Genomic DNA, 114,853 nt, shown 5'->3' with positions numbered 1-114,853 from the left:
CGGCCACGGCAACGCCGGTGGCCACGGGCGGCTCGCCGTCGTCGCCGCTCATCCAAGCCAGGCCCGCCATGGATTGCACGAGCAGATCCTGTCCCGGCTTGTTCCGCCACGGGCCGGTGTCGCCGTAGCCGGTGATGGAGGCATAGACGATGCGCGGGTTGATCGCGCGCACCGTGTCATAATCGAGCCCCAGACGTTCGATGACGCCGGGACGGAAGTTCTGGATCAGAATATCCGCCCGGGCAATCAGCGCCTTGACCCTGGCAACGTCCTCCGCGGACTTGAGGTCGGCCGTGAAGCTGCGCTTGTTGCGGTTGATGGCATGGAACAGGGTGCTGTCGCCATCGACCTGGAGGTTGGAGACATAGAGCCGGCGGCTCAGATCGCCCCCATCCGGGCGTTCGATCTTGATCACCTCCGCTCCGAGGTCGGCGAGGCGAAGTGCGGCGGACGGCCCGGCCAGGAACTGGCTCATGTCGAGAACCAGGTGCCCCTGCAGGGGCAGGAAAAGATCTTTGCTGGACATGGAACTACTCGTTGAGGTCTGGTCAGCGGCCCATCATCGTGGCGGGCAGCAGCAGCGAAATCTGCGGGAGCACGGTCACCAGCAGCAGGATGACCAGCAGGCAGGCAAGCAGCGGCAGGCTTTCCCTGAAGGTCTCCGTGATGGGCGTGCGCAACACGCTCGATGCGGTGAAGGTCAGGGTGCCGACCGGCGGCGTGATGCCACCCATGGTCAGGTTGAGCACCATGATGATGCCGAGGTGGATCGGGTCGATGCCGAGCGAGGCGGCGACCGGCACCAGGATCGGCGTCAGCAGGATGATGGCCGCCGTGCCCTCGATGAACATGCCCACGATCAGCAGCATGAGATTGACCAGGAGCAGCAGCACCAGCGGATTGTCCGTCAGCAGCACCAGGGCGTTGGCGATCTGGGTCGGGATCTGCTCCCACACCATGTAATAGCCGAAAGTCGATGCGCCGCAGATGATGAGCATCACGACCGAGATGGTGATGACGGAGTCGTGGATGATTTCGGGCACGTCGCGCCAGCTCAGCTCGCGGTGGCAGACCGCGCCGACGAAGATGGCGTAGACGACGGCGATGGCGCCTGCCTCGGTGGGCGTGAAGATGCCGTAGCGCAGGCCCACGACGATGAAGACGGGCACACTCAGCGCCCAGATCGAGTCCACGAAGGCCCTGAAAAGGTCGCGGCCGCTGACCATGCTGGTCCGCGCCGGCAGGAAGCCGCGGCGGCTGGAAAGGAAGTAGATCACCACCATCAGCGCGACGGCGATCAGCAGACCCGGAACGATGCCGGCCAGGAAGAGGCGGCCCACCGACACGTTGGCCATGAAGGCGTAGACGATGAGGCCGATGCCCGGCGGGATCATGGCGGTGATGATCGACGAGGCGGCCACGATCGCGGCGGCGAAGCCGCGCGGGTAGCCCTTCTCGATCATGGTGGGACCCAGCATCTTGGAGAGCATGGCCGCGTCGGCATTCGCGGAGGCGGTGAGGCCGCCCAGCAGGACGGCGAGGATGACCACGACCTGCGCCAGCCCGCCCACGAGGTGGCCCACGAAGGCGTCGGCGAGGTTGAGCAGGCGGCGGGTGATGCCGGAGACATTCATGATGCTGCCGGCGATGACGAAGAACGGCAGTGCCAGAAGCGGAAAGGACTCGGTGCTGGAGACGATGCGCTGGGCGAAGATGTCGATGGGGAGCGACGCTCCGAGGAAGAAGTAGAGCAGGCTCGGCGCGATGAGCGCCACTGCGACCGGGACGCTGAGCATCAGCAGACCCAACATGAGAAATGTCGGCCAGAGGATCATGGGATCGGCCTCTTCTGGAACAGAACCTCGTAGCTGCGGACGGCGTGGCGCACCGTCATCAGCAGGAAGCCGACGGCGGCGGCCGCGTAGAGCGTGGCCTGGGGAAGACGCAGGACCGTCGTCGGAATGTCGAGCGTGGAGAGGGTGAAGCGGATCGCCAGAAAGGACACCGCACCCAGCACCGCCAGCGTGATCAGGGCAGCGAGGATCTGCACGAGGCGCGCCACGCCGGGCGGCACCAGGAACAGAAAGGTGTCGATCACGATGTGCCCCGACCGCCGGAAGGCGGCGGCGGCGCCCAGAAACACCGCCCAGGCGAAACCGATGGCGGCGAGTTCGCTGGTCCAGTTCGCCGGCGTCGGCAGGACATAGCGGGTGACGACACCCCAGCTCACCGAGCACACGACGGCGGTAAGGGCGACGGTTGCGAGAATTTCCTCGATCATGAGATCGGAAAAGCGGGTCGACACGGGCGCGGCAGCCGCAGCCGCGGGCAGGACATCGGACATGGAATTGGTTCTCTCGGTTGGCTGCGGGCGACCTGGACCGCCCGCCATCGCCCGTCAGTTGTCCAGAATGGCCCGGATCTGGTCGTAGACGCCCGGCGTCCAGTCGGGGAACGCGGAGTAGACCTTCGCGGTGGCCTCGCGGAACGCGGCCGTATCCACATCGGTCACGACCGTGACGCCTTCATCCTTGAGGGTTTCGAGGAGCTTCTCGTCGTTCTCCAGCGTCTTTTCCGTCATGACGTTGCCGGCATTCACGGCTTCCTCGATCAGGATCTGCTGCAGGTCGGGAGCGAGCGACTGGAAGATGGTCTCGTTCATGACGAGGCCGAGGAAGGCGGTGAAGTGCCCGGTGAGCGACAGGGTCTTGCGCTGCTCCTGCAGCTTGGCGCCGTAGAGCGAACCCATCGGCGCCTCGACGGACTCGACCACGTTCTGCGACAGCGCGCTATAGACCTCGCCCCACGGCAGCGGAACGCCGCGTGCGTTGAGGGCGCCGAAAGTCTCGACCCAGATGGGGTTGGGCGCGATGCGCATGGTCACGCCTTTCAGGTCCTCGGGCGTCACGAACGGCTTGCTGCCGAGCATGTGACGCTTGCCGAAGAAGTAGTTGAAGGACAGCGGGCGAAAGCCGGCTTTCGCCGCCTTCTCCGTGAGGCCCGCATACCATTCGCTTTCGAGGATGCGATTGAAATCGCGCGGAGTGTCCAGCAGATAGGGACCGTTCATCACCCCGAAGTCGGGGATGTAGTCGGACATGAAGCCGGGATCGGCGACCTGGATGATCGGCGCGCCCTGGCGAACCTGTTCATAGACCTCCCGGTTGATGCCGAGCTGCTCGGAAGGGAAAACGGTGATGTTGAGCCGGCCCTCGCTGCGGGCATTGACCGCTTCGGCAAAGCCGACGACCGCCTGATGAATGGGTTCCGTCGGCGCCAGCGCATGAGCGACGCGCAGATTGACAGTTTGTGCTATGGCGGAGGACGTCACCATGGACAACGCGACAGCGGCGGCAAGCGCCCGGAGGACCTTGTGCATTTTTCACTCCCTGTGACCCGTGTGCCGGGTTCGCATATCGACTGATCGAGTCGAATTTCATATGTGTAGTGATAGTTCTATATGTGGAATATCGAGGCGTCAAGACAGCATGTTTGAAACGGATACGGGCAATCGGGTCCCCGCGCTCGAAAAGGGGTTGGACATCCTGGAGGCGCTCGCTCAGGAGCGCATGGGGCTGCCGCAAAAGCAGCTCGCCGAGCGGGTAGGGCGCTCGGCGAGCGAGATTTTTCGTGTGCTTCTGGCGCTCGAGGCGCGAGGCTATATCGCCCGCGACTCGCAGTCGGGGATTTACACGCTGACGCTTCGCCTGTTCGAACTGGCCAATATTCACCCGCCAACCCGCCGGCTGGTGCAGATTGCGATACCGCACATGGAAAACCTCGCGGCCCGGGTCGGCAGTTCGTGCCATCTGGTCACGCAGCACGGGGACCAGTTCATCGTGCTCGCCCAGGCGCAGCCGGATAGTCTGCTGATGGGCTGGAGCGTGAAGGTCGGCGGTGTCTTCCCGCTTTCCGAAGCCTATGCCTCGGCAAGAATGATCGTCGCGCACCAGCGTCCGGAACGCAGGCACGAGATGGCCGAAAAGATGGCCGGCACGGCGCCCGGAGCAAGCGAAGCCCTCATCGCGCGCCTGGAAAGCATCCAGAACGCCGGATACGAAGTGTCGCTCAGCGCCATAGCGCCAGGCGTAACCGACATCAGCGCGCCCGTGCTCAACCACCTGGGGTCCGCCATTGCAGCGCTGACGGTGTCGCGGATCGGCGCCGTATCGGAGAACTCGCTGGCAATGGTCACTGAACATCTGCGCGATTCCGCCCGAACCATCACCCAGGCCATCGGTGGCGGCCTCGAGGTGGGCGACACGCCGCCAACCGGCTGACGATCACGAGATTATTCGGAGAGCAGTCAACCGGCGAATCCGGTCAGGCGGAGACGTGCGGAGAATGGTCCGTTTTCATCGGATCGGATCGTTCGTTATGGCGCGGTTCCGGTCCGTCGTCTGGCGCTGCCGGGCCGCCTCCTGTCGGCGCGCGAAGAGGGCGGGCCGATTGAATCGCCGCTGACGATAACCGGTTCCAGAGCGAAGTCCGGAGCGCCCTGATGACCTTCCACCCTTGCGACGATGTAGTCCAGCGCTGCGCGCCCGCAGGTCTCCAGGCCGAGGTCGACGCGCGCCACGCGGGACGCTCCCCATTCGCTGATCGCCTTGCCGCCGATGCCGATCACCGACACGTCCCGCGGCACGGCGCGGCCCGCCGCCGTCGCGGCCCGGACCACGTTGAGGGAGGTGACGCCCGAGGCGGCGATGATCGCTGTCGTCGCGGGCCGCTCCTCGAACAGGCGGACGGTGGCCGGGGCCACCCATGCCGCGCCGAATTCCATCTCGACCAGATGGGGGGCGAAGCCCGCCTCCTGGCAGGCCGCGGTGATGCCCGCGATGCGCTGGGTGAGGACGCGGTTGCGGATGGGGCCCACGAGGATGCCGATGTCGCGATGGCCGTGCACGATGAGTTCGCGCGCCGCACGCCGGCCCACGTCGACATTGTCGACGTGGAAGGACGGTATGGCGATATCGCGCGGGCTGAGCGTCGCGACGACAACGCCGCTGCGCTCCATCTTCTTGACGAGCCGCGCCAGCTCGTCGTGATAGGTGAACTGATCGAAACCGCCCCCCGCCAGGATCAGCCCGGCCACGCGGTGCTCCCAAAGCCTCCGGCAATAGTCGAGCTCGAGCTGCGGGTCGCGCTGCATGTTGCACACCGTGGTGAGCATGCGCCCCGTGGTCTCGGAATAGCAGGTCACCGTTTCCGCGATCTCGCCGTAATAGGGATCGAGCATGTTGCCGACCACGAGGCCGACGAAGGCGGGCGCTCCGGCGCGCAGGGTCCGCGCCATCACATTCGGCACATAGCCGAGCTCGTCGGCGGCGGCCCGCACGCGCTCCTTGAGACTTTCCTCGACCGGCCAGCCCTGGTCGCGGAGAACCCGGCCGGCCGTGCTCACCGAGACGCTCGCGGCGGCGGCAACGTCCGCGAGTGTGGGCGACCGGGGCCTCTTGCCCAACTTTGCGCGGCCTTCGCTCCGCATTGCCATAGTCAGTTCCGATCCTTGTTGATGTTGAACGGGCATGTAATTCGACATTGACAAATATGGTGCGTTAGACAACGTTATCTCGTGCAAGACAACGTTGTCTCAACAACAAAATATTATAAAGCGCCGGAAGAGGCGCGATTGGGAGGTCACATGTTTCCAGCTCTGAAGAAGGTGCGGACCCCTATTCGCGGGGTGTCCCGTTTCGCTTGTGGCGCCGCGGCCCTGCTCATGGCTTCCTGCCTCGCCACCGGTGGTGCCAGCGCGCAGGACGGTGCGGCATTCACGCCCAAGGGGCCGGTCGCGATGATCGTGCCGTTCGGTGCCGGCGGTGGCAGCGACCTGATGGCCCGTTCCATGGCGGCCGGTATCACGACCGTCCATCCGGGCATTCAGATCACCGTCGAGAACCGTCCCGGCGGCAATGGCGTCATCGGCTACAACTATCTGCGCCAGCGCCATGGCGATCCGCAGACGCTGCTCGCGTCCGAAACGGCGGCGGTCGCTTTGCCGCTGCTCATCCAGCCGGCGCCGTTCCAGTGGACCGATTTCACGCCGATCGCCCAGATCGCTGCGGATGCGCAGCTTCTCGTCGTGCCGTACGATGCGCCCTACAAGAGCCTTGCGGATTTCATCACGGCGGCGAAGGAGAAGAAGTTCCGCGTCGGCCTGACCTCGACCACCAGCTCGGACGCCATCGTCACCAATCTGCTGGCGCGCAATCAGGACGTCTCGTTCCAGCCGGTGGTGCTGGAATCCGGCTCCGCCTCGGTGGCGCGCCTGATGAACGGCGATATCGAGTTCACCATCCTCAATCCCAGCGAAACCATCGGGCAGATGAATGCCAAGACGCTGCGCCCGCTGGTTGCGTTCTCGGAAGTTCGCTACCCGGCGGATTCGCCGCTTGCCGACATCCCGACCGCCAAGGAACAGGGCGTCGACGTCTCCTTCGCGCAGTATCGCGGCCTGTTCGGCGCCGGCGGCCTCACCGAGGCGCAGGCCGATTTCTGGGCCTCGACCATGGAGGAGTGGACCAAGACGCCGGCCTACAAGGACTATATAACCAAGAACAACCTGTTCCCGGAATTCCGCCGCGGCCAGGAGTTCAACGACTATCTGGTCAGGACTCAAGCAACGCTTGAGCAGGTGCTCAAGAAGGACTGAGCGCCATGATGCCCCAACTCTTGCGGCGGCAGTCGTTCGGAGAGCTCGCCTGCGCCGCATCCTTTCTGGCGCTCGGTATCTTCGTGGCGCTCTACGGGCTCCGATACCCCGTGTCGGCCGACGGCATCGTCGGCCCCGGCCTCATGCCCCTGATATGGGGGCTGGCGCTGGCGATCGCCGCGGCGGTCCTCGTGGTCAACGCACTCAGGGCGCGGCCCAGGCCGGATGACGCCGCCCCGTCGCCCGACGGCCGGGATCTCTCCCTCGCCGACTTCTCGGAGGATGAGGGGGGCGCCGCCGGCAGGCCGACCACGGTGGCCGGCATCCTGTTTCTGATGGGGCTGTCGGTCGTGCTGGCGCCCGTCTTCGGGCTCATTCCCATGCTCGGGGTGCTCGTCTTCGTCTGCGTGCTCGCCTTCGAGCGCGAGGGCTTCGCCGCCGCCGCATCGATGTCGGCCGGTTCGATGGCGGTTTCGTGGGCGCTCTTCGTCTGGCTGTTTGAAGTGCCTGTCCCGGTCGGGACGATCTGGCGGGCTCTGGGGCTGTGACCATGGACACCTTCTACGCCATGTTGGGCGGGTTCGCCGTCGCTCTGACGTTCTCGAACATCGCCTATTGCGCGCTCGGCGTGACGCTCGGCACCGTCATCGGCCTGTTGCCGGGGCTCGGCTCCTCCACCGGCGTGGCGCTGCTGCTGCCGCTCACGCTCGGGCTCGATCCCCTCACGGCCATGATCCTCCTCGCCGGCATCTATTACGGCGCGCAGTATGGCGGCACGATCTCGTCGGTCCTGGTTGCGACGCCGGGGGAGGCGAGTTCGGTGCCGACCGTGCTCGACGGCTACAAGCTCGCCCGGCAGGGGCGGGGCGGAGCGGCGCTTGCCATCGCCGCCATCGCCTCCTTCCTGGCCGGCACGATCAGTATTGTGTTCCTGAGCCTGGCGCTGGTGCCGCTTGCCCAGGTCGCGCTGAAGTTCGGCCCGCCCGAGACCTTCGCCCTGATGCTGTTCGGCATCATCAGCGTGGTGGGGCTGGCGAGCGGAGACCTCTTCAAGGGCTTCGTCATGGCGGCGGTCGGCGTGCTGATCTCGACCGTCGGCATCGACGCGATGACCGGCACGGCGCGGTTCACTTTCGGCCTGACCGAACTGCTCGGCGGCATCGATTTCCTCTACGTCGTCATCGGGCTGTTCGCCGTCAACGAGGTGTTGAAGGCGGTCGGAAGCGGCCAGCCCGAACCGTTGCGCACGCGCTTCAGCGACATGGTCGTGAGCCGCGAGGACCTGCGTCTCTCGGCGATGCCGATCTTTCGCGGCGGCCTGCTCGGCTTCGTATTCGGGATCATTCCCGGCGCCGGCGCGACGCTTGCCTCGTTCTTCGCCTACGACGTCGAGCGCCGCGTCGCCCGCAAGAAGGGGATCACCCTGGGCACGGGACGGATCGAGGGGGTCGCCGGCCCGGAGGCGGCCAACAACTCCTCGGTCAACGGCTCCTTCATTCCCACGCTGGCGCTCGGCATTCCGGGCTCGGCGACCACCGCGATCCTGCTCGGCGGCTTCCTGCTGTTCGGCATCCAGCCGGGTCCGCTGCTGGTGAAGGAGCAGTCCGGTCTGGTCTGGGGCCTGATCGCGTCGTTCTATGTCGGCAACATCCTGTTGCTGATCCTCAATCTGCCGCTGGCGCCGGTCTTCGCGCTGATGCTGCGGTTCCGTTACTGCTTCCTGTATCCCGGCATTCTGGTGTTCAGCATCCTCGGCGCCTACTCGCTCGAGAACGACCTGTTCGGGATCTGGATCGTCATCGGCTCGGCCGCGATCGGCCTTGCCCTCACGTCCTATGGCTATCCGGCGGCGCCGCTCATTCTCGGCCTCGTCCTGGGACGGCCGCTCGAAACCTCGCTGGTCCAGACGTCCTCGATGGGGACAGGCAACCTCCTCATCTTCTTCGAGAGGCCCATCGCGGTGATCCTGCTCGCGCTCTCGCTGGCGAGCGTCGTTGTGCCGCCCATCGTCGCCCATCTCAATGTTCTTCGAAAATCGAAGACGGAACAAGGTCTTGCCCGGGAGTCGCGCTAGAGCGCCTTCCGATCGGCTGGAACCTTTGGATCGATCGGAATTCGCTCAGGATCAAAGAGCTACAGGCGGCCCCGACAATCCTTGCACATGTGACTCACTACTTACAGGAATGGAGACCTTCTATGAAAATCACTGCCGTCGAAACCTACCTCGTCTCGGCCCCGCTCGAGGTCATCTGGCAGACCGGCATCGGTACCGGCACGCGGCGTGATGAGCTTCTTGTCGTCGTGCGTACCGACGAGAACGTCTACGGCCTCGGTTCGTCCTACCACGCCCATGCCCCTCTTGCCGTGAAGGCCATCATCGACGAGAAGCTGGCGCCCATGGCGATCGGCGAGGATGCGCTCGACGTTCAGGGCGTCTGGGAAAAGCTGTTCTACGGCTCGGTCTATCTCGGCGCGTCTGCGGTCTCGGGAATCTCGGGCATCGACATCGCGCTGTGGGACATTCTCGGCAAGGTTTCGGGCCAGCCGGTCGCCCGCCTGCTCGGCGGCGGCGGGGTCGACCGTGTGGCCGCCTATGTCGGCTGCATGGTGCTCGGCCACAAGCCGATGGAGGAGCTGCTCGCCGAGGCCAAGTCCTATGCTGACATGGGCTTCAAGGCGCTCAAGGTCCGCGGCGGCGCCGGCGTCGAGCGCGACGTGGAGGTGGTGCGGCAGGTACGCGAACTGCTCGGCCCGGACGTCGACGTGATGATCGACATGAACGCCAGCTACAGCTGGAGCGAGGCGGTGCGGGTGGCGCGCGGTCTCGGCGAGGTCGGCGCCTTCTGGATGGAGGATCCGTTCGATTTCACCATCGCCAACCATCATGACGACGTCGGCCGCCTCACCCGCATGGGGCTGGTGCCGATCGCGTCCGGCGGCAACGTCTATTCGCGCTATGACGTGCGCAACCTCTTCGAGCGCGGCGGCGTCGATTTCATCACTCCGGACGCGGTGAAGTGCGGCGGCATATCGGAGGCGATGAAGGTCGCCCACCTCGCCAGCGCGTTCAACGTCCAGGTCGCGCCCCACACGCTGAACGGCCTCGGCCAGGTCGCGAACATCCACTTCGCCGCCGCGATCCCGGCGCATGTGCGCGGCCATGTGGAGTGGGACCCCGGCGCGAGCAACCCGCTGCGCGATGAGATGCTCACCCATCCCGTCGAGGTGGTCGACGGCTTCCTCACCGTACCGACCCGGCCCGGCCTCGGCACCGACGTCAAGTGGGACGTCGTGCGCCAGTTGCCGTTCAGCACCGGTGAGGAGATCAAGGGCCACGGCAAGCGCCGGGTGCGGCGCTGGAACAGCGCGCCGAACCCCGCGCCGGCGCAGAAGCACTAGCCGGCGACGGTCTGACCGCCGACTGCATCGAAGGCGCTTCGTGCGATGGAGGAGGGAGCCCCCCAGGGGCTCCCTCTTTGCGTCTGGACCCCGCGCATACGCGGGCCGATCCCGCCCGACAAGCGCTCACTATATCGGCAGGGAATAGCAGAAGCACGAGATAGTCTGATAACTCCGCCCGCGACTTTGCTAGGACAATGGATCACGACGCAAGTCGGCGAGACAAGCAGCGAGGGCGGAGACATGGAGCGGTCGATGACGGAAAGAGAGTATGACGTCGTTGTCGTTGGAGGCGGGAATGCGGCGTTGTGCGCGGCTCTGTCGGCGCGGGAGAACGGCGCCAGCGTGCTCTTGCTGGAGCGCGCCCCCGAAGAGGAACGCGGCGGCAACAGCTCCTACACCGAAGGCCTGATGCGCTTCGTCTATTCCGGCGCGGACGACATTTTCGCGCTGTCCCCCGATCTCACCCCGGAAGAAATGGACAGCGATTTCGGCAGCTACACGGAAGACCAGTTCTTCGACGACATGGCGCGCGTCACCCACAATCGGACGGACCCCAACCTGTGCGAGATCCTGGTGCGCCAGAGCAATCCGACCATGCACTGGATGGTGAAGCAGGGCGTGAAATTCTATCCGCAGTTCGGCCGGCAGTCCTTCAAGGTCAACGGCCGGTTCAAGTTCTGGGGCGGCGCGACGCTGGCCGCCTGGGGCGGCGGGCAGGGGCTCGTCGATACGCTCTATCTCGCTGCGCAAAAGGCGGGGGTCGACGTGCGCTACAACGCCTGGGTGCGGGAGCTCGTCAGTTCGGACGCCGGCGTTGAGGGCGTGATCGTCAAGCTGGACGGCGCCACCCGTGAGATCAGGGCCGGGGCGGTGGTGCTCGCCTGCGGCGGGTTCGAGGCGAACAGCGAATGGCGCAGCAAGTATCTCGGTCCGGGCTGGGATCTCGCCAAGGTGCGCGGCAGCAAGTTCAACACCGGCGACGGGCTGGAGATGGCGTTGAGGATCGGCGCTCAGCCGAAGGGCAACTGGTCCGGCTGCCATGCCGTCGGCTGGGAGCGCTATGCCGAGGATTTCGGCGACCTCGCCGTTACCGGAGACTACGAGCGGGACAGTTATCCCTGGTCGATCATGGTCAACGCCGCCGGCAGACGCTTCCTCGACGAAGGCGCGGACATCCGCAACTATACCTACGCGAAATACGGACGGGTGATACTGGAGCAGCCCGGCCAGTTCGCCTGGCAGATCTTCGATGCCTCCGTTGCTCACCTCCTGCGCCCGGAATACGCAACCCGCCGCGTCACGCGGGTGAAGGCGAACACGCTGGAGGAACTGGTGGACAGGATGGGTGACGTCGATCGCGACACGTTCCTGAAAACGGTGCGTGAGTTCAACGCCGCCGTCAAACGGGACGTCCCCTTCGATCCCACCGTCAAGGACGGGCGCTCCACCGAGGACGTGGAGCCGCGCAAATCCAACTGGGCCAATCCGATCGAAACCCCGCCGTTCGAGGCCTATGCCGTCACCTGCGGCATCACCTTCACCTTCGGCGGCCTGTGCATCTCGACGGACGCGCAGGCGATCGACAGCGGCGCGCTGCCGATCCCGGGCCTCTACGTGGCCGGCGAACTGGTCGGCGGCCTGTTCTACTTCAACTATCCCGGCGCCACGGGCCTGATGAGCGGCGCCGTCTTCGGGCGGATCGCCGGACAGAACGCCGCACGCGAGGCACTGAACAGGGCGGGTTCCGACCGCCGCAAGGTGACGTCCAGCGCCGTCTAGCGCGGCAGATATAAGAAAAAAAATCGCATATAGAAACATATATGTTGGTTTGAACGATGTATTAAGAGGAAAATAGAATTGTAAACTCGATTTCATTTACAGAAATTGAGTTCATGTTTCGACAATAAATTTAACGACGGCGGCGAGATAGACCGCTGACATGAATGAACACTGGCTAGGGCGGATTGCAGGAGGGAGGGGAACGTCTTGATCGCTTCGAAGGATTCAACGAAGGTCGGCTTCGTCGGTATCGGCAACATGGGCCAGTCCATGGCCCGCCATCTGGTGGAAGCCGGATGGGATGTCACCGTCTACGACACCGACGCCCGGAAGGCCGAAACCTTCGCGGCCGCGCAGAGATGCGTCCACGCCAGCTCGCTCGCCGAACTCGGCGAACGGTCGGACGTGGTCGTGCTGATGCTGCCCGACGGCGGGATCGTGCGCCGCGTCGCGCTGGGCGGCGGCGGGGAGGACGACTGCCTGCTGCGGACCATGAAGCCCGGCGGCACGATCATCGACATGAGCTCGTCCGCGCCGGTCGGCACGCGCGAGCTGGGCAAGGCGCTTCAGCCGTTCGACATTGCGTTGCTGGATGCGCCCGTATCGGGCGGCACGAAGGGTGCCGTCGCCGCGACGCTGGCGATCATGGTCGGTGGCGACCGCGCGCTGGCCGAGCGTTTCGACCCGTTGCTGGCGACGATGGGCCGGCGCTTCCATATCGGCCCCCTCGGTGCGGGACACGCCGTCAAGGTGCTGAACAATTACGTGTCCGCCGCGGGTCTGGCCGCTGCGGCGGAGGCGCTGCTCGTCGCCGAGCGCTTCGGGGTGGACGGCGGGGTCCTCGTCGATGTCCTCAATGCGTCGACCGGCCGCAACAACAGCACCGAGAACAAGTTCAGGCAGTACATCCTCAACCGGGCCTACAATTCCGGCTTCTCGCTCGACCTGATGGTCAAGGATCTGAAACTGGCCATGGAGGTTGCCGAAGCCTGCGAGGTGCCGGCCGCCCTCGGCCATGCCTGCCTGCATCTCTGGGAGGATGCGCAATCGTGGAACGGCCCCGATGCCGATCATACCGAGTTCGCGCGTTTCGTGACCGAGAGCGCGAGCGCCGGAAAGGAGGTGGAGGCAAGCCCATGACGGCCACGACACCTATGACACACGCACTCAGGCGTCGATTGCTGGCCGGCGAAACGGTCGCGGTCTGCAATACGGATTTCCCGACGCCGCGTCTGGTCGAGTTTGTCGGTACCCTCGGCTTCGACGCCGTATTCATCGATTGCGAGCATGCCGCCACCGATTTCACGGCGGTGGAGGAGCTTGCGCGGGCGGCACGGGCAGCCGGGATGGCGTCGATCCTCCGCCCCTGGTCCAACGAGACCGGGCTGATCAACCGTTATCTCAGTTGCGGGGTGGACGGCATCCAGACGCCCCATGTGGAGACGCGCGCCGAGGTCGAGGCGATCGCGGACGGAATTGCCCAATGGGAGGGAGATCACACCGGCAAGTTGCTGGTGGCGATGATCGAATCCGAGACGGCCGTCGCCAACCTGCCCCAGATGCTCGACGCGGAGGCTGTCGACGTGTTCTATGTCGGAGCCTTCGACCTCGCCCAGTCCATGGGTCTCAAGGGCCGGCCGGATCATCCGGCGGTCAGGCGGGCCGTGGAGACGGCGATCGGCGCCGTCGCGCGAGCCGGGCGGGCGGCCGGTCTGAATGTTCAGGGTGATCTCGATGCGGTCGCGCATTATCGCCGTCTCGGCCTGCGCTGGATCAACGTTCATCTGAAAGCGCTCGTCGGTAGCCCCGCGAGGGGTTTTCTCGACAGCGTCCGTGGGCCGCTCGCGCCGGCCTGAGCCGGGTTGTGATAGTTGAAGACAAGAACGGCAGTCGGAGGAGGCGGTCATGTACGGCCATATCTATCACGATTTCGAGCGGGCGCCGCCCGGCCTTGTCGAGCGGTTCAAGACCGTCGCAACCTCCACCCTGAGCGATGCGATGGGCCGCCACGGCGCGATGCGGCCGGAGATCCGCCCGATCTTCGAGAACATCGCCATGGTGGGCTCGGCCTTCACGGTGCTCTGTTTCCCCGGCGACAACATCATGGTGCACAAGGCCGTCCATATGATGCGGCCGGGGGATGTGCTCGTTGTCGACGCCGGCGATCCCGATAGCGGCTGCTTCGGCCATCGCAGCGCCATGCAGGTGCGGGCGCGCGGCGGCGTCGGCGTCGTCGCCAGCGGCACCATTCGCGATGTCGCGCTGCTGCGGCGCGATCGCTTCCCGGTCTTTGCGCGCGGCATCTCGCCGCGCGCGCCGCAGAAGAACACGCCCGGCTCGATCAACGTCCCGGTTCATGTCGGCGGACTGGTGGTCTCGCCCGGCGACATCGTCGTCGGCGACGACGACGGCGTGGCCGTGGTGCCGCGTCTGCTGGCCGAGCGGGTTCTGGCAACGGCGATGGAGCGGGACCGCGTCGAGACCGAGGCCATGGAGAAGGGCAACCTGAACGAGTTGCTTCCCGATCCCGCTCACGGCACGCTCGATATTGACAGACTGCTGAAGGGAAAGGTGGTCGACCACTTCGAATAGCCCGATCCGGCGGCATCGGGCTGATCAGGACACGTGCTTTCACGGGAGGCGACGGCATGCAGCGGTTCCAGCATTATATCGATGGCCAGTACGTCGATCCGATCGGCGGCGAATGGTTCGAGACGTTCAATCCCTATACGGCCAAGCCATGGGCCTGGATCGCGCGCGGCAATGCCGCGGACGTGGACCGGGCCGTCGAGGCGGCGCACGCGGCCGTCACGAAGGGGCCCTGGGCGACGAGCACCGCGAGCGAGCGCGGGGCGCTGCTGCGGCGCATCGGCGATCTCGTCGCGCGGGATGCCGAACGCCTCGCGGCAACGGAGGTGCGTGACAACGGCAAGCTGATGGCCGAGATGCTGGCGCAGATGCGCTACATGCCAAACTGGTACTACTATTACGGCGGGCTCGCCGACAAGGTCGAAGGCGCGGTCATTCCGCTCGATAAGCGCGGTTATCTCAACTACACCCGCTACGAGCCGCTCGGTGTCGTGGGGATCATCACGCCGTGGAATTCGCCGCTGATGCTGACGGCGTGGAAGCTCGCGCCCGCGCTCGCGGCCGGCAATACGGCTGTCATCAAGCCTTCGGAATTCACCTCCGCATCGGTGCTGGAGTTCGTCAAGCTGGTCGAGGAGGCCGGCGCCCCGAACGGACTGGTCAACGTCGTCACGGGGTTCGGCGACGAGGTTGGCGTGCCGCTCGTCGACCATCCGAAGGTCGCGAAGGTGGCGTTCACGGGGTCGGACGCGACGGGCAGGAAGATCTACGCGCTGGCCGCGCAGACGATGAAACACGTGACGATGGAGCTCGGCGGCAAGTCGCCGAACATCGTCTTCGCCGATGCGGACCTGGACGAGGCGGTCAACGGCGCCATTTCGGGGATCTTCGCCGCGACCGGGCAAACCTGTATCGCCGGCTCGCGGCTGCTGGTCGAGGATAGCGTGCACGATGCCTTTCTCGACCGCCTCGTCGACAAGGTGCGGACGGCGCGGATGGGCGATCCGGCCCAGATGGAAACGCAGGTCGGCCCCATCACCACCTTGCCGCAATACAACAAGGTGCTGCACTACATCGATGTCGCCGTGGGCGAGGGGGCAAAGCTCGTCCTTGGCGGAAAGCCGGGCGAGCTGCCCGAATGCGGCGACGGCTGGTTCGTCGAGCCGACGATTTTCAAGGATGTCGACAACCGCATGCGCATCGCGCAGGAGGAGGTGTTCGGGCCTGTCCTGTCGGTCATCCGCTTCAAGGACGAGGAGGACGCGGTTCGCATCGCCAATGAAACGATCTACGGCCTAGCCGCCGGCGTCTGGACGCGGGATGTCGGTCGCGCCGTGCGCATGACGGAGGCACTGAGCGCGGGAACGGTGTGGGTGAACACCTATCGCGCGACGAGCTACATGTCGCCGTTCGGCGGCTACCGCCAGAGCGGCCTCGGGCGGGAGAACGGCACCGAGATGATCAAGGAGTATCTGCAGGTGAAGAGCGTCTGGATGAATTTCGGCGCGCCTTCGGCCAATCCCTTCGTGCAGAGGTGACATCGCCGCGCGATCTCGGAAGGGATTGAGGTCATCGCCTCACGCCTGGGCGCAGGAGAGGCAGCGGGGCGGCAAAGAAGAAAGCTATAACCAGGACGGGCGGGAACCATGAAAATTCACATCACCAAGGATTTCCTGAGTGGCGCGCTATTCGGCGCGATCGGGCTCGGAACCATCGCCATGGGGGTCAGCTACCGGCTGGGAACGCCGGGGAACATGGGGCCAGGATATTTTCCTGTCATGCTCGGCGTCATCATGGCGCTCATCGGCCTGACGATGCTCATCCGCTCGATGCTGAATCCCGAAGCGTCGGACGGCGTCGCCAGCTGGGAAGTCCGGCCGCTGGTCTTCGTGCTGGCCGCCGTGTTCGTGTTCAGCCTGCTGATCGATTCACTGGGCGTCATCGTCGCGGTGGCGAGCCTCGTGCTGATCGGCCGGCTGGGTGGACGCGAGGGCAGCATGTCCGAGCTTGCCGTCATGATCGTGGCCATGACGGTCCTGGCGGTCGGCATCTTCGTCTACGGCCTTAACATCCCCCTGAAGTTGAGGCCCTGGTGATGGAACTGCTGCAGCATCTCTCGCTCGGTTTCGGCGTCGCCCTGTCGCCGATGAACCTCGCCTACTGCTTCGTCGGCGCGCTGCTGGGCACGTTCATCGGCGTCCTGCCCGGCGTCGGGCCTCTCGTCACCATCGCCGTGCTTCTGCCGCTCACCTTCGGCCTGCCGCCGGAGGGGGCGATGATCATGCTTGCCGGCATCTACTACGGCGCGGCCTATGGCGGTTCGACGACCGCCATTCTGGTCAACCTCCCCGGCGAATCGTCATCGGCCGTCACCTGCATCGACGGCTATCAGATGGCGCGCCAGGGACGCGCCGGTCCGGCGCTGGCGATCGCCGCCATCGGCTCCGTCGTCGCCGGCTGCTTCGGCACGCTGCTGATAGCGCTGGTCGGGCCGCCGCTCGGCGCGGTGGCGCTGAAGTTCGGCGCGGCGGAATATTTCTCGCTGATGTTCATGGCGCTGATCTGCTCCTCCGCCCTCGTCCGCGGTTCGCTGGTCAAGGGCATGGGCATGGCGTTCTGCGGCGCGATCTTCGGACTGGCGGGAACTGACGTCAACACGGGCATCGACCGCTTCACCTTCGGCTTGCCGGGGCTCATGGAAGGGTTCGATTTCGTCGTTGTGGCAGCCGGGCTTTTCGCGTTTTCGGAGATCGTGGCCAACCTCGGCGCGCCGCTTCAGCGCGACGTCCTGACCAAGCGGGTGACGAACCTCATGCCGACGCGCGCGGATCTCGGAGCCTCGTGGAAGCCCATACTGCGCGGCACGGGCATCGGCTCGATCCTCGGCGTGCTGCCGGGGGCGGGGCAGACGATCGCCTCCTTCGCCTCCTATGCACTCGAAAGAAAGCTCAGCCGTGATCCCTCCCGGTTCGGCAAGGGGGCGATCGAAGGCGTGGCCGGGCCTGAATCGGCCAATAACGCGGCCGCGCAAACGCACTTCATTCCGACGCTGACGCTCGGCATTCCGAGCAGCGCGACCATGGCGCTGCTTCTCGGCGCGCTGATGATCCATGGCATCACCCCCGGTCCTCAGGTGATGACGCTGCACCCCGATCTGTTCTGGGGACTGGTCGCCAGCATGTGGATCGGCAACCTGATGCTGGTCATCCTCAATCTGCCGCTGGTCGGCTTGTGGGTCACGTTTCTCAAGGTTCCCTATCGCTGGCTGTATCCGCTCATCCTCATGTTTTCCTGCATCGGCATCTACACGGTGAACATGAGCCCCAGCGACGTCGCCTTCGCGGCCTTCTTCGGCCTGCTCGGCTACATCTTCCTGAAGCTGGATTGCGAGCCGGCGCCCTTCATCCTGGGCTTTCTGCTCGGGCCGATGATCGAGGAGAACTTTCGCCGCGCCATGCTGCAGTCACATGGCAATCCGGAAGTCTTCGTGAGTTCGCCGCTGAGCGCCACCTTCCTGATCATCGCGCTCTGCATGATCCTGCTGATGGTCGCCCCCTCGATCCGCAAACAGAAGGATCAGGCAATAGCGGAGGGCTAGAGCACGCCTCGGAGAGGTGAGCGAGGACAGAGAGTTGGAACGGGATGACCTTCCGGCGGAAGGTCATCCCGTTCCCATGCGGTTCGGGCCGCCGGCCGGGGGCGGATGCCGGTTGCGGGCGTTTCCTCGGAGCGGCCATCCTTTTTCGATAATGTCATATTTTTCATGACTGATTTGCCGCAAGCGGCATAGACTGGGGCCCGATTGCAATCAGTGCAGGGGAGGTCCATGGTTCAGCTTCGCCAACTCCGGTACGTCATCGAGGTCAACCGGCAGGGCAACCATATTTCCGCCGCCGCTGAGGCTTTGAACACCTCCCAGCCCGGCATGAGCAAGCAGATTCAGGAGCTGGAGATCGAACTCGGCTTCTCCATTTTCCAGCGCAGCCGGAACCGCGTGATCGGGCTGACCGACCCCGGCCGGGAAGTCGTGGAGATAGCCCAGCGCATTCTCAACGAAGTCCAGAGCCTCAAGAACATCCGCGAAGACTACGGCGCCCAGGAAGAAGGCACGCTGACGATCGCGACGACGCACACCCACGCCCGCTACATCCTGCCGCGCGTCATCAAGAGTTTCGTGCAGCGCTATCCGCAGGTGCGGATCGGATTGCAGCAGGGCAATCCGACGGAAATCTGTGAGGCCGTGGAGGCCGGCAAGGCCGATCTTGCGGTGGGCACGGAAACGATACGGCCCTTTCCGCAGCTCCTGCAGCTGCCGTGCTACCAGATAACGCGCATCCTCATCGCGCCCAAGGCGCACCCCATTTTGCGGATCAAGACTCTGACCCTGGAAGCCATCGCCAAATATCCGATGATCGCGCACGACCCGCATCGCAGCGGACGGTGGAAGATCCTCGACGCCTTCGAGAAGCGGGGGATCACGCCGACGATCCTCTTCAATGCCGTCGACGCCGACGTGGGCAAGACCTATGTGGAGATGGGCCTCGGCATCGCCATCATGGCGTCCGACGCCTTCGATCAGGCCCACGACAGGCTTTTGCGCGCCCGCGATGCGAGCCATCTGTTCGACGCCAGCACCAGCTACGTCACGTTGCGCACGGACACCTACATCCGCCGCTTCATCTTCGATTTCATCGCGCTTCTGGCGCCGACGCTCACGCCGGACCACGTGCGTTCGACCCTGCGGGCGCGCGAGCGCGAACGCCTGGCGAGATAGGCCGGCTTCCCCGCCTCCCGCCAGCCGCGTCCCATGGACGGCGAGTCCGCGCTAGTATTCCTGGGGTGCATACTACTATCGGAAAACACGCTTTGCACCGCTGATACCCGCTCACTAAACTCCCATCAGCCAAGCATAACACGGGAGGAAACCGCTTAACTCCCGGGCCTTAGCACAGGGGAGGAAGCCATGTTCATTCGTCGTCGCCACATCGTCGGACTTGCGTTGTCGCTCGTCGCGCTGCCAGCCGCGCCGGTCTTTGCCCAGTCCGAAAACTATCCCAGCCAGACCGTCAGGATCGTCTCGCCGTTCGAGGCGGGCGGCGGCACCGACATCATGGCGCGCGAGCTCGCGAACAAGCTCAAGGACTTGTGGAACAACAACCCGGTCATCGTCGAGAACAAGGCCGGCGCCGCCGGCAATCTGGGTACGGATATCGTCGCCAAGTCGAAGCCCGACGGCTACACTCTGCTGCTGACGACGAATGCGACGATCGTCATCAACCCGCAGCTTTTCGGCGACCGCGTCAAGTATGATCCGGTCAAGGATCTCGTGCCGATATCCATGCTGTCGGCGTTGCCGTTCGTGTTTCTGGTGCCCCCGACGTCGTCGGCCACGACGATGGAAGAGTTTCTGGAACTGGCCCGGCAGAGCCCCGGCAAGCTCAGTTGCGGCTCGTCGGGCGTCGGCGGCGGCGCGCATCTGGCGCTGGAAATGCTGAAGGGCAGGACAGGTGTCGAGATCACCCACCTTCCCTATAAGGGAACCGGCTCATCGATCACCGCGCTGCTCGGCGGGCATATCGACTGTCTGTTCGTGTCCATCCTCAGCGCTTCGCCCTACATCAAGCAGGAGCAGGCGCGCGCCCTGGCGGTGAGCAGCCTTCAGCGCAACCCGTCCCTGCCCGACATTCCCGCCGTTGCGGAACTGCCCGGCCTGGATGGGTTCGAGTCGGATCTCTGGTACGGCTTGCTGGCGCCCGCCGGCACGGACCCGCAGATCGTGCGGAAAGTCCATGAAGGGGCCAAGGCCCTGATCGACGATCCCGAGTTCCGCAAGCGCTACGAGCCGACCGGCGCGGTTCTCGTGGGCAACACGCCCGAGGAGTTCTCGGAGCAGATCAAGAGCGACATCCAGAAATGGACGGACGTCGTCCAGCAGTCCGGCATCGCCAGCGAGCTCTGACAGCCTCCGGACCGATCCGGATGGTCCGCGCGGCGAGGGCGCGTGGACCCGTCCGGGCTTTGCTGAAGCTTCCCCTCACGCCTTGCATGGGAGTCAACGTGAAACCACAATCTGCACCTCGTCTTTGGCCGGGCGACATCTTCGACGCGCTCAAACGGGCGGATGTGAGACAGGTCGCCTACGTTCCGGACGCCGGGCATATCGAGCTGATATCGAGCTGCGTCGCCGATCCCGCCATGGAGGCCGTCTCGCTGACGACGGAGGAGGAGGGCGTCGCCATGCTCGCCGGCGCCTGGCTCGGCGGGGACAGGGGGGCGCTGCTGATGCAGTCGTCGGGCGTCGGCAACTGCATCAACATGTTGAGCGTGCCCCTCCATTGCCGCATGCCGCTGCTGATGATCGTCACGATGCGCGGCGAGTGGGGTGAGTTCAACCCCTGGCAATTGCCGATGGGGCAGAACACCGAACGCGTCTTCCAGGATATGGGCGTCTACGTCCAGCGTGCCACCCACGCGGAGGAGGTGGGACAGATCGTCTATGCCGCCGCGCAACTCGCCTTTTCGTCCAGCTGCGTGGTTGCCGTGCTTCTCGGCCAGCGGCTCCTCGGTTTCAAGGACTGGAGCAAGTGACCATGACCGACACACGACAGGGCACCATGGATCGCCGCGAGGTCATGAGGGCAATCGTGGCGCAACGCGGGACGGCGCTGATAGTCACGGGCCTCGGCTCCACGACCTATGACGCGGGCACGGTCGACCATCCCAATACGTTCTGCCTCTGGGGCGGGATGGGCGCTGCCGCCATGACCGGCCTCGGGCTTGCGCTCGCCCAGCCCGACCGCCGCGTTCTCGTCGTGACCGGCGACGGGGAGATGCTGATGGGGATCGGCGCGCTCGCCACCATCGGGGCGCGTCGTCCGCCGAATCTCGCCATTGCGGTCATCGACAACGAGCACTACAGCGAGACCGGCATGCAGCCGACGCACACGCGCCGCGGCGTCAGCCTGGCGGGCATCGCGGGCGCGTGCGGCTTCGCGGGGGTGGAAACGGTCTACACGGAAGAGGAACTCGCTGCCGTGGTCCCGAAGCTCTTTTCGGCCGACGGGCCTTTCTTCGTGGCCATCAAGGTGAACCAGCAACGCTATCCGATGTCGATCCGCGTCCGCGATGGCGCGCATCTGAAGGACCGCTTCCGGGAAAACCTTCTCGGCGCCGAGCGTGCCTATTCCTGAGCCCCGGGCCGATGTCCGTCGTCTCGCCGCGCCCGTCCATCGCGACGGGCGCCCTCGAGCGCGCCTTGTCGGCACACCGGAGACAGGGAGGGAAGATGTCCCGAAAGCAGGATTGGAAGGTTGCCCTCGCAGGCGAGTGCATGATTTCCCGGCCCTTTTCCGTCTGCGGGGAGCCGGAATTCCTCGCGGTGCTCGACCTGCTCAGGAACGCCGACGTCACCTATGCGCATCTTGAAATGAACTTCGGGGATGCCGATGATCTCGAATGGTCGTCGCGCGGCGACTGGGTGGCGAGCTACATGATCGCGGAGCCGGCGCTGGCGGCAGAGCTCAAGACGGCGGGTATCGATCTGCTGTCGCTCGCCCACAATCACAGTTTCGATTTCGGTGTCTCCGGCCTCCTGTCGACCATCCGGCACTGCCGGGCGGCGGGCTTCGCCTGCGCCGGCACGGGACGCGACCTGGAGGAGGCGCGCGAGCCGGCCTTCCTCGAAACCCGCATGGGGCGCGTCGCTCTCGTCTCCACGAGCTCGGGGAACAAGGCCTATGAATGGGCGAGCCATCCCAAGGCCCAGCTTCGCGGCCGCCCCGGTGTCAACCCCCTGCGGGTGTCCATGCAATACGCGGTGGATGCCGAGGCCGCCTCGCAGTTGCAAAGGCTCGCCGGCATGCTCGGCATCGGCCGGCTGCAGAAGAACGAGGCGGGCGAAGACGAGATCGCGCTGAATTTTCCCGGCGACCAGTCGACGCGCACGTCTCCCGTCTTCGTTCAGCGTGACGATTTCGGGGTGTTCAGCGACTGCCATCCGCGCGATCTCGATGGCAATCTGCGGTCGATCAATGAGGCCGCCGCCATGGCCGACCTCGTCATGGTCGCCCATCATTACAACATCGCCGAGGGGCCGCGCGGCGACGGCCCGCCGCGTTTCGCCCGGCAGTTCGCCAGGGCCGCGATCGAGGCCGGGGCCGATATCTACATCGGCCATGGCTGGCACAAGACCCTCGGCATCGAGATTCATCGCGGCAAGCCGATATTCTACGGTGTCGGCAATTTCATCGCCCAGTCGGAGTTCGTCCGCCGCGTGCCCTATGACAGCTACGAGGCCTGGGGGCACGATGTCGACCGCCTGCCGACGCTCAACGCCGCCGCCTATCCGCTGCATCCGGGCCTCGACCTCGCACCCTGGTGGAGTTCGGCGGTGTTCGAGCTGGCGTATGACGGCGACGCGCTGCGGGAAATCCGCCTGCACCCGGTCGAGATGGGCAGGCGGGCGACGCCCGACGGCACGCTCATCACCCGGCGCACCGGCAAGGGGCCGCATCCGCTGACGGAAGGGCGCCCCTTTCTCGCCGACAAGGGGAACGGCGAGGCCGTCCTCCAGCGGCTCAGGACGCTTTCGGAACCATTCGGGACGCGGATCGACATCGAGGACGGCATCGGCGTCATCCGGCTTTGACGGCAACGGCGCCCCGCGACCGGGCCGAGGAAGGATATCGACATGGAGAGCATGACCGTGCCAAGCCACGCTCATGAACTGATCGACTTCGCACGAGGCATATCGCTCGACACGCTGCCGCCGGAGGTCGTGGAGCAGGCGCGGATCTGCCTTCTGGAGGCGCTCGGCTGCGGCATCTTCGGCGCTACCCGGCCCTGGTCGCGCATCCTTGCGGCGGAGATGGTGTCCGAGCGGTCGCAGGGCGCGAGCACCGTCATCGGCCGGCCGGAAAAGCTCGCGGCGCCGGCCGCGGCCCTTTGCAACGGCACGGCGATCCACGGCTATGAGCTCGACGACCTGATCGCGGAGTCCGTTGTCCATCCGGGAGCGGCGGTGATCCCGGCGGCGCTTGCGGCGGGCGAGGCGGTCGAGGCCGGCGGCGCCCGGCTGATCGAGGCCATCGTCGCCGGCTACGAGGTGATGCATCGCGTTGGCCTCGCGCTGGGGGCGGAGCCGTCAAGACGCGGATTTCACGTGACCAGCCTTTCCGCTCCCGTCGCCTGCGCGGCGGCGGCCGGCGTCGTCATGGGCCTGACGCGCGACAGGCTTCTGTCCGCCGTGGGGCTGGCCTGCTCGGCCGCCGGCGGCATCAAGAGCTTCGCCATCGGCAGGGGCGGCGGCATGGTCAAGCGGCTGCATCTCGGCCGCGCGGCCGAGGCCGGCGTGCGCGCCTGCCGGCTCGCCGAACGGGGCTTCCTCGGCCCGCCCTTCGCCATCGACAGCCGTTTCGGCCTCCTGGAGGTCTTCGGGGGCGACAGCGCGGTGCCGGCCCGGCTCAGCCAGGGGCTCGGTTCGGACTGGGCGATCGGGAAAACCTGGTTCAAGGTCTTCCCGATCTGCGGCTGGATCCAGTCCGCCGTGCAGTCGCTGCTCGAATTGCGGGGGCCGGAGCCTCTGGACCCGGCCGGCGTCGTGTCTGTGCGCGTGGGCGTCAGCAGATACGCCGTGCAGAACAACAGCGAGCCGGCGCCTGTCGACACGATGGGCGCGCAATACAGCATCCCCTATTGCGCCGCGCTCGCCCTCACGGGCAACCCGAGGGACCCCGACATGTTCTCTGTCGAGGCCGTCGGCCGGCCCGAGATCCGGGCGCTGGCGCAGCGGGTGGAGGTCGTCGTCGATCCCCGCATCGAGGCGGTCTATCCGCGCCAGTACGGTGCGAGCGTCACCCTGACGCTCGCCGGCGGCCGCACGCTGGAGGGGATGGTGCTCGATTGCCACGGAACGCCCGCGGACCCCTGCAGCGAGGCCGAAAGCGCCGACAAGTTCAGGCTGCTGACGCGCGGCCGGCTCTCCGTCCCACAAGCCGAGGCCCTGACCCGGCGCGTGCGGACGCTCGCCGATCTCCCTTCGGTCCGCTTGCTCACGCAAGCCTTGTCGGAAGCCGATACGCCATGACCTCCCATCTGCATGACATCACCGCACGCGACATCGATCTCGGGATAGACCGGACCTACCGCCTCTTCTCCGTGCCGGCGCTCGAAGAGAACGGGATCGGCAAGGTGTCGCGGATGCCGGTGTCGCTGCGCATCGTGCTGGAATCCGTGCTGCGCAACTGCGACGGCAAGAAGGTGCTGCCCGAGCATGTCGAGGCGCTGGCCAACTGGCGGCCGAACGCGGCGCGCACGGAGGAAATCCCTTTCACGATCGGGCGCATCGTTCTCAACTGCGCCGCCGGGATACCGCTGCTCGGGGACCTGACGGCCATGCGTGGCGCGATGATGCGGCGCGGCTATCCCGCCGAGACTGTCGGTCCCCGGGTGCCCGTCGACATGGCGCTCGACCACACGCTGACGGTCGATTATCACGGCAGGGCGGATGCCATCGGGCTCAACACGGCGCTCGACATACGCCGCAACGCCGAGCGCTACCGCTTCGTGAAATGGGCGATGCAGGCCTATGGCGGCATCCGGCTTTTCCCCCCCGGCTCCGGCATCCTGCATCAGCTCAATCTGGAGCTGCTGGCCCCCGGTTTTCTGGTCAGGGACGGTGTCTGCTATCCCGATACGCTGGTCGGATCGGATTCCCACACCTGCATGATCGCGGGCCTCGGCGCCGTCGGCTGGGGTGTGGGCGGCATCGAGGCGCAGGCGGCCCTGCTCGGCCATCCGGTCTTCTTCCTGACGCCGGATGTGGTGGGCGTTCACGTCTCCGGCGCGCTGCGCGAGGGCGTGACCGCCACGGACCTCGTCCTCCACGTGACGGAAATGCTGCGCAAGGCGAAAGTGGTCGGAAAGTTCGTCGAATTCTTCGGCGAAGGGGTGGCGACGCTCAGCGTCCCCGATCGTGCGACGATCGCCAACATGGCGGTCGAATACGGCGCGACCATCGGCTACTTTCCGGTCGACGGGCAGACGTGCCTCTACCTCCGGCAGACCGGGCGTCCCGAGGAGAGGGTGCGCGCTGTCGAAAGACTGTATCGCGCGCAAGGATGTTTCGGCGCACCGAAACCGGGCGAGATCGACTATTCCGAGGTTCTCGGGCTGGATCTTGCGGCCGTCGAGCCCAGCGTGGCGGGGCCGAAGCGGCCCCAGGACCGCGTGTCGCTGGGGCGGCTCAAGACGCGCTTCGCCGAGGTGCTCGCCGCCCCTGTGAGCGACGGCGGCTACGGCAAGCCGGCGGCCGTCGCCCGCGCCGCCGGCGAGCCGGAGAACGCCCGCCATGTCATGCGCGACGGCGACGTCGTCATCGCCGCGATCGCCTCCTGCACGAACACATCCAATCCCGATGTCATGCTGACGGCCGGATTGCTCGCGCGTAACGCCGTCGCACGCGGCCTGAGGGCCAAACCCTGGGTCAAGACCTCCCTGACGCCGGGGTCGATGGTGGTCAGCCGATATCTGGAGGCGACGGACCTGCAGCCGGCGCTCGACGCCCTCGGCTTCGTCGTCGCGGGCTACAGCTGCGCCACCTGCGTGGGGGCGTCCGGGCCGATCGATCCCGCGCTCGAAAACGAGATCGCCGCCGGCGACGTGGTGGCGTGTGCCGTGCTTTCCGGCAACCGCAACTTCGAGGCGCGCATCCATCCGGCGGCGCGGGCCGCCTTTCTGGCCAGTCCGCCGCTGGTGGTGGCCTTCGCGCTGACGGGGCGCGTCGACATCGATCTCCTGACCGAGCCGCTGGGGGCGGGATCGGACGGCAAGCCCGTCTATCTGCGCGACATCTGGCCGACGCCGGAAGAGCTGGCGCAGGTGCAGACCTTTGCGGCGAACCCCGATTTCTACCGCCAGACCTATGCCGGGGACATCGCCGCGCGCGATCCGAACTGGAAGACGATACCGCAGGCGACAGGCGTGCTCTACCCCTGGGAAGAGGCCTCCACCTATCTGAAGGAGCCGCCGTTCCTGGCGCCGGAATTGTCCGTCTCCGCGCTGGAGCCGATCCATGGCGCGCGGGCGCTTGCGATCCTGGGGGATTCCGTCACCACCGATCATATCAGTCCGATCGGGACCATCCGGCATAATTCTCCGGCCGGGACCTATCTGAGCGGCCTCGGCGTCGCGCCCGCGGACTTCAACAATTTCGGCGCACGCCGGATGAACCACGAAGTCATGGTGCGCGGCGGCTTCGGCAACCAGCGGCTGCGCAATCTGATGGTGCCGGGCGTGGAGGGGGGCTTCACCGCGTATCAGCCCGGCGGCGAACGCATGAGCGTCTATGACGCGGCGCTTCGCTACAGGGCCGCCGGCGTGCCGCTGATCGTCGTCGCCGGCCAGGAATACGGCACCGGCAGCGCCCGCGACTGGGCGGCGAAGGCGACGCGGCTGCTCGGCGTGCGGGCCGTGGTGGCCGAAGGCTTCGAGCGCATTCATCGCAGCAATCTCGTCGGCATGGGCGTCCTTCCGTTCCAGCTCGCCGACGGGGTGCGCACGGCCGATCTCGGCCTCGACGGTTCGGAGGTCTTCGATATCGCCGGGCTCGACCGGCACGCCTGGCCGCGCCAGCCGTTGACGCTCGGCATCCGCCGCGCCGACGGAAGCAGGACGGAGGCGCCCCTCGTCCTGCGTCTCGATACGCCGATCGAGGTCGACTATGCCCGCGCCGGCGGGCTCATGCCCTACATTCTCGGCGAGCTCGTCGTCGCGGCGAGACTGTCGCAGGCCGCATCGTGATGCCGGTCTGCAGGCGTGCCGCTCGATCGCCGTCAAGCCTTGCCGTCACGCTTTAATTCTTTCTTTCCGAATAATCTATTCCAAGGAAGGATGCCGCTTGTGGTGATCGTGCTCAGGCAGGCAAGCAGGACATGAAAAGGAGAGGGTACATGGATCAGGATATCTACGAGAAGGGCCTCGCCATCCGCCGCGCGACGCTGGGCGATGCCTACGTGGACAAGGCGCTTGCCCAGGCGGATGATTTCACGCAGGACTTGCAGCAACTGGTCACGACCTATTGCTGGGGAGAGATCTGGGGCCGCGAGGGGCTCGACCGGAAAACCCGCTCGCTCATCAACCTGGCCATGATCAGTGCCCTCAATCGTCCGCACGAACTGGCCGCGCATGTGCGCGGCGCGATCAACAACGGGCTGAGCAGGGATGAGATCAAGGAGGTGTTCCTTCAGGTCGGCATCTATTGCGGTGTGCCGGCAATGGTCGACAGTTTCCGGATCGGCCGGGAGGTCCTGAAGGAAATCGACGCCGGCGCGGCTCCCGATCAGGGGGAAGCGCCCGATCCTTCAAAAGAATGATGCATCGATAAGGGGATAAAGCGGGATGGCGATTCAACCGCAAGTTGTCCAGCTCCCCGAAAAAAGCTGTCACGCCTGAGCCCCGTCGCCGCTTCGCTGACCGCCCCCTCGCACGGAAAGACCGTTTTCCATTCCGGCGTCCGGCTTCGGCTGCCCGGGAGCCTCCCGGCGCGCGACGGTGAGGCATGCTGACAGAGCGCTTGTCCGATCAAATCGAATCATTCAATCGATCAGAACTCGCTCAGAAGAAAGAAGTGAGGGGATTTCGCCGTTTCACGGAGACGATGAAACCCTCCGGGGGAGGTTATCACGATCCGGCCGTTCGATGCGTGGACAAGATGGGGCAGGATGCCCTTTGCCTTCGGCCTCGCCGCGCTCGCGGGCTTCTGCGGCGCGGCCTATCATATTCCTCTCGCCTGGATGCTGGGGCCGCTGCTCGCCGCCGCGTGCCTGTCCCTGGCGGGAGTCGATCTGCGCCCGAACGAGAATCTCAGGAAATTCGGCCAGCTCACGATCGGCACCGCCGTCGGCCTCAACATGACCGCGAGCGTGCTGGCCGAACTCGGCAGCTGGCTGCCGCTGATGGTTTTCAGCGCCCTGTTCTCGGTCCTTGCATCGTGTGTGATGGGGGTGATCCTCGCGAGAATGGCGCGGCTCGATCAGAAAACGGCGTTCTTCGCCAGCCTGCCCGGGGGACTGGCGGAAATGGGCAATATCGGCATGCAGATGCACGCGCGCGCCGAGCCGATCGCGATCGTCCATACGCTGCGCGTGGCGCTTGTCGCCATCGTCACGCCGTCCATCCTGCTGGCGTTCGGCACGCCGCACCCCAGCACATTGCCGGCCTCGCAGATCGTCGATCCCTACTGGGCCGTGGGGCTCATCGCCGGCGGCGCGGGATTCGCCTATCTGCTCGGCTTCGCCCGATTGAACAACCCCTACATGATCGGCGCGGTCGTGTTCACGGCGATTTTCGCGTCCCAGGACCTCGTGTCGGGCAAGATGCTGCCGCCGGTGTTCGCGCTGGCCCAGCTGCTGATCGGTTTTGCCGTCGGCTGCCGGTTTCGCCGCGATATATTGACCAGGCTGCCGCGCGTGGCGCTGTGCAGTGTGATCTCGATCCTCGGGCTCGGCCTGGTGATGGCCGGTTTCGCCTGGCTGCTATCCCTCACGATTGACATGGAATTTCCGGCTGCGATGCTGGCGACGTCGCCCGGCGGCCTCTCCGAGATGACCGTGACGGCCGAAATCCTGCACCTGGCGGTGCCGGTCGTCGTCGGCTTTCAGGTGGTCCGGGGTGTGCTGGTCAACAGCCTGGCCTCCTACTATTTCATGATATTCACCCGATCGGGCATGCTTGGATTCCTCCAGAAGCTGCTGGGCGTGGGCGCCGAGGACTATAATTGACCGCCGGCGCCGTTCGAGCGTCATGATCCGCGACGTCTTCTCCCGCGTGTGACGCCGGCGAGGGGTGCCGCGCCGCCGGGGCAGGGGGACGAATCGGACCGGATTCGTTGCGGACGGCGTGCCGGTGCCAACCCTGTTGAACGATTCAAAAACAGGTGGCCGATTGTCGCACGATGCGGAGTCCCGCAGGCGTCGTCCGGTGCCCTGGCAAGCCATCAAAATTCAACCCATTGAAAATGAATGATAATAAATCGCCCTGTCGGAACGCTACGCGTCGCGTGCTGTAGCGGATCAATATGAAACGTTTTATTGACATGCGTCCCGGCTGCTCATAATCTGATGCTGCGGTTCGTGGCTGGCCCCTGTCGGGATGAAGCGTCGCGGGCAGGGCCGGAAAAATGCGTTCAAGCATGGCCGCGTAACATGGGAGGAAATCAGGGATGGCATTTCGTTTTGGCCGCCTCATGGGCGGTGCTTTGCTTGCGTCGGCCATGTTGGGCGGAACGGCCTTGGGCTGTGAGCTCAAGATCGGCGCTCCCGGGGTCCTGTCGGGGCCTGCGGCGCAATGGGGCCTCGCGCTGCGCGGGGCGCTCGAGTTCGTCGCCAAGGAAACCACGGAGGAGAAGCGGCTGGTCATCGACGGCACGCCCTGTTCCGTCTCGGTCGTGGTGATCGATTCCAAATATACGGCGGAAGGTGCGGCGTCGGCGATGAATGCGCTGGCGGCGGAAGGCATCAAGGTCATTGTCGGCGGGGTTGGCTCGCCGGAAGTGACGGGGATGAAGCCTGTCGCCACCCGCAACCGCATGGTGGCGATGGTCAACAGCTTCGCGAAGGATTCGATCGGCCCGCAATGGCCGAACGTGTTTCATATCGGCCCCGGTCCGTCGGGCTGGGCGGGCCCTATCATCGATGAGGGCCTAAAACGTTTCAAATTTTCCAAGGTGGCCATCGTCGCGCCGAACGATCAGGGCGGTACCGATGTCGCCGGTGTGAATGCGCAGATCTTCGACGAGAAGGGCATCACCGTCTCCGAGGAATATTACCAGCGCGGCACGACCAATTTCGCGCCCATCGTCACCCGCGTCCTCAATGCGAATCCCGAGGCGGTGGACCTCGCTTCCTCGCCCGCGGGCGACGCGGGCATCATCGTCAAGCAGCTGCGTCAGGCCGGTTTCGAGGGGCCGATCTTCCGGCTCGGCGGTCCCGGTTTCAGCGAGATCGCGCGCGTTGCGGGCGGTGTCGAGGTGCTGAAGGATTTTCTCTGGTACGAGCCGGTCTACATGGACGACAACCTGCGCGCGCTCGAGGCGAAGCATCTTGAGCTGATGGGCAGCGCGCGTCCCGAGAACGCCGACTACTTCCGCTGGGTCTTCGCCGCCCGGATGATGGTGAAGGCGGTCCAGGCCGCGGGCAGCCTCACGGACGCCCAGAAGATCGCCGACGCGATGCGCGCCCTGCCGGTCGAGGACGAGAACCTCGGCAATGGGCACTGGATCGGGCAGAAGTTCTTCGAGATCAACCAGGAGATGTCCTATCCCTTCGCCATCGGTGTGGTCGAAGGCGGAGAGGTCCAGCCGTTGATCCACGCGGATGCCGTTAGCGAAGGCTGAGGCCGTGGAGGGAAGATGGAAGGTTTCATTGCAACGGGGCTGATCGGCATCAGCCTCGGCTCCCAGTACACCCTTCTCGCGCTCGGATTCACGCTGATCTTCGGTATTCTCGGCGTGGTGAACTTCGCGCACGGCGGGTTCTACGTGATGGGCGGCTACGTCGCCTACTACTGTTCGGGCATTCTGGGCCTGCCCTATGCGGTCGCGCTGCTGATCGCGCTGATCAGCACGGCCGCGCTGGGCTGGCTTCTCGAGCGGCTCATCCTCGAACGCGTGATCGAGGATCACCAGGCCACGCTCATGGTCACCATGGGGTTCTATCTCGTGATGGCCACGGCGGTCCTTGTGATCTTCGGGGCCGAATCGCCCGAGTTCGCCTTCCCCATCTCCGGGGTGTGGCGCTCGGGAGGGGTCTACTTCCCCTATGCGAACATGGTTGTGCTGGGGGTCTGCCTCGTTGCGATCGCCTTCGTCTACCTCCTGGTCTACCGCACCAATATCGGGCGCGCCATGCGCGCCATGGCCGAGGATCGCGCGGTGGCCAGCGCGCTGGGCATGCGCACCAAGGCGTTGTTTCCCTTCGCTTTCGCGCTTGCTACCGGGCTTGCGGGGATGACGGGCGCGCTCGTCACCCCCATCCTGGCGCTCGCGCCGCATGTCGGCGATCCGGTTCTCGCCTTCTCGTTCCTGACCGTGATCCTCGGCGGCCTCGGCAGCGTCGCCGGCGCGACGGTCGCCGCTTTCATCGTCGGTCTGGTCGAGGCCTATTCCGCCGTCTATTTCGGCGGGTCCAAAGGTGCGCTGATGCTCTTCGTCCTCGTCCTGATCATTCTCGTGGTCCGGCCCCAGGGCCTGTTCGGCAAGGAGGTGCGCCGGTCATGAGTTCTGCCACCGCCACGCTTCTTCCGCCCGAGCGGCGCCCGTCGTTACTGGGGGCGCACGACTGGATCACCCTTGCCGTCGTGCTCGCGCTCTTTGCGGTGCCGTTCCTGTCGACCAATCCGCAGATCCTGTCGCAGACCAATCTGATCCTCATCGCCGGCACCGCCGCGCTCGGGGTCTACATCATGCTGCGCATGGACCTGATGAGCTTCGCCGTGCCCGCCTTCATGGCGATCGGCGGCTATACTGTCGCGCTCCTCAGCCTCAGGCTCGGCGTCACCGACGTGATCGTGCTCGGGCTGATGGCCTTCGTGATGCCGGCGCTCTTCGCCATTCCGCTGGGGGCGCTGATCCTGCGGCTCAAGGGTGTCTACTTCGTTCTCGTCACCTTCGTGCTGACCGAGATCGTCCAGCTCGTCCTGTTCGAGGCGGCGCCGCTGACCGGCGGCTCGAACGGCCTCGTGGGCATGCCGGCGGTCACCTTCTTCGGCGTCGAGCTGTGGGACAACTCCCACGTGCTGCTGATCACCTGCGGCCTGGCCTTCTCGGGTTTCCTCGTGACCGCGGTCTTCACGCGCCATTTCCGCTATGCGTTCGCGGCGATCGAGAAGAACGACGTCCTGGCCGAAAGCCTCGGGCTCGCCTGCTGGAAATACAAGGCCATGGCCTTCTCGGTGGCGGCCGGTGTCTCGGGGCTTGCGGGCTTCGCGCTCGTCAACATGCTGATGACCGCGCACCCGACCTCCTTCGCACCGATGTCGTCGGTCCAGTACATCACCTACACGATCGTCGGCGGCAAGGCGTCCATCCTCGGCACCCTGGTCGGAGCGGGGCTCCTCGTCTCCGCGACGGATTACTTCGCCCTGCGCGGCGAGCTCTCACCGGGCCTCTTCGGCCTGCTGATCATCGTCGTGACCCTGGTGGCGCGCGGCGGCGTGGTCGGGCTCGCGATCGGCGGTCTGCGGCGGCTGCGCGGCGGCCGGGAGAAGGTCTCGCGGCCCGCCCGGGCCGTCGCTCCGGGGGAGGCCGTATCATGAGCGGACATGCCGTCACAGCCGGCGAGGCGCTTCATGTCGAGAGCATTTCCAAGTCGTTCGGCGGGTTGAAGGTTTTTCACGATGTGAGCTTCGTCCTGCCGCCCGCCGGGCTTCTGGGGGTGATCGGGCCGAACGGCGCCGGCAAGACCACGATGATCAACATCATCTCCGGCCGACTGCCGCTGAGTTCGGGTCGCGTCATGCTGGGCGACACCCGCGTCGACGGGCGCCCGGTCTACACCAACGCCGGCGGCGGGCTGGTGCGCAGCTTCCAGCAGACCGCAACCTTCAGCGGCTACAGCGTCGAGGACAACCTGATCTCGGCCCTGCGCTTCTCCGGCGGGGATCGGTCGGTGCTGGAGCGGCTCGCGCCGCTTCTCGACCAGTTCGGCCTGATCAAGAACTGGGACCGCGCCGCCGAGGTCCTGCCCTATGGCCTGCAGAAGATGCTCGGCCTGACCATGGCGCTCGCCACCCAGCCGAGGATGCTTCTCCTCGACGAGCCGGCGGCGGGGCTGGAGAAATCCGAGCGCATCAACATCGACCGCTACGTGCAGTTCGCGCAGCAGGAATTCAAGTGCGGCGTGCTGCTCGTCGAGCACGACATGGATCTCATCAAGCGGCTGTGTCCGGAGGTGATCGTGCTCGACGGCGGGCGGCTCATCGCCGCCGGAGAGCCGGCCGAGGTGCTGAGCCGCAAGGACGTGATCGACGCCTATCTCGGCGGCAGCGACGACGACGAGGAAGACGATGCTCAAAATTCGTGATCTGCATGTGGCCTACGGCGGCACGCGCGCGGTGGACGGGATCGACCTCGAGATCGCCGGCGGCCGGACCGTTCTTCTCATCGGCGCCAACGGCGCCGGAAAGTCTAGCCTGATCAACGCCGTGATCGGGCTGGTGCGCGCGGCGCGCGGCAAGATCACGTTCGAGGGCCGCGATATCGGCGCCCTCGCGAGTGATGCGCGCGCCCGGCTCGGGATCGGCTATTCGCCCGAGGGGCGGCGGGTGTTTCCCACCATGTCGGTGAAGGACAACGTTCTCGCCGGCGCGGTGCGGCTGTCGCCGCGCCGGCAGTCGCAGCGCTGGGACAGGATGGTGGAGAACTTCCCCTTTCTCGCCGAACGCCAGTCGCAGCGCGCGGGCGAGCTTTCGGGCGGGCAGCAGCAGCTCGTGGCCATCGCGCGGGCGATGAGCGGCGAGCCCAAGCTGCTGTTGCTCGACGAGCCCTTCCTCGGCCTCGCCCCGGTGTGGATCCAGCAGATCTCGGCGGCCGTGCGGCGGATGCAGGACGAAGGCATCGCCGTCCTCATGACGGAGCAGATGGCGCGTCCGGCGCTGAAGATCGCCCACTACGGCCATGTCATGCGCTCCGGCCAGATCCGCCGCTCAGGCTCCACCGACGAAATAAGGGGGGCGGCCCTTGCCGAGGAATACCTCTGAGCCGGGCAGGCACGGCATCGAGCCGAACAGGAGAAATGTCTTGACGAATTCCGCACCGCTTCGCGGTCTCACCATTCTGGAACTCGGCCACAGCGTGGCCGCTCCTTATGCGGGGCTGATCCTCGCCGAGCTCGGCGCGCGGGTGATCAAGATCGAGAACCCGCACACGGGTGACTATGCACGGGGCTGGGGGCCGCCCTTCTACAAGGAGAACGCCACCGCCTTCCATGCGCTCAACCGCGGCAAGGAGAGCCTGACGCTGGATTTTTCGAACCCGGACGACATCGCGCTGCTGAAACGTCTGGTCGCGCAGGCCGACGCCGTCATCCAGAACCTGCGGCCCGGCCTCATGGCGAAGTTCGGCCTCGATGTCGAGGAGATGCGCCGGGCCAATCCCGCGCTGATCTGGTGTGACATCGGCGCCTTCGGCAAGACCGGCCCGCTGTCGCGCAAGCCCGGCTACGATCCGCTCGCCCAGGCGACCTCCGGCATCATGTCGATCACCGGCGAGATCGACCGGCCGCCGGTCCGGGTCGGGGTGTCGCTGGTGGACATGGGGTCCGGCATGTGGACGGTGATCGGCCTTCTCGCCGCGCTGTCCGAGCGCCACCGGACGGGGCAGGGCGCACGTGTGCAGACATCGCTCTTCGAAACCGGGCTCGCCTGGATGACGATCCCGCTCGCCGCCCACGCGGTCGCGGGGGAGGTGCGCAAGCCGCACGGCTCGGGACTGGCCGAGATCGTGCCCTATCAGGCCTTCCAGGCCAGCGACGGCTGGGTGATGATCGCCGCCGGCAACGACAAGCTCTTCGGCAAGCTCTGTCAGGCGCTGCCGGGGCTGGAGAGCGTGGGCAAGGACCCGCGCTTCGCCCTCAACCGCGACCGGGTGCTGCTGCGCGACGAACTCCTGCCGCAGATCGAGGCTGCCGTCCGGCGCCTGACCATGGCCGAGGTCGGTGCGGCGCTCGACGCCGTGCAGGTGCCGAATTGCCCGCTGCTGCGCATCGATCAGGTCTGGGCCCATCCGCAGACCGAGGCCGTCGGCATCCTGACCGAGGGCGACGGGCTGAAATGGGTCGGGCTGCCCTTCACCCTCGACGATACCCGCCCGACCTCGGGCGGCGTCGCGCCGCCCCTCGGGGCGCATAACGACGCGTTCAAGCAGGAGCACCAATGACCTCCACCTATGAAACGCTCGCGCTCGAGCGGGTCGACGACCATGTGCTGCTGATCCGGCTGAACCGGCCGCAGGCGGCCAATGCGATGAACACCCGCATGGGTGAGGAGCTGATGGACCTCTTCGAAGGCTTCCAGCTCGACACCGGGAACCTGCGCGCCCTCGTGGTCACCGGCGCCGGCGAGAAGGCCTTCTGCGCCGGCGGCGACCTCAAGGAACGCAACGGGATGACCGACGAACAATGGCTGCGCCAGCATGCCATGTTCGAGCGGATGCTGCGGGCGATCATCGCCTGCCCGCTGCCGGTGATCGGCGCGATCAACGGCGCGGCCTACGGCGGCGGCTGCGAGCTCGCGGCGGCGACGGACTTCGCCTATGCGGCGGAGAACGCGCGCTTCGCCCTGACCGAGGTGACGCTCGGCATCATGCCGGGTGCGGGCGGCACCCAGAACCTGCCGCGCGCGGTGGGTGAGCGGCGCGCCAAGGAGATCATCCTCACCGGTCTTCCCTTCACCGCGCATGAGGCCGAGGCGTGGGGGCTGGTCAACCGCGTGCTGCCTCAGGGCGAGCTGCTGGATGCGACGCTCGCCACCGCGCGCCGGATCGCGGGCAACGCGCCGATCTCGGTGCGCCAGGCCAAGCAGTCGATCCACCGGGGCCTGCAGATGTCGCTCGCGGACGGTCTCGCCTTCGAGATCGAATGCTACAACCGCATGGTCTCGACCGAGGATCGCCATGAAGGCGTGCGCGCCTTCAACGAGAAGCGCAAGCCGGATTTTCGGGGGGTCTGAGATGGCGGAACAAGCGATCCTGCGCGAGGTCGGCCTGCGTGACGGCATCCAGATGGCCGCGCGCTTTCTCGAAACCGAACGCAAGCTGGAATGGGCGTTGCGGCTGAAGGCCGCCGGAATCCGCGAGATCGAGCTCACCTCGTTCGTGCCGCCGAAGGTGGTGCCGCAATTCGCCGATGCCGACGAGCTGGCCAAAAGCCTGCCGCAGCTCGGCGGCGTGGTCGCCTCGGCGCTGGTGCCCAACCTGAAGGGCGCCGAGCGGGCGCTGGCGGCAGGCTTCACCCACATCAACTACGTGCTGTCGATCTCCGAGGCGCACAGCCAGTCCAACGTGCGCCGCTCCACGGACGAGGCCATCGCCGAGTTCGAGCGCATCGTCGCGCTGAAGGAAGCGGGAGCGCACGAGGGCATGGTGCTGGGCGTGGGGCTTGCCACCAGCTTCGGCTGCACGTTGCAGGGCCACGTCGCGCCCGAACGGGTCTGGGAAGTGGCGCGCCACGTCGTGGACGGCGGCGCGGACGAGCTGATCGTCGCGGACACCGTGGGCTACGGCAATCCCGCCCAGGTGAAGACGCTCCTGCCGCCGATCATCGAGATCGCCAATGGGCGCCGGGTGGTCTGCCATTTCCACGACACGCGCGGCCTCGGGCTCGCCAATGTCGCGGCGGCGCTGGAAACCGGGGTGCGGGTCTTCGACAGTTCGCTCGCCGGCCTCGGGGGCTGCCCCTTCGCGCCGGGCGCCACCGGCAACATCAATACGGAAGACACCGCCTACATGCTGGAAAGCATGGGCTTTTCCACCGGGGTGGACATTCCGGCGCTGCTTGAATTGCGCCGCGACGTCGAGAGCTGGCTCGGGGACGAGCGCTACAGCGGCGCCATCGCGCGGGCCGGACTGCCCAGGACCTTCACAGCTGCACAGTGAGAAATCAGGACATGAGTCAGGATCACGTCACCCTCGAACTCGGTGAAGACTATCCCGAACTGCGCGAGTCGATCCGCCGGACCTGCGCCAAATATCCGCTGGAATACTGGGCGAAGCTCGACGAGGATGCCGGCTATCCGTCGGAATTCGTGGCCGAGCTGACCGAAGGCGGCTTCCTCGCGGCGCTGGTGCCGGAGGAATACGGCGGCGCCGGCCTGCCGCTGCGCGCGGCCGCGGTCATCCTCGAGGAGATCAACGCCTGCGGCTGCCAGGCGAGCCCGGCCCACGCGCAGATGTACATCATGGGCACGCTGCTGCGCCACGGCAGCGAGGACCAGAAGCGGACCTATCTGCCCCAGATCGCCGACGGCTCGCTGCGCCTGCAGGCGTTCGGCGTCACCGAGCCCACCACCGGCTCGGACACCACCCAGCTCAAGACCCGCGCGGCGCGCGACGGCAACCACTATGTCATCAACGGCCAGAAGGTCTTCACCTCGCGCGCGCTCTATTCCGACCTGATGCTGCTGCTGGCACGCACGACGCCGCTCGACCAGGTGGCGAAGAAGACCGAGGGCATCTCGGTCTTTCTCGTCGACCTGCGCGAGGCGCGCGGCAATGGCGTCGACATCCGGCCGATCCGAGCGCTGATGAACCACAACACGACCGAGGTCTTCATCGAGAACCTGCGCGTTCCGGCTTCCGCAATGGTCGGGGAGGAGGGCAAGGGCTTCCGCTACATCCTCGACGGGATGAACGCCGAGCGCATCCTCGTGGCGTCGGAATGCATCGGCGACGGGCGCTACATGATCCGCCGCGCGGTCGAGTACGCCAACGAGCGCGTCGTCTTCAACCGGCCGATCGGCGCCAACCAGGGCGTGCAGTTCCCGATCGCCCGCGCACATGCCGAGCTCGAGGCGGCGGATCTGATGGCGCGCAAGGCGGCGGCGCTCTTCGACGCGCAGAAGCCGTGCGGCGGCGAGGCGAACATCGCCAAGCTGCTCGCTTCGGAGGCGACATGGAAGGCCGCCGATACCGCCCTCCAGACCTTCGGCGGCTTCGGCTACGCCACCGAATACGGCATCGAGCGCAAATGGCGCGAGGCCCGCATCTACCAGACCGCGCCGATCTCGACCAACCTGATCCTTGCCTACGTGGCCCAGCACATGCTCGGGCTGCCGCGTTCCTATTGAGGTTGCGATGGACAGCATCACCAGAAAGGCAGCGGAATTCGTCGTGGGCTTCGACGGGGCCGCGGTCCCGGCCGAGGCGCTGCATGCGGCGCGGATCGGCTTCGTCGATTGCGTCGGCGTCATGCTGGCGGGCGCGCGCGAGCCCGCCGTCGGGCTGGTGGCGGGCATCGCCACCCCGGCACCGGGCAGCAACGAGGCGCCGATGGCGGTCAACGGCGTCCGCTACGGCGCGCCGGACGCGGCGCTGGTCAACGGCGTCGCCGCCCATGTCCTCGACTTCGACGACGTGGCGCTCGCCGGCCATCCGAGCACGGTCCTCGTGCCCGCGATCCTTGCCGGGGGGCATGCGGTGCAAGCCTCGGGCCGGGATGCGATCGAGGCCTATCTGGTGGGCTACGAGCTCTGGGCGCATCTTGCCGAGCTCGAATCCGGGCATCTGCACGACCGCGGCTTCCATCCCACGGCGGTGATGGGCACGCTCGCGACCGCCGCGGCGGCGGCGCGGCTGCATCGGCTCTCGCCGGAGCAGACCGCCCATGCGCTCGCCATCGCGGCCTCGCTCGCGGCCGGGCTCGTGGCCAATTTCGGCTCGATGACGAAATCGCTCCACGCCGGGCGCACGGCCCAGTCGGGCATCCTGGCGGCCCGCCTCGCCCGCAGCGGCTACACGGGGAGCCCCGACGCGCTTGAGCACCGCACCGGCTTCCTCAAGGCGTTCTCGCCCTCGGGCGCGCCGGAGCTCGACCCGCGGGCGTTCCGCATCGGCGAGGAATGGATGGCGAGCCGCTTCGGCGTCAACATCAAGCGCTACCCCACCTGCTACGCCACCCACCGCGCCATCGACGCCATGCTGGATCTCGTGGAGGAGCACGACCTCGCGCCGGAGGACATCGCGACGATCCACGTCCATACCGGCGTCACCCAGCGGCTGATGCTGCGCAGCACCCGCCCGCAGACCGGCCTTGCGGCGAAGTTCTCGATGGAGTTCGCCATGGCGAGCGCCGCCGTCGCCCGCAGGGTGGGGCTGCGCGAACTCACCGACGATTTCGTCTCGCGCGCCGACATCCAGGCGATGCTCGGCCGCGTGGAAGTGACCGTCAACGAGGAGAAGGCGGGGTCCGACCTGCCGGTGGCGCCGTACGATCTCGTCTGGGTGACACGCACGGACGGCACCGTGCATCGGCATGCGCCGGTGGAACACGCGCGCGGTAGCTGGCAGCTCCAGCTCGGCCGCGAGGAGCTCGCAGCGAAGTTCCTCGACTGCGCCTCCCTCCTGCTGCCGGAGGAAGGGGCGAAGCGGCTGTTCGACAAGCTTTACCGGATCGAGGAAATCGGCAATCTGCGCGAACTCGATCTGGCGTGACCGCCGCAAAAGGACAGAAGACCGGACCCGCACACCATGACCAGCCTGCCGCAGCAACAGATCCCCGGCGTCTATCACCGCCGTTTCGGCGACTTCCTCGTGACCGCGCTCTCGGACGGTTATGTCGAGATGGGCTATCACATCTTCCACGAATTCTCGCCCGAGGACGTGGACCTGATGATGGCGCGCGATCACCGGATCTCGCCACCCCGGATCTCGATCAACTGCTTTCTGCTGCGCGGGCCTTGCGGCACGGCGCTGGTCGATTGCGGCTCGCAGGACAAGTTCGGCCCCACGGCGGGCAAGCTGTTCGCGAATCTGGCCGCTGCCGGCGTCGATCCGGCCGAGGTCGAGCACGTGCTGCTGACCCATGCCCACCCAGACCATTCCTGCGGATTGACCCGTGCGGCGACGGGCGAGCGGCTCTTCCCGAACGCCACCGTGATCATCAACCACAAGGAAATCGCGCACTGGTTCTCGGATGCCGAGATGGCGGCGGCGGACGAGCGCAAGCGCGAGCGCTATTTCGGCTGGGCGCGCGAGCAGATCGGCCCCTACCGGGACGGGCGGCTGCGTCTCGCGCACGACGGCGAGGAGGTGCTGCCCGGCGTCACCCTGGTGGAATGCGCGGGCCACACGCCGGGGCACAGCACCTGGCTCATCCGCTCCGGCGGCGAGCAGCTGATCATCTGGGGCGATCTCGCCCACGTGCCCGAGATCCAGGTGGCGCGCCCCGAGGTCTCGATGAACTTCGACCACGACCCCGACCTCGCGGCGCGAAACCGCACGGCGCTACTGGCGCGCATCCACGCTGAGGACATGCTGGTGGCGGGAATGCACATCCATTTCCCGGGCTTCGGCTGGCTGGTGCGCGAAGGATCAGGCTATCGTGTTGCCAGCGAACAATGGAGTTTCGAGATCTGATGCCCCCCCACCGGCGGACAGGACAGGCCAAGACGCCGACGATACGCGACGTTGCCCGATTGGCCAAGGTCTCGATCGGTTCGGTCTCGCGCGTGGTCAACGACGCCGCGGACGTGAAGCCGCATATCCGCAAGGCGGTGGAAAACGCCATCGAGGAATTGGGCTACGTGCCCAACGCCGCCGCCAAGTCGATGCGCATGGGCCGCACGCGCACCGTGGGCTGCATCCTGCGCGAGATCAATATCGCCCAGCTCGGCGGCTTCGTCAGCACGGCGCAGAACGTGCTCAACGAATCCGGCTATGCCCTGCTGATCTCGAACTCGGAGGGGCGGCGCCAGCGGGAGATCGAACTCCTGCGCAGCTTCGCCAGCGGCCAGGTCGACGGCGTCATGATGGGACCCTACACGCCCATCGAGGGCGAGTTCGAGGAAATCCTGCGCGGCCTTTCGGTGCCGCTCGTGATGATCGACCGCGATCAGCCGGAGTGGTGCGACGCGGTCTATGTCGATCACGAGAACGGCGCCAGGAGCGCGGCGGGGCATCTGCTCGACCTCGGGCATCGGCGGATCGCGCTCTTGACCGGCCCCACGCGGCTCCACCCCGGCGCCGCGCGCGTGCGGGGCTTCGAGCGCGCCCATGCCGAGCGCGGGCTGAGGCCGGTGCCGGAACTTGTCGTGGCCGAAAGCTTCCTGCGCGACCACGCCTACCGGGCCACGTCCTCGCTGCTGGGGTTGTCGCAGCCACCGACGGCGATCATCGCCGGCGGCATCGACATGCTCTCGGGCGTGCTGCGCGCCATCCGCACGCGGGGCCTGTCGATCCCGCAGGACATTTCCGTGGTCGCCTCGGGGCAGAACGACCTGTGCGACCTGCACCAGCCCCCGATCGGCGTCGTGGGCTGGGACCAGAACGAGGTCGGCGCGACGGCGGCCACGCTGCTGCTCGACCACATCATGAACGGCAAGAGGGAGGAGCCGCGCCGCGTCATCATCCCGACGACCTTCAACCCACAGGCCTCGTGCATGCCCCCGAAGGGCATGACGATCGCCCCTCCGGCCGACTGACGGCCGACACTATCGCATCCGACCGTCACCGCCCCGTTCGGGACGGGCGGAGAAGTCTTGCCCGGGCGCTGGCCAGAGCCGCCAAGCAGCGCGGTGAAGCAGCGCCGCCAGGAAAAGCCGTCTGGCACCGCCCGGGCCGCATCAGATCAATGGAGGAACCGAATGTCACGTGACGTGAAACTGTTTTCGGAGCTCAGTCTGCGCGGCGTGACGCTGAAGAATCGGATCGTCATCTCGCCGATGGGCACCTATTCGGCCGAGAACGGCCATCTCCAGCCTTTCCATCACACGCATTACGCCAGCTTCGCCATGGGCGGCGCCGGGCTGGTGATGATCGAGCAGACGTCTATTACCCGCCGCGGCCGCGTGACCAACGGCGACCCCGGCCTGTGGGAAGACGGCCACATCGCCGGGATGCGCGCGCTGGTGACCCATATGAAGGGCTACGGGGCCAAGGCCGGCATCCAGCTCAACCACGGGGGGCGCAAGTCGAGCATGCAGCGCGCCTTCCGCGGCAACGGACCGCTGACCGAACGCGACATCGCCATGGGGGAGGAGTGCTGGACGCCGCTGGCGCCTTCCGCCCTGGCGCTCGGCGAGGGGTGGCAGACGCCGGAAGCCATCAGCCTCGACCAGCTCGACGGGCTGCGCCAGGCCTGGGTGGCGGCTGCGCGCCGCGCGGTGCTGGCGGGGTTCGATCTGATCGAGATCCACATGGCACACGGCTACCTGCTGCAGAACTTCCTCTCGCCGCTCGCCAACCAGCGCGACGACGATTACGGCGGCAGCCTCGAGAACCGCATGCGCTTCCCGCTCGAGGTGGTGCGCGCGGTGCGCGCCGTCGTGCCGCCCGCCATGCCGCTTCTGGCGCGCATCTCGGCCACCGACTGGATCGAGGGCGGCTGGACCATCGAGGACAGCCTGGTGCTCGCGCGGGCGCTGTCCGAGGCCGGGGTCGATCTCGTCGACTGTTCCTCGGGGGGCAACCTGCGCATCGGCGCCACCAATGCGAGCCTTGGCCGCGGCCCGGGCTATCAGGTGCCCTTCGCCGAGCGCATCCGCGCCGAGACCGGCATTCCGACTGCCGCGGTGGGCATGATCCGCACCCCGGAATTCGCCGAGCGCATTCTTCAGGCGGGCCGGGCGGACCTGATCTGTCTCGGCCGTCAGGCGCTGTTCGACCCGTTCTGGGCGCACCATGCCGCCGAGGTGCTCGGCGTCAACCATGGCTTCGCCGGCTGGACGCCGCAATACGGCTGGTGGCTGGAGAAATGGGCGAGGGCGCTGAAGGCGAACGGCGAGACGCCGATGGGGCCCGAGGTCTTCCCCGGGCAGGCCTCGCCCAGGCGATCGGCGCAGGCCTGAACGATCCGCCAGACATAAGACACAAAGGAAACGCCCATGCCCGTCAGGATTTGGCACCAGTCAGTCAACGAACTCAGCCGCATCGCCGCCTACAAGAACGGCATCGAGGCCCACGCGCGCGCCTTTCTCGGCGACGAGGCCGAGGTGCACGTGCATGGCATGGCCGAAGGCACCTACGGCCATCTGAGCCCGAGCGACGCACTGGGCAACGCCTATACGTATCACCGCGTGCTCTCGCCGCTCGTCGAACTGGCGGTAGAGGCCGAGCGCCAGGGCTATGACGCCTTCGTCATGGGCTCCTTCAGCGAGCCTTTCCTGCGCGAGATGCGCACGGCGGTGGACATTCCCGTCGTCTCGCTGACCGAGGCGGCGCTGCTGACCGGCTGCTCGCTCGGCGCGCAGATCGGCCTGATCTCGAACGCGCCGAACGTGGCCTACATGACCCGGCTCTCGGTCGCGAAGCACCACCTGGAGGCGCGGGTGCTCGACGCGACCTCGCTCTCGCCGGGCATGGACGAATACGCGCTGATCGCGGCGCGCGACGAGCCCTCGGCACTCATCGCGGCCTTTACCGAGACGGCGCGGGGCCTCATCGACCGGGGCGCGGACGTAATCGTGCCCGCCGAGGGCGTGATGGCCGAGATCCTCGCCCGCCAGGGGCTGAAGCGGATCGACAAGGCGGTCGTGGTCGACATCTTCGCCGCCGCCTGGAGCCACGCGCTGAGCCTGGTGCGGCTCAACCGGGCCGGCATCGGCACCAGCCGGGCCTGGGCTTACAGCCGGGGCTGAGCGCTCCGAAAACGACAATGGCTATGGGAAAGGGAAACGGACCGATGAGTACTGCGAGCCAAATCCTTGGCGACTATCTTGCCGGCTTCGCGACGACCCGGCTGGAGCGCGACATCCGTGAGAAGGCATTGATCTGCCTCGTCGACACGCTCGGGCTCTCGCTGTCGGCGCGGACGGAGCCGACGGCCCGCGCGGCGCTTGCGCTGTCGACCCCTCTGGGTGACGGCGCCGCTGGCGGCGCCACAGCCTGGATATCCGGCGCGCGGTTGCCGGCAAGCGAGGCGGCCTTCGCCAACGGCGTCGCCGCCCACGCGCATTTTCAGGACGATACGGACCACGATTCCTGGACCCATCCCGGATCGCTGGTGCCGCCGGCCATCGTCGCGCTCGGCGAGCGGCGCGGCGCCACGCTCGACGCGGTGCTCGATGCGCTCGTCGCCGGTTACAGCACGATCAACTGGCTCGGCCGCGAGGAAGTGGTCGCCCGCAAGCTGATCGCGCGCGGCTTCCGCACCAGCCCGACCTTCGGCACGATCGCTGCGGCGGCGGGCAGCGCGGTCATCCTCGGCCTCGATGCCGGGCGCGTGGCCTCGGCGGTCTCCATCGCCGCGAGCACCACCGGCGGCACACTGGAGCCGGTGCGCGCCGGCGCCGACGAATGGCGGGTGCAGAACGGCCGCGCCGCCCAGGGCGGCCTGATCGCGGCGAGCCTCGCGGAGGCGGGCGTGAACGGCGCGCCGCAGGCGCTCGACGGGCCGAAGGGCTTTCTCGCGACGCTCGCCGGGCTCGACGCCACGCCCGAGGTCTGGGCGACGCCACCCGATCCGGCGATCATGCGCACCATCATGGCCAAGCCCTTCGCCACGCTCGGCGACAACATGCCCGCGGCCACGGCGGCCTGGAAGCTGCATGGCGAAGGCATCGACCCTGCCGCCATCGCGGCCATCGAGGTGACGCTCTGGGAGCCCTACACCGTCTATCCGGGCACCAACTACAAGGGGCCCTACGAGCGGCTGGTGCAGACCCAGGCCAGCACCGCCTTCGCGGTGGCGGCGATGCTCTCGCGCGGCGACATCACCTACGACATGGGCAACACCCTGCGCGAGGACCCGGTGATCCTCGACCTCGTGGCGAAGACCACCGTGCTGCCCGACGCCGTGGGCGGCGCGCTCGACTCGCGCGTGACCGTCGTCGGAAAGGACGGCAGCCGGCGTGAGGCGCACTCCTCCGAGGCGCCGCGCGAGCTGATCTTCCAGACCCCGGCCCGCGCGCTCGATGTCTTCGAGGCGCGCCTGTCGCGGCTTGGCGCCGCGCCCGGTGCGGCGCGCGCGTTCGGCGAGGGCCTCTTCGCCGCGCTCGACGACGCCGCGAGCCCGGCCATCGGCGACGTGCTGCGCGCCACCCTCGCGCTGGCGCCATGAGGGGCGAGCCGATGCCGCAACCGGAGGCCGACATGTCGAACGACCCGCTTCTCTTCCAGCCCTATACGCTGAGGGGTGTCACGTTCAGGAACCGCATCGTCGTTTCGCCCATGGGCACCTATGCGGCGGAGGACGGCCGTCTCACGCCCTTCCAGTTCGCGCATTACGAGCGGATGGCGATGGGCGGGGCCGGGCTCGTGATCATGGAGCAGACCTTCGTCACCCGCGCCGGGCGCGTCAGCAACGGCGATCCCGGCCTGTGGGCGGACAGCCACATCGAGCCCATGGCGCGGCTGGTGAGCGAGATGAAGCGCTATGGCGCCAGGACCGCGATCCAGATCAGCCACGGCGGGCGCAAGGGCGGCCAGCAGCGCGCCCATGAGGGCAACGGACCCATCACCGCCCGCGATCTCGCGGCCGGTAGCGAACAGCTCTATCCGATGGGGGCCTCCGCCCTGCCGTTGTCGGAGGGATGGCTGACCCCCGTGGAGATGAGCGAGGAGCAGATCGAGGGTGTGGTGGACGCCTTCGTCGCCGGGGCGCGGCGCGCGCTTCTGGCGGGCTTCGATCTCCTCGAACTGCATCTCGCCCACGGCTATCTGCTGCAGAGCTTCCTCTCGCCGCTCGCCAACCGGCGCGGCGACCGCTGGGGCGGCTCGCTCGAGAACCGCATGCGCCTGCCGCTCATCGTGGTCGGCCGGCTGCGCGAGATCATGCCCGCCTCCATGCCGCTGCTGGCGCGGCTGTCCGTGACCGACTGGATCGACGGCGGCTGGACCGAGGACGACAGCGTCTTCCTCGCCAGGCGGCTGAAAGAGGCGGGGGTCGACCTGATCGACTGTTCCTCGGGCGGCAACATGCGCACCGGCGCGACCAATTCCAACCTGGCGCGCGGGCCGGGCTATCAGGTCGCGCTCTCGGACCGGCTGCGGCACGAGGCGGACATGCCGACCGCCGCCGTCGGCATGATCCGCACCGCCGAGCACGCCGAGGCCATCCTGCAGGCGGGCAGGGCGGACCTGATCTGCATCGGCCGGCAGATGCTCTTCAACCCGTTCTGGGCCCGTCACGCAGCATGGCGGCTGGGGGTGGAGCGCGATTTCTCCTCCTGGCCGGAGCCCTATGGCTGGTGGCTGGAGAAATGGTCGCGGGCGCTCGCGGCCAACGGCGAGGACCCGCTCGGCCCCGAGAAATTTCCCGAACCCGATTTCCCTGAACCCGCATGAGGCTGACTGGAGGCTCACGATGCACTGGGGCGCCGAGCTCGCCGCGATCCGCAACCGCTACGGCCATCGCATTGGCATCGTCGATGCCGAGGGGAGCCACACCATCGCCGGGGTGCTCGACCGCGCGGCGGGCATCGCCGGTCATCTGCGCGGCCTCGGGCTCGGGCCGGGCGACTTCGTGGCGACGGTGTTTCACAATTCGGCGCTCGCCACCGCCGCGAGCTATGCAGTCGCGCTCGCGGGGGTGACGGAAGTGCCGGTCAACCCGCTGCTGAGCCGGGCTGAGCTCGCGCATGCCCTGGACTGCACCGGCGCACGGCTCGTTCTCGTCGACGGCGCGGCGGAACCGCTGCCGGCGCTGTCCGTGCCGCTTCTCGATGCGCGGGGGATCGCGCCCCGGCCCCTGACCGGCGCGGACTGGCCGGACGTCGCCCCCGAGGCGCCGAGCCGCATCGTCTTCACCAGCGGTACAACCGGTTTCGCCAAGGGCGCGATCCACAGCCATCACGGGCGCTGGACCGGCGCGCTGCTGCTGCGCGCGTCGCTGCCGCTGCTGCCCGACCGCAGCAACCGCATTCTGCTGATGACGCCGTTCTCGCACGGCAGCTCGCTCCTGACCTTCGCCTATCTGGCGCATGGGGCGAGCGTGCATCTGATGCAGGGCGTGGACCCGGCGGTGGTGCTGCCGCTCCTCGCCTCGGGCGAGGTGACGGAGATGTTCGCGCCGCCGACCGTGCTCGCGAAGCTGACGGAGGCGGCCGCCGATAAGCGGTTCGCGGATCTGGAACCAAAGCTCGGCATGATCCTGACCGGAACCGCGCCGCTCACCCCGACGATCTACCGCAACGCGGTCGCGCGCTTCGGCGAGATCATCCGCGTCACCTACGGCAAGAGCGAGATCTTCAACCCGATCACCGCGCTCGAACCCGCCGAGACCGCCGCCGCCTATGCCGAGCCGCCGGGCGAGGGGCTCTGCGTCGGCTGGCCCGCAACCGGCGTGCGCATCGAGATCCGGGACGAGGCGGGCACGGTGCTGCCAGCGGGCGAAATCGGCCAGATCCACCTGCACAGCCCGCATATGTTCACCGGCTACATGACGCGCGATGGGCTCAGGATGCTCGCACCGGGCGAGTTCCACGATACCGGGGACCTCGGGCTGGTCGATACCTCGGGGCGGCTTCATCTCGTGTCGCGCCAGTCCGACATGATGAAGAGCGGCGGCTACAAGATCTCGCCCGATGAGGTCGAGCGCGCGCTCGCCCCGGCGCTGCCGGGCACGGAGCTGGTGGTGCTCGGCTATCCGTCCGACTACTGGGGCGAGATCGTCACCGTCGTTGCCGAGAACCCGCCCGCAGACTGGCGTGAGCGGCTTGCTCCGGCGCTCGAGGAGATGACATCCTACAAGCGCCCGAGGCTGTTCGCCGCCATCGACCGGCTGCCGCGCAACACCATCGGCAAGATCGCCCGCGTCCACCTGCGCCGGTGGCTGGCGGAGAACCACGATCTTGTCGAGAAGCCGCGCCCGGCCTTCGTGCCGAAATCCGGGCGGCAGGAGAATGAGCCATGACCGAATTCCGACAGGTCCCCTTTCATCAGGTCCCCGGCATTTATCACCGCATGGTGGGCGACGTGCTCGTGACCACGCTCTGCGACGGCTACATGGCCTATGACACCCTCGACATCATGAAGGATCCCGACCATGGGAAGCTCGCCGGCCTTCTTGCCGAGGAAACGCGGGTCTGCCCGCCCGTCGTGTCCATCAACGCTTTCCTGATCCGCGAGGGCGGGCGCAACATCCTCGTCGATTGCGGCTCCGGCGACATCATGGGGCCGACGTGCGGGCGCCTGCCCGGGCTTCTCGACCTTCTCGGCCTGCCCGCCGAGGCGATCACGGATGTGCTGCTGACCCATGTCCATCCGGACCACTCGAACGGGCTGACCGATCCCGCAAGCGGCCGCAAGCTTTTTCCCCGCGCGACGGTTCATGTGCACCGGGCCGAGATCGACCACTGGTTCGACGACGAGCAGAAGGCGAAGGCCACCGAGCGGCAGAAACGGGTCTATTTCGACGCAGGGCGGATCCAGCTCACGCCCTACCTGGGGGACGCGGTCCGGACCTTCGACAGCGAAGGCGAGGTGCTGCCGGGGATCACGGCCGTGCCCTCGCCGGGCCATACGCCGGGCCATAGCTGCTACATCCTGCGCTCGCGCGGCGAGGCGATGATCGTCTGGGGCGATACCGTCCATGTCCCGGAAGTGCAGCTCGCGGACCCCGATGTCGGCATGATATTCGACACCGACAGCCCGGCCGGGGCAGTTGCGCGCCGCCGGATCCTGCAGCGCTGCGTCGACGAGGATCTGCTGGTCGCTGGCATGCATATCCACTTCCCCGGTTTTGCCCGCATCCGCCCCGGCTATCGGGGCGCCTTCCGCTTCATCCAGGAACAGTGGTTCCACGCCGTCAATCACGGGCGCCGGCCGGATATCCGGTCGCCATCCTGCTAGTTTCCTGATTTAATGCGTTTTCTTAACATAATCCGATATCCCATTCGTTTGAAAACGCTTTGGCCATGAGGAGGCCCGCCATGCCGACGATGACAATCTGCCACGCTCCCGACCCCGGAGGGCCGGAGGCGTTGCGTTTCGAGACCGCGGAGCGGCCCAGTCCCGGACCGGACGAGGTCCTGATCCGGGTCGGCGCCATCGGGGTGAACCGCCTCGACGCGATGCAGCGCGCCGGCGCATACCCCGTGCCCGCGGGCGCCAATCCCGTGCTCGGCGTCGAGTGCGGCGGCGAGGTGGTCGCGGTGGGGGACGAGGTGCGCGGCATCGTCCCCGGCGTGCGGGTCGCGGCGCTGCTCTCCGGCGGCGGATATGCCGAATATGCCGTCGCCCACTGGCGCCACGTCGTCGTCGTGCCGGCGCACTGGGACGATACGCGCGCGGCCAGCGTGATCGAGACCTTCTGCACCGCGCATGAGACGCTGTTCGAGCTTTCGCGCCTCGCGCCGGGCGAGCGGGTGCTGATCCATGCCGGCGGAAGCGCCGTGGGCAGCACGGCGATCCGCATGGCGCAGCGCGTCGGGGCCGAGATCGTCACCACCACCGGCCGCGAGGACAAGGCGCGGCGCCTGCGCGAATGGGGCGTGACGCACGTGGTGAACTACCGCGAGGTCGATTTCGCCGATGCCATCCGCGAGATCTACCCGGACGGCATCGACGTGGTCGAGGACTTCGTCGGCCCGGCCTATCTCGCGCGCCACATCGCGCTTCTGCGCTGGCGGGGGCGGCTCGCGTTCGTCGGCCTGCTGAGCGCGGGCCTGGCCGAAATCGACGTCTCCGCGGTGCTGACGAAGATGCTGCAACTGCGCGGCTTCACGCTTCGTCCCCATTCGAACGACGAGAAGGCCGCGGTCGTGGAGCGCTTCCGCCTCCGCTGGCTGCCGCTCCTCGCCAGCGGTGAGATCGAACCCGCCATCCATGCGGTGCTGCCCTTCGCCGAGGCCGTCGAGGCGCACCGCATGCTGGAGGAGGCCGACAATTTCGGCAAGATCGTCCTGCGGCTCTGACAGTACAGCCGCCCGCGGCGGGGCGCGATCCGGCGGTCAGGAGGGCAGCGGTTCTCTCTCGACGCTTTCGAAGGCAAAATTGCTGGCAAGGCGTGAAACGGACCGCTCTATGGTCGCCTGGACTTCCTGCATGGCCTCGGTCTGTACGCGAGCCGACGAGTGCACGAGGAAAAGCGTTCGCGTCAGCGGCGGGTTCGTGATCCGCCGGGCGATCAGCGTGCCGGCGTTGACCTCCCGGGTCACGGCGCCGAACGGCAGCACCGCGCAGGCCGCCCCCTCGTTGATGAGGCCCTTGATGGCGTCCATCGATTCGATCTGGTAGGCGACGTTCAGCGGCAGGTCGAACTGACCCATCGCCTCGTTGAGGAGCTGGATGATCTGGCCCTTGTCCGTCGGGATGACGAAGGTGACCTTGGCGAGCTCGGCCATGTCGATCGGCCGGTCCTGCCCGAGGGGCGAGTTGGGGCTGGTGATGAAGAAAATGCTCTCCCGCAGCATCGGCTGCTTCCGGATGGCCTTGTGGTCCTCCACGTTGAAGGCGAGCGCGAAATCCAGCTCGCCGCGCGCCACTCTGTCCGCCAGCAGATGGCTCATGGTCTCGACGAACTGAACCGAGACCGGATGCGACAGTTCGCTGAGCTCACGGGCCAGCGAACCCGCGAGCATCGCCGAGAGGCTCGCCGTGAGCCCGATCGTCAGCTGTTCCTTTTCATTTTGCGCCAGGGTGCGGACCGTGTTCTTGACCGTCGCGATATGGTCGAGGATCTGCTTCGCCTCGGTCAGGAAATAGGCGCCGGCCGGCGTGACGGTCGTACCCCGCCGGCCGCGATGCAGCAGGCGCACGCCGAGTTCGTCCTCGAGCGCGCTGATCTGGGCGCCAAGCGCGGGCTGCACGATGTTGAGCGCCGCGGCCGCCTGCGTGATGCTGCCGAGCTCGCAGACGCAAATGAACGATTCAAGCTGGCGAATGCGCACGGAAACTTAGCCTCCCATTCCGAACGACGATCGCTCAGAATATCACGGAACGCCTCGTCGGTCAGGAGCAGTAAGTTACATCGTGAAGCGCGGACGGCGTCAACCGTCAAGACCAGCCCGGGCGAGATGGTAGTCCCAGACACGTTGGAGGACGCGGGGATCGAGGTTCTTGGCGCCGGAAAGCGCCACCTCGCCCGGCGTCAGCGGCCGCGGTGCGCCGATCATGATCGCCTGCAGCAGCACATCCGCGTTGCGGCACAACTGAAGGCTGCGCATCACGAGCTCGCGTACGGTGCCGCCGACGACAACCGCGCCGTGATTGCGGATCAGCACGGCGGCGTGATCGCCGAGCGCTGCCGCGAGCGAGGCTCCCTGTTCCGCGGTCGAGATCAGCATGTCGGTATCGCCGAACGCCTCCTGCTCGTCCCAGAAGGGCACGGCGGCGCCGACCGTCGCCCCCACGTGCGTGACAGGAAACCACGGCCGGCCCGTTGCGCAGAACGGCATGATCGACGGCGAATGGAAATGGCATACGGCCCGCACGTCCGGCCGCACCTGATAGATCGCGCCGTGGATAATGCGTTCCAGATATCCACCCCGCGTATCGGAGCCGATGATCCGCGAATCCGCGTCATAGTGCTGGATGTCGTCGAGCGACACCAGCTCCGGGCTGCGGGAGCGGGAGATGTGATAACCCGTTTCGTCATCCCGGATGCTGACGTGGCCGAACGCATCCAGCACCTTTTCGTAAGCCAGGATGCGGTTTGCCTGCACCAGTTCCTGCAATGCGGTCTGATCTGTCATGGTGGCCTCAAATAACGACTTTGGTCATAATGCCGGGCGTGAAGATTTCCTCCGGTGTCATCAACCGCTCGGCGATGCCCTGCTGGTGGGTGTAGAGCAGCATCTGCTCGAATGTCGGACGGTTCTTGTCGATGCCGAAGGGGAAGGGGTCGGCGCCGAAGATGTCCCGCATCCTGCGGGCATAGATCGGCAGCCAGGCGAGCGGATAGCGCGAGACGGCGGGATCGAACAGACGTTCCAGGCTGCGGCGCTTCGATTCCTCGAAGGCGTTGTAGAGATTGCGCGCGACCCAGGGGTTCTCCTCGACGACGCGCTTCTTCAGCGCGACGATGTGCATGATGGGCCAGACGCCCGTCCTGCCGTAATACTCTTCCTCGCGCTCGAGGAAGTCGGGGATCAGCCGCTCGACGCGCGGGTCCTCCTCGAGAAAGCAGGTCGGCGGCCGGGCGATGATCGCGCAGTCGATTTCGCCCGAGGCGAGCATCTCGGACAGCGACTTGTCGGCGACGCGGGTCAGCTCGACGCCCTCGGGAAGCTTCAGGTCGACCTTCTCGATGCGCCCCGGTGCATTGGCGCCGGCCTGCACCCAGTGGACGTCCTGCAGCTTGACGCCGGCCTCGTTGTGCATCCAGCCGCGCATATAGACGGCGGCGGAATGCGCCCATTCCGGAACGCCGATGCGCTTGCCTTTCAGGTCCGCCACGGTTTTGATGCCGGACGCCTTGTTGATGTAGAAGGAGCTGAAGCGGAAGAGCCGCGAGCAGACGACCGGCAGACCGATGATGTCGCTGTCCGGGCGGCTCACCTGCGCCATGAACTTGGCGAAGGAAAGCTCGGCGACATCCCATTCCCGGTTGAAGGTGAAGCGGGCGAAGATCTCGTGATGGCTCAGCATCGACCACGTGTGGTCGATGCCCTCGGCATTGACGGTTCCGAGGCGGAAATCACGGAAGTGATCGTAGTCGGTCGTGGCGATGGACAGTTTCAGGTGATACATGGCGGTTTCCAGCAGGTTCACGTGGTCCGGAAGCGCTCCCGGTTCGAAAGCGTGTTGAAGGAGGGCGCGAGGCCCGACTCTCCGTCTGCGCTAGAGCAAAATGCACTAAATCTGAATCGCAATTTTGCTCTATCTATTTGTTTTTACATCAAATTTATCCAAAAAACGGTACCTTTTTGGTTTGATGCCTTAGCGCGCGTTCCGATCAAATGGAATCATCTGATCGATAAGGATTCGCTCAAAATCAAAAAGTTGGATCATGTCATCATTTCCATGAAATGATGACATGGTCTAATGAGTGATCACGTTGATCTTGGCGGGATCGACATGGACGAGAATGCGCTCGCCGATCGGCGTCCGCAGGCTCGGGTGCACGCGCGCGAGCAGCCGGGTGTCGCCGACGCTGACCATGAAGTCCACGCATTCGCCGAGAAACACCTTGCTCTCGACCCGTCCCTCCAGCAGGTTGTCGGCGACGCGGCTGTCCTCGTCCGGTTCGATGAGCTGGACGTTTTCCGGACGGATCGCGACGGTCAGCCGGTCCTTGACGTCGAGCGCTTCTTCCGATGCGACGGTCAACCTGCCGGCGGGGCTGTCGATGACCCAGGCGTCATGCCCGCCGTTGGCGGCGACACTGCAATCCATGAAGTTCGACGAGCCGATGAAGTCCGCGACGAAGCGCGTCCGCGGCGCCTCATAGATCTCGCGCGGCGTTCCGAGCTGGACGATCTGGCCGTCGTTCATCACGGCGATCTCGTGGGAGAGCGCCAGGGCCTCCTGCTGGTCGTGGGTCACATAGAGCGTCGTGAGATCCAGCTCGCGCTGCAGGCGCTTCAGCTCGAAACGCATCTGCTCCCGCAGCTTCGCGTCGAGATTGGAGAGCGGCTCGTCGAGCAGCAGCAGGCGCGGCTCCATGACCAGCGCGCGAGCGAGCGCGAGCCGCTGCTGCTGACCGCCGGAAAGGCGCGTGGCCTCGCGGCCGGCGTAGCTTTCCAGCGCCACGGCCTTCAGCACCCGCTCGACCTTCTCCTCGATCTGCTTTTTGGAGAATCCACCCTTGCCGACCCGCAGCGGGAAGGCGGCGTTCTCGAAGACGCTCATGTGCGGCCAGATCGCGTAGGACTGGAACACCATGCCGAAGTTGCGGCGGTTCGGCGTCACGAAGATGCCCTTGCCGGCGGAATAGACGACCACGTCCTCAACCGAAATGCTGCCCTTGACCGGCCGCTCCAGCCCCGCGATCGAGCGCAGCGTCGTCGTCTTGCCACAGCCGCTGGGGCCGAGCAGCGTGAACAGCCGTCCGCGCGGCACCTCGAAGGAAATATCCTTGGCGGCACGGACGATCTTGCCCTTGCTGTCCGTATATTCCGTCGTCAATCCCTGAACATTCAACATCTCATCTTTCCTCCCGGCCTGTCGGCGATCCTCGCTCGGCCAGTGTTATGGGGGGCATAGCGCGGCCCCGCCATGATATGTCCGTTCTCGTCGGCGGCTTACCTGACCGCTGTCTCGAAAGTCTTGCGCCACGCGCTGAGCTGGTCGAGCATGGCGGCACCGTCCACGACCTGCACGTCGAGGCTCTCCGGCAGCGGCACGATCTTGACGTTGGTCGGCGTGAAGCCGCGGTCGGAAAGGATCTTCTGACCGTCGGTCAACGTGAATTCCTGAAACAGGAGCGCCGCATGCGGATGCCTCGCCGTCCTGGCGACACCGAGGCCGTTGACGCGCGCGACGGACGGACCGAGCTGCAGCCAGTTGACCGGAGCCCCGTCCTTGTGCATCTGGTCGACCTTGTAGAGATAGGTCGTCAGCGCCAGCGGCACTTCTCCGGAGGCCGTCAGGTTCGTCAGCAGCGTGTGGCCCTTGCGAAGCGACAGGCCGTTGGTGTGCGCAAGCTTAGAGAAGAAGGCAGTGGCTTCCTCCTCGCTCGGAAAGCTCTCACTCACGGTCGCCAGCCAGTCGAAGGCTTCGGCCTCCAGGCCGATCTTGCCCTTCCACTTGGGATCGAGCAGATCGTCCCACGTCTTCGGCAGGTCCGCCTCCCGCACCAGATTGGTGTTGTAGGCCGGGGTGATGATGTTCAGACGGCTGCCGATCCATTCCCTGTGCTCCGGAACGGCGTCCGGAAAGATGTCCGCCACCACGGGCGATTCAACGGCCTGGAGGATGTTTTCCCGGTGCAGCGCCTCGAGCTCCGGTCCGTTCGTCTCGATGACGTCCGCATCGTGGCGGCCGGCCTTGATCTCGGTGACGGCCCGGCGCAACACATCTTCCGAACTGCCGCGCCATATGGTGACCGGAATGCCGTATTTTTCCGTGAAGGCATCGGTAATCGCCGTGACATCCTCGACGGGCGTCGCGGTGTAGAGCGTCAGCGCGCCTTCCGTCTTGGCGCCCTCGATGAGGCGTTCGAGACGATCGGGGCCATCATAGGTGGCGATGTCCCCGACGGTCTGCGCCAAGGCAGGTCCGGCCAGCAGGGCGCCGACGGCGGCAACGAGCGTCGCCGAGCGGGTGAGCCCCTTCAGGCCGTTCAGTGTATTGAGCATGGTATCCTCCTTGGAGAAATATTGATCTGTTGTTATTGAAACGTTTTTCTGAACGTTTCCCGCAACGCGGAGAGGTCGTCGAGCATCGCAGTTGGCTTGATGACCTTGATCTCCATGCCCGGTGGAAACGGTACTTGCGTGGTATTGGCTGGCGTAAAGTAACGGTCTGCCAGAATCTGCTGCGCCCCGGTCAATGTGAACTGCTGGTAAAGGGTCGCCGCATTCGGATGTGCAGCCGTCCTGGCGATCCCGAGCCCGTTGATACGCGCGAGCGCTGGACCGAGCGACAGCGCCCTGATGGGCGCACCCTCCTTCTCCAGCTGATGGACACGATAGAGATAAACCTGCAACGCGATCAGCAACTCGCCCGAGGCGGTCATGTTAGCGAGTTGCGGATGGCCCTTGTGCAGTTGCGGACGGTTAACGTCGGTCAGCTTCCTGAAGAAGGCGAGGCCCTCATCCTTTGATGGCCAGCTTTCGATTCCCGTTGCCAGCCAGTCGTAGGCCTCGGCTTCGATGCCAATCTTGCCCTTCCAGCGGGGATCAAGGAGGTCGTCCCATTTCTTGGGCACGTCGGCTTCCGGAACGAGATTGGCGTTATAGGCGGCGGTGATGATGTTCAGGCGGCTGCCGATCCATTCCTTGTGGGTCGGTACGGCGCCGGGAAAGATATCCGCAACGGCAGGAGAATCGACCGCTTGCAAGATGTGTTCGCGGTGGAGCGCTTCCAGTTCCGGACCGTTGGTCTCGATCACGTCCACATCGTGGCGGCCAGCCTTGATCTCCGTGACCGCGCGCCGGAGCACGTCTTCGGAACTGCCACGCCAGAGCGTGACGGGGATGCCGTACGTGGCGGTGAAGGCAGCGATCACCTCATTGACATCGTCGATCGGCGTTACCGTGTAGAGGGTGAGCTTGCCCTCCTGCCTGGCCGCCTCGACGAGCCTTTCCATCCGATCAGGATCGCTAGGGGTGGCGATCTGCGCAACGGATTGGGCAAGCGCGGGACCGGTCGCGAGGCTTGCGGCAAAACCGAGCGTTAGCTCTCTGCGAGTCATGCTTGCGTAGAACCCAGACTTGACCATACGTTCCCTCCCATTTTTCTATGATGAGGCCCTCGATCCGGCTCAGGTCTCCTTCACGCCGAACCTCCTGCCGATGAGTTGCGCCACCATGACGACCGCGAAGAGCACCAGGATCATCATCACGCCGAAGGCTGAAAGCTCGACATACTGGCCATTCTGCCACAGCTCCCAGATGACGATCGACACCACTTCCGAACCCGGGCTGTAGAGCAGTACCGAACTCGACAGCTCGCGGATCGACACCACGACGATATAGATCCAGCCAGCGAGCAGCCCGGGCTTCAGCAGGGGCAGCACCACGCGCAGGAAGCTCTGGCTCCAGGACGCGCCGCTCATTGCCGCCGATTCCTCCAGATCCTTGTGGATCTGCAGCATGGACGTGCTGTTGTAGCGCACGCCATAGGGCATGAAGCGGGTGACATAGGCGATGAAGATGATCCACGTCGTCCCGTAGATGCCGACGTCAAGATAGAGATAGCAGATCATCACCGCCAGGCCGAGCACGAGCCCCGGAAAGACCATCGGCAGCGACGCCAGATTGTCCAGCAGCCAGCGGGCCGGCAGCTTCGTGCGGATGACGATCCAGCAGATCACCGCCGTCAGCAGCATGATGACCGTGGCCGAGCCGAGGGAGAGCAGGGCACTGTTCCAGACGGCCTGGCCGACGGTCGGGTAGTTGATGACCTTGCTGTAGGCATCGAGGGAGAGCCGGCTCAAGCCTTCCCAGGAAGGCACGCTGTAGTACTTGTTCAGCGATGACCAGAGCAGCACCAGGAAAGGCAGCACGATGACGAGGATCATGTAGAGGACGATGAGGACCGCCGCCGGGAACCGCCATGCGCCGAGATCGAACGGCCGCGGCCGGAAACCCTTGCCCGTGACGGTCGAATACTTGCTTCCCTGATTCGAAAGCTTAGACTGGAAATAGATGCCGAAGGAAGCGATCGCGAGCAGGGCCACCGCATAGGCCGACGCCAGCCCGACATTGCTCGGATATTCGCGGATCGCCTCGTAGATCGACGAGGTGAAGACATCGATGCCGACCGGCATGCCGAGCAGCGCCGGCACCTCGAAGGATTCGATCGAGCGGATGAAGAGAATGAAGAAGGAGGCCACGAGCGCCGGCCAGACCAGCTTCAGTGTGATCCTGAACATGATCTGCCGCAGCGACGCGCCCGACATGAGCGCGGATTCCTCCAGCGACGGATCCATCGACCGGAAAGCGGCCGACATCAGCAGGAAGGCGATCGGCGAATAGTGAAGGCCTTCGACCCAGATCATCCCGCCCATCGAATAGATGTCGAAGACCGGGTCCTCGAAGCCGAAAACGTTCCGGAGGATCAGGTTGAAGAGACCGATCTGCGGGCTCGCCATCATGATCCACGAGACGGTGAAGAGGATCGACGGGATCACCAGCGGCACGATCGACGCCGCATAGAACAGCATCTTGAACGGCGTGTTCGTGCGCTCGTTCAGCCACGCGAACAGCGTGCCGATGAAAAGGGCGAGACCGGACGTGCCCGCGGCGAAGATCACGGAGTTGCTGAACAGCGGCAGGATGCTGCTGTCCGTCAACGCCCGCGCATAGTTGCCGAAGGTGAAGATGGCCGGGACGTCGCCCGCGGCAGGCGTCATGAAGCTCTGCCACAGGAGGAAAATGAGCGGCACCAGCGCCAGCCAGGCGACGACCAGTACGACGCCGCCGATGATCAGCCATTCCGGCCTGATATGGCTGAACATTCCCCATTTTTCGGATGGCTTTGCATAGCTGCTTTCCTGTAACGACATCCCGACCTCTCACACAATACGCTCTCGCCTGCAGCCGGATCAGGACCCGGCCGGCACCGCCGCAAGATTATCCTTATGATAGCCCGCGATTTTCTGGTAGCTGGCGGAAAGCCGTTCCAGATCCTCGTGACTGATGACGTCGTTGATGTCGTCGAAAGGCTTGTCGCCCGTGCGCTCGTAGACCTCGCGCAGGATGGCGTCCGGGGGGTTCTTGCGGTTGGTGAGGACGACCTGCGCCGTCGCCGGACGGCGGACGGCCTCATAGGCCTGCATGGCCGCGACCGGATCGCCTTCCCGGACGATGGCATCGGTGAGCGTGCGGCAGTCGAGGATGGCCTGGGCGGAGCCGTTGGCGCCGCGGGGATACATGGGATGGGCGGCGTCGCCGAGCAGGGTCACGCGGCCGAAAGTCCACTGGTCGAGCGGGTCCTGATCCACCATCGGATATTCCAGGATGGCGTCGGCCGCCTGGAAGAGCGCCGGGCAGTCCAGCCAGTCGAACTTCCAGTCCTTCACGACATCGAAGAAGTCCTCGATGCGGCCGGGCTTGTTCCAGTCGCGCTGCGACTTGTAGTTCTCGGTGGCGATGTCCACGACCCAGTTGATGAGCTGCGTGCCCTGTCCGTCGATATTGTCGCGGATCGGATAGATCAGCACCTTGGCCGTGTTCAGCCAGCCGATGCGTACCATGCTCGCGCCGGTCAGGAACGGCTTCCATTTCGTGACGCCGCGCCACATGTTGATGCCGGAATAGCGCGGCGGTCCTTCGTTCGGGAAAAGCTGCTTGCGGATCTTCGAATGGATGCCCTCGGCGCTGACGACCATTTCCGCCTTCACGGAAGGGCGGGGCGATCCGTCGCGCGGATCGACGAAATGCAGGGTGACTTCCTCGTCGGTCTGTTCGAAGCTGGTGCACTGCCAGCCGGTCATCAGGCGGTCGGCGCCGAGACGCTGGATGAAGGCCTCCACCAGCACCATGTGCAGATCGCCGCGATGGATGGAGAATTGCGGCCAGTCATAGCCGGCATAGCGGCCGGTCGGCTCGGCAAAGATAAGCTGACCGTAGCGGTTGTAGAAGCCGGATTCCTTGGTGGTGATGGCGACCTTGGCAAGCATTTCTTCAAGGCCCAGCCCGCACAACTCACGCGAGGCATGCGGCAGGAGGTTGATTCCGACGCCCAGCGCCTTCAGTTCCGGGGCTGCCTCGTATACGCGTGAAGCGATACCTTTTTCATGCAGCATGAGCGCAAGCGTCAGCCCGCCGATGCCTCCACCTACAATAGTCACTTCCATGGTCTATTCCCATCTCCCATGCGAGAATACACGGCACTCCCACCGGTATGTCGGTGTGGGGGCACACGAAATCAGTTTTTCGGGATTTTTGGACAAAGCTTCGCCGGCGACGGGAATCGTGTCCGCCTTGGCCGATCATCTATTGTTCGTAATCCTCCCGAGCATCCCCACCACAAGCGGTCTGGCCTCACGAGCGCCGCCTTGTCCGATGGCCGATGTCCTACTAAAGTTAAAAGCACATTTGACAATTGACAAATAGATAAATTTTTTGAAACCATTTCAAAAACAGATGACTGGGGGCAACAGGCACCCTTCGTCCGCGCGTCACCACATAAGAATGCGGCGGACACGACTGGGAGTCGCATCCGCCGCTCGATCGCATCGAAGTATCACATTATCCCGCCAACCGGCCAGCCCGGTGAAACGCGCGCACTTTTCCGTCAGCGGTCAAAGCATGACATGTATCGTCTTGACCTCGGTGTAGCTGAGGAGTTCGTCCAATCCTTCCTCGCGCCCGAGGCCGCTGTTCTTCATGCCGCCGAAAGGCGTTCCGTAAAAGTGTCCGGAAGCGCCGTTGATCCAGACGTAGCCCGAGCGCACGGCGCGGGCCGCACGCAGCGCGGTCTTGATGTCGTTGGTCCAGATCGATGCCGTCAGGCCATAGCTGGTGGCGTTGGCGATTTCCAGGGCCTCGGCTTCGTCTTTCCAGCTCAGGACCGACAGGACGGGGCCGAAAATCTCCTCCTGCGCGATGCGCATGCCGGGGTCCACGTCGCCGAAGACCGTCGGCTCAAGCCAGTAGCCGCGTTTGAAGCCGGGCCCCTGCGGCCGCCTGCCGCCGTATAGCAGCCGCGCGCCCTGTTCCTCGCCGAGCCGCACCATGTCGCGGACGCGGTCGTAATGCCGGGCGGAGTTGAGGGGGCCCATCTGGCTCTCCGGATCGAGCGGGTCGCCGATCCGTAGTGATGCGACACGCTCGACAACCCGCTCCAGAACCGGTCTGTGGAGGCTTTCGTGCAGCAGCAGTCGACTCGTTGAGCCGCATGATTGCCCCTGCCAGGCGAAGTTCATGCCGCGAACGGCGGCCTCGGCGATCGTGTCCGGGTCCATGTCCGGAAAGGCGATGAGGGGGTTCTTCCCGCCGAGTTCGAGGGTGACGTGCTTGACGCCCACGTCCGCGGCGGCGCGCTGGATGGCCATGCCGGTGGCGACGGACCCGGTGAAGGCGATGCGTCTGACCGATGGATGACGCACGAGGGCGTCGCCCGCTCCGAGGCCGGTGCCCGTCACGATGTTCACCACGCCCGCCGGCAGCACCTCGCGGCATATCTCGGCGAGGATCATGGCGGAGAGGGGGCTTTGCTCCGGGGGCTTGAGAACCACGGTATTGCCCGCCATCAGTGGCGCCGCCAGGGCGTTGGCCGCGAACTTGATCGGGTGGTTGAAGGGGATGATGCGCCCCACGACGCCATAAGGCTCGCGAACGGTGAGGTGAAGGTTGCGCGTACTGGCCGGGATCGTTTCGCCCTTGATCTCACGGCCGAGGCCAGCATAGTACTCCAGCGCGTTGCCGGCCGAGTCCACGTCGCCGCGCATCTTGGAGATCGTGTTACCGGTGTCGGCGACCTCAAGGCGCAGGATCTCCTCCGCCCGCTTCCGGATACCCTCGGCGATCGCCCGCACGTATCGCGCGCGCGCATTGACGTCGAGGGCGGACCAGGGCGCGCTCGCGGTTTCGGCGGCCGCCACGGCGCGACCGACATCTGCCGCATCGGCGTCGGGCACGTCGCCAAGAACTTCCTCAGTGGCCGGGTTGATGACCGCAAGCCTTTCGGAGGATCCGGCCTCGACAAGCTCGCCTCCGATCAGCATGAGGCCGCGCGTTGAACTGATTTGCGTATGCATGATGGTTCCCTGAGACGTGTTGGAGAGCCACGGGTGCCGGCGCGGCGGATTTGAAACCGGAAACGCGGCCGCTCTCATCCCTCTGTTTTGTCGCAATCCCGGGCGGGCAAGTGTTTCACGCCCGTTCCGGAATGGCTTCAGTGCATCGCCCGGCCCCCATCGACATTGAGGGTCTGGCCGGTGATGAAGTCGCTTGCGGGCGAGGACAGGAACATCACGGCGCCGACGAGATCCTCGGGCGCCTGCCCGCGCGGTATCGAGCGCCCCTGCGCCTTGGTGGCGAGATAGGCGGGATCGGAACTCTGGACCTGGGTCTCGCTGAGGGTATTGCCGGGCGACACCGCGTTGACCGTTATCCCGAACGGCCCGACTTCGCGTGCGAGCGCCCGCGTGAAGCCCACCACGCCGGCCTTGGACGTCGTGTAGTGCAGCCGCAGCGGCGTACCCTCCCAGACGCGGCTCGACGAAATGTTGACGATCTTGCCGCGTCCCTTTTCCTGCATGGCGGGGAACACCGCCCGGCAACACAGGAACATGCCCCGCAGGTTCACGGCCATGACGCGGTCCCATTCCTCGACCGGGATTTCCAGCCAGCTCCGGCGCGGCAGAACGCTCATCAGCGATGCATTGTTGACGAGCACGTCGATGGCGCCGAAGGTGTCCAGCGCCGTCCGCGTCATGGTGTCGACTGAGATGGGATCGGCAATGTCCGTCCGGCTCGCCACCACCTTCAACCCTCGGTCCGAAAGCTCGCCGGCGACGGCTGCCGCGGCCGCGCCGTCGATATCGGACGCAAGGACGGCTGCACCCGCCCGGGCAAACGCCTCGACATAGACCTTGCCTATGCCCTTGCCGCCGCCGGTGACGATGACGACCTGCCCGGCGAGATCGAAACGACCGCTCTGATCGCCGGCGGTCCCCGCCGGCACTGCTTTATCCTGATCAATCATGAACCTGTTCCCCCAGTGGGTTGCCGTCAAGGCGCCGTCCGGTCAGACGCCAGCGCCTGAATTCAATCTGTTCATTCGACCGGACGCGCCTTGTCCGCTTGCCTGTGGCATGCGCGAGAGCTGTTCTCAGGAATGGTGTGAAACGCTTTCGTGAGATGGTGAACCCGCTCTAGTCGATCTGATAGCGCTGCCGAAGCTCCGCGATGAAGCCGTCCTGCTCCAGTTGGGCGAGGGGGGCCAGATCGACGTAGTCCTCGACCTTGTCGCTGGAGACGTCCAGGCCCGTGGCCTTCAATTGCTTGATGACATTGGCCGCGCCTTCCCCGGACGGCTTGCCGTCGCGCGGCATAAGCCGTTTGAATTCCTGATAGGTGGCCTCGATGACGGCGGCGTCGTCGGTCTTGAACCGCGCAGCGATGGTTTCCGCCGCCTTCTCCTTGTTGGCCATCCCCCAATACGCGCCTTCGAGATAGGCTTTCAGAAACCGTTGCACGTCATCGGGATTGGCCTTCAGATAGTCCGTCGTCACGACGACGGCGTCGAAGATCCAGGGTGTATTGGCCGCCGAAAGATCGTAGACGGCCTTGAATCCCCGGTTGCGGGCCGCCGTGATGCCAGGTTCCAGCAGCGGTGCCGCCTGAATCCGGCCGGCAGACATGGCGGCGAAACGCTGGGAGTTGCCGCCGATCTGGGTGATGTGCATGGCGTCACGCGTGAGGCCGAGCGCCTGCAGCGCGATCGTCAGGGCGATGTCGGTTTCGGAACCGACCGTGCTGATGCCGATCGTGGTGCCGTCCAGCAACGGCGGGGTCGTCTCCTGGGTCGAGAAGATGGTGATCGGCAGCGTGTTCGTCGTCGAGGCGATCGCGCGCACGTCCGCCCCGCGTGTGTTGGCGGCCACCACGGGCGACAGGCCGACATGCATGGCCTGGATCTCCCCCGACAGCAGGATCTGCATGCCCTTGGTGCCGCCCTCGGTCGAAATGATGTCGACATCGAGCCCCTGTTTCTCGTAGAAACCGCCGTCCGCGGCGAGGAAGACGGGCAGGATGGACACCACGGGCGCGGAAATAGCCACCTTGAAGGGCTTCAATTCCGCCGCAGAAGCCGGCCCGGCGGTTTCCGCCGACATCAGCAGCGTGCTGAGAGCCGCGGCACCAAGAAGCACGGTGGCGCTATGTTTCAAGCGCGCCAATGCAGTAGTCCTGTTCTTCATTTCAATCCTCCCTTGTTATTCTCCGGCCTCTTGCGGCCTTCGGAGCACTTTCCGGCCAAATGGAATCATCTGATCGGTGCGAATTCGTTCAAAACCAAAGAATGTTCTATACGGCAGCCCGGATCGTTGCTCTTTCCGTTTCCTGGATAAGCTCCCAGATCCTGTCCTCGTAAGCGTGAAAGCCAGCATCGCGCTTCAGCCTCAGCGAACGCGGCCGCTCGAAGTCGATGGTGACAGATTCCTTCACCCGGCCTGGCCTTGCGGAAAAAACGATAACGCGATCGGATAGGATGATCGCCTCGTCGATCTGATGCGTGATGAACAGGACGGTCTTGTTCGTTGCCTGCCAGATCCGCAGCAGTTCTTCCTGCATCGTTTCGCGGGTCTGGGCGTCGAGGGCGGCGAAAGGTTCGTCCATCAGCAGGATCTCGGGGTCCATCACCAGTGCGCGCGCGAGATTGACGCGCTGCTGCATCCCGCCCGACAGTTGATGCGGATAGCGGTTCTCGAATCCGCGCAGGCCCACCATGTCGATGAAATAGGCTGCCCGCTCCCGTGCTTCCGAAGCCTTGACGCCGGCGCACTCCAGCCCGTAGACGACGTTCTTCAGCACCGTTCGCCAGGGCAGGAGAGACGAATCCTGAAAGACCACGGCGCGGTCGGGGCCTGGTCGGGTGACCACCTTGCCGTCGAGCAGAATCTGGCCATGGGTGGCGCCGATGAGGCCGTCCACGATGGACAGGAATGTTGTCTTTCCGCAGCCCGATGGTCCGACGATCGACACGAATTCGTTTTCGTAGATCGACAGATTGATATCGGACAGCGCGACGAGGCGGTTGTCGTTCCGGGGGGCGCCATATTCAAGGCCGATCTTGCGGGCTTCGAGTTTGACTTTCATGCAAACTGTTCCTTCTGGCTTATGATTGTTCGAAGGCAGCCGGGCGCCATGCCTCCACCCGCCGTTCCACCCGCCGCACGATTTCCGAAAGAACGAGACCGAAGACCACAATGGTGATGATGCCCACGAAGACCTTGGCGGTCTCGAAAGTCGACCCCGCGTGATTGATCGTCACGCCGATGCCGATGGGCGCACCGTAAATTTCGCCGACGACGATGCCGATCATGCCGCGGCCGATCGCAATTCGCGTCGCCGCCAGGAGAAACGGCACGGAGGCGGGCAGGACAATCGTCAGGAGGACCCGGACCTCGGAGGCGCTGAAACTTTTCGCCAGTTTCAGCCACCTGGGCTCGATGGTGCGCACGGCCGCGTGTGCGTTGATGAGGATTGGGACGATCATCAGCAGCGTGATGATGAATATGCGCGCCGGAACGTCCGTTCCCATCCACAGCACCACGAGCGGCACGAGCGCGACCTGGGGCATGGCGTTGAGCGCCGTCAGAAGGGGCTCGACCGCATATGACAACAGACGATAGCGACCGGATACGAGGCCGATTGTGATGCCGAGGGTCGCCGCAATCAGGAAACCGCACACGAACTGGAACGCACTCAGGCCGAGATGGCGCCACATCTCACCGGTGACGAAATATAGCTCCCACCCTAACGACAGAATTACTGATGGCGCCGGCAGGAATATCGGTCGGATGCGCAATATATCGGCCGCGTCTCCGATGAAGGGCTGGAGGATCGCTGCCCACCATCCGCGGGAAATACCTTCCCAGAGCAGCAGAAAGACGATGATTGCAAGGCCGCCAAGAATTCCCCGCTCCAAACTGAAATAGGTGTCGCGCAGGGTGGAAGCCAATGCCGGTCCGCGGGACGGGGATGAGGAGGAGGGGACAGTGCTCATCTTGCTTGCTCCTGCGGGCGCCAGCAATCGAAATACCGCTCTATCCTGTTGAGGGCCGCGGTCACGACGAGGCCGATGGCCATGAACAGAAACGCACCGAAAAAGACCGTATCGGTGTCGAAGAGATTGCCGGCTACCGCGATCATGTGGCCGACGCCGGCGGTGGAAGCGTAGATTTCGCCGACGACCACGCCCAGAAGCGCGCGTCCCGCTCCGTATTTCAGGCCGGCGAAGAGATAGGGGACGGTGCCGGGCAGGATGATGCTCGTCATGAGCTTCCACTGGGAGGCGCCGAAGCTTCTCGCGACCCTGACCAGCTTGGCCTCGTTGGCACGGACCCCCGCATGCGTGGCGACGATGATCGGGATCACCGCGCCGAGGAAGACGACGGCGATCTTCGACGACATCCCGATGCCGAACCACAGGATGAGAAGCGGCAGGAATGTGATGCGGGGAACCGCATTCAGGATATCGATGAACGGTCCGAAGATATAGTTCATCCTGCGATACCAGCCGGTCAGCAAGCCGAACACGACACCGACAACGATCGCCGCGGTATAGCCCACGGCGAATTCGGCGGCGCTGACCCGGATATCGGGCCAGATCTCGCCGGACCGGAACAGGGAAATGCCTACCCTGGCGATGCGGCTGGGCGAAGAGATATAGAGAGGATCGACAAGGCCGGCCTGGACGACGCTTTCCCACAGCACCAGCAGTGCGACGATCGTGCCGCCGCCCACCACAAGCCGCAGCGACTGCAACGGCAGCGCGCGAAGCCGCCATCGGCGTGTGGCCTTGAAAGTTCTGGCCATCAGGGGGGTACTCATGGCGCTATGCTTCCTCCGGTGTCATTGTCCTTATTGGCGACCGACGTCGCGTTTTCTGCTTTGGCGCGGGATGACTATGCGCCTGAAAACCGTCCCGTTCCGTGTCCTTGGTTTCGCATGTTCTTTTCCTGAAAGCGCTGCCGGTCGTCCCGGCGGCAACCCGCCGGGATGAGGGCTTGTTGCCTCACTGGGTTATTTCCAGGTTCAGGTATTCATCCACAGTGGCCTGCTGCCCCGGGTAAAGAACGACGGTCGACGTGCGCTCTTCCAGGATGGCGGGGCCGTTCAGCCGGGCGCCAGGATGCAGGTCCGTACGGCGGTAAACTGCCGCCTCCAGGGCGCCGTGCTCGCCGAAATAGGCGGAGCGAACCGACAGGGGAACCGGCGGCCCGTCGGAGCGGGTCGTGACGGGCGTCAGGGAGGGCTTGGCGATCTCGCCCACTCCCGTCACTTTAAAGGTCACAATATCGATCGTCTCGCCTTCCGCCATATGGCCGTAGCGGCGTTGATGGGCGTCGTGGAAGCGCCGGGCGATGCCGGCCAGGTCGTCTTCCGTCGTAATCCGGCCGATGGGAACCGTGACTTCGTAGGATTGTCCCCGGTAGCGCAATCCCGCCGAGCGCAGGGTGCGCAAATGGTCGCGCGTGAAGCGCTCGCGCTCGAGATCGTCGATGATGCGCTCCTCCATCGTGGCGAAAACGGCCTCGATCTCCTCCGGCTGGGCGTTGTCGAGCGGGATGAGTTTCGTCTGGCTCAGTTCTTGATGAACGTCCGTCACCAGCATGCCCCAGGCGCTGAACGTGCCCGGATCGCACGGCACCAGCAAGCGCCCGACGCCGAGATCTTTCGCGATCTTGCCGGCGATCGTCGGCCCCATCCCGCCGAACGGGATCAGCGTGAATTCGCGCGGGTCGTAGCCGCGCTCGATGGTGATGGTGCGCATCGCTGTGACGCAATTGTTGGCGAGCACGGTCAGGACGCCCCAGGCGGCGTCTGCGTCGTCCATCCCCAGCGGGACGGCGAGTTTCTCGTGCACCGCCTGCCACGCCCGATCCCTGGCGAGCTGCATCTCTCCCTGCAACAGGGCGGACGGGTTCAGATGCCCGAGCACGACGAGGGCGTCGGTGAGCGTCGGCTCGACGCCGCCGCGTCCGTAGCAGGCCGGTCCCGGCCATGCCCCGGCGCTGCGCGGGCCCACCTTGAGAACGCCACTGAGCTCCACCGAGGCGATGCTGCCGCCGCCGGCGCCGATGGTGTCGATGTCGACGGTCTGGGTGCGCAGCGGATGGCGCCCGACGGCGACCTCCGACCGGAACATCGGCTGACCGGGAATGACCGCCATGTCGGAGCTGGTGCCGCCCGTATCGAACGTGATCAGGTTGTCGATCCGTTTCAGGTCGCCGATATAGCGGCTGCCGATGACGCCGGCGACAGGGCCCGACATCACCGTCTGGATGGGCTTGTTCGCCAGCATCGCCGCGCTGCCCGCCCCGCCGTCGGATTTCATCATCAGCGGCCGGCAGTGCGGAAACTGTCCGGTGAGAAGATCCTCCAGGTTCTTGAGATAGCGCGCGACCGGCGGGCCGATGTAGCAATTGGCGACGGTCGACGCGGTGCGTTCGTATTCGCGCCATTCCGGATTGACGTCGCTCGACAGGGCGACGAACAGATTGGGCGCGATGGAGCGGACGATCTCGGCCGCCTCGCGTTCGTGCCTGTCGTTGGCATAGGAGAAGAGGAAAGCGATGGCGATCGCCTCGACCCCTTGTTCGAGCAGCGCCCTGGTGCCGCGTTCCACGTCCTCCCGGTTGAGCGGTGCCACTTCCTCGCCGGCCCAGTCGAGGCGGCCCCCGACTTCATGGACACAGGCGCGCTCAAGCAGCATCTTGGGCGCCGGCGCGAAAATGTTGAACACCTCCTCGCCGCGCCATTGCCGGCCGATCTCGTAGATATCCCGGAATCCGGCGTTCGTCAGCAGCCCGACTTTGACGCCCTTGTCTTCGAGTAGGGTGTTGAGCGCAGCCGTCGAGCCATGAAGAACGAGCGAGATCGCTTCGGGACCGAACTCGGCGGCGAGGTCCGAGGCGATCCGGTTCATGACCTGCATGGGTTCGGCGGGGTTGGAGGAATATTTCCGCGTCAGCACGACTTCGGCGCGCTGATCGTCGAAGCCCGTCACGTCGGTGAATGTGCCGCCGACATCGATGCCAATCCGCATACCCATTACGCGGCCTCCTCCATTCTGAGTTTCGCTGTCGCGCGCCGGTCGATCGTCATGTCGGCGGGATCGATGACGACGCCGTAGTCCCGCCGCGCTGCCTCGACCGAGACATAGCCGTTGGCCACATCGGACCGGACTCGTTCGGGATCGCGCTTGTGGGGATGACCCCATCCGCCACCTCCGGCCATTTCCCACGAGAGGAGATCTCCCTTGGAGAGGCGAAGGCCGGAAACCTTGGATGTCAATTCGCGCTCGCCCGCGGTGCCCGGATTGAGGGTGGCGCGGGAAGGGCGCGCCGGAAGCGCCGAGAAGAGGCCGGGCGAGGAATATTTGAAACGGTCGGTCCGCAGATTGACGAGGGATTCGTCGGACAGGATGCGCCACTGGCGGCGCGTGCCTAGCCCGCCCCGGAACATGCCGGCGCCCGCCGTATCGGCAACCAGCTCGTAGCGCTCAACGCGCACCGGAAATTCGGACTCCAGCGCCTCGACCGGCGTGTTCATGACGTTCACGACCAGTTCATCCATGGCGCTCACGCCGTCGGCGAAAGGTCTGGCGCCTGTGCCTCCGTTGAAGATCTCGTACTGGGAGAACCAGCGACCCGTTTTCGGGTGGCGCCCGGCACTGCTGATCGATCCGCCCGCCGCGCTGCCGGGTGCCGGCACGCGTCCGGGTACGGCGCGCGCAAGGGTGCGCATCACGACGGACGTCGTGATCTGGCTCGGCCTCACATACATATTGACCGGAGCCGGAAAACGCGGGTTGAGCAGCGAGCCCTCTTCCGGATAGGTCACGCTGACCAGCCGGGATAGTCCGCCGTTCACCGGCAGGGTGGGGAGGAAGACCATCTTGACAAGGCATTCAATGAAGTTGCGGGAGACGCAGGGCCGCAGATTGATCGGCCCCCGTGCCTGCGCGTCACTGTCGAGAATGAAGTGAAGGCGGCCGTCCTTGACCTCCAGCGTTGCGGAGATGCGGTGGGAGCGCCCGAGATCGACGCCGTCGTCGTCAAGGAAATCGGTCTCGGGACCGTAGACACCTTCGGGAATGCTGGCGATCTCCTTGCGCAACTCCTCCTCGCAGATGTCCATCCAGCGCTCCCAGCAGCCGAGCACTTTGGCCACCCCATACTTGTCGAACAGTTCGGCGAGCTTCTCGAGGCCGTAATTGTTGGTCTTGATCTGGGCGTTGATGTCGCCCCACGTGACTTCCGGCGTCCTGGTATTGGCGCAGATCATCTCGCGCAGATCGTCATTGAGCTCGCCCCTGACCTGTATCTTCAGCGGCGGAATGAGCAGGCCTTCCTGAAACAGATCGGTGGCGTCGCCGCTGTTCGTTCCGGGCACCTTGCCGCCCAGATCCGGCTTGTGCGCGATGTTGCCGATATAGGCGACGAGCTTGTCGTTGATGAAGACCGGGGAAATGACGGTCACATCGGTCGCGTGATTCTGGCATGCCCGGTAAGGATGGTTGACGATGAAGGCGTCTCCCGGGTCAGTGCGTCCGGTGAAATGCCGACGGATCTCGTTGACCTGGGCGACCAGCGGACCGATATGAAGCGGTTGCGGAATCCCCTGGGCCACCAGCCGGCCGCGACGGTCGAAAATCGCAAATGTAAAATCCTGACTCTCTTTTATGATGGTCGAATAGCCTGTCCTCAGCATATTCAACGTCAGTTCCCGTGCGACCTGAAGAGTTGATTGATGCACGACCTCAAGATCAATTGCATTCACGTTAGTAGATCCCCTACGAAGAGGGAAGCTTAACGCCTCCCTTTCACTGATCATCACGAGAATGATTGTATCGATCGGAATCTTGATCAAGATCAATTTTGAGATCGGCGCTATCTCAAACCGGCATAGAGGCCGCTCAGCGTGCTCCATCCGCCTTTCGCCAGTAGGCCGAGGGCTCGATGGAGCGCGCCACGTCCTGGATGATATCCTGAAGATCGCCGAGAATCGGCCGGGGAGGGCGGTCGACTCGATGCACCAGGGAAAGCGTCACCTCGCAACTGGGCGAGGTGATCGGGATGCAGATCACCTCGCTTCTTTCGATGGCGGCCTGCAAGGGCGGAAAGGTCGAGATCGTGTATCCCAGGCCCTTCTGCACCATCTCCAGCGAGGTTGCGAAGCCGTTCACCTCCATGATCACGTTGAGCGAAAAGTCCTTGCGGCCCGACGCCTGGCTGATGACGCTGCGGTAGGTGTGGGGCAGGCTTGGCAGGATGAGGGGGAGCCGCTCAAGCCCGTCGAGATCGTACAGGTCCGGATAGATGGTCTTCGAGACCGCGGGCCCGGGCGCGACGACCAGTATCCGCTCGTGCAGCAACGGAACGAGCGCCAGATCCTCGTGCGGCTGGGCGTTGTAGACCAGGGCAAAATCCGCTTCCCCGCGCAGGACGCTTTCCCGGTTGTAGGCGCTTTCGCGCTCGATGATGCGCAGCCGAACCTCGGGATGGCGGTTGTAAAAACTGGCGATCACCGGCGTCGTGAAGAGCCGCGCCGCGCCTTGCGGCATCGCCACGCTGACTTCCTGGGGTGGGGAAGATGCGAAGGTTTTTAGTTCCTGCTCGATCCGATGGAATTCGACATGGAGCTTCTCGGCGCGGGTCATCAGCAGGCGTCCCGCCTCGGTCATCCTGACGCCGCGCGGATGGCGTTCGAGAAGGTCGATCCCCAGGTCCTGCTCCAGCCGCTGAACGCGGCGGCTCAGCGCGGACTGGGCAAGGTTCAGCTTCTCCGCCGCTCTCGAATAGCTCTGGCATTGCGCAACCGCCAGAAAAGCGACGATGTCTCGATACTCCAGCGCCATTTGCAAGGCTTTCCTGTCATCGAATGCGCGAGATGCAGGAGGCGAAAAGCCGCTTCTCCCGCCGTCCCCCGTCCGATGGTTTCCTCCCCAAAGTGCGATCCCGGAAAGCGGGTCCACTTTCCGGAAAAGCGCATGCGCAAACGAGGCGGCGGAGCTGAACGGCGAATCTGGAAAGGTATCTCGCTCCGGCCGCCACTTCTGGCGCCCCGTTGGAAAACCAGGCGCCTTGCGAGATCAGGATAGCAGGCTAGCGCGCTTTCCCATCAAAGGGAATCATTTGATCGATTATAATGTGGTGAGGGCACCGGGGCGCGTGCCCCAATCCGGCGGATCGGGACATGTGCCCGCGCAATCTTGCGCGATCGCTCAGGCCTGGCGCGGAGCGGTGGCGGTCACGCCGCCGCCGCAACGGCCCGGTCGCTGAGCAGCGTGCACTTGGCGGGATCGATCGCGATGTAGATCTTCTCGCCGACCGGCGTGCGCACCGACGGGTGGGCGCGCGACAGAAGCTGGGTGCCGTTGACGTCGATCTTGAAATCCAGGCATTCGCCCAGAAACACCTTCGCCGTCACCGTCCCGGTCAGCACCGAGCGGTCGGAGGGCGCGGGGGGCTCTTCCGACAGATGCAGGTCCTCCGGCCGGATCGAGAGCGAAATGTCCGAGCCGATGGCGATCCCCGGCCGTCCTTCGACGGTCAGCTGGCCGATGCCCGTATCGACGGTCAGGCTGTCCCGCGAACTGCCGCGCACCTTGCCGTCGACGAAATTCGTAGTGCCGATGAAGTCCGCCACGAACTGCGTCGCCGGACGCTCGTAGATGTCGCGCGGTGAGCCGATCTGGACAATCCTGCCCTGGTTCATGACCGCGATTTCATGGGAAAGCGCCAGCGCCTCGCTCTGATCGTGGGTTACGTAGATGGTCGTCAGGCCGAGGTCGCGCTGCATCTTCTTGAGTTCGAAACGCATCTTGTCGCGCAGTTTGGCGTCGAGGTTCGACAGCGGCTCGTCCAGCAGCAGCAGGTTCGGCTCCATCACGAGCGCGCGCGCCAGCGCGAGGCGCTGCTGCTGGCCACCGGACAGGCGCGTGGCCTCGCGCTCGGCCAGATGATCGAGCGAAACGGCTGCCAGCACCTTCGTCACCTTGTCCCTGATCTCCTTGGCGGACAGGCGCTTGCTGCGCACCTGCAGGGGGAAGGCCGCGTTCTGGAACACGCTCATGTGCGGCCAGATCGCGTAGGACTGGAACACCATGCCGAACTGGCGATGGTTGGGCGCCACGAAAATGTTGGAGGCGGACGAATAGACGACCCTGTTCCCGACCTTGATGGTGCCCGTCGTGGGGCGCTCGAGCCCGGCGATCGAGCGCAGCGTCGTGGTCTTGCCGCAGCCGCTGGGGCCGAGCAGCGTGAAGAGCCGGCCTTTCGGCACCGTGAAGTTGATGTCGCTCGCCGCAAGGACCGGCTTGGCCCCGGGCGCCTGGTAGACCGTGCTGAGGTTTTCGATCGATAGCATGTTTTTTCCTCCCCGATTGATTCAGAATCCCTTGACGCCGAAGCGCTTCGACAGCGACTGTACCAGCATCAGGAAGCAGAACAGGGCCGTGATCATCATCACGCCGAAGGCGGACAGCTCGACATACTGACCGTTCTGCCAGAACTCCCAGATCATGATCGATATGACCTCGTTGCCGGGGCTGTAGAGCAGGATCGAGCTCGACAGTTCACGCACCGAAACCACGATGATGTAGATCCACCCCGCCGTCAGGCCCGGCTTAAGCAGCGGAAAGACGACCCGCCGGAATGTCGTTGCCCAGGAGGCGCCGCTCATCGACGCGGATTCTTCCAGCTCCTTGTGGATCTGGATCATCGACGTGCTGTTGTAGCGCATGCCGTAGGGCAGAAACTTGATCACGTAGGCCATCAGCATGATCCACAGCGTGGCGTAGATGCCGATGTCGAAGTTCAGATAGAAGATCATCAGCGACAGGCCGAGCACGATACCCGGGAACACCAGCGGCAGCGACGCCAGCATGTCGAGGATCCAGCGGCCGGGGATCTTCGTCTTGATGGTGATCCAGCAGATGACCGAGGTCAGCAGCATGACGACCGTCGCGCTGCCGATCGCGAGCTTGGCGCTGTTCCATACCGACGTATAGAAGCCGGGATAGTCGAGCACCTTCAGATAGGCGTCGAACGAGAGGTTGTTCAGCGCCGCCCAGGACGGAACGGCGTAGTAGCGCTGCAGCGACGCCCAGAAAAGCACCAGGAAGGGCAGGCCGACCACGAAGATGACATAGAGGATGAAGATGCCCGACGTCACGTAGCGCCAGCGGCCGATGTCGGTCACGCGCGGCCTGAATCCTTTTCCCGTCACGGTCGAATATTTCGACCCCCGGCTGGACAGGCGCGACTGGTAGTAGATGCCGATCGAGGTGATGAGCAGCAGCACCACGGCATAGGCGGATGCGAGGCCGACATTGCTCGGATAGGTATGGACCGCGTCGTAAATCGCGGAGGTGAACACGCGCATTCCCACCGGCAGGCCCAGAAGGGCCGGCACCTCGAAGGATTCGATCGCCCGGATGAACAGAATGAGGAAGGCCGCGAGAATAGCCGGCCAAGCGAGCCGCAGCGTGATCTTGAACGCCGTCTGTATCACGGAGGCGCCGCTCATCATGGCGGATTCCTCAAGCGAGGGGTCCATGGAGCGGAAGGCGGCTGTCACCAGCAGGAAGGCGACCGGCGCGTAGTGAAGGCCGTCCACCCAGATCATGCCGGTCAGCGAGTAGATGTTGAAGATCGGATCCGTCAGGCCGAACAGGGTCTTCAGGAACTGGTTGAGAATGCCGATCTGGGGGCTCAGCAGCATGATCCACGAAACGGTGAACAGGATGCCCGGAATGATGAGCGGGATGATCGACATGGCGAAGAACAGGGACTTGAACGGTGTGTTCGTGCGCTCGTTGATCCAGGCGAAGAAGGTGCCCAGCACCAGCGCGAAGGCAGCCGTGCCGAAGGAGAACTGGAGCGAGGTCGACATGAGGGCCAGCGACTCGCTGTTGCCGAAGGCCGTCGCATAGTGCTCCAGCGTGAAGGCCGCCTGCTCCTGCGCCGTCACCGTCGTGGAAACGCTCTGCCAGAGCAGGAAGCCGAGCGGGATGAGCGCGAGCCAGGCGACAACGAGAATGGCGACGCCGATGATGATCCATTTCGAGTCGAACGAGCGGCCCCAGCCGCGCGCCATGGCTGAGTGAACGGCGCCGCTGTCCGGTGTGATCGATGTCATGTTGCCTCCCAAAATACCTGTCGCCGTTTTTTCGCGGCTGATTTTCCTTCTTGCGCCCGCGTGTCGTCAGATCACGAAACTCTCGAATGTCTCGGGCGCGAACAGCTCTTCCGCGTCGAGCCGCCGTTTCGACAATCCCTGTTCGTAGGAGTAGCGCAGAAAGACGTCCAGGGTCTCCTTGTTCCTGGCGAAGCCGTTGGGCCAGAAGTCGGCGCCCATGGCGGCCTCGGCTTCCTCGTAGTGCGCCATCGCCCAGGGTAGCATGGTCTTCAGCGCCGCGGATTCCTGAAGGTCCTGATAGGTCTTCTGCTGCGACGCGTTGAGTGCCTTCAGAATCGACTGCGCGATCCACCGGTTGCTCTCGTAGACCTCGCGCCGGATCGCGATGGTGTGCATGATCGGGAAGATGCCGGTACGGGCGAAATAGTCGCGTTCCACGCCGACGTAGTCCTCGAAGAGCCGCCGCACCCGGCCGCCGTTGCCTTCGTAGGTCGACGGCTTGCGGGCGGTATAGAGCGCGTCGATCTCGCCGTCGCGAAGCATGGCGGCGAGGGTCTGATCCGGGCCGATCGGCTCCACCCTGATATGCGGCGGCAGGGCCAGCTTGAGCTTTTCGCTGCGGTTGGGCGATTCCTCGCCGCCGGTGTAATAGGTGACGGCGTCGACAGGCACGTCGTATTCGTCCGAGAGAATGCCGCGGATCCAGACCGGCGCCGTCATCTGATATTCCGGGCAGCCGACGCGCTTGCCGATGAGATCCCTCGGCTCGCGGATGCCGGACCCGGCGTTCACGTAGATCGACGAATGCCGGAAAAAGCGGGACGGAAAGAAAGGAATGGCGATGAACGGGCGATCTTCCCTGAACAGCGAAACGACGTAGGAGGAGAGCGACATTTCCGCGATGTCGAACTCCTTGTATCGCAACATGCGGAAGAAGGTTTCCTCGACGGGAAGGTTGAGACAGGTGAGCTCGATTCCGTCCGGTCTGACCGCGCCTTCCATCAAGGCGCGTGTCCGGTCATAGTCCCAGCATCCCATCGTCAGACGCAAGTTTGCCATGTCACTCCTTCCTCGCAATGCTTCATGATTTCTGGAACGGACATCACAGGTCGCCCACTTTCCTATTGGCGTAGAACAGCGGGAACTGCGTTTCCAAGATTATTTTCATGGGAGAGCGCGCAGCTTTTTGATGTTCTAGTTACATTGGAATCTCTGTAGGATCGCCGTGACTTGGAGGTTGCCGAGCGCTCGGAGCACCCCCCTGAGTTCAACGCGCCGGCCCCCGTTTTATCCCCCGAAAGGATGAGCCGGACAGCGTCCCAATAAAAACGAGGAGGAAAGACACGATGAATCTACGCCGTCGTTTCGTCATGCTGGCCGGTGCCGTTGCTCTCGCGGCCACGATGGTCAGCGCCCCGGTTTATGCGGCGGGCAACGAACTGCTGACCCTGTCCACTCCCGATCGCGCGGAAAAGCTCGAAGCCGCCGCAAAGGAGGAGGGGACCCTAACGCTCTACACTTCCGTCGCCCAGAGCGACGTCCAGCCGCTGATCAAGCCTTTCGAGGAAAAATACGGCATCAAGGTCGTGGTCTGGCGCGCCAGCGGCGACACGGTTCTGCAAAGGGTCATCCAGGAACAGCGCGCCGGCCGCAATACGGTTGACGTGGTCCACGTCGGCGCGCCGGAACTGGAGGCGCTGCACCGCGAGGGCATGCTCCAGCCGATCGAGTCCCCCTATTTCGGCGATCTTCTGGAGGGCTCCGTTCCCGAGCACAAGGAATGGGTGTCCACGCTGCTGTCGGTCTGGGTCCAGGCTTACAACACCAACCTGATCAGCAAGGACGAACTGCCCAAGACCTATGCCGATCTGCTCGATCCGAAATGGAAGGGCAAGCTCGGCTATGAGATGGAGAACATCGACTGGTTCACGACCGTGATCCAGACCATGGGCGAGGAGGAGGGACTCAAGTTCTTCCGCGACCTCGTCGCGACCAACGGGCTGTCGATCCGCAAGGGCCACTCGCTGCTCAACACGCTGGTGGCCGCGGGCGAGGTGCCCGTCGGGCTGACGCTCTATAACTATATGCCCTCCCAGGCCAAGAGCCAGGGAGCGCCGATCGACTGGTTCGCCATCGAACCGGCCGTCGCCCGTTCCAACGGCGTCGGCGTGATCAAGACCGCGCAGCATCCCAATGCCGCTGCCCTTTTCGCCGACTACATGCTGAGCGAGGCGCAGCCGGTCCTGACGAGCCTGAGCTACGTTCCCGCCTCGACCAAGGTGGAGTCGCCGCTCGATGACATCGAGATCGCGATCGCCGATCCGGCGAAGAAGCTCGACGGCGCCGAGAAGTGGGAGCCGCTCTATCAGGAAATCGTGGTCCGCGGCCGGGCGAACTGACCTCTGGACCGCCTGACTGTCGAACGAAAGCGCCGGCCCCCGAAATGGGGGCCGGCGCATCTCATTCTGCCGGAGCGCAGCGTCCGATGACCCTCGCCTGGGGTCCGATACGTTCGGCGAGCGTCTCGACGAGCATGTCGATGAAGCGCTTGAGCGCCGCCTCCTGCCGGATCGGCATCCGGTTCGGGGATTCGGCGAAATAGAGCGTGCGCACCAGTTCGGGCGATTCGAGCTTGTGCGCCTTGATGATCCCGTTGGCGATATCATCCGCGACGACCCCATAGGGAACGATGCTGGTGGCCACGCCCCTTGCCACGAGAGTCCGGATCGTTTCGATCGACTGGATCGTGAAGCGCACGTTGACCGGCAGCGTCAGTGTCTTCGCCGCCCTGTGCACCGCCCGCCAGACGTTGTCACGGTCGCTCGCCAGCGCGAGGTTCGACGCCACTGCGTCGCGAAACGTCACGCTGCCGTTGCCGAAAGGGCCGCCGGGCGCCGCGATGAAGAACAGCTCCTCCTGCATCAGCGGTGTGCTGATGGACGTGACGCTTTCGGTCACGTCGTAGGCGAGCGCGATGTCGATCTCGTCGCGAAGAAGAAGATCGACCAGCACGAAGCTCATCCCCTCGACGAGCTTGACGGATACGTCCGGGAGTTCGGATACCGCCTGCACGAGAAAGTCGGCGCCCACCAGCCGCATGATGCTGGCGGTGACCCCGATCACGATGTTCTCGTGGTTCGACTGCCGGAAGCCGGAGACATCCCGCTTCGCCTCCTCCACGAGACGCATGATGGTGACGCCGCGCTCGAAAAGCAGTCGCCCGGCGTCCGTCATGGTGATGCCGCGCGAGTGCCGGACCAGAAGTTCGACACCCAGCATGGTTTCGAGATTGCGAATCTGCAGACCGAGCGCGGTTTGGGAGACGTTCAGCCGCTCGGCCGCCTTCGTCATATTGCCGGCTTCTACCGCCTTTATGAAATTGTTGAGTTGTTTCAGGTTGATGGCGTCACCTCATCTATACCTGTGTCACTGATGCCGGCAGGTTCGCCGCAGCAGATACTCAAAGTTTACAGCATATCGTTCGGCATGGTCGAGATCGTCGCGCAGCCGTGCCACGTCGTCCTTCCGCAATCAGAGAGCGAGTGTCAGGCGCGGCGATTTGGAGCCGGAACAGCAGATCATCATCGTGTCGCCTTTCTCCTTCTCCTCGTCGGAAAGCACCATGTCCTGATGATCGGGCGTGCCGTCGATGACCTGCACACGGCAGGCCCCGCAGATGCCCTGCTCGCAGGAAAAGTCGACATCGAAGCCGGCGTCGCGCAGGACGTGCAGGATCGATTTTCCCTGCGGAACCGCGAATTCCTGACCGGAGTTCTGCAACGCGACGACGAAGCCGCCGTCGAGCGCCACCGCCTTTGCCGGGCCGAAGCGTTCAAGATGCACGCGCTCGGGTTCGATGCCGGCCGTTTTCGCCTCGAAGGCATCGAGCATCGGCGTCGGTCCGCAGCAATAGAAGTGAGAGCCTGCGGGCGCGCCGTCGATGATCCGCGCGATATCGAGGAAGGTGCCGGCTTCCGCGTCGATGTGGAGATGGACGTGCGGCAGCTTTTCCAGATCCTCGAGGAAGGCCGCGTCGCGGCGCTCGCGGCAGGCGTAATGAAGCTCGAAGCTGTGGCCGCACGCGGCCAGACGCTGCGCCATGCACCAGATCGGGGTGATGCCGATGCCGCCGGCGATGAGCACGCTGTAGCCGGCGGTTTCGACCAGCGGGAAATTGTTGCGGGGCAGGCCGACCTTCAACACCGAACCGACACGCACCTTCTCGTGAAGACAGGCCGATCCGCCACGGCCGGCAGCGTCGCGCTTGACGCCGATGACGTAACGCCCGCCCTCATCGACCGCGTGCACGAGAGAGTAGGGCCGGACCATGTCATTCGGCAGATGGACGTCGACGTGGGAGCCGGCGTCCGCTGCCGGCGATATCGCGCCGCCCACCGGCTCGAATTCGAAGAGATGGATCTCATGGGCCAGATAGCGAATCGCGACCAGCCGCATGTCGATGGTTTTGGCGTCCAACTTTTTCTCCTGTTCCCTCCCGGCGCCCGTTGGCGGGCTGCCGTCGGCAGGCGCACGGCCTCAGCTCTCGTGCAGCCTGCGCAGATTGATTTCCCCCAGCCGCGGCAGACGGGGCCTGAGGCCCTCGGCCGCTTCCTTGAGCAGCGCGCGGGCGGTCTGAATGCGTTCGTCGCTGAACCGGGTGATCAACCCCGATACGGACAACGATCCGATGAGTTCGCCGTGGCGGTTGACGATCGGCACGGCGACCGCGGCCAGATCCTCGTCCCGGCCGCCCTTGGAAACGATCGAGCCCGTCTCGCGCAACTCCACGGCATGTTTGTTGTCCGACGCGTCGCCGTACCACGTCAGCAGCAGCCCGGCCGCGCCGTAGGACAACGGATGCCTGGTTCCTTCCTCCAGATGATGGCGCGCGCTGCGCGGCGAATTCTCCCGATAGAGGCAGATGCGCTCCTCGCCGTCACGCACATAGAACGAGGCGGTCTCCCGCGTGACCGTCGTCAGACCGCGCAGGACCGGGCGCACGACTGCCTCAAGCGTGAATTTTGAACGGCTGAGTTCGCCGAGCCGGCGCAGCTCCGGGCCGAGCAGGTATCGCCCGTCCGGCCCCCTGTCCATGAAACCCGTATGCAGCAACGATCCGAGAAGGCGCAGGATCGTGCTCTTGTAGAATCCGGTACGCTGGGCGAGGGCGGAAAGCGTCAGACTCTCACCCGGCTCATCAAAGCACTGCAGCAGCGCAATCGCACGCTCCACGGCCTCGACGCGATCCCTTCCCCCGTCCGTTTCTTCGTTTCTTGCATCCATATTTGTCATGCTAGCACCGCCATGATGTTTCGTCTAGAAGAATATGATCTCCTTGACAGAACGATTGCAATTGTTACAAACTGCAAATCGCAGGGTTGAAGCCCAGTTGTCCGGCGACCGGATATCACGTCCGGAGGATGATTTCCCACGCTTCCGGTTCCACGCTTCTGAGACCTTGATGGTATTTGCCCGGCCGGCTGGAGCTTCGGTCGCGGCGTATAGACTTGGGAGGACCAAATGCTCAGCCAAGAACAGAATGATCGCCTGACCCGCGTCGGGCCCGGCACCCCCTGTGGCGAACTCATGCGTCGCTACTGGATTCCGATCGCTCCCTATGCGGAGTTGCTTGAGAATCCGGTGAAGAAAGTCCGTATCCTCGGCGAGGATCTGGTGCTCTACAAGGCCACGAGCGGCAAGCTCGGCCTCATCGGCGATCGCTGCCTGCACCGCAACGTCGATTTGCAGTATGGGATTCCGGATGAATGCGGATTGCGTTGTCCCTACCACGGCTGGCTCTTCAACGAGACCGGCAAATGCGTCGAGCGTCCGATGGAAGGCGCACCGCAGGCCGAGATCAAGCAGAAGCTGAAGGGTTATCCCGTGCAGGAACTCGGCGGCCTCGTCTTCGCCTATATGGGACCGCTACCCGCCCCCGACCTGCCGCGCTGGGACCTGCTCGTCTGGCCCAATGCCATCCGCCAGATCGGCATCACTATCCTCGACTGCAATTGGCTGCAATGCCAGGAAAATACCGGTGATCCGGCCCACAGCGCGTGGACGCACGGGTACCTGTTCGAATATGCGATCAGCCGGCAGAAGGACTTCGATCACCACAGCGCCGATCAGCTCCATACCCTGCACCAGCGCAAGCGGGTCGGCATCGGCATCAAGGAACTTTATGCCGAGCAGACCGAGTACGGTTTCCGCAAGGGCATCCGCTATTCCAAGGCACTCGGGGCCGCGGAGGACAAGGACCAGGAACACTCCGCGGTGATCTTCCCCTTCTATACCCAGACCGGGCGAAGCGGCGCGCCGCGCTCGGAATACCAGATCCGCGTGCCGATCGACGACACCCATACCTATCACATCTGCTATCAGTGCTATGCCGCCCCCAGGGGGGTCGAGGTGCCGCAGCAGGACGTCGTGCCCTACTACGTGCCGCCCCAGTATGACGAAAATGGCAACGCCATCCTCGATTACGTGCTGGCGCAGGACGCCATCGTCTGGGTCGCCCAGGGCCCGATCGCGGACCGGACCACCGAACTGCTGGGCCGCACCGATATCCCGATCGTGCTGTTGCGCCGCCAGCTCGGCGAGCAGATCAAGCGCGTCGAGGAAGGGCTCGCGCCGATGAACACCTTCGCCAAGAGCCCGGACATGCTGCACCCTACCGCCGGCAAGCCTGACACCTTCCACAAGCACGGCTTCCGCAAATACTACCACAAGGGCTTCGCCAACGACGACGCGGACCGCTACGGCCCCATCATCGAAGATGTCAAGGACCTTCACCGCCGGATCGAGGAATTCGAGATCAGGCGTACCGCCGAAGCCGCGCGCGACACGGCGAATGCCTGACCGCATGTCTCTTTGAATTGGAAATGTCTCTTTGAATTGGAAATGGTGTCGAAGAGACTGGAGCGGCGGCATTCAAACCGAATCGTTCCGCCGCTCTACTCATTTGTGTATGCATCAAGTTTTTCCGAAAAGTGCACGCACTTTTCGGCTTGACGCTATATGCTGCGGCAAAGGTCGGCGCTGATTACCCGCCATCGTGCATGCCGCGCAAACAATCCTGCAAGTCCGACCGGATCGGGAGCTGAAATGTCCATTACGCGTGAAGAGGTCGACGCCCTTCTCAATGAGATCTTCGACCAGGTGCCAACGATGACGGTGAAGAGCGTGACGGTGTCGCCTTCCGTCTCGGCCGGGGACAAGAACGTGATCGCGCGTATCGACGTGTCGAACAATCGGCTCGTCGTGTGCGAGATCAGCAGCGAAGGCCGCCTGCAATCGGCCCGGGTGCTCGAGACCTGATGCGATCGCGTATCGGATGACATGAGCGGATACGGGATTTCATCCCTCCGGATTCGGTCAGGATCCGGAGGGCAGGGGGTTTGCCGCCGGTACTTCCGGTTGTTTTCGGGGTTGAATGAATGATCAAGCAGCGCAGTGTCGGTTCCACCGGCCTCATGGTCTCGGAAGTCGGTTTCGGCTGCGGCGGCAATGCCGGGCTCATGGTGGGCGCCGACCCGGCCGAGCAGAGCCGCGTGATCGCCCATGCCCTTGATCTCGGCATCACGTATTTCGACAACGCGCCGGACTATGGCGCCGGCGCCGCCGAGGAAAATCTGGGCCGCGTGCTGAAGGAACTCGGCGCGCGCCCGGTCGTCAACACCAAGGTGGAGGTGCGTGCCGGGAACCTCGGCGACATCGCCGGCCATATCGTGACATCGGTGGAGGAAAGCCTGCGCCGGCTCCGGCTGGATGGGGTGGATATCGTGCAGATCCACAATGGCCCCGTAGCGGAGAGACCCGCGATGGAAGGCGCTTTCTATGCCACGCTGTGGCTTGAGGATTACCTGCGCCCCGGCGGCGTGCTAGACGGCGTGAACCGACTGCTGAAAGACGGCAAGGCCCGCTTCGCGGGCTTCATATCCCGCGGGGATGACCGCGATGAAGTCGGCGAGCTTCTCCGGACCGGCCTCTTCCACATGATCAACGTGCCCTACACCTTGCTCAATCCCACGGCCGGCCGGGCCATGCCGGAGGGGCTTGCGGCGAAACCGGACTACGGACGGGTGATCGACGCCGCCGGGGCTGCGGGCGCGGGCATCGCCGTCTTCAGCCCGCTCGCCGGGGGCCTTCTGACCGATGCGATCCTCGCGGGCACGCAGACGCACCCGCTGGCAAGGCGCAAGGATATCGAGGCGCTCGACGTCAGGGGCGCGCTGCGGCTGCCCCGCGCGTTCCAGGCGCTGGCGGCGGAACTCGGCATCGACCTCGTCGCGCTGGCCTACAGATTCGTGCTGAGCAACCCGGGCGTCAGCACATTGCTCGGCGGCATATCCTCCGCCGCACAGGTGACCGCTGCCGCCGAGGCCTCGGCGGCCGGCCCCTTGCCGGACACGGTTCTGGCAAGGATCGAGGACATCTGGCGTTCCTGACGCCTTCCCCGCGATAGTGTCGATGATTTCCCGCGTCCCACGCGCGGGACTGCCGAGCCGCGAATGGATCCATTTTTGGTTGGATGCAGTAGCAGCGGGCCGCGCCGATCCGGCCCGGGACGATCTACTGTAGAATAGTATAGAGGAGCATCGCGCCGCAGCCCGCGAGCGGAGCGAGCACCACGGACGAGCCGAGGCGCAGCGCGCTGAAGCGCCACCCCATCAGGGTCGACTCGTAGATCAGCACCCGGTGAATGGCGAGCACGGACCAGGCGGTGAGGAAGGCGATGAGCTGCGCCGGGCCGGTGCCGGCATCGCGCAGCACGACGACGATCGGAAAGGAGATGATCGGCCCGCCGGGCACGAAGCCGCCGATGAACGAGGCGATCAGCACTCCCCCCAGCCCGCTGTCCTTGCCGATCAGGTCGGCGACGGCATCCGCCGGCACCAGCTTGCTGATGAACCCCGCCGCCAGCAGCGCCAGCACGAGCCGGGGCAGAAAGCCGACGAAGGTGCGGACCGCCTGGGGAAATACGCTTGCCGCCGCGTCGCCGTGCTTGCGCCAGACGACGATGCCGCAGACCAGCGCCAGGACCCATAACAGGATGGTGATCTCATCCATGGCTCACTTGTCCTCCCCGGCGATCTCGCCCTTCCGCGCATCGGCGAAACGGATGGCGAGAAGGGCAATTCCCGCCGCGATGAGGGGGAGTTCGAATGACACGAGCACGCGGACGATCACGAATTCGGAGCCCATGAGCGGCAGTTCCCACACCAGGATGCGCTGGATGCCGAGCACGGACCAGGCGGTGAGGAAGGCGATCAGCGTCTGCCGCCCGGTGCCCGCCGCCTGCAGGGCGGCAACCAGCGGAAACGAGGTGATCGGCCCGCCGGGCATGACCGAGCCCGCCGCCGAGGCGATCACCACGCCCCGAACCCCGGAGCTTTCTCCCAGCCAGCGCGCGACGACCTCGCGCGGCAGCAGGATCGGGACCATGGCGGAGACGGCGGCAGCGGCGGCGAGTTTGGGCAACAGGAAGCTCAGCATGTCGGCGTCTTCCACCAGGCTCTGCCACATCGTCTCCGGCCCGCGCAGGAGCCAGCACGCAAGCCCGCTGCCGACGGCGAGCACCAGAAAGAATACGAAAGAACTGTCGAAGCCACGCCTGAGCGCCTTTGCGACGGCGCGCGTTGCCGAGAGATTGTCCATGGGTAAAGATCTCCGATCAGGCCGATCCCTCAATATCGCGTTCCTGCAAATGCCGCTTCTCACCCCTCCGTTAGCGCTGCCGTCAGGCGCGGCCGATGCCGCGAATGCCGTCGATCAGCCCCGCCGCATGACGCAGTGCCGCGCCTGTCGCCAGGATGATCTGCGGCAGGACGAGCCATTCCAGCGTCCACGCCGCGCCGGAACGCTCCTGCTCGTGCACCATCGCATGGTGCAGCCCCGATATCTGCACGGCGTTGAAGCGCGCCAGCGTCACCAGCACCTCGGCCGGCACCGGATTCTGCTTGTGCGGCATGGCGGAGGAACCGCCCCCGCCGGTGAGCGACAGCTCGCCGCCGGCCTGCGCCAGCAGCGCGATGTCCTGGCCGAACTTGCCGAGACTGCCGCTGACGAGCGACAGGTCGTTCGCCAGCTCCACGAGGCGGTCGCGCTGGCTGTGCCACTGCGCCGCATCGGCGAGACCGAGCGCGTCCGCCAGCGCGGCGCGAACGCCGGGGCCTTTGTCTCCGAGCTTCTCCAGCGTGCCCGCCGCCCCCCCGAACTGGACCGCGAGCGCCGTCGCGGCAGCGTCCTGCAGGCGGGAGCGGTGACGCTGCAGCGGCGCGCGCCACGTGGCGATGCGGTCACCGGCGGTGATCGGGATCGCCGCCTGCATCCGGGTGTGACCCGTCAATATCCGCGCGCCGTAGCGTTCGTCGAGCGCCGCGAGGCCGTCGTCGATGCGCCGCAGCCGATCCTCGAACAGCGCGAGAATGGCCTTGAGGCGCAGCATCAGGCTGGTGTCGATGGCATCCTGACTCGTGGCGCCGAGATGCACGTATTGGCCGTCGTCTCCCGCTGCCTGCCGCAGCTGGCGCACGAGCTCCGGGATGGGGACGCCGTCCCGGCGGGTGGCCTCACGGAGCATCGGAAGATCGGGCCGGAAGGCGGCGCAAACCGCATCGATGCGGGCGGCGGCGTCCTGCGGCACAAAGCCGAACGACGCTTCCGCCCGCGCCAGCGCTGCCTCGAAGGCCAGCATGGCGCGGATATCCGCTTCGGCGCCGAGATGCGCCGCAACCTGCGCGTCGCCGACGAGCCCGGCGAGGAATGGGTGGTCGAAAGCCACGACCGCAATGGCGTCATCGGTCATCGGTGATCATCAAATGTCGAAAAAGACGGTTTCGCGCTCGCCTTGCAGGTGGATGTCGAACGTGTAGGTATTGCCGTCGCGCGGCGCGATCAGCGTCGGAATCCGCGCCTTGTGCTCGATGCGCGCCAGCACCGGATCCTCGGCGTTGGCTGCTTCTTCATCGCCGAAATAGAGCCGTGTCTGCAAGCCGATATTGATGCCGCGCGCGACGACCCAGAACGTGATGTGCGGCGCCATCAGCCGCCCGTCCCGGAACGGCACGCGACCGGGCTTGATGGTCTCGAAGACGTATTCGCCCGTGTTCATGTCCGCCGGGCACCGTCCCCAGCCGAGAAAGGCGGGGTCTGCCTTGCCGCGCGTCTCCGAGGGGCTGTTGTAGAGGCCATCGGCGTCCGCCTGCCAGATTTCGACGAGCGCGTCCCTCAGCGGCGCGCCGGCACCGTCGAAGATGCGCCCGCGCACAGTGATGCGCTCGCCGCGCGTCTTCTCGCTGACGAGCGGACCCGAGCCGAGGTCCTGCTCGAAAACGCCGTGAATGCCGGTGAAGTTGGGCGTGCAGCCGATGTGCACATAGGGGCCGGCCGTCTGCGACGGGCTTTCCTTGAGATAGCCGAGTGGCTGAGCCATGTCAGTTGCCCTCCTTGCGATTCTCGAACAGGGTCGAGCGCCGACCGCGCAGGACGATATCGAACTTGTAGGCGCGCATGTCCATCGGAATGGTCGCGTTCATGTCGAGCGGTGCGATCAGTTGCCGGATAGCCTCCTCATCCGGGATCGTCTTGACGATGGGGCAGATCCAGATCAGCGGGTCGCCCTCGAAATACATCTGCGTGATCAGCCGCTGGGAAAATCCATGGCCGAAGACCGAAAAGTGGATATGCGCCGGCCGCCAGTCGTTGACGCCGTTGGGCCAGGGGTAGGGGCCGGGCTTGATGGTCTTGAGCCAGTAATGGCCGTCCTCGTCGGTGATCGTGCGCCCGACCCCGCCGAAATTGGGATCGAGGGGGGCGAGGTAGGTCTCCTTCTTGTGGCGGTAGCGTCCGCCCGCATTGGCCTGCCAGAACTCGACCAGCGCCCCGTCCACGCCGCGCCCCCGTTCGTCGAGCACGCGGCCGTGGACGAGGATGCGCTCGCCGATCGGCATTTCGCCCGGCTGCGCGTAGTTCAGGATGAGGTCGTTGTCGAGCTCGTTCAGTATGCCGTGCCCGAACACGGGGCCGGTGATCTCGCTCTGCGTACCTTCGAGCGAGATGAGGGCGCGCTGGGGAGAGCGCAGCACGGTGGTCTTGTAGCCCGGCGAGAACGCCGGGGGATGCCACGAGCGGTCGCGCGGAAAAAACACCCCTGTTTCGGGGAGTGCATTTCTCATTGTGTTTCCTCCTCACTGGCGCAGCGTGCAGAAAAGTGGATACCACTTTTCGTCGGCAAAGCCGCGCAAAATCACAAATCTTAAAAACTAGCGCGCACGTTCCGATTCCGCCGCAACGTCCGGCGCGCTCGTCTCATTTTGTTCGGCGTCGATGCGGGCGAAGGCCTCCTTCACGAGCTTGAAGGCGTGGTTCGCGGCCGGCACGCCGGCATAGACCGCGACGTGCATCAGCGCCTCGCGAATGTCCTCGCGCGTCGCGCCGGTGTTGACCGTGGCGCGCGCGTGCATGACGACCTCGTCCCAGTGGCCGAGCGCCGCGAGCAGGGCGATCGTCACCATCGAGCGCTCGCGTTTCGTCCAGTGCCCGCCCTGCCAGACGGTGCCCCAGGCGGTTTCCGTGATCAGGCGCTGGAAGGGGAGATCGAAATCCGTCGTCGCCTGCTGCGCCCGCTCGACATGGGCATCGCCGAGCACGGATCGGCGGGTGGCGAGGCCCTGGCTATATCTGTCGGGCGTGGTGTAATCGTCCGTCATGGTGTGTGCTGTCCTGAGGGCAGTTGGGCGATGAAGCCGCCGAGCGCCGCCGCATACGCCGCCGGCTGTTCGATACCCGGCAGATGGCCTGCGTCCGGGATGAGCGCGAAACGCGCGCCGGGGATGAGGTCGGCCAGCGACCGTACGAGTTCCGGCGGCGTCGCGCCGTCCTGATCGCCGGCGATGGTCAGCGTCGGCACGGCGATGCGCCGCGCGGTTTCGGTGAAATCGGCGTCGCGGATCGCGGCGCAGGTTGCCGTGTAGCCCGCGGCCGGCTGGCGCAGGAACATGTTGCGGTAAACCCCGTAGGCGGGGTTGTCGGGCCGGCGGAAGGCGGGTGTGAACCAGCGTTCCATGACCGGCTCCAGAATGCTGTCCAGCCCCCCGGCCTCGATGGCGCCGATGCGGGCGTTCCACATCTCCGGCGAGCCGATCTTGTGGGCCGTGTTGGACAGCACCAGCGCCTCGACCAGATCCGGGCGCGCGGCGTAGAGCCCAAGCGCGATCTGCCCGCCGACCGACAGGCCGCAGACGACCGCCTTCCGGCCAGCCAGATCACCCGTCTGCCCGAGGTGATCGAGCAGCGCTGCGAGGTCGCCCGCATGGTCGGCGATCGTATAGGGCGTGGCCCCGATGTCGGACAGGCCATGGCCGCGCTTGTCGTAGACGATCACGGCACAATCGCCGGCGAGCCGATGGCGCACATCGGTCCAGCTTCGCAGATCGGTGCCCAGAGAATTGATGAACACCACAACCAGCTTGCCGTCCCGTCCGGTATCCGGGCGGTCGATATCGTAATGGATGGTGACGCCGCCGCTGCGGAAATAGGGCATGCTCCGCTCCTCCCGCTGCTCAGATTGCATACGGCGGAAGCTGGCGTAAAATGATATTTTCCAAATAAATAATAACTTGACGGTTATACTGGAAGAAATAGCACTTCTCGGCCCGGAACCTGCTTACCATCGGGTGGCGACGGGAATGCCCGTCGCCGGACCGTTCATGGCGACAACTTCCGGCTTATGATTCGCGGCCGCGCATCGGCGATCACGCGGCGCGCTTCAGTGCATCGCCGAGGACGGCGACGATCTCGCCGATCTGCTCGCGCTCGATGATCAGCGGCGGCGACAGCGCGATGATGTCGCCGGTGACACGGATCAGCAGCCCCTTCTGGAAGGCATCCACGAAGACGTCATAGGCGCGCGCGCCCACGGCACCCGGGCGGGAGGCGAGCTCGATGCCGGCCACGAGGCCGATGGTGCGGATGTCGATGACGTTGGGCGCGTCCTTCAGACTGAAGATCGCCTCCTGCCACGCCTCGGCGAGTTCCGCCCCGCGCGTCAGCAGGCCCTCGCTTTCGTAGATGTCGAGCGTGGCGATCCCCGCGGCGGCTGCGGCCGGATGGCCGGAATAGGTATAGCCGTGGAAAAGCTCGATGGCGGATTCGGGGCCGATCATCAGCGCATCGTGCACGGCGCGCTTCACGAAGACGGCGCCCATTGGGATGGCGCCGTTGGTCAGCCCCTTGGCGGTCGTCACGATATCCGGCGTCACGCCGAAATAATCCGCGGCGAAGGGCGCGCCGAGCCGGCCGAAGCCGGTGATCACCTCATCGAAGATCAGCAGGATGCCGTGGCGCGTCGCGATCTCGCGCAGGCGCTCCAGATAGCCCTTCGGCGGCAGCAGCACGCCGGTGGACCCGGCGACCGGCTCCACGATGACCGCGGCGATGGTTTCCGCCCCGTGCAGCGCCACGAGCCGTTCGAGGTCGTCGGCGAGTTCCGCGCCGTGCTCGGGCAGGCCGCGGGTGAAGGCGTTGCGTGCCGCATCGTGCGTGTGGCGCAGATGGCCGGTGCCGGGAAGCTGCGGGAACACCCGCCGGTTGTTGACGAGCCCGCCGACCGAGATGCCGCCGAAGCCGACACCGTGATAGCCGCGCTCGCGGCCGATGACGCGCGTGCGCGTGCCCTGTCCGATGGCGCGCTGGTAGGCGAAGGCGATCTTCAGCGCCGTATCGACCGATTCCGACCCCGAGCCGGTATAGAAGATGCGGTCGAGCTTCGCATCCGGCCCGCCGGGCGCCACGGCCGCAAGGCGCTCGGCGAATTCGAACGCGATCGGATGGCCCATCTGGAACGAGGGCGCGTAATCGAGCGTCGCGAGCTGGCGCTCGACGGCGGCGGTGATCTGCCGGCGGCCGTGGCCGGCGTTGACGCACCACAGGCCGGCAGTGCCGTCCAGAACCCGCCTGCCGTCGTCGGCGGTGTAGTGCATGCCTTCGGCCGAGACAAGCAGGCGCGGCGCCTTCTTGAACTGCCGGTTGGCGGTGAAGGGCATCCAGTAGCTGTCGAGCGACGGTGTGTTGGCTCCCGCTGGGCCTGTCATGACGAACTCCTCCTCGGTGTGTCCCCGCTGGTCGATCATAGGAGCCTAATCACGGCCGGAAATGCCGAACAAGTCCTTTTCTGTTGATTGCCAATTGGCTGGAATATATGACAAACGGAATCAGTGTGTTTCGGTTTTTGCAACGGCAGCAACACCGCTCGGGGATTGGCGGGGGATTTGAGCATGATCGACGATCTCGGCGGCCGGTTGCGTTACGTGCGCCAGCTTCACAACCTGTCGCAGCGGGAGCTCGCGCGGCGGGTAGGGGTGACCAATTCGACGATCTCGCTGATTGAGTCGAACACCAGCAATCCGTCGGTCGGGGCGCTGAAGCGCATCCTCGACGGCATACCGATCAGTCTTGCCGAGTTCTTCGCCCTTCAGCCTTCCGCGCCGAAGAAGGCGTTTTACCGCGAGGACGAGATGGTCGAGATCGGCAAGGGGCGGATCTCGTATCGTCAGGTCGGTGATAATCTCTTCGGCCGCGCCCTGCAGATCCTCAAGGAACGCTACCAGCCCGGCGCGGACACCGGCGTCATCCCGCTGGTCCATGACGGGGAGGAGGGGGGCGTGGTGCTCAGCGGACGGCTCGAGGTGACGGTGGACGGGGAGCGCAAGGTGCTGGGGCCGGGGGATGCCTATTACTTCGAAAGCCGCCGTCCGCACCGTTTCCGCTGCGTCGGCCCCGTCCCCTGCGAGGTGGTGAGCGCCTGCACGCCACCGACATTCTAGTCTAGCTCAGATAGCGCTTGAACCACTCGATTGTGCGGTCCCAGGCGAGCTTGGCCGCCGCCTCGTCGTAGCGCGGCGTCGAATCGTTGTGGAAGCCGTGGTTGGTGCCGGGATAGATATACGCCTCGTAGGTCTTGCCCTGCTCCTTCAGCGCGGCCTCGTAGGCGGGCCAGCCGGCATTGATGCTGTCGTCGTGTTCCGCGTAATGAAGCAGAAGCGGGGCCTGAATGCGCGCCACCTCCGCCGCGGGAACCTGCCGTCCGTAGAAGGGCACGGCCGCGCCTAGCTCCGGATAGGCGGCGGCCGCCGCGTTCGCAACGCCGCCGCCATAGCAGAAGCCGGTGATGCCGGCCTTGTCGGTCGTCGCCTCGTGGGCGATGAGAAACTCGACCGCGGCGAAGAAGTCGTTCAGGAGCTTCTGCGGATCGACCTGCCGTTGAAGCTCGCGCCCCTTGTCGTCGTTGCCCGGATAGCCGCCGGCCGAACTGAGCCCGTCGGGCGCCAGCGCGATGAAGCCGGCCTTGGCGATGCGGCGCGCCACATCCTCGATATAGGGATTGAGGCCCCGGTTCTCGTGGACCACGACCACGCCCGGCACCGGCCCCTGCGCGCCGGCGGGACGGACCAGATAGCCGCGCACGTCGCCATGGCCGTTCGGTGAGGGATAGGTGACGTATTCGGCCGTGATGTCGGGATCGGTGAACTGCACCTGCTGCGCGCGTGCGTAGTCGGGGCTGAGGGTGGCGAGCAGCGCGGCGGCCGTTACGCCGCCGACCGAGAACCTGGCGGCCTGGTCGAGGAAGTCACGCTTGGTGATCTTGCCGTGCGCGTAGAAATCGTAGAGCTCCAGAAGCTCCTGCGGAAAATCCTTGGCCGTCAGACGGGTCATGCTGCGTCCCCCCAAATTGTCACGCCGATGCGGCTCCATTATAAGCCGGGACGGGCCGTCCCGATGATCACAATCGTGAAGACGCCATTCAGGCGCTGGTTCGTCCCCGGTCCTGTTCCAGCCGGAGCGTCCAGTTTCCGAGGTCATGCCCGAAGGGCGGCGGCAGGGCATCGCGGCCTTGCGCTTCCTGCAGAAAGGCCTTGATCAATGGCAGGTGAAGGCGTTCGGTCAGGCAGATGGCGTATTCGTCGATCATCGCGCGCGCGTCCTTGATCGGCACGAAAACGAGGCGCGGATCGGCGCCGAACTCGCGGTCGGCGACGACACCGCAGCCGAGGCCGTTGGCGACCGCCTCCCGGACGCCCTCCCGGCTCGATATCTCGATGACGGTCCCGATCTTCACATCGGCCGCGGCGAGGTTTTCCTCGAAGGCCGCGCGCGTGCGCGAGCCCCGCTCGCGCAGGACGAAGGAATGCCCGGCGAGATCCTTCAGCATCACGAACGGCCGGCCCGCCAGGCCATGGTCGCGCGACACGCACAGGCCCACCGGCATCGACAGCAGATAGACGCCGTGAAGCCGGCTGTCGCGGGGCGGAAGGGCGGTGATGCCGACATCGGCATGGTAGCCCAGGATCTGGTCCGTCACCCTGTCGGAATTGTCGATGCTCAGCGAGAACGTCAGCTTCGGGCGCTCCCGGCGCATGCCGACCAGAATCGGCAGCGCCAGCACCGGCCCGTCGGCGGCGACGCGCAGATATCCCGCATGGTCCGTCTCCGGCCGTCGGCGCAGGAAGGTCTTGGCCTCGGCTTCCGCCTGAAACAGTCGCGACGTGATCTCGAAGAGAACCTCGCCCTGCTCGCTGAGCTTCACCCCCCGCGTATGCCGCTCGAAAAGGCTGATCCCGCACGTCGCCTCAAGGGTCTTGACCTGCCCCGAGAGCGTCGACTGGCTGACCGCCATCTCGCGGGCGGCATGGGAGAAACCGCCGTAACGCGCGACGAAGTGAAACGCGCGCAGCTGGGCTATGGACATGATTCGCCCTTCCGCAATCCCGAAGACCGCTCGCGAGGCGGCGGCCTCACACCCGAGCGACCGCGCCGGCGCGGAAGACGGCAGCGGGGCCCCGGTTCGTTCGGAACTGTCATATAATTGTAAGAAATCGTCTCTTCTGTGCTGTCTGTCATCAACATAGTGTATTCTCTCAATGTGTATCCGATATGTATTCAATACAAAGTATTGAAAGAATCGATGGGTCGAGCGCCGTTTTATGAATCGGTTGTCATAGCCGCGCAGACGCTCACTCCTACAACGGTGGCATCCTTGGGTCATACCGACTTCGCCTTGCGTGCCGAAAGGAGTGAAAGATGACGTCCTCAACCTTCGCCACCCTGCTTGACGCCAGCGAGGACTGGCTGCTCGGCATCCCGGCCACCGCTCCGGACCAGAGCCTGTTCGTCGTTCCCGGTGGCACCGGCAACCCGGCCGCCTACACGCTGATCTACGACCTCTACGTTCCGAGCCCGGCCCCGAGCGGCTGGATCGCGTTCTTTCAGTCGAACACCGGCAATTCCGACGATGGCGACCTCTTCGGGCGGATCGAGGGCAGCGGTTTCGGCATCGGCATCGGTGGCAACTACCAGGGCACCGCCCGCCTCGACGCCTGGAACCGCATCGCCTTCACGATCGAGGAGGCCGACGGCCAGGTCACGATCGCCAAGTACATCAACGGCGAGAAGGTCGGCTCGCAGGTATCGACGGATGCGGGACGCTACGTGATCGACCGCGAGACGGGCTTCCTGATCTTCAGCGACAACGACGGCGAGACCGCGCAGCTCTACCTCTCCAGCTTCGCCTATGCCGAGACGGCCCTGACCGAGGGCGAGATCGCCGCTCTCGGCGGCGTCAACCGCGAGGGCATCTTCACCGGCCTTTTCGCGGACGGCCTGCTCGCGGCGGGCGGCAGCGAATTCCGCTTCGGCGACGGATCCCTGGCGGCGGCCGTCGGCGGCGCCACGCTCACGCCGAACAATGTCGAAACGCCGACGCTCATCGCCGCTGATGCCGGCATTCCCCCCGCGTCGGCGGCCGACCTGATCCTCAGCCTGCCCGCGACCGACGCCGGGGAGACGATCCTCGTGACGCCCGGCGGCACCGGCACCGCGACCGCCTACAGCATCGCGTTCGACGTGTACGTGCCCTCCGGCGAGGGGACGGAGTGGATCGCCTTCTTCCAGACCGACCCCGAGAACGGCGACGACGCCGATCTCTTCGGCAGGGTTTCGGGAGACGCCTTCGGCATCGGCATCGGCGGCAACTACCAGGGCGAGGCGCGGCTCGACGCCTGGAACCGCATCGCCTTCACCGTCGAGGAGGCGAACGGCCAGGTCACGATCGCCAAATACATCAACGGAGCGCAGGTCGGCACGCAGGTGACGGACGATGTCGCCCGCTACACGATCGACAAGGAAAAGGGCTTCCTGATCTTCAGCGACAACGACGGCGAGACCTCGCCCGTCCACGTCAGCAACTTCGCCTACATCGAGTTCGCGCTCAACGAGGCCCAGTTGCAGACGTTCGGCGCGCCGAGCGCCGAGGGCATCGTGCCGGCGGGCCTCGAAGAGCTCTTCCTCGCCTTCAACGGCAGCGAATTCCGCTTCAACGACGGCACGCTGAACCCCGCGGTGGGCGGCGCCACGCTGACCCCGCTCAACGTCGATCCGGTCATCCAGACGCCGGCCGATGCCGGCATCTCCGTCGTCACCGCGCCGGCGACGGACGGGGACGCGCCGACGCAGCTTCGCTCGATCGACGATCTGCGGCTCACGCCCGAGGCCGAGACCTTCATCATCGACCTTTCCGAGCACTTCACCGCCGAGGGTCTGACCTACACCCTGACCAATTCCAACGACGAGGTGGTCAACGCGCGCCTCGTCGACGGCGACAAGCTCGAAATCGACACCGCCGCGCTCGGCTATTCCGACATCAAGATGCTGGCGGTCGACGCCGAGGGCAAGGCGTACAGCGACGATTTCCGCGTGCGCGTCGCGGGGCCCAACGCCTACACCATCGCCGTGCTGCCCGACACGCAGGACTACACCTACGTCGGCGCCGGCCAGGAGACGTTCAACCGCATGACGCAGTGGCTGGCCGACAACGCCGGCACGCTGAACCTGCGCTTCGTGACGAGCGTCGGCGACGTCACCGGCAGCAACACCGCGGCCCAGTGGGCCATCGCCCAGGAAGCCTTCAGCAAGCTGAACGGCATCGTTCCCTATGCCCTGCTGCCCGGCAACCACGACCAGAGCGAGGGCGGCAGCGCCAACGACTACACCTCGCGTCAGACGGACTACTTCTCCATCGACTACCTGCAGGAGCACTCGACGCTCGGCGGCGTCTACGATCAGGAACCGGGCGAGACCAAGAACGCCTGGTACACGTTCGAGGGCACCGACGGCACCAAATGGATCGCCGTCTCGCTCGAATTCGGCGCGCGCGACGACGTGCTGCGCTGGGCCAGCGAGGTGCTCGACGCCCATGCCGATCACCGCGCCATCCTGACGACGCACCATTACACCAACATGGGCACGCGCGCCGACAACTACTCCGGCCCGCTGTTCGCGGAGGGCACCGGCAAGGACTACGGCATCGGCGGCAGCGCCGAGAACGCCAACGACGGCGAGGACATGTGGCAGGGCCTCGTGTCCAAGCACAGCAACATCTCGTTCGTCTTCTCCGGCCACGTCTTCGGCGACGGCGCGGAGACGATCGTCGGCTACAACGAAGCCGGCCAGCCCGTCTACCAGATGTTCGTCAACTACCAGAACGGCGTCTCGCTGGAGGCGACGGGCAACGGCGATCCCTCGCGGGGCGGCAACGGCGGCAACGGCGCGATCCGCCTCGTCACCATCGATCCCGACAACGGCAGCTTCTTCACCGAGACCTATCTCGCCGATTTCGACGAGTACATCACCGGCTCGCGCGGCGATCCCGAACCCTCCCGCGACGGCAAGGGCGGCGGCACCGGCGGCACCGGGAACACCCCCATCCAGCCGGTGGCCTTCGGCACGGAAGCGCTGCCGGACGGCGACAGCGCCATCCTGACCGCGCCGCGCTTCAACCCCCAGAACGGTCTCAAGATCGTGCCCGGCTTCGAGCCGGCGAACGGCGAGAGCACCTTCAGCGCCTATACCCTCGTCTATGACGTCAAGTTCCCCACCCAGTCGAGCCTGTCCTCGATCTTCCAGAGCGACCTCAACAACGTCACCGACGGCGACCTCTGGCTGAATTTCCACGATGGCTACGCCGTGATCGGCACCAACGGCCAGGACGAGGGCTTCCTGCCGCTCAACGAGTGGCTGCGCGTGGTCGTCACTCTGGAGCGGGTCGGCGAGGGCGGATCGACCTTCGTCATGAACAAGTATGTCGACGGCGTCCTGCAGGGCACCCAGACGGTCGGCTCCGCCTTCGAGATCGGCGCCGGCGGCTTCCTGATCTTCGCCGACGACAGCTTCGAGACGCCGCTGTTCTCGCTCTCCTCGTTCGCCTTCGTGGAGAAGGCGCTGAGCGCGGAGGAGGTCACCCTCCTCGGCGGCGCCACCGCCAGCGGTCCCTTCGCGGGGCCCATCGACGGCGTCAACCTCGTGCAGTTCGACTTCACCAACGGCGACTTCGCGCCCGGCATCGGCAACGGCACCCTGTCGCAGGAGATCGGCAACGGGGCGGCCCAGCAGCTCACCGGCGCGCTGCGCGAGCACGAGGAGACGTACAACGGCGTCGATCTCGGCACGCCGACCGTGCAGTTCCGCGCCAACGCGGGCGACGACCAGACCGTCTCGGCCGGCGCGGAAGCCGCTGCCACGGTGAGGCTCGACGGCAGCAGCTCCGTCGACAAGCTCGGCCAGATCGTCCGCTACGAATGGCTGAACGCGGGTGGCGAGATCGTCGCCGACACGGCGGCGGCCGACGTCGCGCTCGGCGCCGGCGTCCATCGCCTGACGCTGCGCGCCATCGCGACCGACGGCACGGCGAGCACCGATCATGTGACGGTCGCCGTCACCGACGACAAGACCCTGCTGCACGAGACCTTCGACGACGGCGACGCCGAGGGCTGGACCCTGCCCGGCGGCAACTGGCAGGTCGCCGGCTCCGTCGCGTCGCGCAAGGTGGCGGTCGACGGCATCGCCGCGCCCGAGGGTCTGCTGCGGGCCTTCGACGGCGCTTCCGGCGTGGTGACCTGGAACGGCGAGGGCAGTTCGGCGTGGGCGGGTTACACCGTCTCGGCGACGCTGCTCGCGGAGGACCAGCAGGGCCTCGGCATCGTCGCCTACTATCAGGATGCCGACAACCATTACCGCCTGAGCTTCGACATCGCCAGCAACGAACGCCTGCTCGTCAAGGTGCGGGGCGGCGTCGAGACCGTGCTGGCGCGCGAGGTCGCCACCAGCCCGTTCGATCGCGCCTTCGCGGTCGAGCTCGCGGTCGGGAACGGCAAGCTCGCCGCCACCCTCGACGGCGAGGCGCTGTTCGGCGGTGCCGTCACCGACGACGAGCCGCTCGCCGGGGGCACGGTCGGTGTCTACTCCGAGGGCCAGCGGCAGGTATTCTTCGACGACATCTACGTCCGTCAGGACACACTGATCGCCGATGCCGGCAAGGCGCTGCGGGTGGTCGCCGCCGTCGAGAACGGCCAGGCCACGGTCTCGCTCTCGGCGCTCGCGAGCTTCGGCCTCGACGGCGTCGAGGACATCGCCTGGAGCGAGAACGGCGTCGTTCTGGCGAAAGGTGCAGAGGTGGATGTCGGGTTCGGCGTCGGCACCCATGTGCTGCGCGTCGACCTCAACGGTGCTGACGGCCGCGCCAGCGACACCGTCACCGTGGAGGTGGTCGCGGCCCAACGCGTGCTGCTGCTCGAGGACTTCTCGGACGGGCTGGCGCAGAACTTCCGCTTCGTCGACGAGGGCGAACTGGGCGTTGCCGCGGCCTGGTCGGTCGAGGACGGCGCGCTGCAGCAGACGGCCAACCGCTACAGCCGCGAGCTCGGCGGCACCGGGGACACGGCGCCGACCTCCGAGTGGAGCCTCAACTGGAGCCCGCTCGGCGACGGCATCCATGCGCTGCGCAAGGGCACCTACGCGCTCTACGAGGCCGAAGGCGCCTCGGAATGGCGCAACTACAGCGTGGAAACCACGTTCACCTCCACTTCGGGGGGCGGCGTCGGCCTGCTGCTGCACTATCAGGACGAGAACAACTACTACAAGTTCGAGCTCGACAATCGGACGGGGCTGCCCCAGCTCTTCAGCCTGAAGGACGGCATCGAGCAGACGTACTGGCAGGGTCCGTACCGCTACGACACGCAGGGCACGAACCACCTGCGGGCCGACATCGTCGACGGCAAGGTGCAGGTCTGGCTGAACGGCGTCGCGCTGTTCACGGCACCGATCGAGCTGCATGACGTCGAGCAGGGCACGTTCGGCCTCTACAACTGGCGCGCCGGCAACGGCGTCACCTACGACGACATCCGGGTCGTGAGCCTGGAAGGCGCGGGCGATCCGGATGCGGACTACGAGATCGTGAACAACGCGTTCGGCGGCCGCGACATTTTCCTGCACGATGCCGACGCCCTGGTGCCGGATCTCGGCACCGGCGCCCGCGACCGGGTGTACTACGACGGCATGACGGCCGCCGTCGCCCTGCCCGGAACGGTCGAGTTCGGCGCGCTGCTCGATGCGAGCGGCGACAGCGTCCTCGTCGGCAATGCGTTCGACAACGTGCTGCTCGGCAACGCCGGCGACAATCGCTTTATCGAAAGCGCAGGCAACGACCGCATCGACGGCGGCGGGGGCCACGATACGCTCGTCCTGCTCGGCGCGCGCGCCGACTACACCGTCGAGATCAGGGACGGGCTCGTTCATGTCACCAACCACGAGACCGGTTCCGTCCATCGCGTGAGCGACGTGGAAGCGCTGTCCTATACCGATGGGGACGCGCCGCTGCTCGCGGCGGGGCAAAGCGATATTCGCGGCCTCTACCACGCGTTCTTCGGTCGTGAGCCCGACGAGGCCGGCTTCGATTTCTGGCTCGGGAAGGGGCTTGCCGGCGAGGACGTCTGGTCGATAGCCCGCCATCTCGTCGCTACGGAAGAGTTCGCCCAGCGCAGTCAGGGCCTCGATACCGTGACGTTCGTCGACACGCTTTACAGGGATGTGCTGGCGCGGACGGGCGAAGAGGGCGGCCGGCAATACTGGATCGCCCAGCTCGACGAGGCCGGCGCTTCGCGCGCCAACGTGGCTCTTGCCTTCGCGCAGAGCGTCGAGGCGCAGGACAGGGTCTCCGTGCTGGTGCCGCCCGCGGACCTGTGGCCGGATCTGGTGGCCTGATCGGCAAGCATGCAGGGGGCTCCCTGCCGGGGCCCCCTGCGTGCACTGATGGGCGTTTCCTGCAATTTCGCGTGAACCCCGAACAGAGCTGCGTCTGAATCGCGTTCATCGTCAGATAGTTGGAGCGGCATGCTGGAGCATTTATTCGGCATGCCGCTTTATCTGCTTGTTATTGAATTCTTTCGGAAAAACTTGATGCGTGAACAAATGGATAGAGCGGCGGAACGATTCCGTTCGAATGCCCGCTGCTCTATTTCCCCGAACTATACCCGTTCCGGGTTGACGCCTCAGCCGACGCGGCCGAGCCGGTGATACAGATTGGAATATTTAGACGATTCCGGCTTGTCCGCGATCTCCTTCAGGTAATGCGCGATCGCGGTACGGATCAGGTCGAAGTCTTCCTGCGAGAAGACGGCGCGCGAGCGCTGCGGTTCCTGGATCGGGTTCAGCTTGTCTTCTTCCTGCTGATGGTCATGCTGATGTTCGGACATCTCTTCATCTCCCTGCGGTTTCGAAACGGGTGGGCGCGGTGTCGCCCCCACCCTCGGGACCTTGTGGAATGCGCTGCGGGTCAGGCAGCGAACTGGTTCATGGTGTTGTGCTTGCCGCCCGCCTTCAGCGCCGCTTCACCGGAGAAGTACTCCTTGTGATCGTCGCCGATGTCGGAGCCGGCCATGTTCTGGTGCTTGACGGCGGCAATCCCCTCGCGGATCTCCTTGCGCTGGACATTCGCGACATAGCCGAGCATGCCCTGTTCGCCGAAGTATTCCCTGGCGAGATTGTCGGTCGACAGCGCCGCCGTGTGGTAGGTCGGCAGCGTGATGAGGTGGTGGAAGATACCGGCGCGCAGCGACGCGTCGCGCTGGAACGTCCGGATCTTCTCGTCCGCCTCGGCAGCGAGTTCGGTGCTGTCGTAGTCGGCGCTCATCAGCCTGGCGCGGTCGTAGGCAGAGACATCCTTGCCCGCTTCCTTCCAGGTATCAAAGACTTGCTGACGGAAGCTCAGCGTCCAGTTGAACGACGGCGAGTTGTTGTACACGAGCTTGGCGTTCGGGACGGCCTCGCGGATGCGGTCGACCATGCCCGCGATCTGCTCGACATGCGGCTTCTCGGTCTCGATCCACAGCAGGTCGGCGCCGTTCTGCAGCGCGTTGACGCAGTCGAGCACGACGCGGTCCACGCCGGTTCCTTCGCGGAACTGGAAGAGGTTGGAGCGCAGGCGCTTCGGCCGGTAGACCTTGTTGCCGCGGGTGATCAGCACTTCGCCGTTGATGTGCTGGCCCTCCGGCACCTCTTCCACATCGAGGAACGAATTGTACTGGTCGCCGATGTCGCCCTCGCGTGCGCTGAAGGCGATCTGCTTGGTGAGGCCGGCGCCGAGCGAGTCCGTGCGCGCGACGATGATGCCGTCGTCGACGCCCAGTTCCAGGAACGCGTAGCGCAGGGCGCGGATCTTCGCCACGAAGTCCTCGTGCGGAACCGTGACCTTGCCGTCCTGGTGGCCGCACTGCTTCTCGTCGGAGACCTGATTCTCGATCTGCAGGGCGCAGGCGCCCGCCTCGATCATCTTCTTCGCCAGCAGATAGGTCGCCTCGGCGTTGCCGAAACCGGCGTCGATGTCGGCGATGATCGGCACCACGTGGGTCTGATAGGTATCGACCTGATGGGTCAGCTCACGCTCGCGCGCGGTGTCGCCGGCCTCGCGCGCCTTGTCGATCTCGCGGAAGATCAGCCCGAGCTCGCGCGCATCCGCCTGGCGCAGGAAGGTGTAGAGTTCTTCGATCAGCGCCGGCACGCTGGTCTTCTCGTGCATCGACTGATCCGGCAGCGGCCCGAATTCGGAGCGCAGCGCCGCGATCATCCAGCCCGACAGATAGAGGTAGCGGCGTTCGGTCGTGCCGAAATGCTTCTTGATCGCGATGAGCTTCTGCTGGCCGATGAAGCCGTGCCAGCAGCCGAGCGACTGCGTGTACTGGGACGGGTCCCGGTCGTAAGCGGCGATGTCCTTGCGCATGATCGCCGCGGTGTAGCGCGCGATATCGAGACCGGTGCGGAAGCGGTTTTGCAGGCGCGTCCGCGCGACGGCCTCGGGCGTCACGCCCGACCAGCTCGGGTTGGTTTCGATGAGCTTTGCAGCTTCCTGGATAGCGCTTTGGTATGACATCTGTCCCTCGATTGTTGCGTTGCAGCTTTTGCGTTGCGGTATGGACAGAGAAATACAGCGATACTGCCGCCCTGCCGAGAGGGGATCGTGTCACGTTGTCAAACTTTACAAAATTAGCATGTAATGTTGTAATGCCTGCATGGAACGCGGGCAGGTCATCATGCTGGAGGTCTGGAGACGGAGCGCCCTTCTTTCCCGGTCCCGTCCGTCCCCTTAAGGCAACCCCGCCGTCCTCAGGCCCGCACGTCCATGGCGGTCCGCAGCCCGTCGCTGACGAAGTTGAAACAGACGCTGGTCATGAAGATGCATGCACCGGGAAGCGTCGCGATCAGGGGCTGCGAATAGATGGCGGTCCGCAGCGTGTTGAGCATGAGCCCCCATTCCGGATCCGGGGGCTTGATGCCGAGGCCGAGGAAGGACAGGCCGGAGGCGAGGATCATCGAGAGACCCACAAGGCTGGTTGCATAGACGAAGATCGGCCCGAGGACGTTCGGCAGGATGTGGACCTTCACGATCGAGGCCGGTCCGGCGCCCGTGGCGCGGGCGGCTTCCGTATAGTCGAGGGTGCGCACGCCGGTCGTGACGCTTTCCGCCACGCGGATGATCGGCGGAATGAAGACGATGGTCAGCGACGTGATGGCGTTCAGGATGCCGGCGCCGAGCGAACCGCTGACGGCAACCGCCAGAAGCACCGAGGGAAAGGCGTAGAATACGTCCGTGACGCGCATGATCGCCATGTTGATCTTGCCGCCGGCAAAGCCGGCGATGATGCCGATGGTGCCGCCGATGACAAAGGCCAGCACGACGGGCGTGATGCCGACGAACCAGGAATAGCGGCCACCGTAGAGAAGTCGGCTCAGCATGTCGCGGCCAAGTTCGTCCGTCCCCAGCAGGTGGCCCGGCGTGCCGACGGGTTTCAGGCGCCGGGCGATGCTGCCGTCGGTCGCGCCCCAGGGCGCGATCAGCGGTGCGAACAGGATCAGCAGAGCCATCACGATCAGAATGAAGCCACAGAGCAGGGTGGTCTTGTCGCGCAGCAGACGACGGCCGACGCCGCGCCAGTAGGAATCCTCGCGGTCGGCTTTCCGTGCGGGAGCCGGCGCTGCGACGATTTCGTCGGAAACGGTGGTCATCGGCGGCTAATCCTTGGGTCGATGGAGGTTTGGATCAGATCTACCAGGAGGTTGAGGACGACGAAGAAGAGGGCGAGCACAAGCGTGGTCGCCTGCAGCACCGGAATGTCGCGCTGGAAGATGGCCGTGTTCAGCATCATCCCCGTGCCGGGCCATGCGAACACCGTCTCGACGAGGATCGAACCGCCCATCAGGTTGGCGAGCTGAAGGCCGATCACGGCAAGAACCGTGGGAGCGGCGTTCTTGACCACGTGCCAGACGATTCCGCTGCGGCGCAGCCCCTTGCCGCGCAGCGTCGTGATGTAGTCCTGGCTCATGATGTCGCTGACGAGGCCGCGCACGGTCCGGGTTATGATACCCGCCGGAATGACGGCGAGCGTCAGCGACGGCAGGATGAGATAGCGGACATGGGCCCAGTCCCACACCCACTCGGTCGAACCGCCGGGGCCGAAGCCCATCGCCGGCAGCAGATTCATGTTCACTGAAAAGATGATGACCAGGACCATGCCGAGCCAGTAGTGCGGCACCGAAACGCCGGCAACGGCGGTGCCGAGCAGCAGCCGGTCGATCCAGGTGCCGCGATAGACGCCGGCGATCCCGCCGAACAGGCAGCCGAGAACGAAGCCGAACAGACCGCCCGTGCAGGCCAGGATGAAGGTTGCGCCGCTCGCCGCGACGAGATCCGGCAGAACCGGCCTGCCCTTGATGAGCGAGGTGCCGAAATCGCCCTGCGCCACATGCAGCAGCCAGACGCCGAACTGGACCGGCAGCGGCCTGTCGAGGCCGTATTCGGCGCGCACCCGGTCAATGACCTCCTGCGGCGTGTCCGGCTGCACCATGGCGTCGATCGGATCACCCGGCGCGATATGGACGAGCAGGAAGCAGACAAGGCTGACCGCCAGGGCGATCGGAAACATGTAGATGATGCGGCGGAACGTATAGAAAATCACGGGTTCGTCCTCGGCTGGGGCGACGGCTCAGGCGGCGGCGACCTCCTCGGCCCTGATGCAGCGGACGGCGCGGCCGGCGGCGGGATGGCGGAACGCAGGCACGCGGGCGCGGCAGTCCTCCACGGCATGGGGGCAGCGCGGCGCGAAGGCGCATCCGGAAAGCGGATACCGCAGATCCGGCGGCGATCCGGGAATGGTCGTCAGCCGCCGGCCCCGGGTGCCGGCATGCACCGTGGCGCCCAGGAGACCCTGCGCATAGGGGTGCAGGGGCCCGGCCATGACATCGGTGACGGACCCCATCTCGACCATGCGGCCGGCATACATCACGGCGATGCGGTCGGCGATCTCGCCCGCCACGCCGAGATCGTGAGTGACGAAGACAACGCCCATGCCGAGTTCCTGCTGGAGACGGCGCAGCAGAAGCAGGATCTGGATCTGCACCGTCGCGTCGAGAGCGGTCGTGGGTTCGTCGGCCAGCAGGAGCTTCGGCCGGCAGGAAATCGCCATCGCGATCATGGCGCGCTGGCGAAGGCCGCCCGACAGCTCGTGCGGGTAGGCGGCGAGCCGCCGCCTGGCCGACGGGATCTGGACCAGTTCGAGCAGGTCGAGCGCGCGCCGGTCGGCATCCTTCCGGCTGATGCCCTCATGGCGCACCAGCGTCTCGGCAATCTGTCGCCCGATCGTGAACACCGGATCGAGCGCCGTCATCGGCTCCTGGAAAATCATCGACACGACCTTGCCGCGCAGTTCCGAAAGCCTCGCCTCGGAAATGTTCATCATGTCGTGCCCGGCGACGTTCAATTCGCCGCTCATGACCGTCTTGGCCCGCGGGTTCAGGCGCATGAGGGCGCGCAGGGTCACCGACTTGCCCGAACCGCTCTCGCCGAGGATGCAGAGAACCTCGCCCTCGGCAAGGTCCAGATCGATGCCGTTCACGGCATTGACGGTCGCATCCCGGGATACGAAACGCACATGCAGGTCACGGGCGCGCACGAGAGGCTGGCCGGTCATCACGCCACCATCCTTTCGCTTTCGGCATAGCCGCTATCCGGCTTCACGGCATGGCAGGCGGCTTGATGGCCGTCGCCCCGGCCGGCCGGCTCCGGCACCTTCTCGGCGCAGACGACGCGGGCCGCGGCACAGCGGGTGCGGAAGCGACACCCCGACGGCGGGTTGATCGGATTGGGAGGGTCGCCCCTGAGCGGCGGCTCGGTACGCCGGCGGGCAGGATCCATCGACGGACGGCTCGCCAGCAGCGCCCGGGTGTAGGGATGGGACGGCGCGCGGAAGATCTCGTCCACGGATCCGACTTCCGCCACCTTGCCGAGATACATGACGAGCACCCGGTCGGCGACATGCTCGACCACATTGAGATCGTGGCTGATGAAGAGATAGGTCAGCCCGAACTCGTCCTTGAGATCGAGCAGCAGGTTCAGCACCTGCGCCTCGACCGATTTGTCGAGCGCCGACACCGGCTCGTCGAGAATGATCAGGCGCGGCTGGAGCGCAAGCGCCCGGGCAATGTTGACGCGCTGCCGCTGGCCGCCGGACAGCTCATGCGGAAAGCGGCGCGCATATTGGGCGGGCGCAAGGCCGACCGCCTCCAGCAGCTCGCGTGCCCGGCCGACCGCCTTGCCGTGCGGCACGCCATGCACCTTCGGGGCATAGGCGATGGACTCCTCGATGGTCAGACGCGGATTGAGCGAGGAGTAGCTGTCCTGGAACACCATCTGCACCTGGCGGCGATATTCCTTGAGGCTGAGCCCGCCGGGCGCGCCCACGAGCTCGCCGTCGAAGACGATCTCACCGGCGGTCGGCTGGATCAGCGACATGATCAGCCGCGATGCCGTCGATTTTCCACACCCCGATTCACCGACGATGCCGAGCGTCTCCCGCTTGGCGATGGTCAGATCGAGGCCGTCGACGGCGCGCACCATCTGCCGGCCCCCCAGAAAAGAGCCGATCGGAAAGTGCTTCACCAGTCCGTTCACGATCAGCAACGGCTGGGCCGGACCGCCGCGATCGGGCAGTTGCTTGAGCTCAGACATCGGTTCCCCTTCTTGTCTGGAAGTTCTTTCTTGTTTTGCTCTCTTAACCTACCCACAAAGCATAAAGACAATAAACATCTTTGTTTCGATGATTAGCTTTGTGCATCTCGATCTATAGATCTATTCATTCATCTGATGAGAAATTTTGAGTACGGGAACATCGAGTGTCAAGTCTGTTTCTTGAGCAATTCTATTTGTTATTTGGTCACAGCGGTCCGGTTTCAGGCATCCGCGGCGGCGGACGGGCCGGCCGGCGCGGGCCGGCCGGACATCGACCGTCAGCTGCGCATCGGGATCGGCCCGAAGGCCGGCGGGGGAACGCGGCGCTTCGAGGCATTCTCGTAGGACGACGCGATGCTAAGCAGCAGGTCCTCCTTGCCGGGCTCGGCACGGAACACGAAGGAGAACGGCAGCCCCGGCGCCGGCAGTTCGGTCGGCACGTCGGAGAGCGTGGGCACGTAGCGCGTGCCGTCCTCGTTGAGCTTCAGGACCGGATCGTAGACCGTACGCACGAAGCCTGCCGGGATCAGCACTTCCGTCAGGCCGGCATTCGGGCCGTACATCGACTCGATGCGGATGTTCTGGATCGTCCCGGGCTCCTGGGCTCCGCCGATCTTGGCCGGCGGCAGCGGCGTATGCAGGCGGACCAGCACGTCGAGTTTGTTTTCCAGAATGACCATCATGTCGGTGCGACGCAGCAGCTCGCGCAGCATGATCCGTTCATTGACGCCCTGCCGCCCGTCGAGCGGGTTGCGGGGATCGACGGTCTCCTGCCAGTTCAGGAAGGCGGCGCGCTGGTCGTCTCCCCAGTATTTCGAGCGCTTGTTCAACGCCTCGAAGTCGACGAGCGTTTCCGTGATGCCTTTTTTCGCCCAGTCCCTCGCCCGGCGCTTCAGGTATTGCGGCAGGTGATAGCGGAACGTCTTGGCCAGTTCCTGCTGCTGGATCGTGGCGATATCGAGGTTGGACGGCGGGGGGATTTCGCCGTCGGCCAGGGCGACGAGATAATCGATCGGCTTCATGCCGCCGCTGCCGAAAACCTTGCCGGGCAGGAACTCGGTGGGCTCGATCGCCTCGGCGAACTCCCTGAACAGCGGCGTGCCGTCCGGCTTCAGGCGGAACAGGAGATCCGGCATGAAAACCGGAACGAGGCGGGCGAGGGCGGTGCGGAAATCGACCTTCATCGGTTCGATTTCCGGATCGGGCGTCCAGCGCGGGTCGGCGGATTCCACCAGCGTCGCGCCGAGGTGATCCCGGAGCACGGCCTTCATTTCCCTGGCGGCTGCGGTCGTGATGGGCTCGGCGGCCCTGGAGCCGGCGGCGATCATCGATTCGCGGATCACGCCGAGGCGCACGCCCTTCAATGCGTCCTTCTCGCCGCTGCCCCTGGCGTGGCTGGCATAGGGCGTGCCCAGGACCGAGCTGCGCGGCACGGTGGTGAACGGGTCGCGCGGGTCGTAATAGCCGTTTTCGGGGTCCTTCAGCGCGTCGAGAACCTTTGCCGCGTCGGCGATCTTGCGGGCGTGAATGCCCGTGCGGTCGCAGTAGATGTCGGCGCCGATCGCGCCTCCGTCAAAGCCGATCATGGCCTTGTGCGGCAGGATGAGCGCGATCGAGTTGTGGTTCGACGGGCCTCGGCAGGAGGCGCGGGTCTCCTCTCCCAGACTGATCATGCACAGGTTGGCGCTGACCGACACGCCGGAGCCGGAGCTGGAGCCGAGCGACGCCGCGCGGGTCGTGTCATAGGGGTTGGACGGGTTCCCCGCCCAGCTCGAGCGCTGATAGCCGAGCACGGAAGGCAGAACCTTGTCCGGGGCGTGGCGGCCGCCGGGATCGCCCGCGCGGCCGTTATATTCGGTATTGACCGCCTTGGCGAAGATGATGCCGCCCTTCTTGCGGATCTGGTCGACAAGCACGTGGTCCTCGGCCGGGAAGTCGACGTCATAGGCCGCGTCCCCGCCGCCGGTGGAACGCATGTCCTTGCAGTCGAAGGGGTCCTTGAAGGAAAAGACCACGCCGTAAAGCGGCAGCTTCTCCAGATCCGGATTCGTGCCGTATGCGGCGTCCAGCGACGCTGCCTGCTCCAGCGCATCGGGATGGCGGCGGAAGATCTCGGCGACTGCCGGCGCGCCCTCGGGCAGCGGCCCTTCATCGGGATGGCGGTCGAAATCGCCGGCGCACGTCACCGACCGTTCACCGCGAATGTTCAGCGTCGCCAGCGCGTTGACCTGACCGGCATCGGGCATGCCGACGATCATGCCGTATTGCTGCATGACGCTCGGATTCGAGGCGGTCGGCTCCATGCGGCCGAATTCAAGCGGCGGCCCCTTGTACCTGTCGAGATCCTCCAGGATGTCCGAGGCCTTGACCGTCCGGGTCGGGAACGTCAGCGGCGCCGTGGCGCGGACCGTCCCGGCGGCTTCCGGAATGTCGGCGCCATCCTCTGTCACCAGCATGCTCGCCACGCCGTTGAAGGCGCGCGCCCGGTCGATATAGTGCTGAACGATCTGCACGACGGTAATGTCGCCCGCCTTGATGGCGGCATGCATGTCGTCGATCGTGGCTTCTTCGAGTTGAAACGGCTTGCGCAAGGCAACGTCGTTGGCCGTGCTCATGGGAATATGCTCGTTCATGTCTGTTGTCCTCGTCGCGGCCGGCATGCGGCCGTCGGCCCCGCAGCCGGGGCGACTGAAAGAACTGTCCGACGACGTGTCCGCGCGCGAACCCGGCAAGCCGGTCCGGCCCGTCGCGTCAACGGCTCCGAATTCCGCACACGGACCCGCGACGCCGGGCGTGTGTCGGCAACGGAATGGCACTCGGAAATGGTACGCGGCCCAAAGGCCGAAGCTGGTTCGATTGATCCCCAGGACCCGTCAACGGGGCTCTCGGACACCCACCAGAGTTGACGTTGACCCAAGCCTGAACGTCGGATTTTCGTTTGTCAAGTGACTTGATAATAAGTCAAGTGCCTGCTAAATGTGCATTCAGGATGAGGCTTGGGGGCACCAAAGGAAGCGACATGGTTCAATCGAATGACAGGAAGCAGGGTGCGCCGCAACTCGCCGTCCAGTTGCCGCCGGAGGAAACCGAGGCGACCGTGAGGCGCAGGCCTCGCCAGGAGCCGGGAAGCTTGCGGAACGAATACAGGATCGGCTCGAAACTCAAGCACGCCCGTCTCCTCAAGGGATACAGGCTCAAGGAGCTGGCCGAGCTCATCGATTGCTCGGAAAGCATGTTGTCGAAGCTCGAGAACGACAAACTGACCCCCTCCATCTCCTTCCTGCACCGGCTTGCAAGCGAACTCGACACCAGCATCGCCGAGCTTTTCGCCGAAGGCGACAATCTGTCGGGGCCGGTTCATCATTTTCCCCACAACCGCCGGGCGCGGATCGAGGACGATACCGAGCTCGGCCGCCGTGGTGCCTGGTTCGAGCGCATCATCCCGGTCGCCAAGAACGGGCTGCTGCAGGCCAACATCCTCAATATCCCGCCGCAGGTGCGCAGCGACAACGACGTCCAGCATGTCGGCGAGGAAATGGGCTATCTGATTGAAGGAGAACTGGAAGTCACCGTCGATGGCAAAAGCTATGTCCTGCATCCCGGCGATATCCTGTTCTTTTCGTCATCCTTGCCTCACGGCTATCACAACAAGAGCGACAAGGTCGCCCGCATCCTTTGGGTGAATACGCCCCCGAGTCTTTGAAGTGCACAGAATCCACGCCCGATGCTGCGTTCGAAAGCATTCATCGGCGTGGTATTCTCTTCTCATGCCTAAAATTTAATCTTATACATTACTTGCATGCCTGCCATGTAAAAAAAGCAATTTGACCTTCAATCAAGTAACTTGACATCAATGACTCAAGCCGTCATCGTATAGCTACTCTGACAGTTCTTCGCTCGGAAGAAGCGCTGCCGGTGGGCCGGTTTACCTGCGTCTGGCCTATGCGGACAGGCAGGTCGCAACCCGGATGACAGGCTCGTCCCGGTCTGGTTTCACCCTATCTCCTGTGGAACGGTGCGCCCGAAGCGGGCAGAGACCAGGCCACCGTGCGACCTGGCGTGCGACCTGGGTTGACGAGCGGCGCCGCAGTCCTGTTCGACGCGACGGACTGCGGTGCCGGACCTCCTTCACTATACGGACAGGCTCGCTCCGGCGGGCATGACAACGCATGGGCCTCGATTCCGCAACCGGCGCCAAACCCGGGGGAGGGACGAGCCGTGCCAATAACATGCGCGATGCATCGCCATACCGCACCGCAGGGGGAAGAAGCGTTCCCGGACAGGGGCAGACCAAACACGAACAAGCGCGGGTTCTCGCCGCCTCCAGAAGGGGACTCATCATGTTGAAGCTCAAGACATTGCTCCTGGCGGGCGCGGTCACGCTCCTTGCCGTGGGTGCTCATGCCCAGACATTGCGTATCGCCATGACGACATCGGATGTCCCGACGACCGGCGGCATTCCGGACAACGGCAGCGAGGGTGGCCGCTTCGCGGGCTACACCATCTATGACGCCCTCGTGAACTGGGACTTTACCCGCACCGATGCACCGGCGGACCTGACGCCGGGGCTCGCCACGGAATGGCATATCGACCCCGACGACAACAAGCGCTGGATCTTCACGATCCGCGATGGCGTCACATTTCATGATGGCTCGCCGCTGACAGCCGACGACATCGTCTGGAACCTGGACCGGCACTTGAAGAAGGACGCGCCGCACTACGATCCCGCCGCCGCATCCTACAGCAGCTATACGGCCCAGATCGCCTCCTACGAGAAGGTCGGCGACAATCAGGTCGCCATTGTCACGAGCGTGCCTTTCAGCATGCTGCCCTATCAGGTCTCGCGTATTTTCATCGTGAGTCCGCGCCAGTACGAAAAGGTCGGAAGCGACTGGATCGCCTTTCAGGCCCAGCCCGCCGGCACCGGCCCGTTCAAGCTCGTCAGCGTCACGCGTCAGCAATCCATCGAGCTGAACCGGAACGAGGACTACTGGGACAAGACACGTATCCCCAAGGTCGAACGCCTGAGCCTTCTGCCGATTCCGGATGCCAACACCCGCGTTGCGGCCCTGCGTTCCGGCCAGGTTGACTGGATCGAGTTTCCGATGCCCGATTCCATCCCCTCGCTCGAGGCTGCCGGCTTCCAGATCGTCACCAAGCCATACCTTCATATCTGGTCCTGGCGCTTCAACCTGAAGGAGGAGGGCCCGCTCCAGGATGTCCGCGTGCGCCGTGCGCTGAACTATGCCATCGACCGCGAGGGCATGGCGGCGCTGCTTTCCGGCACGGCGGTACCCGCTGTCGGCATCTACCAGAAGGACAACAAGTATTTCGGCCACCCGACGCAGAACTACATCTACGATCCGGAGCAGGCGAAGGCGCTTCTCGCGGAAGCCGGCTACGGCCCCGACAAGCCGATCAGCTTCCGCGTTCTGCTGCCCACGGCGGGCTCGGGCAATATGGTGCCGCTGCCGATGGCCGAATTCGTTCAGCAATCGCTGGCCGAAGTCGGCGTCAAGGTGGAATACGAGGTGGCCGACTGGGGCACCGTTCTGCAGGGCATGCGCACGCCGCCCGGCACGGACGGCGTTCCGCACCGCGACGCCATCAACCACGGCCAGCCCTTTGGGGATCCGACCAATTTCTACACCAACGTGACCAGCATGGGCAAAATTTCCAACTGGGGCGAGTACAAGAACGACAGGGTCGATCAGCTGATGCAGGAAGCGTTCGAATCCTTCGATCCGGTGGTACAGGACGAGAAGATCTCCGAGGCCCACGCGCTCGTTGTCGACGATGCGCCCCGCCTCTTCGTCGTCCACGACCTCAACCCCCGCGCGCTGGCGCCGAACGTGAAGGGCTTCGTTCAGGCGCAGAGCTGGTACCAGGACTTCACGCAAGTCACCGTCGAGTAAGGCATCACCCCCGGGACTCCTCCGACATCCCCGGGCACACGCGGGGACCGGGGCCCTGGTGGGCCCGGCCCCTTTTTCTTGTCCGATTGCACCTTGCCCGGTTGCACTTTGTCCAAGCTTACGGCGCCCGAGACTTTCCTTCCGGAGACTAGATGATGCTGTCACGCTTTTTCGATCATACCCTGTGGGGCAACCGGGAATTTCGCGCTCTCGTGGCAGCCAATTCCATCGAACGCTTCGCAGCGTCAGCGCTGACGGTGATGCTGGCTTTCCACGTCTATGACGCCCGCAAACAGGCGATCGACATCGCGCTGCTCGGCTTCGTGCAGGTCATCCCGGCGCTGACCCTCGCACTCCATGGCGGGGAGGTGGCCGACCGGCACAGCCGGCGCCGGCTGGTCCTCGTCACCGTCGGTTGCCTGGCGCTGGTCTGTCTCGGACTGGTCTTCATATCCGTGACGGCGACGGAAACCCTGCTGATCGTGGCGCTGCTGATCGCCGCGCTGCTTTCCGCCTCCCTGCGCGCCTATCAGACGCCTGCCGAAGTGGGGCTCGAGGCCCAGGTGCTGCCCGTCGGCCTCGTCCTCAAGGGCGTGCCGGTCATCTCCACCACGGCGCGGATATCCGACATGCTCGGGCCGGTGGTGGCGGGTTTCCTCTGGGCCGCGACCGGCCCGGTCGTCACCTATGCCGCTCTCGCGGCGCTGCTTGCGGCGGCCTGCGCCGTCTACGGTCTCGGGATCGGGGAGAAACCCGTGCCGGAACATCCGGCCGGCGCGCCCGGCCCGATCGCCCGCATCGTCGAAGGCATTCAATACGTCTTCCGCAATCAGGTGCTGATCGGCTCCATGGCGCTGGACCTGTTCGCGGTTTTCTTCGGCGGCGCCGCCTCGCTTCTGCCCATCTTCGCCACGGATATCCTCGATGTCGGCCCCTCCGGCTTCGGGCTTCTGCGCGCGGCGATCGCAGCCGGTGCGCTCACTGCCGCCATTCTGTCCATCCGCTTCATTCCGCGGGCGAACGCCGGTCTGGTGCTGCATCTCATCATCGCCGGCTTCGGGCTTTGCATGATCGCATTCGGCTTCTCGACCAATTTCTACCTGTCGATGGCGGCGCTGTTCCTGGCGGGCATCTGCGACGGTCTCAGCATGGTCATACGCCATGCCATATTGCGACTGGCCTCGCCCGAGCACATGCGCGGCCGCATCGCGGCGGTGCGCATGGTGTTCGTCAGCTCGTCGAATGAACTGGGGGCCGTGCAGATGGGCCTGTCGGCATCCTTGCTCGGCCCCACGCGCGCTGTCATCCTCGGCGGCATCCTGACCATGGGCGTGGTTTCGGCGGTTGCATGGAGAGCGCCGCTGCTGCGCCGTCTCAACCTCGGAACCTTCGGCATTTATCCGCAAGCCGTGCCTACCGGAAGGGCGAGCCAGCCGGCCGACTAAAGTTTGCATGGATGTTGAAGCACTTGCGGTCGCCGTACCGAGAGGAGGTCGTGTCGCATTATCAAACTTTACAAAATCAAAATGTAATGTTGTATTGCCCGCATGGAGAAGCACGGCGTCTATCTGGGGCCACGTCTGCGCCGGCTGCGTCGCGACCTTGGGCTCACCCAGGCCAACATGGCGGCGGATCTCGACATCTCGCCGTCCTACATCGCGCTCATGGAGCGCAATCAGCGGCCGGTCACGGCCGAAACCCTGCTGCGTCTCGCGAAGGCGTACAAGGTCGATTTTTCCAGCTTCGGCGACGACACCGGACCCGACCTGATCGCCCGCTTGCAGGCGGTCATGCGCGATCCCATCTTCGCGGACATCGATCTGCCGTCGATGGAGATCGCCGACCTCGTGCACGGTTTTCCCGGTGTCGCCGAAGCGATCCTGCGGCTCCATACCGCCTACAAGGAGGAGCAGTTCGCGCTCGCCGACCGCAGGCAGGACGGCTCGGGCGAGGGCATCGGCGCGTCCGCGGACCCGGTTGCGGCGGTGCGCAGCTTCCTGTCGGCACGGCGCAACTGCTTTCCCATCCTCGATGCCGCCGCCGAAAGGCTGTCGGCGCAGATCGCGGAAGCCGGCGGGCTGACGAACTCCTTCAAGGAGCGGCATGGCCTGCGCGTGCGGCGCATGCCGCCCGAGGTGATGACAGGCTCCCTCCGGCGTCTGGACTGGCATCGGAAGGACGTGCTGCTCGACGACACGCTGGATACGGCGAGCCACAACTTTCAGCTCGCCCAGCAGCTCGCCTATCTGGAGTTCGATCAGGAGATCCGCGACGCCACGCAGGAGGGGCATTTCGAAACCGACAACGCCCGGCGTCTGGCCCACCGCGCGCTCGCGGCCTATTGCGCGGCGGCGATCATCATGCCCTATGCGGCCTTCGCCCGGGCGGTCGAGAGCCGCCGGTATGACATCGAAGCGCTGTCGCGCCAGTTCGGGACGAGCTTCGAGCAGACAGCTCATCGGCTGACCACGCTTCAGAAACCCGGCCATGAGCGCGTGCCGTTCTTCTTCATCCGGGTGGACGCCGCCGGGAACGTGTCGAAGAGGCTGAACAGCGGCACCTTCCCGTTCGCGCGCCACGGTGGCGGCTGTCCGCTGTGGAGCGTGCACCAGGTTTTCGCCACGCCGCGCAAGGTCGTCACCCAATGGCTCGAACTGCCCGACGGCCAGCGGTTCTTCTCGATCGCCCGCACGGTCAGTTCGGGCGGCGGCGCCTTCGGCGTGGCGACAGTCGAGCGCGCCATCGCGCTGGTGTGCGAGGCCCATCATGCCGAGCGGCTCGTCTACAGCCGCGCTCACCCGCAGCCCGCGGCACCCACGCCGATCGGCATCACCTGCCGGCTCTGCCACCGGACGTCCTGCACATCCCGCTCGGAACCGCCCATCGGCCGCCAGATCCTGCCGGACGACTACCGCCGCACCGACGCGCCGTTCGGGTTCTCGGACACGTAGCGCACGCCATCAGCCGATGCTCGCCGCGACCTGCCGGACGGCTTCCATGAAGCCGGTGACGGCAAGCGTCGGCTGCGTATCGGTGCGGCTGGTGAAGCCGACGGGGCCGAGCGTCTCGCCGGTATCGACGGGCAGCAGCGCCAGCTGCCCCTCGGCCACGTCGCTGGCTACCACGCCCTCGGAGATGATCCAGACGGCATTGGTGCGCCGGACGTAGGCGCGGCCGAAGTCGCTCGAGACCGTCGCCACCTCGTCGCGCAACTGCGTGACGCCGTTGGTGAGCAGCAGCCGGTCCACGAGGCGCCGGATCAGCGAGTCGGGAGTGGGCATCAGGGTCTGATAATCCTCGATCATGCCCAGATGGAACGCGCGCTCGCCGAGCAGCGGATGATCGGGGCGCACCACCATGACCACGCGCTCGGAGTAGAGATGCTCGAAGGTCAGGCCGCCCATCGCATCGGGTTCGGTCATGCGGCCGATGACGAGATCGACGTCGCCCGTGCGCAGCACGGAAATCAGGTAATCGTTGGGGCCGGTGACGATGTGCGTGCGCACGCCGGGGCTGCCGGCGCTGAAGATTTCCACGGCCCGCGGCAGGATGCGGACCGAGACCGTGGGCAGGGCCCCCACCTTGAGGGTGGCCGCGCGGCCCGTCTGGTTGGCGGCGTCGATGCCCTGGCGCAGCGCGACCATGCCCGTGGCCGCGTAGCGGTGGAACACCTCCCCGAACGGGGTGAAGACGAGGGTCCGCCGGCTGCGGTCGAACAGCGCGGCACCGAGCAGGTCTTCCAGCTCCTGAACGGTCTTGGAGACGGCCGGCTGGCTGATGGCGAGCGCGTCCGCGGCGGCGGTCACGCTCCTGAGGCGGGCGACCTCAAGGAAACAGGCGATATGGCGCAGCTTGATGCGCGGATCGATGAGGCGTCTGGACAAGGCGGTCTTCGATGACGAATGTTGTGATGACGGATTTTGAATTTACGTCAAGAACATGCTCCATCCGGGTATTTTATAACTCATCAGTTATGGCCGCGCCAGTGGTTACGTTGCGGCCGGCCGCCGCCGGCTCGCCGTTGCCCAGGCCGCGTGGCGGGCCTACACCCGCTCCAGC

The 114,853-nt window shown here is 65.4% G+C and carries 96 protein-coding genes (1 of these 96 cut by a window edge); 50 read left to right on the top strand and 46 right to left on the bottom strand.

From position 1 onward, the window contains the following. The 4 genes in view from ACUSIJ_RS19085 to ACUSIJ_RS19070 are tightly spaced (at most 54 nt apart) and all read right to left on the bottom strand, a layout consistent with a single transcriptional unit that may run on beyond the window. Window positions 1-526, bottom strand: partial view of a CaiB/BaiF CoA transferase family protein gene (locus ACUSIJ_RS19085; protein ID WP_449309996.1) — the 5' portion only. 635 nt of this gene lie to the left of the window's left edge; the window shows 526 of its 1,161 coding nt (coding positions 1-526); its start codon is at window positions 524-526; its stop codon lies off the left edge, out of view. A gap of 22 nt (window positions 527-548) precedes the next feature. Further along, complete coding sequence (locus ACUSIJ_RS19080; RefSeq protein ID WP_449309995.1) at window positions 549-1,835, bottom strand: TRAP transporter large permease; 1,287 nt, start codon at window positions 1,833-1,835, stop codon at window positions 549-551. Further along, on the bottom strand, window positions 1,832-2,344 hold the full coding sequence (locus ACUSIJ_RS19075; protein WP_449309994.1) for a TRAP transporter small permease: 513 nt from the start codon (window positions 2,342-2,344) through the stop codon (window positions 1,832-1,834). Before ACUSIJ_RS19075 ends, ACUSIJ_RS19080 begins: the two co-directional genes overlap by 4 nt. A gap of 54 nt (window positions 2,345-2,398) precedes the next feature. After that, the gene (locus ACUSIJ_RS19070) at window positions 2,399-3,379 is read right to left on the bottom strand and encodes a C4-dicarboxylate TRAP transporter substrate-binding protein (protein ID WP_449309993.1); all 981 of its coding nucleotides are present in this window, start codon (window positions 3,377-3,379) and stop codon (window positions 2,399-2,401) included. A 61-nt stretch (window positions 3,380-3,440) separates the two neighbouring features. On the opposite strand from ACUSIJ_RS19070, the gene ACUSIJ_RS19065 reads away from it, so the two are divergent. Then, window positions 3,441-4,280, top strand: a complete 840-nt coding sequence (locus ACUSIJ_RS19065) for an IclR family transcriptional regulator (RefSeq protein WP_449310029.1) — start codon at window positions 3,441-3,443, stop codon at window positions 4,278-4,280. A 95-nt stretch (window positions 4,281-4,375) separates the two neighbouring features. Here the strand turns inward: ACUSIJ_RS19065 and ACUSIJ_RS19060 are convergent, their stop codons facing one another. After that, on the bottom strand, window positions 4,376-5,464 hold the full coding sequence (locus tag ACUSIJ_RS19060; protein WP_449309992.1) for a LacI family DNA-binding transcriptional regulator: 1,089 nt from the start codon (window positions 5,462-5,464) through the stop codon (window positions 4,376-4,378). A 180-nt stretch (window positions 5,465-5,644) separates the two neighbouring features. Here ACUSIJ_RS19060 and ACUSIJ_RS19055 point away from each other — a divergent pair, with 180 nt between their 5' ends. The 39 genes from ACUSIJ_RS19055 (at window position 5,645) to ACUSIJ_RS18865 (ending at window position 49,981) form a co-directional block, all read left to right on the top strand. Further along, complete coding sequence (locus ACUSIJ_RS19055) at window positions 5,645-6,655, top strand: tripartite tricarboxylate transporter substrate binding protein (RefSeq protein ID WP_449309991.1); 1,011 nt, start codon at window positions 5,645-5,647, stop codon at window positions 6,653-6,655. Between the two features lie 5 nt (window positions 6,656-6,660). Then, the gene (locus tag ACUSIJ_RS19050; RefSeq protein ID WP_449309990.1) at window positions 6,661-7,203 is read left to right on the top strand and encodes a tripartite tricarboxylate transporter TctB family protein; all 543 of its coding nucleotides are present in this window, start codon (window positions 6,661-6,663) and stop codon (window positions 7,201-7,203) included. A 2-nt stretch (window positions 7,204-7,205) separates the two neighbouring features. Then, entirely contained in the window at window positions 7,206-8,729 is a 1,524-nt protein-coding gene (locus tag ACUSIJ_RS19045; protein WP_449309989.1) for a tripartite tricarboxylate transporter permease, read from the top strand. A 122-nt stretch (window positions 8,730-8,851) separates the two neighbouring features. Beyond that, the gene (locus tag ACUSIJ_RS19040) at window positions 8,852-10,054 is read left to right on the top strand and encodes a mandelate racemase/muconate lactonizing enzyme family protein (RefSeq protein WP_449309988.1); all 1,203 of its coding nucleotides are present in this window, start codon (window positions 8,852-8,854) and stop codon (window positions 10,052-10,054) included. Between the two features lie 255 nt (window positions 10,055-10,309). Beyond that, window positions 10,310-11,836: an FAD-dependent tricarballylate dehydrogenase TcuA gene (tcuA, locus tag ACUSIJ_RS19035; protein ID WP_449309987.1), complete on the top strand. Its 1,527-nt coding sequence runs from the start codon at window positions 10,310-10,312 to the stop codon at window positions 11,834-11,836. 207 nt (window positions 11,837-12,043) lie between these two features. Continuing rightward, a complete protein-coding gene (locus ACUSIJ_RS19030; protein WP_449309986.1) occupies window positions 12,044-12,976 on the top strand; it encodes an NAD(P)-dependent oxidoreductase in 933 nt (310 codons plus the stop codon). Then, on the top strand, window positions 12,973-13,692 hold the full coding sequence (locus ACUSIJ_RS19025; protein WP_449309985.1) for an aldolase/citrate lyase family protein: 720 nt from the start codon (window positions 12,973-12,975) through the stop codon (window positions 13,690-13,692). Before ACUSIJ_RS19030 ends, ACUSIJ_RS19025 begins: the two co-directional genes overlap by 4 nt. A gap of 49 nt (window positions 13,693-13,741) precedes the next feature. Beyond that, a complete protein-coding gene (locus tag ACUSIJ_RS19020; protein ID WP_449309984.1) occupies window positions 13,742-14,428 on the top strand; it encodes a 4-carboxy-4-hydroxy-2-oxoadipate aldolase/oxaloacetate decarboxylase in 687 nt (228 codons plus the stop codon). A 56-nt stretch (window positions 14,429-14,484) separates the two neighbouring features. Then, a complete protein-coding gene (locus ACUSIJ_RS19015) occupies window positions 14,485-15,963 on the top strand; it encodes an aldehyde dehydrogenase (protein ID WP_449309983.1) in 1,479 nt (492 codons plus the stop codon). Between the two features lie 108 nt (window positions 15,964-16,071). Beyond that, a complete protein-coding gene (locus ACUSIJ_RS19010; protein WP_449309982.1) occupies window positions 16,072-16,521 on the top strand; it encodes a tripartite tricarboxylate transporter TctB family protein in 450 nt (149 codons plus the stop codon). Continuing rightward, a complete protein-coding gene (locus tag ACUSIJ_RS19005) occupies window positions 16,521-18,023 on the top strand; it encodes a tripartite tricarboxylate transporter permease (protein ID WP_449309981.1) in 1,503 nt (500 codons plus the stop codon). Before ACUSIJ_RS19010 ends, ACUSIJ_RS19005 begins: the two co-directional genes overlap by 1 nt. Before the next feature lie 228 nt (window positions 18,024-18,251). Beyond that, the gene (locus ACUSIJ_RS19000) at window positions 18,252-19,199 is read left to right on the top strand and encodes a LysR substrate-binding domain-containing protein (protein ID WP_449309980.1); all 948 of its coding nucleotides are present in this window, start codon (window positions 18,252-18,254) and stop codon (window positions 19,197-19,199) included. 189 nt (window positions 19,200-19,388) lie between these two features. Then, on the top strand, window positions 19,389-20,384 hold the full coding sequence (locus tag ACUSIJ_RS18995; protein ID WP_449309979.1) for a Bug family tripartite tricarboxylate transporter substrate binding protein: 996 nt from the start codon (window positions 19,389-19,391) through the stop codon (window positions 20,382-20,384). A gap of 86 nt (window positions 20,385-20,470) precedes the next feature. Next, window positions 20,471-21,013 carry a thiamine pyrophosphate-binding protein gene (locus ACUSIJ_RS18990; RefSeq protein ID WP_449309978.1) on the top strand — a complete coding sequence of 181 codons (543 nt, stop codon included), beginning with the start codon at window positions 20,471-20,473 and terminating at the stop codon, window positions 21,011-21,013. Between the two features lie 2 nt (window positions 21,014-21,015). Then, the gene (locus ACUSIJ_RS18985) at window positions 21,016-21,615 is read left to right on the top strand and encodes a thiamine pyrophosphate-dependent enzyme (protein WP_449309977.1); all 600 of its coding nucleotides are present in this window, start codon (window positions 21,016-21,018) and stop codon (window positions 21,613-21,615) included. Window positions 21,616-21,710: 95 nt separating this feature from the next. Further along, the gene (locus tag ACUSIJ_RS18980; RefSeq protein WP_449309976.1) at window positions 21,711-23,072 is read left to right on the top strand and encodes a CapA family protein; all 1,362 of its coding nucleotides are present in this window, start codon (window positions 21,711-21,713) and stop codon (window positions 23,070-23,072) included. 42 nt (window positions 23,073-23,114) lie between these two features. Further along, the gene (locus ACUSIJ_RS18975) at window positions 23,115-24,509 is read left to right on the top strand and encodes an MmgE/PrpD family protein (protein WP_449309975.1); all 1,395 of its coding nucleotides are present in this window, start codon (window positions 23,115-23,117) and stop codon (window positions 24,507-24,509) included. Then, on the top strand, window positions 24,506-27,223 hold the full coding sequence (gene acnA / locus ACUSIJ_RS18970) for an aconitate hydratase AcnA (protein ID WP_449309974.1): 2,718 nt from the start codon (window positions 24,506-24,508) through the stop codon (window positions 27,221-27,223). Before ACUSIJ_RS18975 ends, acnA begins: the two co-directional genes overlap by 4 nt. Before the next feature lie 149 nt (window positions 27,224-27,372). Then, entirely contained in the window at window positions 27,373-27,795 is a 423-nt protein-coding gene (locus ACUSIJ_RS18965; RefSeq protein ID WP_449309973.1) for a carboxymuconolactone decarboxylase family protein, read from the top strand. A gap of 348 nt (window positions 27,796-28,143) precedes the next feature. After that, complete coding sequence (locus ACUSIJ_RS18960) at window positions 28,144-29,202, top strand: AbrB family transcriptional regulator (RefSeq protein WP_449309972.1); 1,059 nt, start codon at window positions 28,144-28,146, stop codon at window positions 29,200-29,202. Between the two features lie 440 nt (window positions 29,203-29,642). Beyond that, complete coding sequence (locus tag ACUSIJ_RS18955; RefSeq protein WP_449309971.1) at window positions 29,643-30,815, top strand: ABC transporter substrate-binding protein; 1,173 nt, start codon at window positions 29,643-29,645, stop codon at window positions 30,813-30,815. 15 nt (window positions 30,816-30,830) lie between these two features. Beyond that, complete coding sequence (locus ACUSIJ_RS18950; protein ID WP_449309970.1) at window positions 30,831-31,697, top strand: branched-chain amino acid ABC transporter permease; 867 nt, start codon at window positions 30,831-30,833, stop codon at window positions 31,695-31,697. Next, complete coding sequence (locus tag ACUSIJ_RS18945; protein WP_449309969.1) at window positions 31,694-32,734, top strand: branched-chain amino acid ABC transporter permease; 1,041 nt, start codon at window positions 31,694-31,696, stop codon at window positions 32,732-32,734. Before ACUSIJ_RS18950 ends, ACUSIJ_RS18945 begins: the two co-directional genes overlap by 4 nt. After that, window positions 32,731-33,501, top strand: a complete 771-nt coding sequence (locus tag ACUSIJ_RS18940; protein WP_449309968.1) for an ABC transporter ATP-binding protein — start codon at window positions 32,731-32,733, stop codon at window positions 33,499-33,501. Before ACUSIJ_RS18945 ends, ACUSIJ_RS18940 begins: the two co-directional genes overlap by 4 nt. Next, entirely contained in the window at window positions 33,485-34,177 is a 693-nt protein-coding gene (locus ACUSIJ_RS18935) for an ABC transporter ATP-binding protein (protein WP_449309967.1), read from the top strand. Before ACUSIJ_RS18940 ends, ACUSIJ_RS18935 begins: the two co-directional genes overlap by 17 nt. A gap of 40 nt (window positions 34,178-34,217) precedes the next feature. Further along, on the top strand, window positions 34,218-35,354 hold the full coding sequence (locus tag ACUSIJ_RS18930; RefSeq protein WP_449309966.1) for a CaiB/BaiF CoA transferase family protein: 1,137 nt from the start codon (window positions 34,218-34,220) through the stop codon (window positions 35,352-35,354). Then, on the top strand, window positions 35,351-36,145 hold the full coding sequence (locus ACUSIJ_RS18925; RefSeq protein ID WP_449309965.1) for an enoyl-CoA hydratase/isomerase family protein: 795 nt from the start codon (window positions 35,351-35,353) through the stop codon (window positions 36,143-36,145). Before ACUSIJ_RS18930 ends, ACUSIJ_RS18925 begins: the two co-directional genes overlap by 4 nt. Window position 36,146: 1 nt before the next feature. After that, window positions 36,147-37,070: a hydroxymethylglutaryl-CoA lyase gene (locus tag ACUSIJ_RS18920; RefSeq protein ID WP_449309964.1), complete on the top strand. Its 924-nt coding sequence runs from the start codon at window positions 36,147-36,149 to the stop codon at window positions 37,068-37,070. A gap of 11 nt (window positions 37,071-37,081) precedes the next feature. Next, window positions 37,082-38,260 carry an acyl-CoA dehydrogenase family protein gene (locus ACUSIJ_RS18915; RefSeq protein ID WP_449309963.1) on the top strand — a complete coding sequence of 393 codons (1,179 nt, stop codon included), beginning with the start codon at window positions 37,082-37,084 and terminating at the stop codon, window positions 38,258-38,260. Between the two features lie 7 nt (window positions 38,261-38,267). After that, window positions 38,268-39,623 carry an MmgE/PrpD family protein gene (locus ACUSIJ_RS18910; RefSeq protein ID WP_449309962.1) on the top strand — a complete coding sequence of 452 codons (1,356 nt, stop codon included), beginning with the start codon at window positions 38,268-38,270 and terminating at the stop codon, window positions 39,621-39,623. A gap of 36 nt (window positions 39,624-39,659) precedes the next feature. Then, on the top strand, window positions 39,660-40,547 hold the full coding sequence (locus tag ACUSIJ_RS18905) for an MBL fold metallo-hydrolase (protein ID WP_449309961.1): 888 nt from the start codon (window positions 39,660-39,662) through the stop codon (window positions 40,545-40,547). After that, window positions 40,547-41,611 (top strand): LacI family DNA-binding transcriptional regulator, encoded by a 1,065-nt coding sequence (locus tag ACUSIJ_RS18900; RefSeq protein ID WP_449309960.1) that lies wholly within the window; start codon window positions 40,547-40,549, stop codon window positions 41,609-41,611. Before ACUSIJ_RS18905 ends, ACUSIJ_RS18900 begins: the two co-directional genes overlap by 1 nt. A 162-nt stretch (window positions 41,612-41,773) precedes the next feature. Continuing rightward, entirely contained in the window at window positions 41,774-42,976 is a 1,203-nt protein-coding gene (locus tag ACUSIJ_RS18895) for an NADH:flavin oxidoreductase/NADH oxidase (RefSeq protein ID WP_449309959.1), read from the top strand. A 36-nt stretch (window positions 42,977-43,012) separates the two neighbouring features. Beyond that, window positions 43,013-43,765 (top strand): aspartate/glutamate racemase family protein, encoded by a 753-nt coding sequence (locus tag ACUSIJ_RS18890; protein WP_449309958.1) that lies wholly within the window; start codon window positions 43,013-43,015, stop codon window positions 43,763-43,765. A 44-nt stretch (window positions 43,766-43,809) separates the two neighbouring features. Then, entirely contained in the window at window positions 43,810-45,186 is a 1,377-nt protein-coding gene (locus ACUSIJ_RS18885) for an MmgE/PrpD family protein (RefSeq protein ID WP_449309957.1), read from the top strand. A 32-nt stretch (window positions 45,187-45,218) separates the two neighbouring features. Then, a complete protein-coding gene (locus ACUSIJ_RS18880) occupies window positions 45,219-46,412 on the top strand; it encodes an NADH:flavin oxidoreductase/NADH oxidase (protein ID WP_449309956.1) in 1,194 nt (397 codons plus the stop codon). Window positions 46,413-46,431: 19 nt separating this feature from the next. Continuing rightward, window positions 46,432-47,979 carry a class I adenylate-forming enzyme family protein gene (locus ACUSIJ_RS18875; RefSeq protein ID WP_449309955.1) on the top strand — a complete coding sequence of 516 codons (1,548 nt, stop codon included), beginning with the start codon at window positions 46,432-46,434 and terminating at the stop codon, window positions 47,977-47,979. Next, complete coding sequence (locus ACUSIJ_RS18870; protein WP_449309954.1) at window positions 47,976-48,917, top strand: MBL fold metallo-hydrolase; 942 nt, start codon at window positions 47,976-47,978, stop codon at window positions 48,915-48,917. Before ACUSIJ_RS18875 ends, ACUSIJ_RS18870 begins: the two co-directional genes overlap by 4 nt. An 80-nt stretch (window positions 48,918-48,997) precedes the next feature. Continuing rightward, on the top strand, window positions 48,998-49,981 hold the full coding sequence (locus ACUSIJ_RS18865; RefSeq protein ID WP_449309953.1) for an NAD(P)H-quinone oxidoreductase: 984 nt from the start codon (window positions 48,998-49,000) through the stop codon (window positions 49,979-49,981). 36 nt (window positions 49,982-50,017) lie between these two features. Here ACUSIJ_RS18865 and ACUSIJ_RS18860 read toward each other — a convergent pair whose 3' ends face one another. The 20 genes from ACUSIJ_RS18860 to ACUSIJ_RS18765 form a co-directional block, all read right to left on the bottom strand. Continuing rightward, the gene (locus tag ACUSIJ_RS18860) at window positions 50,018-50,956 is read right to left on the bottom strand and encodes a LysR family transcriptional regulator (RefSeq protein WP_449309952.1); all 939 of its coding nucleotides are present in this window, start codon (window positions 50,954-50,956) and stop codon (window positions 50,018-50,020) included. A 99-nt stretch (window positions 50,957-51,055) separates the two neighbouring features. Beyond that, window positions 51,056-51,760 carry a class II aldolase/adducin family protein gene (locus tag ACUSIJ_RS18855; RefSeq protein WP_449309951.1) on the bottom strand — a complete coding sequence of 235 codons (705 nt, stop codon included), beginning with the start codon at window positions 51,758-51,760 and terminating at the stop codon, window positions 51,056-51,058. 7 nt (window positions 51,761-51,767) lie between these two features. Next, a complete protein-coding gene (locus tag ACUSIJ_RS18850) occupies window positions 51,768-52,757 on the bottom strand; it encodes an ABC transporter substrate-binding protein (protein ID WP_449309950.1) in 990 nt (329 codons plus the stop codon). Window positions 52,758-53,048: 291 nt separating this feature from the next. Then, on the bottom strand, window positions 53,049-54,152 hold the full coding sequence (locus ACUSIJ_RS18845; protein ID WP_449309949.1) for an ABC transporter ATP-binding protein: 1,104 nt from the start codon (window positions 54,150-54,152) through the stop codon (window positions 53,049-53,051). Window positions 54,153-54,250: 98 nt separating this feature from the next. Beyond that, the gene (locus tag ACUSIJ_RS18840) at window positions 54,251-55,306 is read right to left on the bottom strand and encodes an ABC transporter substrate-binding protein (RefSeq protein WP_449309948.1); all 1,056 of its coding nucleotides are present in this window, start codon (window positions 55,304-55,306) and stop codon (window positions 54,251-54,253) included. 32 nt (window positions 55,307-55,338) lie between these two features. Beyond that, the gene (locus ACUSIJ_RS18835) at window positions 55,339-56,391 is read right to left on the bottom strand and encodes an ABC transporter substrate-binding protein (protein WP_449309947.1); all 1,053 of its coding nucleotides are present in this window, start codon (window positions 56,389-56,391) and stop codon (window positions 55,339-55,341) included. A 42-nt stretch (window positions 56,392-56,433) separates the two neighbouring features. Then, window positions 56,434-58,131 carry an ABC transporter permease gene (locus tag ACUSIJ_RS18830; protein WP_449309946.1) on the bottom strand — a complete coding sequence of 566 codons (1,698 nt, stop codon included), beginning with the start codon at window positions 58,129-58,131 and terminating at the stop codon, window positions 56,434-56,436. 87 nt (window positions 58,132-58,218) lie between these two features. After that, the gene (locus tag ACUSIJ_RS18825) at window positions 58,219-59,472 is read right to left on the bottom strand and encodes a flavin-dependent oxidoreductase (RefSeq protein WP_449309945.1); all 1,254 of its coding nucleotides are present in this window, start codon (window positions 59,470-59,472) and stop codon (window positions 58,219-58,221) included. A gap of 447 nt (window positions 59,473-59,919) precedes the next feature. Then, window positions 59,920-61,377 carry an aldehyde dehydrogenase family protein gene (locus ACUSIJ_RS18820; RefSeq protein ID WP_449309944.1) on the bottom strand — a complete coding sequence of 486 codons (1,458 nt, stop codon included), beginning with the start codon at window positions 61,375-61,377 and terminating at the stop codon, window positions 59,920-59,922. A gap of 137 nt (window positions 61,378-61,514) precedes the next feature. Beyond that, entirely contained in the window at window positions 61,515-62,327 is an 813-nt protein-coding gene (locus ACUSIJ_RS18815; RefSeq protein ID WP_449309943.1) for an SDR family NAD(P)-dependent oxidoreductase, read from the bottom strand. A 169-nt stretch (window positions 62,328-62,496) separates the two neighbouring features. Further along, window positions 62,497-63,543, bottom strand: a complete 1,047-nt coding sequence (locus tag ACUSIJ_RS18810; RefSeq protein WP_449309942.1) for an ABC transporter substrate-binding protein — start codon at window positions 63,541-63,543, stop codon at window positions 62,497-62,499. A 106-nt stretch (window positions 63,544-63,649) separates the two neighbouring features. Beyond that, window positions 63,650-64,441: an ABC transporter ATP-binding protein gene (locus tag ACUSIJ_RS18805; protein ID WP_449309941.1), complete on the bottom strand. Its 792-nt coding sequence runs from the start codon at window positions 64,439-64,441 to the stop codon at window positions 63,650-63,652. Window positions 64,442-64,460: 19 nt separating this feature from the next. Beyond that, entirely contained in the window at window positions 64,461-65,351 is an 891-nt protein-coding gene (locus tag ACUSIJ_RS18800) for an ABC transporter permease (protein WP_449309940.1), read from the bottom strand. Beyond that, complete coding sequence (locus tag ACUSIJ_RS18795) at window positions 65,348-66,178, bottom strand: ABC transporter permease (protein WP_449309939.1); 831 nt, start codon at window positions 66,176-66,178, stop codon at window positions 65,348-65,350. Before ACUSIJ_RS18795 ends, ACUSIJ_RS18800 begins: the two co-directional genes overlap by 4 nt. Before the next feature lie 184 nt (window positions 66,179-66,362). Continuing rightward, entirely contained in the window at window positions 66,363-68,402 is a 2,040-nt protein-coding gene (locus ACUSIJ_RS18790; RefSeq protein ID WP_449309938.1) for a hydantoinase/oxoprolinase family protein, read from the bottom strand. Then, complete coding sequence (locus ACUSIJ_RS18785; RefSeq protein WP_449309937.1) at window positions 68,402-70,186, bottom strand: hydantoinase B/oxoprolinase family protein; 1,785 nt, start codon at window positions 70,184-70,186, stop codon at window positions 68,402-68,404. Before ACUSIJ_RS18785 ends, ACUSIJ_RS18790 begins: the two co-directional genes overlap by 1 nt. An 82-nt stretch (window positions 70,187-70,268) precedes the next feature. Continuing rightward, complete coding sequence (locus ACUSIJ_RS18780; protein WP_449309936.1) at window positions 70,269-71,210, bottom strand: LysR family transcriptional regulator; 942 nt, start codon at window positions 71,208-71,210, stop codon at window positions 70,269-70,271. 392 nt (window positions 71,211-71,602) lie between these two features. Further along, window positions 71,603-72,721 carry an ABC transporter ATP-binding protein gene (locus tag ACUSIJ_RS18775; protein WP_449309935.1) on the bottom strand — a complete coding sequence of 373 codons (1,119 nt, stop codon included), beginning with the start codon at window positions 72,719-72,721 and terminating at the stop codon, window positions 71,603-71,605. Between the two features lie 21 nt (window positions 72,722-72,742). Continuing rightward, on the bottom strand, window positions 72,743-74,494 hold the full coding sequence (locus ACUSIJ_RS18770; protein WP_449309934.1) for an ABC transporter permease: 1,752 nt from the start codon (window positions 74,492-74,494) through the stop codon (window positions 72,743-72,745). A 66-nt stretch (window positions 74,495-74,560) separates the two neighbouring features. Continuing rightward, window positions 74,561-75,553, bottom strand: a complete 993-nt coding sequence (locus ACUSIJ_RS18765; RefSeq protein ID WP_449309933.1) for an ABC transporter substrate-binding protein — start codon at window positions 75,551-75,553, stop codon at window positions 74,561-74,563. Between the two features lie 287 nt (window positions 75,554-75,840). Between ACUSIJ_RS18765 and ACUSIJ_RS18760 the strand changes: the two genes are divergently transcribed. Continuing rightward, entirely contained in the window at window positions 75,841-76,893 is a 1,053-nt protein-coding gene (locus ACUSIJ_RS18760) for an ABC transporter substrate-binding protein (RefSeq protein WP_449309932.1), read from the top strand. A gap of 61 nt (window positions 76,894-76,954) precedes the next feature. Here ACUSIJ_RS18760 and ACUSIJ_RS18755 read toward each other — a convergent pair whose 3' ends face one another. The 3 genes from ACUSIJ_RS18755 to ACUSIJ_RS18745 all read right to left on the bottom strand — a co-directional run bounded on the left by ACUSIJ_RS18755 (window position 76,955) and on the right by ACUSIJ_RS18745 (window position 79,786). Further along, a complete protein-coding gene (locus tag ACUSIJ_RS18755) occupies window positions 76,955-77,890 on the bottom strand; it encodes a LysR family transcriptional regulator (RefSeq protein ID WP_449310028.1) in 936 nt (311 codons plus the stop codon). Between the two features lie 135 nt (window positions 77,891-78,025). Next, on the bottom strand, window positions 78,026-78,970 hold the full coding sequence (locus tag ACUSIJ_RS18750) for a PDR/VanB family oxidoreductase (protein ID WP_449309931.1): 945 nt from the start codon (window positions 78,968-78,970) through the stop codon (window positions 78,026-78,028). A 60-nt stretch (window positions 78,971-79,030) separates the two neighbouring features. Next, window positions 79,031-79,786, bottom strand: coding sequence for an IclR family transcriptional regulator (locus ACUSIJ_RS18745; RefSeq protein WP_449309930.1), 756 nt, complete (start codon window positions 79,784-79,786; stop codon window positions 79,031-79,033). Between the two features lie 228 nt (window positions 79,787-80,014). Between ACUSIJ_RS18745 and ACUSIJ_RS18740 the strand changes: the two genes are divergently transcribed. The 3 genes from ACUSIJ_RS18740 (at window position 80,015) to ACUSIJ_RS18730 (ending at window position 82,941) form a co-directional block, all read left to right on the top strand. After that, complete coding sequence (locus ACUSIJ_RS18740; RefSeq protein ID WP_449309929.1) at window positions 80,015-81,352, top strand: Rieske 2Fe-2S domain-containing protein; 1,338 nt, start codon at window positions 80,015-80,017, stop codon at window positions 81,350-81,352. Window positions 81,353-81,598: 246 nt separating this feature from the next. Next, window positions 81,599-81,811, top strand: a complete 213-nt coding sequence (locus tag ACUSIJ_RS18735; RefSeq protein ID WP_449309928.1) for a hypothetical protein — start codon at window positions 81,599-81,601, stop codon at window positions 81,809-81,811. A gap of 119 nt (window positions 81,812-81,930) precedes the next feature. Then, on the top strand, window positions 81,931-82,941 hold the full coding sequence (locus tag ACUSIJ_RS18730; protein ID WP_449309927.1) for an aldo/keto reductase: 1,011 nt from the start codon (window positions 81,931-81,933) through the stop codon (window positions 82,939-82,941). A gap of 124 nt (window positions 82,942-83,065) precedes the next feature. On the opposite strand, the gene ACUSIJ_RS18725 is transcribed toward ACUSIJ_RS18730, so the two are convergent. From ACUSIJ_RS18725 to ACUSIJ_RS18690, 8 genes are all read right to left on the bottom strand, one after another. Then, window positions 83,066-83,563: a hypothetical protein gene (locus tag ACUSIJ_RS18725; RefSeq protein ID WP_449309926.1), complete on the bottom strand. Its 498-nt coding sequence runs from the start codon at window positions 83,561-83,563 to the stop codon at window positions 83,066-83,068. Between the two features lie 3 nt (window positions 83,564-83,566). Further along, window positions 83,567-84,151, bottom strand: a complete 585-nt coding sequence (locus tag ACUSIJ_RS18720) for a permease (RefSeq protein WP_449309925.1) — start codon at window positions 84,149-84,151, stop codon at window positions 83,567-83,569. A gap of 82 nt (window positions 84,152-84,233) precedes the next feature. Then, window positions 84,234-85,286, bottom strand: coding sequence for a 3-carboxy-cis,cis-muconate cycloisomerase (locus tag ACUSIJ_RS18715; RefSeq protein ID WP_449310027.1), 1,053 nt, complete (start codon window positions 85,284-85,286; stop codon window positions 84,234-84,236). 24 nt (window positions 85,287-85,310) lie between these two features. Continuing rightward, window positions 85,311-85,928: a protocatechuate 3,4-dioxygenase subunit alpha gene (gene pcaG / locus ACUSIJ_RS18710; RefSeq protein WP_449309924.1), complete on the bottom strand. Its 618-nt coding sequence runs from the start codon at window positions 85,926-85,928 to the stop codon at window positions 85,311-85,313. A gap of 1 nt (window position 85,929) precedes the next feature. Continuing rightward, complete coding sequence (gene pcaH / locus ACUSIJ_RS18705) at window positions 85,930-86,670, bottom strand: protocatechuate 3,4-dioxygenase subunit beta (RefSeq protein WP_449309923.1); 741 nt, start codon at window positions 86,668-86,670, stop codon at window positions 85,930-85,932. 87 nt (window positions 86,671-86,757) lie between these two features. Then, complete coding sequence (pcaC, locus tag ACUSIJ_RS18700; RefSeq protein WP_449309922.1) at window positions 86,758-87,204, bottom strand: 4-carboxymuconolactone decarboxylase; 447 nt, start codon at window positions 87,202-87,204, stop codon at window positions 86,758-86,760. Further along, a complete protein-coding gene (gene pcaD / locus ACUSIJ_RS18695; protein ID WP_449309921.1) occupies window positions 87,201-88,037 on the bottom strand; it encodes a 3-oxoadipate enol-lactonase in 837 nt (278 codons plus the stop codon). Before pcaD ends, pcaC begins: the two co-directional genes overlap by 4 nt. Before the next feature lie 211 nt (window positions 88,038-88,248). After that, entirely contained in the window at window positions 88,249-89,586 is a 1,338-nt protein-coding gene (locus tag ACUSIJ_RS18690; protein ID WP_449309920.1) for an aminotransferase class III-fold pyridoxal phosphate-dependent enzyme, read from the bottom strand. Window positions 89,587-89,769: 183 nt separating this feature from the next. Here ACUSIJ_RS18690 and ACUSIJ_RS18685 point away from each other — a divergent pair, with 183 nt between their 5' ends. After that, window positions 89,770-90,318: a cupin domain-containing protein gene (locus ACUSIJ_RS18685; RefSeq protein ID WP_449309919.1), complete on the top strand. Its 549-nt coding sequence runs from the start codon at window positions 89,770-89,772 to the stop codon at window positions 90,316-90,318. A 1-nt stretch (window position 90,319) separates the two neighbouring features. On the opposite strand, the gene yghX is transcribed toward ACUSIJ_RS18685, so the two are convergent. Further along, the gene (yghX, locus tag ACUSIJ_RS18680; RefSeq protein WP_449309918.1) at window positions 90,320-91,207 is read right to left on the bottom strand and encodes a YghX family hydrolase; all 888 of its coding nucleotides are present in this window, start codon (window positions 91,205-91,207) and stop codon (window positions 90,320-90,322) included. An 88-nt stretch (window positions 91,208-91,295) separates the two neighbouring features. Next, window positions 91,296-92,240 (bottom strand): LysR family transcriptional regulator, encoded by a 945-nt coding sequence (locus tag ACUSIJ_RS18675; protein ID WP_449309917.1) that lies wholly within the window; start codon window positions 92,238-92,240, stop codon window positions 91,296-91,298. 332 nt (window positions 92,241-92,572) lie between these two features. On the opposite strand from ACUSIJ_RS18675, the gene ACUSIJ_RS18670 reads away from it, so the two are divergent. After that, window positions 92,573-98,584: a DUF4214 domain-containing protein gene (locus tag ACUSIJ_RS18670; RefSeq protein WP_449309916.1), complete on the top strand. Its 6,012-nt coding sequence runs from the start codon at window positions 92,573-92,575 to the stop codon at window positions 98,582-98,584. A 287-nt stretch (window positions 98,585-98,871) separates the two neighbouring features. Here ACUSIJ_RS18670 and ACUSIJ_RS18665 read toward each other — a convergent pair whose 3' ends face one another. The 7 genes from ACUSIJ_RS18665 to ACUSIJ_RS18635 all read right to left on the bottom strand — a co-directional run bounded on the left by ACUSIJ_RS18665 (window position 98,872) and on the right by ACUSIJ_RS18635 (window position 107,512). After that, window positions 98,872-99,075, bottom strand: a complete 204-nt coding sequence (locus tag ACUSIJ_RS18665; RefSeq protein WP_449309915.1) for a hypothetical protein — start codon at window positions 99,073-99,075, stop codon at window positions 98,872-98,874. 80 nt (window positions 99,076-99,155) lie between these two features. Beyond that, complete coding sequence (locus ACUSIJ_RS18660; protein WP_449309914.1) at window positions 99,156-100,748, bottom strand: isocitrate lyase; 1,593 nt, start codon at window positions 100,746-100,748, stop codon at window positions 99,156-99,158. 233 nt (window positions 100,749-100,981) lie between these two features. Further along, window positions 100,982-101,881: an ABC transporter permease gene (locus tag ACUSIJ_RS18655; RefSeq protein WP_449309913.1), complete on the bottom strand. Its 900-nt coding sequence runs from the start codon at window positions 101,879-101,881 to the stop codon at window positions 100,982-100,984. Further along, a complete protein-coding gene (locus ACUSIJ_RS18650; protein ID WP_449309912.1) occupies window positions 101,878-102,831 on the bottom strand; it encodes an ABC transporter permease in 954 nt (317 codons plus the stop codon). Before ACUSIJ_RS18650 ends, ACUSIJ_RS18655 begins: the two co-directional genes overlap by 4 nt. Window positions 102,832-102,858: 27 nt before the next feature. Then, window positions 102,859-103,842: an ABC transporter ATP-binding protein gene (locus tag ACUSIJ_RS18645; protein WP_449309911.1), complete on the bottom strand. Its 984-nt coding sequence runs from the start codon at window positions 103,840-103,842 to the stop codon at window positions 102,859-102,861. After that, window positions 103,842-104,879 (bottom strand): ABC transporter ATP-binding protein, encoded by a 1,038-nt coding sequence (locus tag ACUSIJ_RS18640; protein WP_449309910.1) that lies wholly within the window; start codon window positions 104,877-104,879, stop codon window positions 103,842-103,844. Before ACUSIJ_RS18640 ends, ACUSIJ_RS18645 begins: the two co-directional genes overlap by 1 nt. Window positions 104,880-105,157: 278 nt before the next feature. After that, entirely contained in the window at window positions 105,158-107,512 is a 2,355-nt protein-coding gene (locus tag ACUSIJ_RS18635) for an amidase family protein (RefSeq protein WP_449309909.1), read from the bottom strand. A gap of 386 nt (window positions 107,513-107,898) precedes the next feature. Between ACUSIJ_RS18635 and ACUSIJ_RS18630 the strand changes: the two genes are divergently transcribed. From ACUSIJ_RS18630 to ACUSIJ_RS18615, 4 genes are all read left to right on the top strand, one after another. Continuing rightward, window positions 107,899-108,582 carry a helix-turn-helix domain-containing protein gene (locus ACUSIJ_RS18630; RefSeq protein WP_449309908.1) on the top strand — a complete coding sequence of 228 codons (684 nt, stop codon included), beginning with the start codon at window positions 107,899-107,901 and terminating at the stop codon, window positions 108,580-108,582. A gap of 637 nt (window positions 108,583-109,219) precedes the next feature. Beyond that, complete coding sequence (locus ACUSIJ_RS18625; protein WP_449309907.1) at window positions 109,220-110,794, top strand: ABC transporter substrate-binding protein; 1,575 nt, start codon at window positions 109,220-109,222, stop codon at window positions 110,792-110,794. A gap of 152 nt (window positions 110,795-110,946) precedes the next feature. Further along, a complete protein-coding gene (locus ACUSIJ_RS18620) occupies window positions 110,947-112,239 on the top strand; it encodes an MFS transporter (protein ID WP_449309906.1) in 1,293 nt (430 codons plus the stop codon). A gap of 102 nt (window positions 112,240-112,341) precedes the next feature. Continuing rightward, a complete protein-coding gene (locus ACUSIJ_RS18615) occupies window positions 112,342-113,745 on the top strand; it encodes a helix-turn-helix domain-containing protein (protein ID WP_449309905.1) in 1,404 nt (467 codons plus the stop codon). Window positions 113,746-113,754: 9 nt separating this feature from the next. On the opposite strand, the gene pcaQ is transcribed toward ACUSIJ_RS18615, so the two are convergent. Further along, window positions 113,755-114,678, bottom strand: a complete 924-nt coding sequence (pcaQ, locus tag ACUSIJ_RS18610) for a pca operon transcription factor PcaQ (protein WP_449309904.1) — start codon at window positions 114,676-114,678, stop codon at window positions 113,755-113,757. Window positions 114,679-114,853 lie beyond the last annotated feature (175 nt).

The organism is Pseudochelatococcus sp. B33, from assembly GCF_053570585.1.
The sequence above is the reverse complement of the archived record's forward strand: the minus strand, read 5'-3'. Positions and strand labels throughout refer to the sequence as shown.

What these genes read in the sequence shown, in the direction of transcription:
- ACUSIJ_RS18995 (WP_449309979.1), top strand. Translation starts at nt 19,389, where the DNA reads ATGTTCATTCGTCGTCGCCACATCGTCGGACTTGCGTTGTCGCTCGTC.
- ACUSIJ_RS18925 (WP_449309965.1), top strand. Translation starts at nt 35,351, where the DNA reads ATGACCTCCACCTATGAAACGCTCGCGCTCGAGCGGGTCGACGACCAT.
- ACUSIJ_RS19005 (WP_449309981.1), top strand. Translation starts at nt 16,521, where the DNA reads ATGGAACTGCTGCAGCATCTCTCGCTCGGTTTCGGCGTCGCCCTGTCG.
- yghX (WP_449309918.1), bottom strand. Translation starts at nt 91,207, where the DNA reads ATGACCCGTCTGACGGCCAAGGATTTTCCGCAGGAGCTTCTGGAGCTC.
- ACUSIJ_RS18735 (WP_449309928.1), top strand. Translation starts at nt 81,599, where the DNA reads ATGTCCATTACGCGTGAAGAGGTCGACGCCCTTCTCAATGAGATCTTC.
- ACUSIJ_RS18865 (WP_449309953.1), top strand. Translation starts at nt 48,998, where the DNA reads ATGCCGACGATGACAATCTGCCACGCTCCCGACCCCGGAGGGCCGGAG.
- ACUSIJ_RS18775 (WP_449309935.1), bottom strand. Translation starts at nt 72,721, where the DNA reads ATGCTATCGATCGAAAACCTCAGCACGGTCTACCAGGCGCCCGGGGCC.
- ACUSIJ_RS19025 (WP_449309985.1), top strand. Translation starts at nt 12,973, where the DNA reads ATGACGGCCACGACACCTATGACACACGCACTCAGGCGTCGATTGCTG.
- ACUSIJ_RS18870 (WP_449309954.1), top strand. Translation starts at nt 47,976, where the DNA reads ATGACCGAATTCCGACAGGTCCCCTTTCATCAGGTCCCCGGCATTTAT.
- ACUSIJ_RS18955 (WP_449309971.1), top strand. Translation starts at nt 29,643, where the DNA reads ATGGCATTTCGTTTTGGCCGCCTCATGGGCGGTGCTTTGCTTGCGTCG.
- pcaG (WP_449309924.1), bottom strand. Translation starts at nt 85,928, where the DNA reads ATGGCTCAGCCACTCGGCTATCTCAAGGAAAGCCCGTCGCAGACGGCC.
- ACUSIJ_RS18785 (WP_449309937.1), bottom strand. Translation starts at nt 70,186, where the DNA reads ATGATCAGTGAAAGGGAGGCGTTAAGCTTCCCTCTTCGTAGGGGATCT.
- ACUSIJ_RS19040 (WP_449309988.1), top strand. Translation starts at nt 8,852, where the DNA reads ATGAAAATCACTGCCGTCGAAACCTACCTCGTCTCGGCCCCGCTCGAG.
- ACUSIJ_RS18920 (WP_449309964.1), top strand. Translation starts at nt 36,147, where the DNA reads ATGGCGGAACAAGCGATCCTGCGCGAGGTCGGCCTGCGTGACGGCATC.
- ACUSIJ_RS18825 (WP_449309945.1), bottom strand. Translation starts at nt 59,472, where the DNA reads ATGGAAGTGACTATTGTAGGTGGAGGCATCGGCGGGCTGACGCTTGCG.
- ACUSIJ_RS18980 (WP_449309976.1), top strand. Translation starts at nt 21,711, where the DNA reads ATGTCCCGAAAGCAGGATTGGAAGGTTGCCCTCGCAGGCGAGTGCATG.
- ACUSIJ_RS18975 (WP_449309975.1), top strand. Translation starts at nt 23,115, where the DNA reads ATGGAGAGCATGACCGTGCCAAGCCACGCTCATGAACTGATCGACTTC.
- ACUSIJ_RS18790 (WP_449309938.1), bottom strand. Translation starts at nt 68,402, where the DNA reads ATGGGTATGCGGATTGGCATCGATGTCGGCGGCACATTCACCGACGTG.
- ACUSIJ_RS18875 (WP_449309955.1), top strand. Translation starts at nt 46,432, where the DNA reads ATGCACTGGGGCGCCGAGCTCGCCGCGATCCGCAACCGCTACGGCCAT.
- ACUSIJ_RS19015 (WP_449309983.1), top strand. Translation starts at nt 14,485, where the DNA reads ATGCAGCGGTTCCAGCATTATATCGATGGCCAGTACGTCGATCCGATC.
- ACUSIJ_RS18725 (WP_449309926.1), bottom strand. Translation starts at nt 83,563, where the DNA reads ATGGATGAGATCACCATCCTGTTATGGGTCCTGGCGCTGGTCTGCGGC.
- ACUSIJ_RS18640 (WP_449309910.1), bottom strand. Translation starts at nt 104,879, where the DNA reads ATGTCTGAGCTCAAGCAACTGCCCGATCGCGGCGGTCCGGCCCAGCCG.
- ACUSIJ_RS18855 (WP_449309951.1), bottom strand. Translation starts at nt 51,760, where the DNA reads ATGACAGATCAGACCGCATTGCAGGAACTGGTGCAGGCAAACCGCATC.
- ACUSIJ_RS18745 (WP_449309930.1), bottom strand. Translation starts at nt 79,786, where the DNA reads ATGACAAATATGGATGCAAGAAACGAAGAAACGGACGGGGGAAGGGAT.
- ACUSIJ_RS18760 (WP_449309932.1), top strand. Translation starts at nt 75,841, where the DNA reads ATGAATCTACGCCGTCGTTTCGTCATGCTGGCCGGTGCCGTTGCTCTC.
- ACUSIJ_RS18615 (WP_449309905.1), top strand. Translation starts at nt 112,342, where the DNA reads ATGGAGAAGCACGGCGTCTATCTGGGGCCACGTCTGCGCCGGCTGCGT.
- ACUSIJ_RS18770 (WP_449309934.1), bottom strand. Translation starts at nt 74,494, where the DNA reads ATGACATCGATCACACCGGACAGCGGCGCCGTTCACTCAGCCATGGCG.
- ACUSIJ_RS19045 (WP_449309989.1), top strand. Translation starts at nt 7,206, where the DNA reads ATGGACACCTTCTACGCCATGTTGGGCGGGTTCGCCGTCGCTCTGACG.
- ACUSIJ_RS18915 (WP_449309963.1), top strand. Translation starts at nt 37,082, where the DNA reads ATGAGTCAGGATCACGTCACCCTCGAACTCGGTGAAGACTATCCCGAA.
- ACUSIJ_RS18985 (WP_449309977.1), top strand. Translation starts at nt 21,016, where the DNA reads ATGACCGACACACGACAGGGCACCATGGATCGCCGCGAGGTCATGAGG.
- ACUSIJ_RS18965 (WP_449309973.1), top strand. Translation starts at nt 27,373, where the DNA reads ATGGATCAGGATATCTACGAGAAGGGCCTCGCCATCCGCCGCGCGACG.
- ACUSIJ_RS18895 (WP_449309959.1), top strand. Translation starts at nt 41,774, where the DNA reads ATGTCACGTGACGTGAAACTGTTTTCGGAGCTCAGTCTGCGCGGCGTG.
- ACUSIJ_RS18910 (WP_449309962.1), top strand. Translation starts at nt 38,268, where the DNA reads ATGGACAGCATCACCAGAAAGGCAGCGGAATTCGTCGTGGGCTTCGAC.
- ACUSIJ_RS18850 (WP_449309950.1), bottom strand. Translation starts at nt 52,757, where the DNA reads ATGTATCACCTGAAACTGTCCATCGCCACGACCGACTACGATCACTTC.
- ACUSIJ_RS18820 (WP_449309944.1), bottom strand. Translation starts at nt 61,377, where the DNA reads ATGCATACGCAAATCAGTTCAACGCGCGGCCTCATGCTGATCGGAGGC.
- ACUSIJ_RS19070 (WP_449309993.1), bottom strand. Translation starts at nt 3,379, where the DNA reads ATGCACAAGGTCCTCCGGGCGCTTGCCGCCGCTGTCGCGTTGTCCATG.
- ACUSIJ_RS18740 (WP_449309929.1), top strand. Translation starts at nt 80,015, where the DNA reads ATGCTCAGCCAAGAACAGAATGATCGCCTGACCCGCGTCGGGCCCGGC.
- pcaD (WP_449309921.1), bottom strand. Translation starts at nt 88,037, where the DNA reads ATGCCCTATTTCCGCAGCGGCGGCGTCACCATCCATTACGATATCGAC.
- ACUSIJ_RS18830 (WP_449309946.1), bottom strand. Translation starts at nt 58,131, where the DNA reads ATGTTCAGCCATATCAGGCCGGAATGGCTGATCATCGGCGGCGTCGTA.
- ACUSIJ_RS19075 (WP_449309994.1), bottom strand. Translation starts at nt 2,344, where the DNA reads ATGTCCGATGTCCTGCCCGCGGCTGCGGCTGCCGCGCCCGTGTCGACC.
- ACUSIJ_RS18945 (WP_449309969.1), top strand. Translation starts at nt 31,694, where the DNA reads ATGAGTTCTGCCACCGCCACGCTTCTTCCGCCCGAGCGGCGCCCGTCG.
- ACUSIJ_RS19080 (WP_449309995.1), bottom strand. Translation starts at nt 1,835, where the DNA reads ATGATCCTCTGGCCGACATTTCTCATGTTGGGTCTGCTGATGCTCAGC.
- tcuA (WP_449309987.1), top strand. Translation starts at nt 10,310, where the DNA reads ATGACGGAAAGAGAGTATGACGTCGTTGTCGTTGGAGGCGGGAATGCG.
- ACUSIJ_RS18645 (WP_449309911.1), bottom strand. Translation starts at nt 103,842, where the DNA reads ATGACCGGCCAGCCTCTCGTGCGCGCCCGTGACCTGCATGTGCGTTTC.
- ACUSIJ_RS18655 (WP_449309913.1), bottom strand. Translation starts at nt 101,881, where the DNA reads ATGACCACCGTTTCCGACGAAATCGTCGCAGCGCCGGCTCCCGCACGG.
- ACUSIJ_RS19055 (WP_449309991.1), top strand. Translation starts at nt 5,645, where the DNA reads ATGTTTCCAGCTCTGAAGAAGGTGCGGACCCCTATTCGCGGGGTGTCC.
- ACUSIJ_RS18880 (WP_449309956.1), top strand. Translation starts at nt 45,219, where the DNA reads ATGTCGAACGACCCGCTTCTCTTCCAGCCCTATACGCTGAGGGGTGTC.
- acnA (WP_449309974.1), top strand. Translation starts at nt 24,506, where the DNA reads ATGACCTCCCATCTGCATGACATCACCGCACGCGACATCGATCTCGGG.
- ACUSIJ_RS18935 (WP_449309967.1), top strand. Translation starts at nt 33,485, where the DNA reads ATGCTCAAAATTCGTGATCTGCATGTGGCCTACGGCGGCACGCGCGCG.
- ACUSIJ_RS18805 (WP_449309941.1), bottom strand. Translation starts at nt 64,441, where the DNA reads ATGAAAGTCAAACTCGAAGCCCGCAAGATCGGCCTTGAATATGGCGCC.
- ACUSIJ_RS18940 (WP_449309968.1), top strand. Translation starts at nt 32,731, where the DNA reads ATGAGCGGACATGCCGTCACAGCCGGCGAGGCGCTTCATGTCGAGAGC.
- ACUSIJ_RS18815 (WP_449309943.1), bottom strand. Translation starts at nt 62,327, where the DNA reads ATGATTGATCAGGATAAAGCAGTGCCGGCGGGGACCGCCGGCGATCAG.
- ACUSIJ_RS18620 (WP_449309906.1), top strand. Translation starts at nt 110,947, where the DNA reads ATGATGCTGTCACGCTTTTTCGATCATACCCTGTGGGGCAACCGGGAA.
- ACUSIJ_RS19050 (WP_449309990.1), top strand. Translation starts at nt 6,661, where the DNA reads ATGATGCCCCAACTCTTGCGGCGGCAGTCGTTCGGAGAGCTCGCCTGC.
- pcaH (WP_449309923.1), bottom strand. Translation starts at nt 86,670, where the DNA reads ATGAGAAATGCACTCCCCGAAACAGGGGTGTTTTTTCCGCGCGACCGC.
- ACUSIJ_RS18905 (WP_449309961.1), top strand. Translation starts at nt 39,660, where the DNA reads ATGACCAGCCTGCCGCAGCAACAGATCCCCGGCGTCTATCACCGCCGT.
- ACUSIJ_RS18765 (WP_449309933.1), bottom strand. Translation starts at nt 75,553, where the DNA reads ATGGCAAACTTGCGTCTGACGATGGGATGCTGGGACTATGACCGGACA.
- ACUSIJ_RS18660 (WP_449309914.1), bottom strand. Translation starts at nt 100,748, where the DNA reads ATGTCATACCAAAGCGCTATCCAGGAAGCTGCAAAGCTCATCGAAACC.
- ACUSIJ_RS18780 (WP_449309936.1), bottom strand. Translation starts at nt 71,210, where the DNA reads ATGGCGCTGGAGTATCGAGACATCGTCGCTTTTCTGGCGGTTGCGCAA.
- ACUSIJ_RS18810 (WP_449309942.1), bottom strand. Translation starts at nt 63,543, where the DNA reads ATGAAGAACAGGACTACTGCATTGGCGCGCTTGAAACATAGCGCCACC.
- ACUSIJ_RS18730 (WP_449309927.1), top strand. Translation starts at nt 81,931, where the DNA reads ATGATCAAGCAGCGCAGTGTCGGTTCCACCGGCCTCATGGTCTCGGAA.
- ACUSIJ_RS18665 (WP_449309915.1), bottom strand. Translation starts at nt 99,075, where the DNA reads ATGTCCGAACATCAGCATGACCATCAGCAGGAAGAAGACAAGCTGAAC.
- ACUSIJ_RS18950 (WP_449309970.1), top strand. Translation starts at nt 30,831, where the DNA reads ATGGAAGGTTTCATTGCAACGGGGCTGATCGGCATCAGCCTCGGCTCC.
- ACUSIJ_RS18800 (WP_449309940.1), bottom strand. Translation starts at nt 65,351, where the DNA reads ATGAGCACTGTCCCCTCCTCCTCATCCCCGTCCCGCGGACCGGCATTG.
- ACUSIJ_RS18900 (WP_449309960.1), top strand. Translation starts at nt 40,547, where the DNA reads ATGCCCCCCCACCGGCGGACAGGACAGGCCAAGACGCCGACGATACGC.
- pcaC (WP_449309922.1), bottom strand. Translation starts at nt 87,204, where the DNA reads ATGACGGACGATTACACCACGCCCGACAGATATAGCCAGGGCCTCGCC.
- ACUSIJ_RS19010 (WP_449309982.1), top strand. Translation starts at nt 16,072, where the DNA reads ATGAAAATTCACATCACCAAGGATTTCCTGAGTGGCGCGCTATTCGGC.
- ACUSIJ_RS18960 (WP_449309972.1), top strand. Translation starts at nt 28,144, where the DNA reads ATGCCCTTTGCCTTCGGCCTCGCCGCGCTCGCGGGCTTCTGCGGCGCG.
- ACUSIJ_RS18795 (WP_449309939.1), bottom strand. Translation starts at nt 66,178, where the DNA reads ATGAGTACCCCCCTGATGGCCAGAACTTTCAAGGCCACACGCCGATGG.
- ACUSIJ_RS19000 (WP_449309980.1), top strand. Translation starts at nt 18,252, where the DNA reads ATGGTTCAGCTTCGCCAACTCCGGTACGTCATCGAGGTCAACCGGCAG.
- ACUSIJ_RS18990 (WP_449309978.1), top strand. Translation starts at nt 20,471, where the DNA reads ATGGGAGTCAACGTGAAACCACAATCTGCACCTCGTCTTTGGCCGGGC.
- ACUSIJ_RS18675 (WP_449309917.1), bottom strand. Translation starts at nt 92,240, where the DNA reads ATGTCCATAGCCCAGCTGCGCGCGTTTCACTTCGTCGCGCGTTACGGC.
- ACUSIJ_RS18890 (WP_449309958.1), top strand. Translation starts at nt 43,013, where the DNA reads ATGCCCGTCAGGATTTGGCACCAGTCAGTCAACGAACTCAGCCGCATC.
- ACUSIJ_RS18840 (WP_449309948.1), bottom strand. Translation starts at nt 55,306, where the DNA reads ATGCTCAATACACTGAACGGCCTGAAGGGGCTCACCCGCTCGGCGACG.
- ACUSIJ_RS18635 (WP_449309909.1), bottom strand. Translation starts at nt 107,512, where the DNA reads ATGAACGAGCATATTCCCATGAGCACGGCCAACGACGTTGCCTTGCGC.
- ACUSIJ_RS18625 (WP_449309907.1), top strand. Translation starts at nt 109,220, where the DNA reads ATGTTGAAGCTCAAGACATTGCTCCTGGCGGGCGCGGTCACGCTCCTT.
- ACUSIJ_RS19020 (WP_449309984.1), top strand. Translation starts at nt 13,742, where the DNA reads ATGTACGGCCATATCTATCACGATTTCGAGCGGGCGCCGCCCGGCCTT.
- ACUSIJ_RS18720 (WP_449309925.1), bottom strand. Translation starts at nt 84,151, where the DNA reads ATGGACAATCTCTCGGCAACGCGCGCCGTCGCAAAGGCGCTCAGGCGT.
- ACUSIJ_RS19065 (WP_449310029.1), top strand. Translation starts at nt 3,441, where the DNA reads ATGTGTAGTGATAGTTCTATATGTGGAATATCGAGGCGTCAAGACAGC.
- ACUSIJ_RS18630 (WP_449309908.1), top strand. Translation starts at nt 107,899, where the DNA reads ATGGTTCAATCGAATGACAGGAAGCAGGGTGCGCCGCAACTCGCCGTC.
- ACUSIJ_RS18670 (WP_449309916.1), top strand. Translation starts at nt 92,573, where the DNA reads ATGACGTCCTCAACCTTCGCCACCCTGCTTGACGCCAGCGAGGACTGG.
- ACUSIJ_RS18845 (WP_449309949.1), bottom strand. Translation starts at nt 54,152, where the DNA reads ATGTTGAATGTTCAGGGATTGACGACGGAATATACGGACAGCAAGGGC.
- ACUSIJ_RS18685 (WP_449309919.1), top strand. Translation starts at nt 89,770, where the DNA reads ATGATCGACGATCTCGGCGGCCGGTTGCGTTACGTGCGCCAGCTTCAC.
- ACUSIJ_RS18835 (WP_449309947.1), bottom strand. Translation starts at nt 56,391, where the DNA reads ATGGTCAAGTCTGGGTTCTACGCAAGCATGACTCGCAGAGAGCTAACG.
- ACUSIJ_RS18885 (WP_449309957.1), top strand. Translation starts at nt 43,810, where the DNA reads ATGAGTACTGCGAGCCAAATCCTTGGCGACTATCTTGCCGGCTTCGCG.
- ACUSIJ_RS18690 (WP_449309920.1), bottom strand. Translation starts at nt 89,586, where the DNA reads ATGACAGGCCCAGCGGGAGCCAACACACCGTCGCTCGACAGCTACTGG.